74 protein-coding genes, 2 tRNA genes and 1 pseudogene are annotated in these 91,870 nt (G+C 56.3%); 33 read left to right on the top strand and 44 right to left on the bottom strand.

What is annotated here, in order from left to right:
• Positions 1–528: 528 nt before the first annotated feature.
• The 5 genes from eno to rlmD form a co-directional block, all read right to left on the bottom strand.
• A complete protein-coding gene (eno, locus tag JJB97_RS06330; protein WP_238713185.1) occupies positions 529–1,827 on the bottom strand; it encodes a phosphopyruvate hydratase in 1,299 nt (432 codons plus the stop codon).
• Positions 1,828–2,038: 211 nt separating this feature from the next.
• On the bottom strand, positions 2,039–3,676 hold the full coding sequence (gene pyrG, locus JJB97_RS06325; protein WP_238713184.1) for a glutamine hydrolyzing CTP synthase: 1,638 nt from the start codon (positions 3,674–3,676) through the stop codon (positions 2,039–2,041).
• Positions 3,677–4,091: 415 nt separating this feature from the next.
• Positions 4,092–4,886, bottom strand: coding sequence for a nucleoside triphosphate pyrophosphohydrolase (mazG, locus tag JJB97_RS06320; protein ID WP_238713183.1), 795 nt, complete (start codon positions 4,884–4,886; stop codon positions 4,092–4,094).
• A gap of 53 nt (positions 4,887–4,939) precedes the next feature.
• Positions 4,940–7,171: a GTP diphosphokinase gene (relA, locus tag JJB97_RS06315; RefSeq protein ID WP_238713182.1), complete on the bottom strand. Its 2,232-nt coding sequence runs from the start codon at positions 7,169–7,171 to the stop codon at positions 4,940–4,942.
• Positions 7,172–7,225: 54 nt separating this feature from the next.
• Positions 7,226–8,524 (bottom strand): 23S rRNA (uracil(1939)-C(5))-methyltransferase RlmD, encoded by a 1,299-nt coding sequence (gene rlmD, locus JJB97_RS06310; RefSeq protein WP_238713181.1) that lies wholly within the window; start codon positions 8,522–8,524, stop codon positions 7,226–7,228.
• Between the two features lie 57 nt (positions 8,525–8,581).
• On the opposite strand from rlmD, the gene barA reads away from it, so the two are divergent.
• Positions 8,582–11,338 (top strand): two-component sensor histidine kinase BarA, encoded by a 2,757-nt coding sequence (gene barA, locus JJB97_RS06305; RefSeq protein WP_238713180.1) that lies wholly within the window; start codon positions 8,582–8,584, stop codon positions 11,336–11,338.
• A 174-nt stretch (positions 11,339–11,512) separates the two neighbouring features.
• On the opposite strand, the gene JJB97_RS06300 is transcribed toward barA, so the two are convergent.
• The 8 genes from JJB97_RS06300 to syd all read right to left on the bottom strand — a co-directional run bounded on the left by JJB97_RS06300 (position 11,513) and on the right by syd (position 20,195).
• Positions 11,513–12,655: a glycerate kinase gene (locus JJB97_RS06300; protein ID WP_238713179.1), complete on the bottom strand. Its 1,143-nt coding sequence runs from the start codon at positions 12,653–12,655 to the stop codon at positions 11,513–11,515.
• Positions 12,656–12,743: 88 nt separating this feature from the next.
• Entirely contained in the window at positions 12,744–14,078 is a 1,335-nt protein-coding gene (gene gudD, locus JJB97_RS06295; RefSeq protein ID WP_238713178.1) for a glucarate dehydratase, read from the bottom strand.
• A gap of 22 nt (positions 14,079–14,100) precedes the next feature.
• On the bottom strand, positions 14,101–15,441 hold the full coding sequence (locus JJB97_RS06290) for a glucarate dehydratase family protein (RefSeq protein ID WP_238713177.1): 1,341 nt from the start codon (positions 15,439–15,441) through the stop codon (positions 14,101–14,103).
• Positions 15,410–16,798, bottom strand: coding sequence for an MFS transporter (locus tag JJB97_RS06285; protein ID WP_238713176.1), 1,389 nt, complete (start codon positions 16,796–16,798; stop codon positions 15,410–15,412). Before JJB97_RS06285 ends, JJB97_RS06290 begins: the two co-directional genes overlap by 32 nt.
• Positions 16,799–17,424: 626 nt before the next feature.
• Entirely contained in the window at positions 17,425–17,877 is a 453-nt protein-coding gene (locus JJB97_RS06280; RefSeq protein WP_238713175.1) for a flavodoxin, read from the bottom strand.
• Between the two features lie 6 nt (positions 17,878–17,883).
• Positions 17,884–18,675, bottom strand: a complete 792-nt coding sequence (truC, locus tag JJB97_RS06275; RefSeq protein WP_238713174.1) for a tRNA pseudouridine(65) synthase TruC — start codon at positions 18,673–18,675, stop codon at positions 17,884–17,886.
• Positions 18,675–18,998, bottom strand: a complete 324-nt coding sequence (locus JJB97_RS06270) for a YqcC family protein (protein WP_238713173.1) — start codon at positions 18,996–18,998, stop codon at positions 18,675–18,677. The genes truC and JJB97_RS06270 overlap by 1 nt, the downstream gene beginning before the upstream one ends.
• Before the next feature lie 651 nt (positions 18,999–19,649).
• Positions 19,650–20,195, bottom strand: a complete 546-nt coding sequence (syd, locus tag JJB97_RS06265) for a SecY-interacting protein (RefSeq protein ID WP_238713172.1) — start codon at positions 20,193–20,195, stop codon at positions 19,650–19,652.
• A gap of 66 nt (positions 20,196–20,261) precedes the next feature.
• Between syd and queF the strand changes: the two genes are divergently transcribed.
• From queF to JJB97_RS06245, 4 genes are all read left to right on the top strand, one after another.
• Positions 20,262–21,107 carry an NADPH-dependent 7-cyano-7-deazaguanine reductase QueF gene (gene queF / locus JJB97_RS06260; protein ID WP_238713171.1) on the top strand — a complete coding sequence of 282 codons (846 nt, stop codon included), beginning with the start codon at positions 20,262–20,264 and terminating at the stop codon, positions 21,105–21,107.
• A 95-nt stretch (positions 21,108–21,202) separates the two neighbouring features.
• Positions 21,203–22,567 carry a nucleotide 5'-monophosphate nucleosidase PpnN gene (gene ppnN, locus JJB97_RS06255; protein ID WP_238713170.1) on the top strand — a complete coding sequence of 455 codons (1,365 nt, stop codon included), beginning with the start codon at positions 21,203–21,205 and terminating at the stop codon, positions 22,565–22,567.
• Between the two features lie 540 nt (positions 22,568–23,107).
• The gene (locus JJB97_RS06250) at positions 23,108–24,397 is read left to right on the top strand and encodes an HAAAP family serine/threonine permease (RefSeq protein ID WP_238713169.1); all 1,290 of its coding nucleotides are present in this window, start codon (positions 23,108–23,110) and stop codon (positions 24,395–24,397) included.
• A 55-nt stretch (positions 24,398–24,452) separates the two neighbouring features.
• Positions 24,453–25,820, top strand: coding sequence for an L-serine ammonia-lyase (locus tag JJB97_RS06245; protein ID WP_238713168.1), 1,368 nt, complete (start codon positions 24,453–24,455; stop codon positions 25,818–25,820).
• Between the two features lie 556 nt (positions 25,821–26,376).
• Here the strand turns inward: JJB97_RS06245 and JJB97_RS06240 are convergent.
• Positions 26,377–27,153, bottom strand: a complete 777-nt coding sequence (locus tag JJB97_RS06240; protein WP_238713167.1) for a winged helix-turn-helix domain-containing protein — start codon at positions 27,151–27,153, stop codon at positions 26,377–26,379.
• 531 nt (positions 27,154–27,684) lie between these two features.
• Here JJB97_RS06240 and xni point away from each other — a divergent pair.
• A complete protein-coding gene (xni, locus tag JJB97_RS06235) occupies positions 27,685–28,440 on the top strand; it encodes a flap endonuclease Xni (RefSeq protein ID WP_238713166.1) in 756 nt (251 codons plus the stop codon).
• Here xni and rlmM read toward each other — a convergent pair.
• From rlmM to JJB97_RS06215, 4 genes are all read right to left on the bottom strand, one after another.
• Complete coding sequence (gene rlmM, locus JJB97_RS06230; RefSeq protein ID WP_238713165.1) at positions 28,437–29,540, bottom strand: 23S rRNA (cytidine(2498)-2'-O)-methyltransferase RlmM; 1,104 nt, start codon at positions 29,538–29,540, stop codon at positions 28,437–28,439. The two genes, xni and rlmM, sit on opposite strands and share 4 nt — an antisense overlap.
• Positions 29,533–29,928, bottom strand: a complete 396-nt coding sequence (locus JJB97_RS06225) for a DUF423 domain-containing protein (protein ID WP_238713164.1) — start codon at positions 29,926–29,928, stop codon at positions 29,533–29,535. The genes rlmM and JJB97_RS06225 overlap by 8 nt, the downstream gene beginning before the upstream one ends.
• A 45-nt stretch (positions 29,929–29,973) precedes the next feature.
• Entirely contained in the window at positions 29,974–30,891 is a 918-nt protein-coding gene (gene gcvA / locus JJB97_RS06220) for a glycine cleavage system transcriptional regulator GcvA (protein ID WP_238713163.1), read from the bottom strand.
• A 336-nt stretch (positions 30,892–31,227) separates the two neighbouring features.
• On the bottom strand, positions 31,228–31,452 hold the full coding sequence (locus JJB97_RS06215) for a YgdI/YgdR family lipoprotein (protein ID WP_238713162.1): 225 nt from the start codon (positions 31,450–31,452) through the stop codon (positions 31,228–31,230).
• 196 nt (positions 31,453–31,648) lie between these two features.
• Between JJB97_RS06215 and csdA the strand changes: the two genes are divergently transcribed.
• Both csdA and csdE read left to right on the top strand, forming a co-directional pair.
• Complete coding sequence (gene csdA / locus JJB97_RS06210; protein ID WP_238713161.1) at positions 31,649–32,854, top strand: cysteine desulfurase CsdA; 1,206 nt, start codon at positions 31,649–31,651, stop codon at positions 32,852–32,854.
• Positions 32,855–32,856: 2 nt separating this feature from the next.
• Positions 32,857–33,297: a cysteine desulfurase sulfur acceptor subunit CsdE gene (csdE, locus tag JJB97_RS06205; protein WP_238713160.1), complete on the top strand. Its 441-nt coding sequence runs from the start codon at positions 32,857–32,859 to the stop codon at positions 33,295–33,297.
• Between the two features lie 7 nt (positions 33,298–33,304).
• Here csdE and tcdA read toward each other — a convergent pair whose 3' ends face one another.
• Both tcdA and mltA read right to left on the bottom strand, forming a co-directional pair.
• Positions 33,305–34,114, bottom strand: a complete 810-nt coding sequence (gene tcdA, locus JJB97_RS06200) for a tRNA cyclic N6-threonylcarbamoyladenosine(37) synthase TcdA (RefSeq protein ID WP_238713159.1) — start codon at positions 34,112–34,114, stop codon at positions 33,305–33,307.
• Positions 34,115–34,180: 66 nt separating this feature from the next.
• On the bottom strand, positions 34,181–35,284 hold the full coding sequence (gene mltA, locus JJB97_RS06195; protein WP_238713158.1) for a murein transglycosylase A: 1,104 nt from the start codon (positions 35,282–35,284) through the stop codon (positions 34,181–34,183).
• A gap of 207 nt (positions 35,285–35,491) precedes the next feature.
• On the opposite strand from mltA, the gene JJB97_RS06190 reads away from it, so the two are divergent.
• Both JJB97_RS06190 and JJB97_RS06185 read left to right on the top strand, forming a co-directional pair.
• Positions 35,492–35,568: transfer RNA gene (locus JJB97_RS06190), tRNA-Met, on the top strand.
• A gap of 62 nt (positions 35,569–35,630) precedes the next feature.
• A tRNA-Met gene (locus tag JJB97_RS06185) sits at positions 35,631–35,707 on the top strand.
• Between the two features lie 203 nt (positions 35,708–35,910).
• Here JJB97_RS06185 and amiC read toward each other — a convergent pair.
• Positions 35,911–37,161 carry an N-acetylmuramoyl-L-alanine amidase AmiC gene (gene amiC / locus JJB97_RS06180; RefSeq protein ID WP_238713157.1) on the bottom strand — a complete coding sequence of 417 codons (1,251 nt, stop codon included), beginning with the start codon at positions 37,159–37,161 and terminating at the stop codon, positions 35,911–35,913.
• Positions 37,162–37,388: 227 nt separating this feature from the next.
• Between amiC and argA the strand changes: the two genes are divergently transcribed.
• Positions 37,389–38,720 (top strand): amino-acid N-acetyltransferase, encoded by a 1,332-nt coding sequence (gene argA, locus JJB97_RS06175; protein ID WP_238713156.1) that lies wholly within the window; start codon positions 37,389–37,391, stop codon positions 38,718–38,720.
• A 261-nt stretch (positions 38,721–38,981) separates the two neighbouring features.
• Here argA and recD read toward each other — a convergent pair whose 3' ends face one another.
• From recD to rppH, 12 genes are all read right to left on the bottom strand, one after another.
• Positions 38,982–40,829, bottom strand: a complete 1,848-nt coding sequence (recD, locus tag JJB97_RS06170; RefSeq protein ID WP_238713155.1) for an exodeoxyribonuclease V subunit alpha — start codon at positions 40,827–40,829, stop codon at positions 38,982–38,984.
• Positions 40,826–44,377 (bottom strand): exodeoxyribonuclease V subunit beta, encoded by a 3,552-nt coding sequence (recB, locus tag JJB97_RS06165; protein WP_238713154.1) that lies wholly within the window; start codon positions 44,375–44,377, stop codon positions 40,826–40,828. The genes recD and recB overlap by 4 nt, the downstream gene beginning before the upstream one ends.
• Complete coding sequence (ptrA, locus tag JJB97_RS06160; RefSeq protein WP_238713153.1) at positions 44,377–47,262, bottom strand: pitrilysin; 2,886 nt, start codon at positions 47,260–47,262, stop codon at positions 44,377–44,379. The genes recB and ptrA overlap by 1 nt, the downstream gene beginning before the upstream one ends.
• A gap of 265 nt (positions 47,263–47,527) precedes the next feature.
• A complete protein-coding gene (gene recC, locus JJB97_RS06155) occupies positions 47,528–50,908 on the bottom strand; it encodes an exodeoxyribonuclease V subunit gamma (RefSeq protein ID WP_238713152.1) in 3,381 nt (1,126 codons plus the stop codon).
• 143 nt (positions 50,909–51,051) lie between these two features.
• A complete protein-coding gene (locus JJB97_RS06150) occupies positions 51,052–51,396 on the bottom strand; it encodes a prepilin-type N-terminal cleavage/methylation domain-containing protein (protein WP_238713151.1) in 345 nt (114 codons plus the stop codon).
• Complete coding sequence (locus JJB97_RS06145; RefSeq protein ID WP_238713150.1) at positions 51,384–51,788, bottom strand: DUF2509 family protein; 405 nt, start codon at positions 51,786–51,788, stop codon at positions 51,384–51,386. The genes JJB97_RS06150 and JJB97_RS06145 overlap by 13 nt, the downstream gene beginning before the upstream one ends.
• Complete coding sequence (locus JJB97_RS06140) at positions 51,785–52,312, bottom strand: prepilin peptidase-dependent protein (RefSeq protein WP_238713149.1); 528 nt, start codon at positions 52,310–52,312, stop codon at positions 51,785–51,787. Before JJB97_RS06140 ends, JJB97_RS06145 begins: the two co-directional genes overlap by 4 nt.
• Complete coding sequence (locus JJB97_RS06135) at positions 52,312–52,782, bottom strand: prepilin peptidase-dependent protein (RefSeq protein ID WP_249938854.1); 471 nt, start codon at positions 52,780–52,782, stop codon at positions 52,312–52,314. The genes JJB97_RS06140 and JJB97_RS06135 overlap by 1 nt, the downstream gene beginning before the upstream one ends.
• Positions 52,783–53,261: 479 nt before the next feature.
• Positions 53,262–54,056, bottom strand: a complete 795-nt coding sequence (thyA, locus tag JJB97_RS06130; protein WP_238713147.1) for a thymidylate synthase — start codon at positions 54,054–54,056, stop codon at positions 53,262–53,264.
• 7 nt (positions 54,057–54,063) lie between these two features.
• Positions 54,064–54,939 carry a prolipoprotein diacylglyceryl transferase gene (lgt, locus tag JJB97_RS06125; protein ID WP_238713146.1) on the bottom strand — a complete coding sequence of 292 codons (876 nt, stop codon included), beginning with the start codon at positions 54,937–54,939 and terminating at the stop codon, positions 54,064–54,066.
• 163 nt (positions 54,940–55,102) lie between these two features.
• Positions 55,103–57,349, bottom strand: coding sequence for a phosphoenolpyruvate--protein phosphotransferase (gene ptsP, locus JJB97_RS06120; RefSeq protein WP_238713145.1), 2,247 nt, complete (start codon positions 57,347–57,349; stop codon positions 55,103–55,105).
• An 11-nt stretch (positions 57,350–57,360) separates the two neighbouring features.
• Entirely contained in the window at positions 57,361–57,891 is a 531-nt protein-coding gene (rppH, locus tag JJB97_RS06115) for an RNA pyrophosphohydrolase (RefSeq protein ID WP_238713144.1), read from the bottom strand.
• A gap of 441 nt (positions 57,892–58,332) precedes the next feature.
• Here rppH and JJB97_RS18540 point away from each other — a divergent pair, with 441 nt between their 5' ends.
• The 5 genes from JJB97_RS18540 to JJB97_RS06095 all read left to right on the top strand — a co-directional run bounded on the left by JJB97_RS18540 (position 58,333) and on the right by JJB97_RS06095 (position 61,613).
• Complete coding sequence (locus tag JJB97_RS18540; protein ID WP_263457882.1) at positions 58,333–58,455, top strand: hypothetical protein; 123 nt, start codon at positions 58,333–58,335, stop codon at positions 58,453–58,455.
• Between the two features lie 118 nt (positions 58,456–58,573).
• Positions 58,574–59,260 (top strand): DNA mismatch repair endonuclease MutH, encoded by a 687-nt coding sequence (mutH, locus tag JJB97_RS06110; protein WP_238713143.1) that lies wholly within the window; start codon positions 58,574–58,576, stop codon positions 59,258–59,260.
• A 92-nt stretch (positions 59,261–59,352) separates the two neighbouring features.
• The gene (locus tag JJB97_RS06105; RefSeq protein ID WP_238713142.1) at positions 59,353–60,066 is read left to right on the top strand and encodes a TerC family protein; all 714 of its coding nucleotides are present in this window, start codon (positions 59,353–59,355) and stop codon (positions 60,064–60,066) included.
• A 134-nt stretch (positions 60,067–60,200) separates the two neighbouring features.
• Positions 60,201–60,419: a YgdI/YgdR family lipoprotein gene (locus tag JJB97_RS06100; RefSeq protein ID WP_238713141.1), complete on the top strand. Its 219-nt coding sequence runs from the start codon at positions 60,201–60,203 to the stop codon at positions 60,417–60,419.
• A gap of 153 nt (positions 60,420–60,572) precedes the next feature.
• The gene (locus JJB97_RS06095) at positions 60,573–61,613 is read left to right on the top strand and encodes an NADP(H)-dependent aldo-keto reductase (protein WP_238713140.1); all 1,041 of its coding nucleotides are present in this window, start codon (positions 60,573–60,575) and stop codon (positions 61,611–61,613) included.
• Between the two features lie 38 nt (positions 61,614–61,651).
• Here JJB97_RS06095 and lplT read toward each other — a convergent pair whose 3' ends face one another.
• Together lplT and aas are read right to left on the bottom strand one after the other, a co-directional pair.
• Entirely contained in the window at positions 61,652–62,854 is a 1,203-nt protein-coding gene (gene lplT, locus JJB97_RS06090) for a lysophospholipid transporter LplT (RefSeq protein WP_238713139.1), read from the bottom strand.
• Entirely contained in the window at positions 62,847–65,006 is a 2,160-nt protein-coding gene (gene aas, locus JJB97_RS06085; RefSeq protein WP_238713138.1) for a bifunctional acyl-ACP--phospholipid O-acyltransferase/long-chain-fatty-acid--ACP ligase, read from the bottom strand. Before aas ends, lplT begins: the two co-directional genes overlap by 8 nt.
• A gap of 824 nt (positions 65,007–65,830) precedes the next feature.
• On the opposite strand from aas, the gene galR reads away from it, so the two are divergent.
• Complete coding sequence (gene galR, locus JJB97_RS06080) at positions 65,831–66,859, top strand: HTH-type transcriptional regulator GalR (protein WP_238713137.1); 1,029 nt, start codon at positions 65,831–65,833, stop codon at positions 66,857–66,859.
• A 1-nt stretch (position 66,860) separates the two neighbouring features.
• Here galR and lysA read toward each other — a convergent pair whose 3' ends face one another.
• Positions 66,861–68,108: a diaminopimelate decarboxylase gene (gene lysA / locus JJB97_RS06075; protein WP_238713136.1), complete on the bottom strand. Its 1,248-nt coding sequence runs from the start codon at positions 68,106–68,108 to the stop codon at positions 66,861–66,863.
• Positions 68,109–68,323: 215 nt separating this feature from the next.
• Between lysA and JJB97_RS06070 the strand changes: the two genes are divergently transcribed.
• On the top strand, positions 68,324–69,256 hold the full coding sequence (locus JJB97_RS06070) for a LysR family transcriptional regulator (protein ID WP_238713187.1): 933 nt from the start codon (positions 68,324–68,326) through the stop codon (positions 69,254–69,256).
• Positions 69,257–69,578: 322 nt separating this feature from the next.
• Here JJB97_RS06070 and JJB97_RS06065 read toward each other — a convergent pair whose 3' ends face one another.
• The 5 genes from JJB97_RS06065 to JJB97_RS06045 all read right to left on the bottom strand — a co-directional run bounded on the left by JJB97_RS06065 (position 69,579) and on the right by JJB97_RS06045 (position 75,789).
• Entirely contained in the window at positions 69,579–70,586 is a 1,008-nt protein-coding gene (locus tag JJB97_RS06065; protein ID WP_238713135.1) for an Ldh family oxidoreductase, read from the bottom strand.
• A gap of 12 nt (positions 70,587–70,598) precedes the next feature.
• A complete protein-coding gene (locus tag JJB97_RS06060) occupies positions 70,599–72,200 on the bottom strand; it encodes an APC family permease (protein WP_238713134.1) in 1,602 nt (533 codons plus the stop codon).
• Positions 72,201–72,218: 18 nt separating this feature from the next.
• Positions 72,219–73,805 carry an aldehyde dehydrogenase (NADP(+)) gene (locus tag JJB97_RS06055; RefSeq protein ID WP_238713133.1) on the bottom strand — a complete coding sequence of 529 codons (1,587 nt, stop codon included), beginning with the start codon at positions 73,803–73,805 and terminating at the stop codon, positions 72,219–72,221.
• Positions 73,806–73,817: 12 nt separating this feature from the next.
• A complete protein-coding gene (locus JJB97_RS06050) occupies positions 73,818–74,738 on the bottom strand; it encodes a dihydrodipicolinate synthase family protein (protein ID WP_238713132.1) in 921 nt (306 codons plus the stop codon).
• A gap of 220 nt (positions 74,739–74,958) precedes the next feature.
• Complete coding sequence (locus tag JJB97_RS06045; RefSeq protein ID WP_238713131.1) at positions 74,959–75,789, bottom strand: AraC family transcriptional regulator; 831 nt, start codon at positions 75,787–75,789, stop codon at positions 74,959–74,961.
• Positions 75,790–76,094: 305 nt separating this feature from the next.
• Between JJB97_RS06045 and JJB97_RS06040 the strand changes: the two genes are divergently transcribed.
• From JJB97_RS06040 to JJB97_RS06025, 4 genes are read left to right on the top strand one after another with little or no spacing between them, the layout of a single operon-like run.
• The gene (locus tag JJB97_RS06040; protein WP_238713130.1) at positions 76,095–77,036 is read left to right on the top strand and encodes a 4-hydroxyproline epimerase; all 942 of its coding nucleotides are present in this window, start codon (positions 76,095–76,097) and stop codon (positions 77,034–77,036) included.
• A complete protein-coding gene (locus JJB97_RS06035; RefSeq protein WP_238713129.1) occupies positions 77,033–78,145 on the top strand; it encodes an NAD(P)/FAD-dependent oxidoreductase in 1,113 nt (370 codons plus the stop codon). Before JJB97_RS06040 ends, JJB97_RS06035 begins: the two co-directional genes overlap by 4 nt.
• Positions 78,142–78,411, top strand: a complete 270-nt coding sequence (locus JJB97_RS06030; protein WP_238713128.1) for a (2Fe-2S)-binding protein — start codon at positions 78,142–78,144, stop codon at positions 78,409–78,411. Before JJB97_RS06035 ends, JJB97_RS06030 begins: the two co-directional genes overlap by 4 nt.
• The gene (locus tag JJB97_RS06025) at positions 78,404–79,666 is read left to right on the top strand and encodes an FAD-dependent oxidoreductase (RefSeq protein WP_238713127.1); all 1,263 of its coding nucleotides are present in this window, start codon (positions 78,404–78,406) and stop codon (positions 79,664–79,666) included. Before JJB97_RS06030 ends, JJB97_RS06025 begins: the two co-directional genes overlap by 8 nt.
• A gap of 137 nt (positions 79,667–79,803) precedes the next feature.
• Here JJB97_RS06025 and JJB97_RS06020 read toward each other — a convergent pair whose 3' ends face one another.
• Complete coding sequence (locus tag JJB97_RS06020; RefSeq protein ID WP_238713126.1) at positions 79,804–81,318, bottom strand: MDR family MFS transporter; 1,515 nt, start codon at positions 81,316–81,318, stop codon at positions 79,804–79,806.
• Between the two features lie 72 nt (positions 81,319–81,390).
• Between JJB97_RS06020 and JJB97_RS06015 the strand changes: the two genes are divergently transcribed.
• Positions 81,391–82,092, top strand: a complete 702-nt coding sequence (locus JJB97_RS06015; protein ID WP_238713125.1) for a TetR/AcrR family transcriptional regulator — start codon at positions 81,391–81,393, stop codon at positions 82,090–82,092.
• A gap of 446 nt (positions 82,093–82,538) precedes the next feature.
• Here the strand turns inward: JJB97_RS06015 and JJB97_RS06010 are convergent, their stop codons facing one another.
• Entirely contained in the window at positions 82,539–83,459 is a 921-nt protein-coding gene (locus JJB97_RS06010) for a LysR family transcriptional regulator (RefSeq protein WP_238713124.1), read from the bottom strand.
• A 1,086-nt stretch (positions 83,460–84,545) separates the two neighbouring features.
• Between JJB97_RS06010 and JJB97_RS18735 the strand changes: the two genes are divergently transcribed.
• The 9 genes from JJB97_RS18735 (at position 84,546) to JJB97_RS05970 (ending at position 90,958) form a co-directional block, all read left to right on the top strand.
• The gene (locus JJB97_RS18735; protein ID WP_399198187.1) at positions 84,546–84,674 is read left to right on the top strand and encodes a hypothetical protein; all 129 of its coding nucleotides are present in this window, start codon (positions 84,546–84,548) and stop codon (positions 84,672–84,674) included.
• A 1-nt stretch (position 84,675) separates the two neighbouring features.
• A complete protein-coding gene (locus JJB97_RS18535) occupies positions 84,676–84,798 on the top strand; it encodes an aldehyde dehydrogenase family protein (RefSeq protein WP_263457880.1) in 123 nt (40 codons plus the stop codon).
• A 34-nt stretch (positions 84,799–84,832) separates the two neighbouring features.
• Positions 84,833–85,000, top strand: coding sequence for a hypothetical protein (locus JJB97_RS06000; RefSeq protein ID WP_238713123.1), 168 nt, complete (start codon positions 84,833–84,835; stop codon positions 84,998–85,000).
• 348 nt (positions 85,001–85,348) lie between these two features.
• Positions 85,349–86,425: a porin gene (locus JJB97_RS05995; RefSeq protein WP_399198168.1), complete on the top strand. Its 1,077-nt coding sequence runs from the start codon at positions 85,349–85,351 to the stop codon at positions 86,423–86,425.
• 55 nt (positions 86,426–86,480) lie between these two features.
• Entirely contained in the window at positions 86,481–87,053 is a 573-nt protein-coding gene (locus JJB97_RS05990; protein ID WP_238713122.1) for a DUF2057 family protein, read from the top strand.
• Positions 87,054–87,094: 41 nt separating this feature from the next.
• A complete protein-coding gene (murQ, locus tag JJB97_RS05985) occupies positions 87,095–88,003 on the top strand; it encodes an N-acetylmuramic acid 6-phosphate etherase (protein ID WP_238713121.1) in 909 nt (302 codons plus the stop codon).
• A gap of 2 nt (positions 88,004–88,005) precedes the next feature.
• Positions 88,006–89,442, top strand: coding sequence for a PTS N-acetylmuramic acid transporter subunit IIBC (gene murP / locus JJB97_RS05980; RefSeq protein ID WP_238713120.1), 1,437 nt, complete (start codon positions 88,006–88,008; stop codon positions 89,440–89,442).
• Between the two features lie 383 nt (positions 89,443–89,825).
• The gene (locus JJB97_RS05975) at positions 89,826–90,494 is read left to right on the top strand and encodes an S-type pyocin domain-containing protein (protein ID WP_238713119.1); all 669 of its coding nucleotides are present in this window, start codon (positions 89,826–89,828) and stop codon (positions 90,492–90,494) included.
• Entirely contained in the window at positions 90,491–90,958 is a 468-nt protein-coding gene (locus tag JJB97_RS05970) for a DUF6392 family protein (RefSeq protein ID WP_238713118.1), read from the top strand. Before JJB97_RS05975 ends, JJB97_RS05970 begins: the two co-directional genes overlap by 4 nt.
• A 158-nt stretch (positions 90,959–91,116) precedes the next feature.
• On the opposite strand, the pseudogene JJB97_RS05965 reads toward JJB97_RS05970, so the two are convergent.
• A pseudogene (locus JJB97_RS05965) lies at positions 91,117–91,338 on the bottom strand (transposase domain-containing protein); the annotation flags it as partial.
• Between JJB97_RS05965 and JJB97_RS05960 the strand changes: the two are divergent.
• Positions 91,301–91,813 (top strand): S-type pyocin domain-containing protein, encoded by a 513-nt coding sequence (locus JJB97_RS05960; RefSeq protein WP_238713117.1) that lies wholly within the window; start codon positions 91,301–91,303, stop codon positions 91,811–91,813. The pseudogene JJB97_RS05965 and the gene JJB97_RS05960 overlap by 38 nt on opposite strands.
• Positions 91,814–91,870: the final 57 nt, after the last annotated feature.

Below are 91,870 nucleotides of genomic sequence, written 5' to 3'. Positions count from 1 at the left end.
AAAGCGCGCAAATGCTGAACGCGCGCCGCCGTTCCCTGTCCTTAAGCTGTCGACGATTATGCCGTGTCAGCATTAAAAATAAACCGGCAAGGTTTTTTTCAGAAAAAAATAAGGGTTATAGGTTGCAGGCGACGCCACAGAGACAGATGAAGATATAGAATAAAATTTCCTTTAAAATCTGATTATTGCTCTTATCCACTACTCTGAATAGCAATAAGGATTATATTTATACAGTAAATATATTTAGTAAATTTTATATATTACTGATTTTAAGTTGTGCCAGCATAGCAGGCGGTAACAAAAAACCCGTAGGCAGCGTTGTATCCATTCGACAAGTAAGTACTGAGCAAACAGATGTGTAGAAGGGGGTGGCATGAGCGGATTGTCGCTGAAATCGAGCCAGCCATTGAGAAGTGGCAAGAAAACGGCTCCCTGTTGTGGAAGCCGTTATAGTGCCGCAGATCAAGGAATGGTCAACCGATCCTTAACCGATCGGCATTGCGCCTGGCGTTTTTTTTAAGAGCGTGATTACGCCTGGCCTTTGATCTCTTTACGACCGTTATACGGCGCGCGAGAACCCAGCGCTTCTTCGATACGAATCAACTGGTTATACTTAGCAACGCGATCGGAACGGCTCATGGAGCCGGTTTTGATCTGGCCTGCCGCAGTGCCTACTGCCAGATCGGCAATGGTCGCGTCTTCGGTTTCGCCAGAGCGGTGAGAGATAACGGCAGTGTAGCCCGCATCTTTCGCCATTTTGATCGCAGCCAGGGTTTCGGTCAGCGAACCAATCTGGTTGAACTTAATCAGAATGGAGTTAGCAATGCCTTTCTCAATACCCTGCTTGAGGATTTTAGTGTTGGTAACAAACAGATCGTCGCCAACCAACTGGATTTTGTCGCCCAGCACTTTAGTCTGATAAGCGAAGCCATCCCAGTCGGATTCGTCCAGACCGTCTTCGATAGACACGATCGGGTACTGTTTGGTCAGCTCTTCCAGGAAATGGGTGAACTCTTCGGAGGTAAAGGCTTTATTGCCTTCGCCAGCCAGTACATATTTGCCGTCTTTGTAGAATTCAGACGCCGCGCAGTCCATCGCCAGGGTAATATCTTTGCCCAGCTCGTAGCCAGCCGCTTTCACCGCTTCAGCGATTACCGCCAGCGCTTCTGCGTTAGAACCCAGGTTCGGCGCGTAGCCGCCTTCGTCGCCAACAGCGGTATTCATGCCTTTCGCTTTCAGCACTTTCGCCAGATGATGGAATACTTCAGAACCCATGCGGATAGCTTCTTTCACGCTGGAAGCGCCAACCGGCTGGATCATGAACTCCTGGATATCAACGTTGTTGTCAGCGTGCTCGCCGCCGTTGATGATGTTCATCATCGGCACCGGCATTGAATATTTACCCGGGGTGCCGTTCAGCTCAGCGATATGCTCATACAGCGGCATGCCTTTGGAAGCAGCAGCGGCTTTCGCAGCGGCCAGAGATACCGCCAGAATAGCGTTCGCGCCGAAGTTAGATTTGTTCTCAGTACCATCGAGATCGATCATGATCTTATCGATGCCAGCCTGATCTTTAGCATCTTTGCCAACGATCGCCTGAGCAATCGGCCCGTTAACCGCGCCAACGGCCTTGGTTACGCCTTTGCCCAGAAAACGAGATTTGTCGCCATCGCGCAGTTCCAGCGCTTCGCGGGAACCGGTGGAAGCACCTGACGGCGCAGCAGCCATACCAACGAAGCCGCCTTCCAGGTGAACTTCAGCTTCAACAGTCGGGTTACCACGGGAATCGATGATTTCACGACCAATGACTTTTACGATTTTGGACATTAGGTTTTCCTCAAGTCTCTAGTTAAACTAAAACGCTGGACAGACAGTGCAGTCCTTTACATTCTTCCTTCGCCCTGCACCCTGCGCCGCATCAACCTTCATTAGCCGCTGAAAACCGGCTCATCCGGCCTGCTGCAATCTCGCTTAAGCCTCTGCGCCCTATGAGAAGCGCAGGGGCAAAACGGCGCCACACCGGCGTTGTTATGGGCTATTACTTCGCCTGGCGCTTCTGGTATTCGCTGGCGGCTTTTACAAAACCGGTAAACAGCGGGTGCCCGTCGCGCGGGGTGGAAGTAAATTCCGGGTGGAACTGGCAAGCCACGAACCACGGGTGATTCGGCACTTCAACAATTTCGACTAACTGGTCGTCCCCGGAGCGGCCTGCAACGCGCAGACCCGCAGCTTCAATCTGTTTTAACAGCAGGTTATTGACTTCATAACGATGGCGGTGACGCTCGGTAATTGTCGGCTCGCCGTATAGCTGGCGTACCAGGCTTTTATCAGTAAGCTGACACTGCTGCGCGCCAAGGCGCATGGTGCCGCCAAGATCGCTCTTTTCAGAACGCACTTCTACATTGCCGTTCTCGTCACGCCACTCGGTAATGAGCGCAACAACCGGATATTTACAGTCTGGCACAAATTCAGTTGAGTTGGCATCAGCCATGCCCGCCACGTTACGGGCAAAATCAATCAGCGCCACCTGCATACCCAGGCAAATGCCCAGGTAAGGAATATTGTTTTCACGGGCATAGCGCGCAGTGGCGATTTTGCCTTCTACGCCGCGATAGCCAAAACCGCCTGGAATCAGAATGGCGTCAAGCCCTTTGAGCACATCCGTGCCGCGGGTTTCAACATCCTGAGAATCTATCAGACGAATATTCACCGCCTGACGATTTTTTAGCCCGCCGTGCTTGAGCGCTTCAATCACGGATTTATACGCATCCGGCAGCTCAACGTACTTCCCGACCATACCAATGGTCACCTCGCCGGCAGGGTTAGCTTCTTCGTACAGCACCTGCTCCCATTCAGACAGATTGGCTTCGGGGCACGATAAGCTGAATCGTTTACAAATATAATCGTCAAGCCCCTGGGATTTCAACAGGCCCGGGATTTTATAAATAGAATCCACGTCTTTAAGGGAGATAACGGCCTTCTCCGGCACGTTGCAAAACAGCGCGATTTTCGCGCGTTCATTGGCCGGCACGGCGCGATCGGAGCGGCAAATCAGCATGTCCGGCTGAATACCAATAGAGAGAAGCTCTTTTACGGAATGCTGGGTCGGTTTGGTTTTCACTTCGCCAGACGCTGCCATATAGGGCACAAGCGTCAGGTGCATATACAGCGTGTGCTCACGGCCCACTTCCACCGCCATCTGGCGAATCGCTTCAAGGAACGGCAGGGATTCTATATCGCCAACCGTACCGCCGATTTCCACCAGCACGACGTCATAACCTTCACCGCCTTCAATGATGCGTTCTTTAATGGCATTGGTGATATGCGGGATAACCTGAACGGTTGCGCCGAGATAATCGCCGCGGCGCTCTTTGCGCAGGACGTCGGAATAGATACGGCCCGTTGTGAAATTGTTGCGCCGCGTCATACGGGTGCGAATAAAGCGCTCGTAGTGCCCCAGGTCCAGATCGGTTTCCGCGCCGTCTTCGGTCACGAACACTTCGCCATGCTGAATTGGGCTCATTGTGCCCGGATCGATATTGATATACGGATCCAGTTTCATCATGGAAACGTTGAGGCCACGGGCTTCGAGAATGGCTGCGAGAGAGGCTGCGGCAATGCCTTTACCCAGAGAGGATACGACCCCGCCGGTCACAAAAATATAATTCGTTGTCATGCTGAACCTGAGAAGTTAGGTTTAAAGACGATGGAATAACCAGGACGGGAAAGCAGTATACCCGAATAGATCGGGCCTAACAAATCCTTCCTGCTCCATGCGCCTGCGGCGTCTCGCATTACCACGGGCCGAAAAAAGTACCTTTTATGGTGAAAATGTTTTTGACGCAAATCAACTCCGCTGCGTTTGTTTTCAGGCATTCCCCTAAGACTTCCCCCGCGCGAGACCAATAAAGCGCAATAAACGAGCAAACCGGGTAAATATTCCCCACAAAAGCTTAATAACATCAATAAACTGAATTAACTTAAAATATATCAATAGATTAAAGTCACAATCCAGACAATTACCTTACATTTATTCGCCATTATTCGCCCACGGTTTGCCAGGCGCCATTTCCCACAGCTAAAACGCAGCCCTATTTCACGCGTTCCCGCTGTTTTACCTGTTGCCAGGCAGCGTTCATCTGCGCGAGCGTCGCCTGCTCCATTTTTAGCCCCTGTGCTGCAATCAGGCTTTCCACCTCGCGAAACCGGCGCTCAAATTTACGGTTAGCCTTTGCCAGCGCCATTTCCGCCTTTACGCTAAGGTGGCGCGATAAATTGACCGTCGCAAAAAGCAGATCGCCAATTTCCTCTTCAAGCTTTTCACCGTCGATCACCGCCTGACGCGCTTCATGCATCACCTCGTCAAGCTCTTCATGCACTTTCTCCACCACCGGCCCCAAACTATCCCAGTCAAACCCCACGGCCGCTACGCGCTTTTGTATTTTATGGGCGCGCATCAGCGCTGGCATATTTAGCGCAATATCGTCAAGCGCTGAAAACTGAGCTTTCTGCGCGCGTTCCTGGCTTTTGGTATGTTCCCAACGCGCCAGCGCTTCGCCGCTGTCAACCAGCGCCTGGGCATCGCCAAAGATATGCGGATGGCGTCGTTCCAGCTTATCGCTAATAGCCCGGCAAATATCGCTAAAGTCGAAACGCCCCTCCTCCTGCGCTATCTGCGCATAAAAAACGACCTGAAACAGCAGATCGCCCAGCTCACCGCGAAGGTCGTCAGTATCGCGACGGGCGATAGCATCCAGCACTTCATAGGTCTCTTCAAGGGTATAAGGGGCGATAGTGTCAAATGTCTGAACCTTATCCCAGGGGCAGCCCGTTTCCGGGTCGCGCAGACGTTGCATAATGCCAAGCAGACGTTCAATTTGTTTCATGGTTTTCCTGTTAATAATTTTCCCGCGCGATTCGCTTACAAAGCGCGCAGGCATCAGCCGTGCAGGCGACGCGCGTTAATGATATCCGGCACCTGATTTAATTTGCCCAATACGCGGCCAAGCACCTGGAGGTTATAGATTTCAATATTCATATCAATGGTCGCCAGTTGCTGGCGGGTATCGCTGCGGCTGGTTACGCCCAGAACATTGACCTTTTCATTGGCAAGGATAGTGGTGATATCGCGCAACAGCCCGCTGCGATCGTTGGCGGTTACGCGCACCACCAGCGAATACCCCGCCGAGTAGTTCTCCCCCCAGACCGCATCGACAACCCGCTCTGGCGCGTGCGAACGCAGTTCCGCCAGTTGATCGCAGTCGGCGCGATGAATGGAAATACCGCGCCCCTGGGTGATAAATCCAACAATTTCATCGCCAGGAATCGGCTGGCAACAGCGGGCGATATGATGCATCAGGTTACCCACGCCCTCGACCACCACGCGGCCGCCGTCTTTAGCCCTGGCGCCCTGCGGCGTATACGTTTTCTGCTTTAACTGACGTAGCGCCTGCGCATCCTGCTCTTCCGCGCTCGGCTTATTAAATTGCGATTGCAGGAAGTTAATCATCTGGTTTAGACGGATATCGCCGCCGCCGATGGCTGCCAGCAGTTCTTCGATTTCATTGAAGTTATAGCGCGGCAGCAGGCGCTTCTCCGCCTCCCTGAGGCTAATACCCAAACGCTCCAGTTCATCATCGAGTATCTGCCGCCCGGCAAGGATATTCTTGTCGCGATCCTGTTTGCGAAACCAGGCGTGGATTTTTGAGCGCCCGCGGCTGGTCGTAACATAGCCCAGGTTGGGGTTAAGCCAGTCACGGCTGGGATTGGGCTGCTTTTGCGTGATGATATCGACCTGATCGCCCATTTGCAGTTGGTAAGTAAACGGCACAATACGCCCACCGATTTTCGCGCCGATACAGCGGTGCCCCACGTCGCTATGAATATGGTAGGCAAAGTCCAGCGGCGTGGAGCCTGCCGGCAAATCCACCACATCGCCTTTCGGGGTAAATACATAAACCCGGTCGTCAAAAACCTGGCTGCGCACTTCATCGAGCATTTCGCCGGAGTCCGACATTTCTTCCTGCCAGGCAATCAGCTTGCGCAGCCAGGCAATACGATCTTCATAGCCGGAACGCCCGGGCGTGGCGGCGCCTTCTTTGTATTTCCAGTGCGCGGCCACGCCCAGTTCCGCCTCTTCGTGCATCTGCCTTGTGCGAATCTGGATTTCCACGGTTTTCCCGTTCGGCCCAAGCACTACCGTATGGATAGACTGATAGCCGTTAGGCTTAGGGTTGGCAACGTAGTCGTCAAACTCATCCGGTAAATGACGATAGAGCGTGTGTACGGTGCCCAGCGCCGCATAGCAGTCCTGAAGGCGCTCAGCGACAATACGCACAGCCCGCACGTCAAACAATTCATCAAAAGACAGATGCTTTTTCTGCATCTTGCGCCAGATACTGTAGATATGCTTCGGGCGGCCATAGACTTCGGCCTTCACGCCTTCGGTTTTCATGGCATCGCGTAGCCCGGATACAAACTCGTCAATGTAGCGTTCGCGGTCAATGCGTCGTTCATGCAGCAACTTCGCGATACGCTTATATTCGGCGGGATGGAGATAACGGAAACAGTAATCTTCCAGTTCCCATTTAAGCTGGCCAATGCCGAGGCGGTTAGCCAGCGGAGCATAAATATTCGTACACTCTTTCGCCACCAGCACGCGCTCATCCTCCGGCGCGTCTTTCACTTCACGCAGATGCGCAATGCGCTCGGCCAGCTTGATAACCACGCAGCGGAAGTCGTCAACAATGGCCAACAGCATACGGCGCACGTTATCAACCTGTTCAGAGGAAACGGCGTTATCGGTATGCGTCGCCTTAAGCTGGCGGATAGCATCCATATCGCGCACGCCGTGAATCAGCCTCACCACCGGCTTACCGACAGTATCGAGCAGCACTTCTTCCGTCACTACGCCGCCATCGGCCAGCGGGAAGAGCAGTGCGGCGCGCAGCGTATCGATATCCATACTCAGCGTGGAAAGGATCTCCACCATCTCCACGCCGCGCCACAGCAGCAGATCCGCCTGCGGATGGCCCTTCATTTGCTGCTCGCAATATTGCCAGGTTTCGGCCAGGCGCTCACAAGACTGCGGGTTAACCCCCAGGCTCGCCACCCATTTATCCGCAGCGAACTCGCCAGCTTTATTGAGATGTGCACTTCTTACCGCAACCATTATCCTCTCCTCTCGGCACAGCCTGGCCGCCGCACTGCGCAGCCATTCAACTCGTTAACGCCGTTCAAACAGCGCCATTGATTCCAGATGCCCGGTATGGGGAAACATATCCAACATCGCCAGCCGCGTAAGCGCATAGCCTGCCGCACACAGCGCCGCGCTATCACGCGCCAGCGTACTCGGATTGCAGGACACATAAACCACGCGCGAGGGCGCCAGTTCGCCGATGTGGCGCATCACGCCAGCGGCCCCGGCGCGCGCCGGATCGAGCAACGCCTTGTCCACGCCCTGCGCAGCCCAGGGCTGGCGGGAAACGTCCTGCTCCAGATCTTCATGCCAGAATGTTACGTTATTTAAACCATTATATTCAGCATTATATTTTGCTTTTTCTACCAGCGCAGCCACGCCTTCCACACCAATAGCGCTTGCGGCCTGCCTGGCCAACGGCAGCGTAAAATTCCCCATGCCGCAAAACAGATCGAGCACCCGTTCGCCGGGCGTAATCGCAAGCCACGTCAGCGCCTGCGCCACCATCTGCTGATTCACCTCGTCATTAACCTGGATGAAATCGCGGGGGCTGAACGCTAAGCGTAGCCCCCCCGACTGGTACCAGGGCGTTTCACCGTTGACCTGCTCAAGCTTATCGCTCCCGGCGGCGAGATACAGCGCCACGGCTTCAGAATGCGAAAAGCGTTCCAGCTTTTCTCTGTCTTTTGCACTGAGCGGAGCCGTGTGGCGCAATACCATTAGCGGGCCGTTATCCGCCAGTACCAGTTCCACATGTCCTAACCGGCGCGCGCCCTCAAGCGAAGACAGACAAAAATGCAGCGGCGCAAGCAGCGCTTCAAGGCGGGGCGCCATAACCGGGCACTGGCGAATATCCGCCAAATCCGCCGATCCGGCCTTGCGAAACCCCATTTGCAGCGTTTGCGTGCGTGACAAAAAGTTCAGACTCAACCGCGCCCGACGGCGGTAACCCCAGGGCGCGCCCGCGATTATCTCATCCACGTCATGCTTCATCATGCGTGCCAGCGCCTGCGCTTTACTGCGCTGCTGAAGCGCCACGCTGGCATGCTGCTGCTGGCAACCGCCGCAAACGCCAAAATAGGGGCAGCGCGGCGCGATACGCTCCGGGCTATCGCTAAGGCGGCGTTTCACAACTGCCGTAGCGTAGCTGCGTTTTTCACTCTCCATAACGGCCTCCACGCTTTCGCCTGGCAGCGCGCCGGGCACAAATACCGTTTTCCCTTCATGCCTGGCCACTCCCTGCCCAAAGGGATCAAGGTCGTTAATGTTAAGTGTTATGATCTTACGCGTCGTCACGCGTCGCTTTGCAGAGTAGAATTGCGCCATTGTCTGTTTCTGAATTGCCCTTTTACCGTTTGACTAATTGTCCCATATCGGAACCTCATGACCAACTACAGCCTGCGGGCACGCATGATGATACTGATTCTCGCGCCAACGGTGCTTATCGGCCTGTTGCTCAGTATCTTTTTCGTTGTACACCGTTATCACGATCTCCAACGCCAGCTTGAAGACGCCGGAACCAGTATTATTGAACCTCTGGCGGTCTCCAGTGAATATGGGATGAGTTTTCACAACCGCGAGTCTATTCGTCAACTGGTGAGCGTGCTGCATCGCCGCCACTCGGATATTGTGCGCGGTATTTCGGTTTATGATGAAAATAATCGTCTGTTCGTCACCTCCAATTATCAGCTCGACCATTCTCTGCTACGTCTGCCGGACGGTTCACCTTTGCCGCAGGGGCTGACTGTCACGCACAGCGGCGATTACCTGATATTGCGCACGCCAATCATTTCCGAACGCTACTCGCCGGATGAATCAGAGGTGACAGAGGCCAAACCTGCGGATAATACAATGGGGTATGTGGCGCTGGAGCTGGACTTGCATTCAGTGCGGCTACAGCAGTACAAAGAGATCTTTACCTCCACGCTCCTGGTACTGTTTTGCGTCACGATCGCATTGATTTTCGCCCGGCGCCTCATGCGCGATGTCACCGGGCCTATCCGCAACATGGTCAATACTGTCGATCGCATTCGCCGCGGCCAGCTCGATAGTCGCGTCGAGGGCTTTATGCTCGGCGAACTGGATATGTTGAAAAACGGCATCAACTCAATGGCAATGTCGCTCACCGCCTATCATGAAGAGATGCAGCACAACGTCGATCAGGCTACTTCCGACCTGCGCGAAACGCTGGAGCAGATGGAAATTCAGAACGTTGAACTGGATCTGGCGAAAAAGCGCGCGCAGGAAGCGGCGCGTATAAAATCTGAATTCCTGGCCAATATGTCCCACGAGCTGCGCACGCCGCTCAACGGCGTCATTGGCTTTACGCGCCTGACGCTAAAAACCGACCTGAGCGCCACCCAGCGCGACCACCTCAATACGATTGAACGTTCAGCGAACAACCTGCTGACCATCATCAATGACGTGCTGGATTTCTCCAAACTGGAGGCCGGTAAGCTGATACTGGAAAGCATTCCGTTCCTGTTGCGCACCACGCTTGATGAAACCGTCACGCTGCTCGCCCACTCCGCCCACGATAAGGGGCTTGAACTCACGCTAAATATTAAAAACGACGTGCCGGATAACGTGATTGGCGATCCGCTACGCCTGCAACAAATACTGACTAATCTGGCAGGCAACGCCATTAAATTTACCGAACACGGCAGTATCGACATTATTGTTAACCGGCGCGCCATCAGTAACAACAAGCTGCAAATCGAAGTACAAATCCGTGATACCGGCATCGGCATTCCTGAAAAAGATCAGTCGAGGCTGTTCCAGGCCTTCCGCCAGGCGGACGCCAGTATCTCACGCCGCCACGGCGGCACTGGCCTGGGGCTTGTTATTACCCAGAAACTGATTAATGAAATGGGCGGTGATATCGCCTTCCACAGCCAGCCGGGGAACGGTTCAACGTTCTGGTTCCACATCAACCTCGATTTGAACCCGAACGCCGCGCTGGATATCCACGCTCTCGACGCGCTGGCGGATAAACACATCGGTTACGTTGAGCCTAACGCCGCAGCGGCGCAGGGTACGCTGGATATGCTATCGGGTATGCCGATACGGGTAACCTATAGCGGTTCGCTTAACGCTCTGCCGGACGATCGCTACGACTATATTTTACTGGGCGTACCGGTGGCTTTTCAGGAAGCGTTCGCACTGCCGCAAGCCGTGCTCAAACAAGCCTCGGCTATGACCGACTGTCTGCTGCTGGCGGTGCCGTGCCATGCGCAGGTTAACGCCGAACTGTTCATTCGCAACGGCGCTGCGGCCTGCCTGATAAAACCCGTTACGCAAACCCGCCTGACGCCGCTGCTGCTGGAGCACTGCAGCGAGAGCCATGTCGCCACAAGCGCAGTGAAGCACAGCGATCGATTGCCGATGACGGTAATGGCGGTAGATGATAACCCGGCCAATCTTAAGCTTATCGGCGCGCTGCTTGACGACCAGGTGCAGCACGTCGTGCTATGCGAGAGCGGTACCCAGGCCATTGAGAACGCCCGCCAGATGGCGTTTGATTTGGTCTTAATGGATATCCAGATGCCCGATATGGACGGGATTCGCGCCTGTGAACTGATTCGTCAGTTGCCTCAACATCAGTACACGCCGGTGGTTGCCGTCACCGCGCACGCGATGGCCGGGCAAAAAGAGAAACTGCTCAGCGCCGGAATGAACGACTATCTCGCCAAGCCTATAGCTGAAGAGAAACTCCACGCGCTATTGTTACGCTACGGCCCGAATTCCGGCATGTTACTGCCCATGCCGCTGCCGGAGCCAGCCATACCGCGTACCCATCCTGACGCCACGTTCGACTGGCAGCTTGCGCTGCACCAGGCGGCCAACAAAAGCGATCTGGCGCGGGATATGCTGGCAATGTTGCTGGATTTTCTGCCGGAAGTACGCAATACCGTTGAAGAACAGCTCGCGGGCGAAGCGCCGGAAGGGTTGCTGGAGGTCATCCACAAATTGCATGGCAGTTGCGGGTACAGCGGCGTACCGCGGTTGAAAAAGCTGTGTTATCTGGTTGAGCAGCAAATGCGCAGCAATATTCCACCTGAACAACTGGAACCTGAACTGTTAGAACTGCTCGATGAAATGGACAACGTAACCCGCGAAGCGAGCCAGTTTTTGAAGTAGCGGCGCGCTGAACTGTATTCAGCGTGCGACGAAAGCGCTCTGAAAAGAGAAAACCGGCGTAACGACGCGGTTGTCGGTTATCGCCAGGCGGCATGCTTTAGAAAACGCTCGGGAAATGTAACCGGGGAGCGACACCATGCGCTCCCCCGGTTACAAAGCGAACGGCGCTTGCCGCTAACCCAGCATACGCCCCATTGCCAGCGCGGCTGCAATGTTTCGCGCCGTGCGGCGCACGTTGTCGGCCGCATTATCTAACGCCTGTTCCAGCGTACAAATACTGTCTATAACGCTAAATACGGCATCGATCCCCTGCTCATGCACCACGCCCACATCGGGCGTCAGGCTACCGGCAATAGCGATTGTCGGCTTTTGATAGCGTTTTGCGATGCGCGCCACGCCCACCGGCACCTTACCGTGAATCGACTGACTGTCCAGGCGGCCCTCGCCGGTAATAACCAGATCGGCATCCTCAATTTGCGCTTCGAGCTTCAGCGCCCCGGTAACAATCTCAATACCAGGACGCAGGCGCGCGCCGCAAAACGCATACAGCGCGGCCCCCATCCCCCCTGCCGCGCCGCCGCCGGGTAACGTCAGCACATCTTTACCTAAATCACGGGCGACGATCGCAGCAAAATGGCTCAGCGCATCATCCAGTATTTTCACCATCTCCGGCGTTGCGCCCTTTTGCGGGCCGAAAACCGCCGAAGCGCCCAGCTCGCCGGTTAACGGGCTGGTGACGTCGCAGGCAACGTCAATACGACAGCGCTCAATTCTCTTATCCAGCCCGGTAATGTCCACCTTCGCCAGCCGCGCCAGCGCCGCGCCGCCAGGCGGCAGGCAGGCGCCGTCCGCGTCAAGCAAACGTATGCCCAGCGCCTGTAGCATACCCGCCCCCGCGTCGTTGGTTGCGCTGCCGCCAATGCCGATAATAATATGTTCAACGCCGGCATCCAGCGCATGGCATATCAGTTCGCCAGTGCCCCATGAGGTGGTTATACGCGGATCGCGCTGCGCAGGCGCGAGCAGCTCAAGCCCGCTGGCCGCCGCCATTTCAATAAACGCGCTGCGCCCATCGCCGGACAGTCCATAAAACGCGGGCACCGGCAAACCCAGCGGCCCGGTAACCTCCAGTTCGAGGCGCCGCCCGCGGGTCGCCGTAATCATTGCCTCGACGGTGCCTTCGCCGCCGTCCGCCACGGGTAGTTTTATATATTCCGCCGTCGGAAATATTTCGTAAAACCCCTGCTCGATACAGCAGGCAACTTCAAGCGCGCTCAGGCTTTCTTTATATGAATCCGGCGCGATCACTATTTTCATCGGCGATCCTTATAGTCAACGGACTTCGCTCACCGGGAGCGGGGAAATCTATCTTTACTCCCGGCGCACAACCGGGCATTGTTGCGTATCAACGAACCATGCAGGGGCGTTTATTATCAAAACGCCAGCCCGGGATCAGAAACTGCATTCCCTGAGCATCATCACGCGCGCCAAGGCCGTGTTTACAATACAGCTCGTGCGCCTGCAGCACTCTGTCCATATCCAGTTCAACCCCCAGCCCCGGCGCATCCGGCACTTTTACCTTACCGCCGCGGATTTCAAACGGCTGGCGGGTGAGGCGCTGATTGCCCTCCTGCCAAATCCAGTGGGTATCAATTGCGGTAATATTACCCGGCGCCGCCGCGGCCACGTGTGTGAACATGGCCAGCGAGACGTCAAAGTGGTTGTTGGAGTGCGAGCCCCAGGTCAGACCGAATTCATGACACATCTGCGCGACCCGCACCGATCCCTGCATTGTCCAGAAATGCGGGTCCGCCAGCGGAATATCGACCGACTGTAGCGACAGCGTATGTCCCATCTGCCGCCAGTCGGTGGCTATCATATTCGTTGCCGTCGCAAGACCGGTTGCGCGGCGAAATTCCGCCATGACCTCGCGTCCGGAATAGCCCTGTTCCGCACCGCACGGATCTTCGGCGTAGGCCAGCACGCCGCGCAACTGTTTGCCAATACGGATAGCCTCTTCCAGCGACCAGGCGCCGTTAGGATCGAGCGTAACGCGCGCTTTTGGAAAACAGCCCGCCAGCGCGCTAATCGCTTCAGCTTCCTCCTCGCCCGCCAGCACGCCGCCCTTGAGTTTAAAATCGTTAAAGCCGTACTTCTCATAGGCGGCTTCCGCCAGCCGCACAATACGCTGCGGCGTCATTGCCTCTTCGTGGCGCAGACGATACCAGTCGCATGCCTCATCCGGCTGGCTCTGGTACGGCAGCGTCGTGCGCGTGCGATCGCCAATGTAGAACAGATAGCCCAGCATCTCCACTTCCGTTCGCTGCTGGCCGTCGCCAAGTAGCGAAGCGACATTCACCCCCAGATGCTGCCCAAGCAGATCAAGCATGGCGGCCTCAATGCCGGTTACCACATGGATAGTGGTGCGTAAATCGAAGGTTTGCAGGCCACGCCCTCCGGCATCGCGATCGGCAAAGCGACGACGCACCTCGTTAAGCACATTTTTATACTGGCCCAGCGACTTGCCGACCACCAGCGCAACGGCATCTTCCAGCGTCTGGCGGATTTTTTCTCCGCCGGGAATCTCGCCTACGCCAGTGTGCCCCGCATTGTCTTTAATAATGACAATATTTCGGGTAAAAAACGGCGCATGAGCGCCGCTGAGATTCATCAGCATACTGTCATACCCGGCTACGGGAATAACCTGCATAGCGCTAACAACGGGGGTGGATGTACTCATGGCAAAATCCTTTCTTAATAAATTAGCCGCGGCCAAAGGCCGGGCGCTTGCGATCAAATGTCCAGCCCGGCACCAGATAGCGCATGGCGCTGGCGTCGTTACGCGCGCCGCCGGGTAGTGTGTTATACAGCGCATGGGCCTGCTCTATGCGCGTCCAGTCAGGCTCAATACCAAGCCCTGGCGCATCCGGCACGGCGATTTTGCCGTGGCGAATAGTCAGCGGCGCGCGAGTCAGGCGGCATTCGCCCTCCTGCCAGATCCAGTGAGTGTCAATGGCCGTGGGCGTACCGGGCGCCGCTGCGCCTGCATGGGTAAACATAGCGAGCGAAATGTCAAAATGGTTATTGGAATGGCAGCCCCAGGTTAGCCCCCAGTCGTTGCAAAGCTGCGCCACGCGCACCGCGCCGCTCAGCGTCCAGAAATGCGGGTCCGCCAGCGGGATATCGACCGCGTTGAGCATGACGGCATGCCCCATCTCGCGCCAGTTGGTGGCTATCATATTCGTCGCGACCGGCAGGCCGGTCGCGCGGCGAAATTCCGCCATAACCTCGCGTGCGCTATATCCCTGCTCTGCGCCACACGGATCTTCGGCATAGGCCAGTACCTCTTTCATGCCCTTACACAGCGCAACGGCTTCATCAAGCAGCCAGGCGCCGTTGGGATCGACGGTAATACGCGCTTTCGGAAAATGTTTTTTTAGCGCGCAGGCGGCGCTCAACTCTTGCTCGCCGGCCAGCACGCCGCCCTTGAGTTTGAAATCTTTAAAGCCGTAGCGATCCTGCGCCGCCTGCGCCAGTTCAACGATCGCCTCTACGCTCAGCGCCTCCTGATGACGCAGGCGATACCAGGGATGGGCGCCGCGCACGCCCTCCAGATACGGCAAATCGGTTTTCCTGCGATCGCCTATGTAAAACAGATAACCCAGCACCGTGACCTCATCGCGTTGCTTACCTGGGCCGAGCAGTTCACATACCGGTACATTCAGCGCTTTGCCAAGCAGGTCAAGCAGCGCGGCCTCCAGCGCGGCAACCGCATTAACCCGTAGCTCAAACGTCCACGCGCCTTTGCCGAAGGTGTCAAAATCCGCCGACTGGTTGCCAAGGTGCACCCGCTGCACCAGCTTATTCATACGCGCCACTTCCTGGCCTACAACCTGTGGAACGGCATTCAACAAAGTTTGATAAATCACCTCTCCGCCGGGCGCTTCGCCAAGGCCGGTATTCCCGGCGCTGTCGGTCAGCACGACGATATTGCGGGTAAAGAACGGCGCATGCGCGCCGCCAATATTGAGCAACATGCTGTCGTGCCCCGCGACGGGGATAACGCGCATTTCAGTGATAACCGGGCTTGATTGCGTGCTCATGGGCGCGCTCCTTAGCAAAAGGTTTAAGTTCGATACGTTTGATATCCCCAACCAGCACCAGGTAGCTGAGGATCGCGACAAAGGCGTGGATACCAACGTAGATCAACGCGCCGCTAAAGGAACCGGAAACGCCCACAATATAGCCAATGGCGATTGGCGTAACGATGCCGGAAATATTGCCAAACATATTAAACAGGCCGCCGCTCAGGCCGCTTATCTCTTTCGGCGCTGTATCCGCCATCACCGCCCAGCCGAGCGCCCCAATCCCTTTGCCGAAGAAAGCAAGCGCCATAAAGCCCACCACCATCCATTCGGCCTGGACGTAGTTACAGAACACCATACTGATTGACAGCAGCATCCCGACCACAATAGGCGTTTTACGCGCCACATTGAGCGAGCCGCTGCGACGCATCAGCCAGTCGGAAATAACGCCGCCAAGCACGCCGCCAATAAAGCCGCATACGGCTGGCACCGAGGCAATAAACCCGGCCTTAAGTATCGACATACCGCGCGCCTGCACCAGATAAACCGGAAACCAGGTAATAAAGAAGTAGGTGAGCGCGTTAATGCAGTACTGACCTATATAAATGCCGATCATCATACGCGAGGACAAAAGCTGTTTAATCTGCCCCCATTTCTGTGAAAAGGGCACGCGGGCTTTATCGCTCTTCTGATCCATGTTGACCAGCGCGCCGCCCTGCTCGATATAGTCCAGCTCGGCCTTGTTCACGCCTGGATGGCTTATCGGATCGTGGATCATTTTCAGCCAAAGGAAGCTGATAATAATGCCAAGGCCGCCCATAAAGAAAAACACGTGCGACCAGCCTACCGCATGGGTAAGCCAACCCATAATCGGCGCGAAAATAACGGTTGCGAAATACTGGGCCGAATTAAAGATAGCGACCGCCGTGCCACGCTCCTGCGCCGGAAACCAGGCAGCGACGATTCGGCTGTTGCCGGGAAATGAGGGCGCTTCGGCAAGCCCGACCAGAAAGCGCAGCGTAAACAGCGCCACAATGATGCCAAACCCGTTAAAAATATCGACGAAACCCTGCAGCAGGGTGAACATCGACCAGACAAAGATCGACCAGAAATAGACGCGTTTTGAACCAAAGCGGTCAAGCAACCAGCCGCCGGGAATTTGCCCAATAACGTAAGCCCATGAAAAAGCTGAGAAGACATAACCCATACCGATAGGATCAAGGCCAATATCGCGCGCCATTTCCGATCCGGCAATGGACAGCGTGGCCCTGTCGCCATAATTGAACGAGGTGACGATAAACAGCATCACCACTATCCAGTAGCGGGCATTGGTGCGCTTTTCGACCACGCTCTGCGCCTGGCTAAATGTGTTCATGTTGTACTCCTGAATAATAGCCTGTGGCTACATCCATTCTGAACAGCGCAACTCCCTGGTTAATCAGAATGATATGCAGTGACAATCCGCAGCCGTTGGCTTCTGAATACACATGCTGCGGTGATGAACGGACAGGAGACAGTATAAAAATGGGGCTTCGGAGGCTCACCGTGCAGCGATACAATATTGACGGTCAATGAACACGGAATTTAAGGCATGCGCACAGCCGGATGCGCTATGCTTCACGAAATAGCGAATGTATCCCGCCGGATAGCCTCGCTGGCGGTAATGCCCGACGGCGGGCGTTAGCCCCGCGCCCCATAAAACCGCACACGTTAAAAGCGAGCAGGGATGCAGGCCGGATAAAAAGAAAAGAGGCCCGGTAATGGGCCTCAGATTGTTGACAAAGAAGGAAAAAACGGCGTTTTTCCTTCTTTGTAGTAAGCAGGCGAAAATCAATACATTGATTTTCCTTATTTTTTATTGTATTTCATCCATCCTGACTGCGACAGGATGGGGTTTGTCAGCAGTCTCAGGCCCGGTAATGGGCCTCAATATGGCATGGCTAATTTGCAGTACTATGAATAGTTATTCACAAACGGGCTTTACTGACGGGCATTATGGTTTCAAAGCGCGGGCAATTGCCTTCCCCACGCTTCCACCCACAGGTTCGATACACTTTCAGGTTCGGGCGCTTCACTGGCGTCAATTGTCAGCACTTCGCCAAGGCGGGTAGCCCCCTGCTCGCGCAGCAGCGCATCGAACCGTTTGCCGCCGCCACAGTAGTTTTCGTATGTGCTGTCGCCCAACGCAATCAGACCGTAGCGAAGTTCACAATGGCAGCCCAGCGTTTTTATCGCCTCAAACAGCGGTACAATGCTGTCGGGCAACGCCCCCTGCCCGGTCGTGGAGGTGACAATCAGCGCATAGCCGCTGCGATACAGCGCCCAGTCCTGCGCCCGGGGGTCTTCATACACTTTCGCCTTATGCCCCTGGCGGCTCAGGATAACCTGCGCCTCTTCTGCAACCAGCAGCGCGTTGCCATAAACAGTTCCGACAAAAATGCCCACATCGGCCATAGCCAGTCACCCCTTATACGTAGAAACTTCCTCATCCTGACGGCTGTCAGGCGTATTGGCAACCCTTTCTATATCGGGGAGGATCCCGCGCCAGCCAAACTGCGTGAGCGCCTGCATCCAGACGGCGTCAAGCCCTGCTTCAATACGCAACGGCTCGCCGGTCACCGGATGGGTTAGCTCAAGCTGGCTGGCATGGAGCATCAACCGGTTACAGCCGAAATGCTCCGCTGCCGCGCGATTGTGCCGCAGATCGCCATGTTTGCTGTCGCCAATAACAGGATGGCGTAAATGCGCCATATGGCGGCGTAGCTGATGTTTACGCCCGGTTCGCGGGGCCAGCGCCACCAGGCTGTAGCGCGCGCTGGCGTAGCGCCCTATGGCCACCGGCATTTCGCAGACGGCGACGCCGCGATAGCGCGTGAGCGCAGGCTGAGGCGCTTTATCCGCGCGGCTATATTTATCGCCAATTTTATCCAGTTCCTCACGTAGCGGATAATCAAGCGTCGCATCGCCTTCCAGCCAACCGCGCACAATCGCATGGTAATGCTTCTTGATTTGATGGGATTCAAACTGCTGGGCCAGCCGCCGCCCTACATCGCTTGACAGCCCCATGAGCAGCACCCCGGAGGTAGGGCGATCGAGGCGGTGAACGGTAAATACATGCTGGCCAATCTGATCGCGCACGGTCTGCATGACGACAACTTTTTCATCGCGATCGAGCCAACTGCGGTGCACCAGCCAACCGGAGGGCTTATTTACCGCCACCAGCCACTCATCCTGATAGAGGATCTCAAGCATTATTCATCCCCGAACAGGCTATCGAGCGCAACCAGCGCCGCCAGCAGCGCTTCGCGCTGCGGCCAGTCTGCCTCAAGCGCCATTTCATAATAAGGCGCAACGGCAAACGCATCGGGGAGAGGGTGCCCGCCATCCAGCAATGCATGCATACGCGGCAGCAATACCCATTGCAGCCACTCGTGCGGTTCAAGCGTATCCATGCAAAAGGGTTGGGTGCTGGAAAAAGCATCCTGCGCAGGTGGGGAGAGCTGCCAGCGCTGGCCGTCGCGCAGGATATATTCAATCTGCAAAAGCCGTTCGCGCACGGCGTTGCGGCGTTTCATGAAAACCTCGTCACAAAAATCGAAAGTGCGCCAGAATATCACGCTGGACGCCAGCGCTGAAAAGCTCCCATAAAAAAGTAGGGGCACTGCTTTCACAGTGCCCCTGGTTCGTTTTGCAGCAATCCAGCTACCTTCAGTGCTCCCTGCTCATCCTTGACAACTTTTCCCGCGGTCTTCCTGACCAACACTCCTTCGCTATTGCTTCCTGCCATCATCCTGATGAAAGCGACCGCCATCCTGACGTTCACTGTGGTCCTCATGACCCGCCTTCTGTCCCGTCCGGCTCCCATTCTCCGTCCTGGAGGTGTCCTTTAACGCATTCCTGCGTTATCCTTTCGCTTCGTTCCTGAAGCCTTCCCTGTAGCGCCAACCCCGGCGTGTTCCTGCTTTCTGAAGGGATATCATCCTGATACCGCCTTCTTAATTTCGACTCCCTGTCGATGGATATAGATTCGCCTAAACCGGTTCGGTTTACAACCCTCTTACATTTAGAAAAGCCGTGAGCTTTCGTTCATAAACCTTAAATGCCTTTATAATCCCCTGATAAACATAATATTATTGCAAATAGTGTGGGATTAACCCGACGAATCAAACAGCGATGTCCTACATCTGATGTAAGAGATCTCTCACAAAGTGCAACGCGAAAGACTGTCACGGGGTTTGTGGTTCAAGCTGTGATAAAAATACGCTCAGGGAAGGAGACAGTAAGGTCTGGCGAGAAGTTCCCAGCGTTTCAAGGATAACTTCGCCGGTAACATTCGATAAAGAGATAACCTCCAGTTCGCTGCGCAACGTGCCAATAAACAACGTAGGCGTTAATTTTAAACGGCGCTGAATCAGTAAATGGCCAATCTGGTTTTCCTGAACGCGACGAAAATCATCCGCGCTCCAGGCCTGAAGCAGCGTAAAAGCGTGTTCTCCCAACCGCGCCGTCATATCGCCGGCAAACTGTGTGGTGTAAAAAGCATGCGCCTCATCGCGCACCGCGATATCCAGCGCCTGTTCCACGCCTTTCAGCTTATCCTGCGGCGTAAACGGCTGAGGCTGCCAGAATACATGCCCCTCACCGGTAGCTGTGATGCAGGGGGACGGCACGCCATATAATTCTTCGCTGCACGGCCCCTGGCCATTCGCCTGCAGCCATGCTTTACAGTAGCGCCGGGTAAAATCGGTTAAAGCCTGCGATACGTCGTTCAATTTCTCTCTCCTTGCACGGTAAGCTACACTACGCGGCTGATTGTACCTGCTTTACAAAGGCAAAACATGACCGGATACGATAACCACCAGGCGCTCAGCGCCCTGACGCTCGGTAAAATAACCGAATACCGCGATACTTATGACGCAACCCTGCTTCAGGCTGTGCCGCGTAGCCTCAATCGCGACCCGCTGGGGCTAAAGGCCGACAGCCTGCCGTTTGACGGCAAAGACATCTGGACACTGTATGAACTTTCATGGCTGAACGCGCGCGGGCTGCCGCAGGTGGCCGTCGGACACGTCGAGCTGGACGCCCGCAGCGTAAATCTGATCGAATCCAAAAGCTTTAAGCTTTACCTGAACAGCTTTAACCAGACGCGTTTTGACAACTGGCAACAGGTGCGCAATACGCTTGAGCGCGACCTTAGCGCCTGCGCGCAGGGCGAGGCGCTCGTTACGCTGCGCGCTCTTAACGAGCTGGAAGGTTTGCCGGTAGCGGCATTCGCAGGCCACTGCATTGACGATCAGCCAATCGCTATCGATAGCTACGAATTCAGCGCCGATTATTTGATTGATGCGGCAGGCGGCGAGGTAGTGACAGAAACGCTGGTCAGCCACCTGTTGAAATCTAACTGCCTGATTACACATCAACCAGACTGGGGTTCAGTGCAGATCCGCTACTGCGGCCCGCGAATCGATCGTGAAAAACTGCTGCGCTATCTGGTCTCCTTTCGCCATCATAATGAATTTCACGAACAGTGCGTGGAGCGTATTTTTAACGACATCCAGCGTTTTTGCGCGCCGCAAAGCCTGAGCGTATACGCACGCTACACGCGCCGCGGCGGGCTGGATATTAACCCGTGGCGCAGCAATACCGCGTTCACGCCCGCCACGGGCCGCCTGGCGCGCCAGTAGCCTGCATAATTTATGCCGCCGGGGTGTTAAAGCGAGGCGGCCAGGTCTATTGTAATCACACAGGGCAACGCGCTTATCGCCCATAAGGAGCTTACTTGATTACACATATCAGCCCGCTTGGTTCTATGGATATGCTGTCGCAGTTGGAAGTCGATATGCTTAAACGCACCGCCAGTAGCGATCTTTATCAGCTATTTCGCAACTGTTCGCTGGCAGTGCTTAATTCCGGGAGCCAGACCGATAGCAGCAAGGAACTGCTGTCGCGCTTTGAACATTTCCACATCAACGTGCTGCGCCGCGAGCGCGGCGTTAAGCTTGAGCTTATTAACCCCCCGGAGCAGGCGTTTGTGGACGGTCAGATCATTCGCTCGCTCCAGGCCAATCTGTTCGCCGTGCTGCGCGACATCCTTTTCGTTAACGGGCAAATAGCCTGGGCCGGCCACTTCCAGAAACTGAATCTGGAAAACTCCAGCCATATTACTAACCTGGTGTTCTCAATTTTGCGTAACGCGCGTGCGTTGCACGTGGGTGAGGCCCCTAATATGGTTGTGTGCTGGGGCGGACACGCCATCAACGAAACTGAATATCTCTACGCGCGCCGCGTCGGCACCGAACTGGGGTTGCGTGAATTAAATATCTGCACCGGCTGCGGCCCCGGCGCAATGGAAGCGCCCATGAAAGGCGCTGCGGTAGGCCATGCCCAGCAGCGTTATAGAGAAGGCCGGTTTATCGGCATGACTGAACCTTCCATTATCGCCGCCGAACCCCCAAACCCGCTGGTTAACGAACTGATAATCATGCCGGATATTGAAAAACGCCTCGAAGCTTTCGTGCGCATCGCACACGGCATCATTATCTTCCCAGGCGGTGTGGGTACCGCTGAAGAGCTGCTCTACCTGCTGGGGATATTAATGAATCCGCATAATCACGATCAGGTGCTGCCGCTGATACTCACCGGCCCGCACGAAAGCGCCGATTATTTCCGCGTACTGGATGAGTTTATTGTTAACACGCTCGGCGAGCAGGCGCGCCGACATTACGAAATCATTATTGACGACCCGGCAAAAGTAGCGCAGCGCATGAAGCAGGCAATGCCGCGCGTCAAAGAGAACCGTCGGGAAACCGGAGATGCCTACAGTTTCAACTGGTCAATACGCATCGCCCCGGATTTACAAACGCCCTTCGCCCCAACGCATGAAAATATGGCAAACCTCAACCTCTATCCTGACTGCCCGGCTGAGCAACTGGCCGCCGATTTGCGGCGCGCGTTTTCAGGCATTGTGGCAGGAAATGTTAAAGAGATGGGGATTCAGGCTATTGAAAAACATGGCCCATACAAAATTCACGGCGATCCCAATCTCATGAAACGAATGGACCAACTGCTTCAGGGCTTTGTCGCTCAGCACAGGATGAAACTGCCGGGCAGCGCCTACATACCCTGTTATGAAATTTGCGCCTGATTATTAAGGGAGACTGAAAGCGAATGCCAGTCGGTGAAGCCAGCCGGCTGGCTAATATACCCGCAAAGCGTTAACGCACGCGCAGATTTTTCCTCAGGCTAACAGCCTTAGCCCACACTCTGTTTAACGCATTTACACCCGCGCCCTTACCGGCTGAAATGCCTCCCGCCGTGCCAATAAGTGATAGCGATCACGAATAAATGCTGTTTTTGCAATTTATTTAACAAAACACAAACATTGCCAGAGAAAACAGCTGGCAACAGCGATATTTACCCCCACACTATTGATCAAATCAACCACACAAATTAAAAATAACAGTACAAAACACCACCAATTTATTTACAAAAAGTGAATTAATGTAATTGAGATCGCGATCACTGATAGATTACGCTTGCCAATGTATCTTTGCGCCCCGAAGCCCGTTGCGGGCAAAAATCACAAAAATAACGCTCTGAACAGTATTTCCTTTCGCAGTCACGCAATTTGACATTGTGATTGACTAATTACATGACATATTTCGTTCCCCCAGGAGATCGATTAATGGATACCACCCAAACCGGCACAATTGCTTCTGTCGAGACACGCAGCGCCTGGCGCAGGTCAGATACTATCTGGATGCTCGGCCTTTACGGTACGGCAATTGGCGCAGGCGTGCTGTTCCTGCCAATTAACGCGGGCGTTGGCGGAATGATCCCGTTGTTTATCATGGCGGCGCTGGCCTTCCCGATGACCTTTTTCGCTCACCGTGGTCTGACCCGCTTTGTGCTGTCGGGTAAAAATCCGGGAGAAGATATTACTGAAGTGGTGGAAGAACATTTCGGCACTGGCGCAGGCAAGCTCATCACGCTGCTCTATTTTTTCGCCATCTACCCCATCCTGCTGGTCTACAGCGTGGCTATCACTAATACGGTTGAAAGCTTTCTGACCCATCAGCTTGGTATGCAGGCGCCGCCGCGCGCTATTCTGTCGCTGATTCTTATCGCGGGTATGATGACCATTGTACGCTTTGGCGAGCAAATGATAGTGAAGGCAATGAGCGTGCTGGTATTCCCGTTTGTGGCAGCGCTAATGCTGCTGGCGCTTTACCTGATTCCGCAGTGGAACGGCGCGGCGCTGGAAACGCTCTCATTAAACAGCGGCGCAAACGCGGGCAGCGGCCTGTGGATGACGCTATGGCTGGCGATTCCGGTAATGGTTTTCTCCTTTAACCACTCGCCGATTATCTCCTCTTTTGCCGTCGCCAAACGCGAAGAATACGGCGCAGGCGCCCAGAAGAAGTGTTCTAAAATACTTGCATACGCACACATTATGATGGTGCTGACGGTAATGTTCTTCGTCTTTAGCTGCGTACTGAGCCTGTCCCCGGCGGACCTCGCTGAGGCAAAAGCCCAGAACATTTCTATCCTCTCTTATCTGGCGAACCATTTTAACGCGCCGCTGATCGCCTGGATGGCGCCGATTATCGCTATCGTCGCTATCACAAAATCCTTCCTCGGCCATTATCTGGGCGCGCGCGAAGGCTTCAACGGCATCGTTATCAAGCAGCTTCGCAGCCGTGGTATGAATATCGAAATCAACCGCATGAACCGCATCACCGCCATTTTCATGCTGCTCACGACCTGGCTTGTGGCAACGCTCAACCCAAGCATACTCGGCATGATTGAGACGCTGGGCGGTCCGGTTATCGCAATGATTCTATTCCTGATGCCGATGTACGCCATTCAGAAAGTACCGGCTATGCGTCAATACAGCGGCCACATCAGCAACGCATTTGTTGTGATTATGGGCCTGATTGCCATCTCCGCAATTTTCTACTCTCTGTTGAGCTAACTTTTCAGCGCCGCGCTTCGCGGCGCTCTCCACTGTATTTTCGGGCAAAAGCATCATGATTAGCGTTTTCGATATATTCAAAATTGGTATCGGTCCGTCCAGTTCTCACACCGTCGGGCCAATGAAGGCGGGTAAGCAGTTTGTGGATGACCTTATCGCTAAGGGCCTGATTAATGACGTTACCTGCGTCGTTGTGGACGTGTACGGCTCACTGTCGCTGACCGGACGAGGGCACCATACCGACATCGCCATTATTATGGGCCTTGCCGGCAACCTGCCGGATACAGTAGATATCGACAACATTGCGCACTTTATCCAGGACGTGAATACGCACGGCCGCCTGATGCTGGCAAACGGCAGGCGTGAAGTGGCGTTCCCGATTGACCGGTGTATGAATTTTCATGCCGATAATCTGTCATTGCATGAAAACGGTATGCGCATTACCGCCCTGGCAGGCGATCGGGCCATTTATTCTCAAACCTATTACTCTATCGGCGGCGGTTTCATCGTTGATGAAGCACACTTTGGCGTAATGCAAACTTCGCCGGTTAAGGTTCCCTGGCCCTACACCAGCGCCGCTGATTTACAGCGCCACTGTCGCGAAACGGGCCTGTCCTTATCCGGGCTGATGCTGGAAAATGAGCTGGCGTTGCACACACACGAGGAGCTAAACGCGCATTTCGCCGCCGTATGGGACGTGATGCGCGGCGCAATCGCGCGCGGCACGACAACCGAAGGCGTATTACCCGGTAAACTTCGCGTTCCGCGTCGGGCTGCCGCGCTGCGCCGTATGTTGGTGAGCAGCGATAAAGTCAGCCATGACCCGATGAGCGTCGTGGACTGGATTAATATGTTCGCGCTGGCGGTAAATGAAGAAAACGCCGCCGGGGGACGCGTCGTTACCGCGCCAACCAACGGCGCCTGCGGCATTATTCCGGCGGTGTTGGCCTATTACGATAAATTTATTCGCGAAGTAAACGCCAACTCGCTGGCCCGCTTTTTGTTGGCCGCAGGGGCCATCGGTTCGCTGTATAAGATGAACGCTTCCATATCCGGCGCGGAGGTGGGGTGTCAGGGAGAAGTGGGCGTGGCATGTTCTATGGCCGCCGCAGGCCTGGCCGAACTGCTTGGCGCAAGCCCCGCGCAGGTTTGCATCGCTGCGGAAATCGGCATGGAGCATAACCTGGGGCTAACCTGCGATCCGGTCGCAGGCCAGGTGCAGGTGCCGTGCATTGAACGCAACGCCATCGCAGCGGTGAAAGCCGTTAACGCCGCACGCATGGCGCTGCGCCGTACCAGCGAACCGCGCGTGTGTCTGGATAAAGTTATCGAAACCATGTACGAAACTGGCAAAGATATGAATGCCAAGTACCGCGAGACTTCCCGCGGCGGCCTTGCAATGAAAATTATTGCCTGCGACTAAAATAAAAAGGAGACGTCTGACGGGCGTCTCTTCCGGTTGGCGACAAAGTAGGCAAAAGGATATTTTGATCGCTTTTCGCCCGGCGGACGGAAAACAATCATTTGATCTCTCAGTTTTATTTTCCTGGTTTTCATGCCGAAACTATTCGGCATGGCGTTTACCGACCACACGGGCGATGCCTGTCAGGCATTCTGTGCATAATGCGCATTTCATAAGTTAAAATTGCTTTAATGCTCCTCCTGCTTTCGACACAAAGCCCGCACTCAACGACGGCCTGTAAAATAAAACCCTGGCAGCGGTAAAGCCAAACATTACAGAAAATTCAATTTAACCAAAATTAAACACTCGCGCCACAATCACTCATTATAAACGTTGGTTTTCACTTCCCTTATTATGAACATGTTCGTAGCCGGGCTGTTTTCTGAATACCATACCACTTGCCTTATTAAGGCTGACAGCGCAAAGAAATCTAATTTCTTAAAAAATACAGAATATAATTTTTAATTTTATGCTTATTTATTTATTTTATATGAGCACAGGCAGAAAGCACGATAAATTAAATATCAGAACACACTTCTGTCTGACTGTTTTGTTGTAAAGCGCAGTGCGTAATATGCAGCCTTATAGCATTCTGAGGCAAATGGGGGCCTTTATCCTGCGGGTAGACCAACAGATATTCGCCATCGCGACAGGTGACAGCGCGCCTGTCGATATGATGTTGAACGCTCTGTTTAATTAAGCGCTGTTTATCAGCATCCATATTTTCACCATAAAACAGTACGTTACACCCTTCCACTCTCCCCAGCTCAATATCGTTCTCAGCGTGGGGATAGAACAGCATTCCAAAACACAACATACTTAATAAAATAACGACCCCGACACACAATGCGAAGCAAATACGCAAATAAGGGATCCTGTGCTTAACCTGCGGCGCCTCCGGGCCATCAATAGCGGAAGCAGGCAACCGGGCGAATACCGGCATTGCGCTGCCGTCATCGCTGACCGCGCACACGGAGATATCTTTATGTAGTAAAAAACCCAATTTTGGAATAGTAATAATAACATCATCTTCAATACCAAAATCGCGCAACATTCTTCTGAGTTTACTGACGCAGTGATTCAGATTATTGTTACTCGACACCATTCCGAATTCGTCCCAGACCTTATGAAAAATCTCTTCACGGCGTACGCTTTCTCCCTGATGCAATATCAACAATTCCAGCAGCCGCCGGGCAGGATTTGATATTGTCACCACCTCTTCACAATTATCTACGGTATAAAGCGCGTTCGATTCTGGTTCGAAAATAACCTGGTCGCAAAGAATATATCTCATCAACAATCCCCTGTTATTTCTTTCCAACAAAATGGAACGGCCATAATCATCTATTTGCCGTACCGTGCGCCAGATGTCAGGCTGAAAGATAACAAATAAAACCATGATGGCCCCTACCCACTGGCCGGGCGCACATCAGGTATTTTTCATTACTTACGGAAAGAATTTAAATTTTGCAAATATTACACCATCTACTATCTGTTTGAATATTTTAGTTAAAAATTAATAACAAATAACCTTAAACACTTCCTGTAAGCTAAATTAAAATGAAAATCACAAATCAATACTTATATTAATAAAAATTAAGAAACTAACATCTTAACTCTATCGGCAGGTAACCATATATTCTTCTGCGCAAAGCCTTAACAGGGTACATACAGCATGGACTGCAACATTTTTTTGGTTATTATTTAACCTCAATACCAGGCGCTGTGAAACCATAAATGCAGGAAATTAACCACATAAGTAGTATTTCTGTCCCTGAAGGTATAAAAATGACAAAATACCTTCAGCGTTTAAGGAGGGTAAGAGATGGCGGCACATCTATTAATTGTGGATGCTTTAAATCTGATTCGGCGTATTCACGCTGTGCAGGGTTCGCCATGCAGACAGGGCTGTCTGGGGGCGCTGGAACAATTAATTACGCACAGCCGGCCCACCCATGCGGTGGCCGTCTTCGACGATGCCGCCCGTCACCACGGCTGGCGGCATCAGCGGCTTCCCGACTATAAAGCAGGCCGGGCGCCTGCGCCGCAGACGTTAATACAGGAACTTCCCGCGCTGCGCGAGGCATTTATCAGGCGTGGAGTACAGTGCTGGTCAACGCCGGGAGAAGAAGCGGACGACCTGGCGGCCACGCTGGCGACGCGGGTTGCCGAAGCGGGCGTTGACGTCACGCTGGTTTCTACTGACAAAGGCTATTGCCAGCTCCTTTCTGCGCGCATTCGCCTGCGCGATTATTTTCAAAAACGCTGGCTGGACATGCCCTTTGTGGAAGCGGAATTCGGCGTACAGGCGCAACAGTTGCCCGACTACTGGGGGCTTGCAGGGATCAGCAGCAGCAAAATACCCGGGGTGCCGGGTATTGGCGGCAAAAGCGCCGCGCCGCTCATTCGTCAGTATCAGACGCTGGAAACGCTGTATGAAAACCTGAGCGATATCCCGGCAAAGTGGCGTACAAAACTGGCGCAACAGCGTGAACTGGCCTTTATCAGCCGCGATGTATCGCGGCTACAAACCACACTCAGGCTTAACGGCAATCTTCAGCAACTGCGCCTGGCCTGTTAACGTTCATCGCGCCGCCCGCCCAGCGCAGCCCAGATGCGCCGCACATGCACGGTAACCTCTTCACGATCGTGGTATAGCTGGCGCGCCTGTATCTGCGCGTTAACGCCGTTTGCATCCAGCTTTTCTCTGATCTGCGCCAGATTCTGCGATACCTCTTCGTAGCGCTTTTTCATCGGCAGCTTAAGGTTGAAAATTGTCTCGCGGCACCAGCCGTTAACCAGCCACTGAGCCATAAGCGCGGCCACTTTCGCCGGTTTTTCCACCATATCGCATACCATCCACGAAATATTGTTGCGATCCGGCCGATACCGGAACCCGTCTTCACGCAGCCAGGTGACCTGGCCGGTATCCATCAGGCTTTGCGCCATCGGGCCATTGTCAACGGAATATACCCACATGTTGCGTTTAACAAGCTGATAGGTCCAGCCTCCGGGACAGGCGCCGAGATCCACGGCATACATGCCGTTTGCCAGCCGCTCCTCCCATTCATCCGCCGGGATAAAAACGTGAAACGCCTCTTCCAGCTTAAGCGTAGAGCGGCTTGGCGCATCTGCCGGAAACTTCAGGCGCGCAATGCCCATATAATAAGGCGAGTTATTATTAGTGTACGAATAGCCGGTATAACAACACCCCGGCGCAACAAAGAAAACGTGAATCACCGGCCGCTTTGCCGTTTCATAACGCGTCAAAACGCCAGCCTCACGCAGCGCAGCGCGCAGCGGCACGGTAAATTTTCGGCAAAACTTCATTAACTCTTTGCTTTCGTTAGTGTCCGCGACTTCCACACGCAGCTCGCCGCCTTTTTCCACGACGCCCTGAAGCATCCCCACCACCGACGTAATGCGATCGTGCGCCGGCAAGTCCTTCAGTAATTCCCCGGCCACAAACATCTGACGGGCGAAAATCAGCGTACTAAACGGTAGCGCTCTGGCAAGCTTGTCCGCCTCTTCTGGCTGATAGCACTCAAAAATAACATATCCGCTGTTGTCCTTAACGCGGGCAAAACCAAAAACCCCCTGCTGTGCCGCCTTATCGGTGATTTCCGCCGCACACTCTTTTTCAAATCCCTGGCGGCAGTAAAGGATCACCTTATTATTCATGCACAACACCTTTTCGTTTCAGACGCAACGCGCCAATCAGCATTAAAACCCAGCCTGCGAGGAAACTTACGCCGCCTACCGGCGTAACGTAGGCCCACAGGCGCAAATGGGAAAGCGCCAGACAATACAGACTGCCGCTAAACAGTACCGTGCCCAATGCCAGCAACACGCTGCTCCAGTAAAACCAGATGCTGATACGGCGCTGCATCGCAACGGCCAGCCCAAAAATAGCAAGCGTATGGAAAGCCTGATATTCCAGGCCGGTCTGTATCCACCCCATCTCCATCACGCCCAGCGATTTACTCAGCACGTGCGCGCCAAACGCGCCTAACGCGACAAAAATAAAACCGCTGATAGCGGCAAAAATAAACATAAAACGGCTGGTCATTATGCAATCCTGATTATTGCGCACCTGTTGCGCGCATGGCGTGAATCATTGCTCATAGCGAAAGCGAAATTTTTCTTGTTCACTGGCCGCCTTCGCCAGAATCCATTGCCGGAAAGCAGCTATTTTACCCAGTTCTGCCTGGCTGTCATGACAAACCAGATAAAAAGCGTTTTTGCTTACCAGCACATCGTTAAACGGGCAGACCAGACGCCCGGCCTCAATTTCCGACTGCGCCATAACGTTATTCGCCAGCGCTACGCCCTGCCCGTGGATAGCCGCCTGAAGCACCATCGCGCTGTGGCTAAAGATAGGACCCTGCTGCACATTAATAGCATTAAGCCCCAACTGGCGCGTATAGGCCTGCCAGTCGCGACGCGAAGCATCATGCAACAACGTGTGGCGCGCCAGATCTTCCGGCAGCTTCAGCGCTTTTTCGCCCGTCAGCAGCACAGGCGAACAAACCGGCAGGAGATATTCCGCGTACAGCTTTTCTACCCGCAGCCCCGGCCAGTTGCCACGGCCATAAAAAATCGCCACGTCCACGTCGTCGGTCAATTTTTCTTCTTCACGATCGACAGCCTGAATACGTACGTCGATGCCTGGCCACTCGGCGTTAAAGCTCGACAGCCTCGGCACAAGCCACTGTATCGCAAAACTGGGTAACAGGCTCACGGTAAGCGCCCCTTTGGCGCTGCGCGCCTGGAGCTTACGCGTAGCTTCCGTTAATTGGGAAAAAATCTCTTTGATATCAAGGAAATAACTTTGCCCTTCTTCAGTCAACAGCAGCGAACGGTTGCGGCGGCGAAAAAGCTTAAGCCCCAGGAAATCTTCAAGCGACTTGATCTGGTGGCTGACCGCAGCCTGAGTAACAAAGAGTTCTTCAGCCGCACGGGTAAAACTCAGATGGCGGGCAGCGGCATCAAAAACACGTAACGCATTTAAAGGCGGCAATCGCTTGGACATGGATGTATAGGCTAAACGTTAAGGAAAACAACAAACAGGCAACAATTATCACCTATTAGTTTTTTTTATCCGAGACATTATAAATTGTCCGTTGAGCATACACCAGTAAATACCTATAGTGGCGCCACTTCCTGAGCCGGAACGAAAAGTTTTCTGACCTGTCGGAGCTTTTGGCTTACGGTTGTGATGTTGTGTTGTTGTGTTGTTGTGTTTGCATTGGGTCTGTCATTCAGGCCCGGGCAGTTAACTGCCGTTTTCACTTACTGTACATTTACCCTGTCTGTCCATAGTGATTAATGTAGCACCGCTAAAGCGGTGCTTTTTTTTGCCTGCCTGTCACTCTATTGCAACCATCTCTTTCACATCAGCGCGGTTAATTTGCTGTTTATTGCCGTTGGCATCTTTATACTTAATCATGCCGGTTTCGCTGTCGGTCTTTGGTTTTCCCGCAGAGACAATTGAACGGCCATCGTTAGTATGCATAACATAGTTAGGCCCGGAGCAGGCGGTAAGCGTAAAGGCCATAATACCGGCACCCATCAAAGCAACAATCTTCATCATTTGTCTCCTTGTAGCGTTTAATGTTGATAACATTAGACCTGCTAACAGGCTGAAATATGAACCCGTTGATATTTAGCATAATCCGCTTTTGCGCAATTTCCACTGCGCGGGCAGGGCCTCTGACGTTCTCTTCCCTGAAACGCTTGTACCACGTAAAGAAATGCGTCACGATCCCAATACTGACGCGAGGAAAAACATGACAGCTTTCAACCCCGCCCGCTTTCGCGAGCAGTTTCCGGCGCTGGCCGACGCTGGCGTCTACCTTGACAGCGCCGCCACGGCGCTTAAACCGCTGGCGGTTATCGAAGCCAGCAGGCAGTTTTACTCCCTGAACACAGGCAGCGTACACCGCAGCCAACACGGCGCGGCACAATGGCTGACGGCCCAATACGAAGCCGCCCGCGACGCAGCGGCGCAATGGCTTAACGCCGCAAGCGCGCAGGAAATTGTCTGGACAAAAGGCGCAACCGAGGCCCTTAATATCGTCGCCCAGTGCTGGGCGCGTCCGCGCTTAACCGCAGACGATGAAATTATCGTCAGCGAGGCCGAACACCATGCCAACCTGGTTCCCTGGCTCATGGTGGCGCAGCAAACCGGCGCCCGCGTGGTAAAACTGCCGCTGGGCGGCGACCGGCTGCCGGATATTTCACAGCTACCTGCGCTGCTCAACGCGCGCACGCGCCTGCTGGCGCTGGGGCAAATGTCGAACGTTACCGGCGGCTGCCCCGATATTGCTCGCGCGATACAACTTGCTCACGCAAACGGCACGCTTGTCGTTATCGACGGCGCACAGGGCGCGGTACACTGCGCGCCGGATGTACGCCTGCTTGACATTGATTTTTACGCATTTTCCGGACACAAACTGTATGGCCCTACCGGTATCGGCGCGCTGTACGGCAAGGCCGAACTGCTGGCGGATATGTCTGCCTGGCTTGGGGGCGGTAAAATGATCGAACAGGTTTCATTTGGCGGCTTTACCCTACAGCCGCCGCCGTATCGCTTTGAGGCTGGTACGCCTAACATTGCGGGCGTCATCGGCCTGAGCGCAGCGCTGGCGTGGCTGGCGGAGCAGGATATGACCCAGGCGGAGAATTACAGCCGTGGGCTTGCCACGCTGGCGCAAGACGCGCTGGCAAAACGGCCAGGGTTTCGCAGCTTTCGCTGCCAGAATGCAAGCCTGCTGGCTTTCGACTTTGCCGATATCCATCACGGCGATATGGCAACGCTGCTGGCAAAATCCGGCATCGCCCTGCGCGCAGGGCAGCACTGCGCCCAGCCGCTGCTGGCGGCGCTGGGCGTCAGCGGGACGCTGCGCGCCTCATTTGCCCCCTACAATACACGCGAAGACGTCGAGCGCCTGATTGAGGCCGTTGACCAGGCGCTGGAACTGCTGGGAGATTAAACATGACCAACGCTTTTGCCGCCGCGCACCCCTTTGGCGTGACGCTTACCGCCGACGATCTGCGTCGCGCCTTTGCGCCGCTACAGCAGTGGGAAGAAAAATATCGTCAGCTCATTCTACTTGGCAAACAGCTACCTGCGCTGCCTGATGAGTTCAAAACGCAGGCCAATGAAATTCGCGGCTGCGAGAACCGGGTCTGGCTCGGTCATACGCTTGAGCGCGACGGACGGCTACATTTTTATGGCGACAGCGAAGGCCGTATTGTGCGCGGTCTGCTGGCAGTGCTGTTGACCGCCATAGAGGGAAAAACGCCGCAAATGCTGCAACAAATCGATCCGCTGGCGTTATTTGACGAGCTTGGCCTGAGCGCGGAGCTTAGCGCCTCGCGAAGCCAGGGGCTGGCGGCGCTGGCGCAAAAAGTGCGCGACATCGCCGCAGGTTAACCCCACCTCAGGCGCGCTCACGCGCCGCTTTTGCCATCATTTTTTTCAGCGCATGCGAGACCGCCACAAAGCCGAACGTGGCGGTAACCATCGTCGCGGCCCCGAAGCCGGAAGCACAGTCCATCCTCTTTGGCCCTTCAGCGCTGCTTTTCGCCGCGCAAACGGAGCCATCCGCCTGCGGATAAACCAGCGCTTCGGTAGAAAACACGCAGTCCACGCCCAGCTTACCTTTGCTGTTCTTTACCACGCCAAAATCATTTTTCAGGCGCTCGCGCAGCTTCGCCGCCAGCGGATCCTGAATGGTTTTCGCTAAATCCGCCACCTGGATCTGCCCGGGATCGTTCTGCCCGCCTGCGCCGCCGGTGGTTACCAGCGGGATCTTATTGCGACGGCAAAAAGCGATCAGCGCCGCCTTAGGGCGTAGACTGTCGATTGCGTCAATCACATAGCTAAATCCCTGATTGAGCAGCGAAGCCACATTCTCGACGCTAACAAAATCATCCACAACGGTGACGCGACACTCGGGGTTAATCTCCCGGATACGCTGCGCCATCACCTCGCTTTTCGCCTGGCCCACCGTTTCCCGCAGCGCGTGAATCTGGCGATTCGTATTTGTTATGCAAACATCATCCATATCAATGAGCGTGATAGCGCCGATGCCGGTACGCGCCAGCGCCTCCGCCGCCCAGCTCCCCACGCCGCCAATGCCAATAACGCAGATATGCGCATCGGCAAACAGTTGCAACGCCTCACGACCATACAGGCGCGCCGTACCGCCAAAACGCTGCTGCCAGGCATCGCTCAGAACTACTGCCATAATTTAAAACCTCAAAAAACAGAGCGGGCCGACAGTTCGGCCCGCAGGATAAAACCTGAACGCGGCTTACAGGCGGGTCAAAAGCTGGTTGGCGGCCCCCGGCGCGGCCTTCAACACCCAAACGCGCCCATAGTGATTATACCAGCCAGCGCGGTGCCCGGCTTCAGGGCCGATACCCTGGTAGATATCAAAATGCTGCCCCTTAATCGCCCCACCCACGTCCAGCGCGACCATCACACGCAGCTCATATTCACCGCGAAACTTGCCGTTGCCGTCCAGCAATGGCACTTCCGCCAGCAGCGTCGTGCCCGCAGGCACAATACTGCGATCGGATGCGACCGACGCTCTGTCAATCAACGGCACCGCGCTGGCCCCCTTCACCGGCGAGAACGGTTTCGGCTGAAAGAAGACAAAGGATGGGTTTTGCTCCAGCAGCTCGCGCACTTCCGCCGGGCTGTGGGTTTGCGCCCAGTGGCGAATGGCCTGCAATGACATATCTTCGAGCTTCACTTCACCGCGTTCGACCAGCACCCTGCCAATACTGCGGTAGGCGCGACCATTTTTGCCCGCATAGCTAAAAAAGCTAAGCGGGCGGCCATCGCCAAAATCAATATAGCCGCTGCCCTGCACGTCCATAATAAAATTATCGATAAGCGAGTTGCTATAGGCCAACACATCACTGTCGCTCAGCGCGCCTGCGTATATCTCAGCGCGCGACGGCAGGCGGCCGCGCGTCCGCGGCATGCGATAAATAGGATACTGGAACGCCCCCTGGCGGGTATAACGCGCCTGAACGATCGGCGTATAGTAGCCGGTAAACTGCACGTTGCCGTAGTTATCCGTCCCCTCCATCTGCCAGGCATCCAGCCCAAACCGGCTCAGCATGCGGGTATCGCCGCCAGCGCGCAACCATTCCTGCACTGCGCTGTAGATATTGCTCTGACGGCGATACAACTGCGGTGAAGCATTGCGAATCTCCCTTATCTGGCGAGAATAGTCGCCGCCGTTAATGGGCGCGCCCATCGCGTGCGGCTGATTTACCAGAGAAAAGGGTTCGCTGAATTTTCCGTCGTTATACCGCTGTCCGCGATCGGTCGGTTTTGATGAGCAGGCGGCCAGCATAACCACCACGGCGCCTGCGAGAATGTTATTGCCCCAACGACCTTTCATAATGTTTTTCTGTCCGTATATGTGGCTCGCTCCGGCAAGATAGCAAACGCCAGGGCTGATTGAAACGTACAGAACGGCCGCGATTCTGATTCTGCGTAAAAATCATGCTAATGATGGATAATTCAGCGGTCATTTTCAAAAATACGGACTTATTGTAAAAAAGGGGTTGCATGAAATTTCGCGGAGAGTATAGTGCGCATCCACGGACGCGGGGTGGAGCAGCCTGGTAGCTCGTCGGGCTCATAACCCGAAGGTCGTCGGTTCAAATCCGGCCCCCGCAACCAGTCAGGACGCTGGAAACAGCGCAGATGTGTAAAAAGTTTCTATTATTATGTAGAAAGACGGACGCGGGGTGGAGCAGCCTGGTAGCTCGTCGGGCTCATAATCCGAAGGTCGTCGGTTCAAATCCGGCCCCCGCAACCACAACAAACTAAACGCCCGTTCGGGTGTTTTTTTGTTTCCGGCCCTTCATTAAGCCGCCGCTCAGAAAAAGCCAGGAAAGGGTGACTGAGCAAAAACCGCCCATGCTTTTCCGCCCGTCGCTATAGCCGCCGCCAATGCCGCAGGTTAAGTAAGCGCCCGGAAAATGAACGCAGCCGGGCGGCACGCAAGGCGCATCAACCCAACTACCCGCGCCGCGCCAGCATAGCCTCACTGGAAAAATAGGCCCGTATGCCCTTAAGAATTGATTGCGCCACTTTCTGCTGAAAAGCTGCCGTACGCAGCTTACGCTCCTCATTCACATTGCTGATAAACGCCGTCTCCACCAGGATTGACGGAATATCCGGCGCCTTGAGCACAGCAAACCCGGCCTGCTCGACGCGTGGCTTGTGCAGGCGGTTAATATTTCCCATATAGTTGAGCACCGCCTTGCCAAAAGCCAGGCTATCGTTAATGGTCAGCGATTGCACCATATCGAACATGGTATGATCCAGATAGCGATCGCCGCTTTTCCCCACGCCGCCGATTAAATCGGCGGCATTCTGCGTTTGCGCAAGGTATTTGGCTGCTGTGCTGGTGGCGCCTTTTGTTGAAAGCGCAAACACTGATGAACCGTGCGCAGAGCGGTCGGTAAAGGCGTCGGCATGGATGGAGACGAACAAATCCGCACGCTGTTTGCGCGCTTTCGCCACGCGCACGCTAAGCGGAATAAAAATATCTTCATTGCGCGTCATGTAAGCCTTCATATTCGGCTCCTTATCAATCAGCGCTTTCAGGCGGCGGGCGATTTGCAATACCACATCTTTTTCATGCGTTTTGTATTTACCGATAGCGCCTGGGTCTTCGCCGCCATGCCCGGGATCGAGCATGATAACGATCGGCCTGTCACGCCCGGCCTTCCCCGGCTGCGGCCCCTGGTTACGGGCGACGCTCTGCCTGTCAAGCCTGCCGCTGTTATACTCTTCCAGCAGCGCCATTAGCGGATCTTTTACCTCAGAGGCGTTGACCGGGTAAAGATCCATAACCAGGCGATCCCTAAAGCCCGCCACGGGCGCCAGCGCAAACAGATGCGGCGACACATTCTGGCGCAGCTCAAAGACCAGGCGTACCGTCTGCGGATCAAACTGACCTACGCGCGCTGATTTAATATAAGGGTCGTCCGTCCTTACCAGTTTATCCAGCCCTTTTAACACCGAATTAAGCTGTACGCCTTCGATATCCACCACTACGCGCTCCGGGTTGCTAAGCGCAAACTGCCGGTACTTCAGCTCACGGTTCGACTCCAGCGTCACACGGGTATAGGCCGATGCCGGCCACAGGCGAACGGCAATCACCTGGCCTGCAGCGGCAAATCCCAGCGGGCTAACGCTTAACAGCCATATGGCTCCTGCCCCCTGCAGCAAACGACGGCGGCTGAACAGACTGTCTCCCGACATGCTTCTCCCGAGCAAATAAACAACGAACGATGAAATTTAAAAAATTCTGAATGGAAAACTTTAACGAAACCGGCTGCAACTGTCATCTATAGAAGGGTAAACATTCGCTAACGGGTGAACGTAAATCCGCTTATCACATGAAAAGCCGCAAAAATGACGCTTGCGCTTGCTGCCGGAAAAGAATAAAAATACATAAATTACGAATAAACATGCAGAGAGGACGTGTCATGGTTAAGGAGCGAAAAACTGAACTGGTCGAAGGATTCCGCCATTCCGTGCCTTACATCAACGCTCACCGGGGTAAAACCTTTGTCATTATGTTAGGCGGCGAAGCAATAGAAGATGAAAACTTTGCCAGCATTATCAATGATATTGGCCTACTGCATAGTCTGGGTATACGTCTGGTCGTGGTATATGGCGCACGCCCGCAAATTGACGCCAACCTGGAAGAACACCGTTGCGAACCGGTTTATCATAAACATACCCGCGTTACCGATTCCCGGGCGCTTGAGCTGGTCAAACAGGCCGCCGGCATGCTGCAACTGGAAATTACCGCTCGCCTGTCGATGAGCCTGAGCAACACGCCGCTACAGGGCGCGCATATTAATGTCGTTAGCGGCAACTTTATCATCGCCCAGCCGCTGGGGGTGGACGACGGCGTGGATTACTGCCACAGCGGGCGCATTCGCCGCATTGACGAAGAGGCGATTCATCGCCAGCTCGACAGCGGCGCCATTGTCCTGCTGGGGCCGGTGGCCGTCTCCGTGACCGGAGAAAGCTTTAATCTCACCTCTGAGGAGATAGCCACTCAGTTGGCCGCTAAGCTACGGGCTGAGAAAATGATAGGCTTTTGCTCTTCTCAGGGCGTCACCGACGCCAGCGGCGCTATTATTTCTGAACTGTTCCCTAACGACGCGCAACAGCGGGTCGAAGAGCTGGAAGCCGCTGGCGATTACCACTCCGGCACGGTACGTTTTCTGCGCGGCGCGATCAAGGCCTGCCGCAGCGGCGTACGCCGCTGTCACTTAATTAGCTATCGCGAAGATGGCGCGCTACTGCAGGAACTCTTCTCCCGTGACGGCATTGGAACACAAATCGTCATGGAAAGCGCCGAGCAGATCCGCCGCGCTACGATTAACGACATCGGCGGTATACTTGAATTAATTCGCCCGCTGGAGCAGCAGGGGATCCTGGTACGCCGCTCGCGCGAGCAGTTGGAAATGGAGATCGACAAATTTACGATTATCGAACGCGATAATCTGACTATCGCCTGTGCGGCGCTCTATCCCTTCCCCGAAGAAAAAATCGGCGAAATGGCCTGCGTGGCAGTACACCCCGATTACCGCAGCTCGTCACGCGGCGAAGCGCTGCTTAATCGCATTGCCGCGCATGCAAAGCAACTGGGGCTCACGCGTCTGTTTGTGCTCACCACGCGTAGTATTCACTGGTTCCAGGAGCGCGGCTTTACGCCGGTTGATATTGAACTGCTGCCGGAAAGCAAAAAGCTGATGTACAACTATCAGCGTCGCTCGAAAGTACTGATGGCGGATCTAAGCTGATGTCTGATGCGATAACCCGCGCAGGTTGCCGGTATGCCGCCCCCGGCAAAGAAAAACAACCTAAATCAGACCGCGCCTCCCCTGCGGGAAAGCGCGCTTCGTCTTTTAACATTACGCCCCTGCCCTGCGGTGTGGGCTTATCAGCGTCCTGCAAATTAAAGCATAACAGGATACTGACGAAGGCGGCCTCCCCGTCCCCATGCGCAAATACGCTGTGGGATGAAAAGGAAAAGCCGGGTGAGGCTTATCCCGGCCAAAACGTTACGCCACGCTTTCTCTAAACAGTTCAGGCAACCCGCTGCGCCGCTCGGTCGCACAGACAATCGCCCGCTCCAGCACGCCGGGCTGCGCATACAGCGTCAGCTGCCGCCGCGCGCGCGTAATAGCGGTATACACCAGCTCCCGGGTTAACAGCGGTACAAATTCACGCGGCAACACCAGTGCGGCATGGTCAAATTCAGACCCCTGGGACTTATGCACCGTCATCGCCCATGCCGTCTCATGCGCCGGCATTCTGCTCGGCTGTACGGACTTCAGCGTCCCGTCCGGCAACGCAAACCATACTCTCAGCGCGCTGCCCTGACCGAGCGCAATGCCAATATCGCCGTTAAATAACCCCAGCGCGCTGTCGTTGCGGGCAATCATCACTGGCCGCCCGTGATACCAGCGCGAAACGTTATCAGGCCGTGATATCAGCCGCCGGCGCGCCAGCGCCTGTTCCAGCCGCGCATTCAGGCCGCTCACGCCAAACGCGCCCGCGCGCAGCGCGCAAAGCAGTTGATAATCACCGAAGGCGTCAAGCGCCTGTGCAGGATCGACATCCGTTTTATGCACATACTGTAAATAGTGCTCATAGCCCGCCATCGCGCCCTCGATCATTGCCTCATAATCGGCCGTGCTGGAGAGCAGATGGCTGGCCACGTCGGAAAATTGCCCTGCGCACACGGCCTGCGCCTGGCGTACGTCGCTACGGTTGACCGCCGCCGCCAGTTGGCCGATACCGGAATGACTGCCGAAACGGTAGCTTTTACGCAGCAGACACAGCCCGTCGCGCAGCGCATCCGCGCCGCCCGTATCGCCAGCGGGTACCGTACAGCCTGTCAGACGCGACAACTGCGCCGCACGCGTCACACTGTAGCCGGAACCGATAAACTGACAGATATCGCCCAGCACCGCGCCCGCTTCTACCGAAGCCAACTGATCGCGATCGCCCAGAAAGATAACCCGCGCGCGTTGCGGCAACGCCGCTACCAGACGCGCCATCATCGGTAAATCGACCATTGACGCCTCATCCACAACAAGCACGTCAAGATGCAGCGGATTATCGGCATGATAGCGCAAACGCTGACTACCGGGTTGTACGCCCAGCAAGCGGTGAAGCGTACAGGCCTCTTCCGGCAACAGCGCTTTTTGCTGCGGCGTAAGCGCCAGGCGTTGCAGCGCAGCGCTCAGTGATTCGGTCAGCCGCGCGGCCGCCTTGCCGGTAGGCGCCGCCAACCGGATACGAGGCTGCCGCGCTTCTTCTAACTGCACCAGCGCGGCTAACAGCTTCGCCACTGTGGTCGTTTTACCTGTGCCTGGGCCGCCGGAAATAACCGCAATTCGACGCGTCAGCGCCACGGCAGCCGCCACTTTTTGCCAGTCGGTTTCATCAAGCGGGGCAAATAGCCCGTCAAGCACACAACGAAGTTTCGCTTCATCCTGCATAATGGCGTGGTTGCCATCGCGGAAAAACGCAGCCACCGCCAGCTCATTGCGCCACATACGGTTAAGGTAAAGCCGCTGGCCGACAAGCTTTATCGGCGTGGGCGCTTCGCCTTCGCTGATAGCCGCAGAGGCCAGCAGCGCATCACGCCAGTCCGGCTGAAGACCGGCTTTAGCAAACAGCGCCTGCGCCAGCGCCTTATGGCGATGCGCAAAGCTGTGCTCCGGCTGCAGACGCGACACAGGCAGGCAAACGTGCCCTTCGCCCGCATCACGGCTCAACAGCGCGGCCGCCAACAGCGCGCCGGGCGCATGTTCGCCAACCAGCGTCAGAGCAAAACGCGCATCCAGCGGACGTACCAGTTTTTGTTCCACTGCCTGTTCCAGCAGTTCCGTTATGGTCACGTAATGTCCTCCGTCACGCCAGCAAACAGCGCATCAAACCCAGCCACCAGCTCTGGCGCGGGCCGGGTCGTAAAGATACCCTGCGCTGGCGCCGCCTCGTCTATACCGCGTAAGAAAAGATAAATGACGCCGCCAAAATGGCGCTCATAGTCATAATCAGGGATGCGGTGACGCAGGTAGCGATGCAGCGCCAGGGTATAAAGTTGATACTGCAAATCATAACGATGTTCACACATTGCCTTTGCCATCGCCTGCGGTGTATACGCCTCGCCGTTTTCGCCCAGCCAGTTCGATTTATAATCCAACAGGTAATAGCGCCCTTGCCAGCAAAACACCAGATCAATAAATCCCTTAAGCATGCCGCGCAGGCGCTGAAAATCCAGCGGCGGGCACTGTGCCGAGAGCGGATCGTAGAGATGGGTTAGAGCATCTATCGCCTGAGGTGAAAGCGCGGCGTCAATCGGCAAATAAAATGCCAGCTCCACGAGACGCTCTTTCACCGATAACTGATTAAGCGAAACGCCGTGGGCATTTAGCGGCGCCGCCAGTACCTGGCTTAACCAGGCGCAAAGTACGGGCTGCCAGGCCTCGTCAAAGCCGCCCAGGCGCAATTGTTCGCCCAGCCAGCCGGCATCAATCGGGCGCGTAAAGTCAAGCTGCTCAAACAAGCCGTGAAGAAATGTTCCCGGCGAAGCGCCGCGTGGAAAGGTATGAGGCGTCAGTAAGGGCGTGCAGCTCGTTTGCGCCGCGCCTGCGGCATCTATGTCCAGGCGGGGCAGCAGCGCCTGCGCAACGCTTCCGCTTGCGTAGCGCTGAAGTCCGGTATAGCTTGTCACTCGCCAGTCGTTCTGAAGCGGGCGACGCAGCTTACGCGCGACCGGCGATGGGCTATCGCTGCGTGACGGCTGCCACATTCGGCAATCTGTAGCACCAGGTTCAACAACCTCCAGCGAGATATCGTCGCGACAAAACTGCGCCAGCGCGTCATACAACTGCGCGGCATTCATAGCTTCGCCGCGCTGAAGCAGCCAGCCAATGGCGCTATGGTGCAAATCAGAGGCTCCTTTTTTCGTCCGGCTGCCGCGAAACAGCGGCGCTACGCCAACGCTCACGTGCCAGACCGCGCGGGTTAACGCCACGTAGAGCAAACGTAAATCCTCCGCCAGCCGCTCCTCTTCCGCCAGCGCCAGGCTTTCGGCATCGTTACTGAGATCAAGCAGCGCGTCAAAGGTACGTCTGTCGTGATACAACGCCTGCTTCTGCGGGCGGAAGCTGGCAATAAACGGCAGGCAAACCAGGGAATATTCAAGGCCTTTTGATTTATGGATAGTGACTACCTGTACCAGATGGCGATCGCTCTCAAGCCGCAACTGTTGAACCGCAGCGTTGCTGTCCGGCTCAGCAATATTCTGCGCCAGCCAACGCACCAGCGCATGCTCGCTATCCAGGCCTGCCGCAGCCGCCTGGAGCAGTTCGCTGATATGCAACACATCCGTCAGACGCCGCTCGCCTCCGGGCGACGCCAGCAGGTTTTCCGCAACGCCGCGCCGCGCCATCAGCTCACGAATCATCGGCATGACCCCGCGCTGTCGCCAGCGCTGGCGATAGCCGTCAAACTCCTCCACCAGCGCATCCCAGGCGTCTTCATTCTGGCTGAGCGTATCCAGCGTCCGGGCATCCAGCCCCAGTATACTGGTCGCCATTGCGCAGCGCAGCGCGCTCTCCTGCCCTGGCGCCAGCACCGCCTGAAGCAGCCACAATATTTCACGCGCTTCCTGAGTGGCGAATACGCTGTCGCGATTGGATAAATAAACGGAAGGGATATTAAGCGCAGCCAGCGCTTCACGCACAACGGCGGCCTCGCTGCGGCTGCGCACCAGAACAGTGATATCGCTGGCGCGTACCGGCCGCGCCGTCTCGCCGCGCCAGAGCAACGCCGTTTCGCCCTGGCCGCCCTCCAGCCAGTCTCTTATTTGCGCCGCGCAGCGCTGCGCCATCGCCTGTTGGTAATCGCTTACGCTCACTCCTTCTCCCGCCAGCAGCCAGAACCGCATAGCATGCTGCGCCACCCCATTCACGGTAAAACGCATCTGCGCATTATGCGCGGCTGGGTTAACCGGCAGGAAAGGAATCTGGCGAAACAGAAAAGGGTTTTGCTGATGGGAAAACAGCGCATTAACGCCTGCCACCACGCCCGGCGACGAGCGCCAGTTGGTATCAAGCGTGTAGTGGGCGCTTACCTCAGAGCGCGCCCGCATATAGGTAAATATATCTGCGCCGCGAAACGCATAGATTGCCTGCTTGGGATCGCCAATCAGCAACAGCGCCGAATCCGGCTGCCTTATCCATATTCGGTGGAAAATACGGTACTGCTGCGGATCGGTGTCCTGAAATTCATCGATCATCGCCACCGGAAATCGGCGGCGAATAGCGGCTGCAAGCTGTTCACCGCCCGGCTGGCGCAGCGCCGCATCCAGTCGGCTTAGCATATCGTCAAAACCCAGCTCGCCGCGACGCTGTTTCTCCTTTGCCACGCTCTCGCGTATTTCAACCATCGCACGGGCAATCACCCAATCCCGCAGCGTCAGCGGCCCGGCAAGCAGCGCGTCAATAGCTTCAAATAAGGGGTGGCGCGGCGCTTCGCCTTTTTTGGTTTTTTCAATAAGAAATGACTGACTAAATTTCGCCAGCGCCTCCGGCAACTGGTAGCTTACGGTTTCCTGCTGCGCCCAAACCCCAACTTTCTCCAGCCAAGCGGGCAAATACTTACTGCTAAAGCTGCGCTTATCCACACCGGAGGCGGCAATCAGCGCTTCAAGCTCGCACGCCGCAGCACGCCACTGCGCCTTAAGGCTATCAATGCGCGCCACAATCGCAGCATGACGCTGCTCAAGGGTTTCATCCTGGGCGGGCGGCTGGCGCAGCAGCGGCGCTTCGCCCTGTAGCCAGGCGTTGACATCCTGCAATAGCGCATCAGGCCCTGACCATAATTCACTTACCGCCTGCGCCACGGGGCGCGCCAGCGGATAACAGTGGCGACGCCAGAAATCCGCACAGGCCTGCTGGCGCAGCAGGCTTTCATCTTCCAGTAACCGCTGTTCAAACAACATGCCGGATTCAAACGCATTGAGGCTGAGCATGCGCTGACAGAAGCCGTGAATGGTAAAAATAGCCGCTTCATCCATTTGCCGCTCCGCTAACAGCAGCGCTCGCGCCGCCTGGCGCCGATCGGGAATATCGTCAAGCAGGCGGCTTAACAACGCATCGCTGCTGCGCCCCCGAATACAGGCCACGCGCAGCTCATGAATTCTGGCGCGAATTCGGCCGCGTAGCTCTTCAGTAGCCGCCTCGGTGAAAGTCACCACCAGCAGTTCCTTTACGTCAGGCTGGCGCGGACAGGCCGAATCGCCCCCTAACCCCAACAGCAGGCGCAGGTAAAGCGCGGCAATGGTAAAGGTTTTTCCCGTACCGGCAGATGCTTCTATCAGCCGCTCGCCCGAAAGCGGCAGGCATAGCGGATCGAGAGGCTGGGCGCTGAAATCGACCATTACTTTTCACTTACCAGCGGCAATGTGCGTTGCAGCGCGCTGATATCATTTTCACGCTGCCAGCCCGCCGGGTTGGCGTACAGGGCCTTTCCCCCCTGGCTGCCCGCAATCTGCGACAGTATCGCCATGCCGCTTCGCGTTAATACCGCCTTATGGAAATAGTCCACCAGTTGCGACTGTTTTAACGCCTGGATAGCGGCAATCACCTTTTCCCGGGAGTCAAACGCCAGATTCGCACGGTCGAAATCCTTGCTAAACCGCGCAGCTTCTTCGCCAGACGTCTGCGGCGCCTGCAACATTTCCCCTATAACGCCCTGCTTGATTTGCTCAAATTCCTGCAACGGCATATCACGCAGCCGCTTTTCCGCTGTCGGGAAAAAGGCCTGATAACGCGCCCACAGCGCCGCCGGTTGTTTATCGCTGCTTTGCAACAGGAAAGCGACTCCCCACTGGCGGCCCACGGCCACCGGGAACGTAAACACCGCATACCCCAACTGCTCGCGGGTGCGCAATTGCGTATAAAACCAGGGCTGGATGGTTTGCGCCAGCACCGCGCTCAGCGCCGCGCTGTGAATTTCATCATAGCCGGTCGGCACAAACGCCGCCGCCAGTGCGGAGTCGGTGCTGCTGCCCGCTTTTTCAACCAGGATTCGCCGCGGTTTATTAACCAGGACATCTTTAGCGCGCCACCACGCATCGCCGCGGGTATCAAGCCGCTCGCGGGTTTGCGCCGCCAGTTTACGTACCTGTTGCGCCGTCATATTGCCTACAACCAGGAACTCCGGCTTCGCGCCGCGCCTGAGCATTTCCCGATAGCGCAGCACCTCCTCAAGCGTAATGGAAGCCAACTGCGCGCGGCGATCGGCGCGCTGGAAATAGGGCACCTGCGATAGCATCTGCACGGGCATAATCGCCTGCTCGTAGGCCTTGCCCTTTTCGGCGGCATCAAGCATACGCGTATACCAGGATTTCGCCTGCGCCAGCCACGTCTGCGCCGGGATATAGCTAAAGTAACCGTCAAGCAACTCGCTGAAAAGCTGCGCCAGACGCTGCGTGTAGCCGTTAGCATTCACCATCAGCCCACTACTGGCGCGCGTGGAAAACGCGATGCCGCCCACGGATGCCTGGTAGCTCAGTTCATCCAGCGCGATATCCGCCATGTAATCATTAAGCGCAAACAGAACCTGGTTTCGCGCGCTGTCCATCGCTTTCGGGTTACGCAGCACAACGGTGATATCGGCGCGCGGCTCATCGGCAAAGTGGGCGCTCGGCATGTACAACACGCGCAGTTGCGGCTCATCCACCAGCAGTTGCGGATGCTTAGCGGCTTTCGCGGTTTTAATCAGCGAGAAATCATCCGGAATGTAGGGGTTAAGGGCCGGCAGTTTCAAACGGATGGCGTCGGCCTCGCGACGCCATTTTTCCCGCATTGCGGCAGTGAGCGCCTCTACCTTGTAAGGCGCATCCACAAAATAGGCCGTTTTATTATGCGGCTCGTCCGGACTGATATACCAGATGCGGGCGTTTTGCGGCGTCATCATCGCCAGGCGCGCGTGAATTTCCCGGGGGTTAAAGCGATCGGCTATGTTGACGGAATCCAGCGTATGCGCTATCGGTACGCGCAGCATGTTATCCGCCAGCCATTCAATATAATCCATATTTCGGGTAATAACCGGGTAGCGAAAATCCAGATCCAGCACATTCGCCAGTTCATCAAAGTAGCGTTTATCAATACCTTTTTCGCGCAGCAGGCTGAGATAACTAAAAATGGCGGCAACCACGCGATCGCGCTGCGCCTGGCCTTTGTCTGTCAGCGATACGGAAATAACGAATACGCCGCCGTTACCGGCTACGGCGGGATCTGCGCTGGCGTTGATACTCTCAGCCAGCCCCTGCTTTTGCAGCCAGTCGGAAAGCGTATCAGCGCTGCGGTTGCCAATCAGGTAGCCAATCAGTTCATCGCTTTTGCTGCGAAACTTATCGCTGTTGTTATCAATGCGAAACTCAACGCGCACCATTTTACGTGGAAGCGCCGGCACATAGTGGATAATTTGCCCTTTTTGCGCATCGGTGACGACCGGTACGTTAATTTCCGGCTTCTCAATGTTGAGATTCGGCACCCGCCCCCAGGTTTTCGCAGCAATGCGCGCAAGTTCAGGCAGCGTGCCGTTGCTATAAATAACCGCTTTCATCACATTGGCGGAGTACCACCGGCGGCGAAAATCCAGTAGCGCATCCTGTAGTTTGCTGCCGGGCTTGTCGCTGAGGGTTTCAAGGTTGCCGCCGGCAAAACGCGCTCCCGGGTGCGCCGGGTTGATCGTCTCAGCGCTGACCTGCCCCATGCGCATGCCGTCACGCGCGCGCGCCAGCGTTAATTCCGCATTAATCGCATTGCGCTCGCGCCCGGCATACTCCGCAGCCAGGTTAGGTTCGGCAATGGCATCCGCCAGCCGGTCAACGGCAGGCTCCAGCGCATCGTTTTCCACTTCCAGATAATAGGCAGTACGATAGGGCGCCGTGCTGGCGTTATGGCTACCGCCGTGCTTTTTCAAAAACTCGGCTAACTCATCAGGAGCGGGGTATTTTTTCGACCCCATCAGGGTCATGTGTTCAAGATAATGAGCAAGGCCCGGATGCGCGTCAGGATCCTGTAACGATCCTGCCGGCACGACCAGCGCAGCCAGCGATTTTACCGCCAGCGGATCGGAAACCAGCAACACTTCCATACCGTTATCCAGGCGTATGGCCTGATAGTCACGGGGATCCTGCCGGCTTTTACGAATGGTTTGTTCTACAGGCCGCCAGCCCGTCTCTGCCTGGCTTAACGGCGCCCAGAAAGCAGAAACGACAAAAAGCATTCTCAACCAGGTGCTGCAATTAGGCATTCATAACCCTCACAATGGAACGGCCTTTCATCATTATTTTCGTCTTTTCCCGGCCCGACGCGCACCGTCGGCGCGCCGTGGTCCGGATGCCGCTGAATACGGCGTGCGCATCATAAATTAGCGCGCTAAGGCGCGCGAGGCCGCTGACAACCCTCATCCTGTGCAGACAGGATGGATGAAATACAATAAAAAATCAGGAAAATCAACGCATTGATTTTCATCTGCTTACCATAAAGAAGGAAAAAACCCGTTTTTTCCTTCTTTGTCAACAATCTGACGCGCGATGGTGCCTGAGCATGGGCAGCAGCCAGCGCTGCGCTTCGCGCACAATAGCCTGGTAATAGTCATCATCCAGCGTGCGCCACAGCCTTTGCAGCCAGATATCATTCCCTTCGCCTGCTATGGTCTGGTTGCCTTCCCAGGCCTGCGCCAGCTTCGCACGCGCTTTGCGCTGGGTTTCTTCATCCCAACTGATACTGTCGTTTTGCGCGTCATAGCAGGTTTTCAACCAGGCGCCGCCGCTGTCAGGCAACAGGATAAGCGGTTCGCGCATTCCTTCACGATATCCTTCCACCAGCGCGGTAAGCAGCGCCAGCGCTTCTTCGTGCGCCAGCACCGGGAAGGACCACATGCCTTCCCGTCGCCCCAGCAAGCGGCTGCTCCCCTCCCCGCCGCTCACGCAATAAACCAGATGTTCAAGCCAAAGCTGCAAGCCGTGCGGCATACGTAGCAAAGATGGGCGCCAGCGCAGCAGGCCGTCCGGCTGTACGTCGTGAAGCCAGCCGGTAAGCCGAACATCGCCCACTTGCAGGTTGATTTCCCGGTTTTCTCCCGGCTGGCGCGCTTGCAGCACTTTTCGGGCCAACGCCTGCATTTCATCATGCTGGGCTTCCCACAGGATATCGCCAAAAGCGCCATAGGGCAGCTCACCTGCCGCGCGATAACGCCGGTACAAGGCTTGCGGATCCTGCTGGCGAACCAGCGCGTTCAACAACTGCTGATTCATACGAAAACGCTTGAGCGCATCAAGGCTAAAAGGTTCGGTATCCGCCAGCCCGCTCTCCTGGCGGGCAAAGTTTACCCGCAGCCGCATCTGGAAAAACGCTCTGACGGGGTGACCCCAGAATCGCTGTAACTGCTCAAGTGAAATTTCTTCAAGCGGCTGCGCAACCAGCGGCTGAATAAACGCAGGCGGCGCGGCGCCCTGCTCGCTGGCGGCCGCAAGCCACTCGCGCGCATAGCTCTGGAATTCGCCATCGCGTATAAAGCAGGCGGCGTCAAAGGGCGTGCGCGGGTGCTCGCAGGTAATATGGCGCGCCACGCATTGCGCGCTTTCATCGCTGTCGCAGGCCTCATCGCCGGGCAGGTAGTGGCTATGGGCGATATAGTTCACTAACTCTTCAACCAGCACTGATGGGAACCGTTCACTGTTATCCTGCACTGACCGGCCAATATAGCTAATCCACAGACGCTGCTGCGCGGAAACGAGCGCTTCAAGAAACAGATAACGATCGTCGTCGCGGCGGCTGCGATCCCCGCGTTCCGGTTTTTCGCTCATCAAATCAAAGCCAGGCGGCGGCAATACGCGCGGATAAACACCGTCGTTCATTCCCAGCAGGCACACAACGCGAAAGGGAATGGATCGCATCGGCATCAGTGTACAAAAGTTTACCGGCCCGGCGAGGAAACGCTGGCTGATACGCTCCTGGTCCAGACGAAAAGCCAGCTCATCGCGCAGCAGCGTAAGGGGAACCTCTTTTTGATAGCAGGCCTCTGTTCCCTGCTTTATCAGCGTCTGCCAGTGCTGTTCGATTAGCGCCAGCGCCGCTTCAGCATCGGGGTCTGGTAAAAAGAACGCGTTTAGCATATCGCGGCACAGCGCCAGCCACTGCGCCAGCGTACGCGGCTGCGCCAGCGCGATACGCCAGCGGTTCAACTGCGCCAGTAAATCCGCCAGATGCCCAACCAGCCCCGCAATCAGCCCGCTGGATTCATCATACGGCAACACCGACTGCCATTCGCCCGCTTCGCTGTCCATCGCATAACCAAGCAGCATGCGCGTCAAACCAAATTGCCAGGTATGCTGGCCGGTGACCGGCAGCCCTATTTCCCGAACATTGTTGTCATCCAGCCCCCAGCGCACGCCGGATTCCTCTACCCACTGGCGTAGAAATTGCAGCCCTTCTTCATCAATATTGAAGCGCGCGGCAAGCGAGGGAACTTCAAGCAGCGCCAGCACATCCTCTGATACAAAACGACTGTCCGGCAGCGAGAGCAGCGTAAGAAAAGCCTGAACAGCCGGGTGCGCCTGACGCGCCCGGCGATCGGAAATAGCAAAAGGCAGCCGCCTGTCACCGTCTGCGCTGCCAAAAACGGCCTGAATAAACGGGCTATAGCTGTCAATATCCGCCACCATGACGATAATATCGCGCGGCGTCAGCGTCGGATCATTTTCCAGCATCGCCAGAAGCTGATCGTGCAGCACTTCCACTTCGCGCTGCGGGCTGTGGCATATGTGAATTGAAATACTGCGATCGCCTGGGTCGAGACGTCGTTTATTGTCGCTGCGTTCGAATGCGTCTTCCGTTAGCCCTGCCACTTCGCTGTCCTGCAACTCCAGCAAATCGCCCTGTAAGCGGTGCAGCATGTTATCGTCAGGCATATCCACAAAGGCATCCACCTCTTGCGCCTGCTCCAGCCCGGATAATAAAAAGCTGTAGTCGCGCCCGAGCTTGCCCCATGAGGCCAGCAACGGGTTGCTCACCTCCTGTACGCCGTCATCGTTAAATAACCCAGCCGCGCCAGCGCTATCTTTGAACAGCGGCTGCGCGCAATCGCTATTATGCTTACGCCGCTGTTTACCTACCAGGCGCGCCAGAAACGCCGGGTCTTTAATATCGCCCCAGTAATAGCGGCAGGGATTGGTGAACAACAGGTGGATCTCAATATGGCGGCCCAGCGCCTGTAACGCATTCAGATAAACCGGCGGCAGCGCCGGGATACCGCAAATGAATATCCGCGACGGCAGGCCCGGCGGGCAGGTTTTGGCCTGCTCAAGAGCATGGATAAACCGGCTGTAGAGATTGGCGCGGTGCCAGCGCGGCTGACCGAGGTTGTCGGTAAGCTCGCTAAGTTTCCGCCATAGCGTAGCCTGCCAGCGCTGAACCTCGCTAAGCCCTTCCACCTCGCCGCCCGCTTCCCAGCGCAGCAGCCACTGCGGGCGATAAATCAGATAATGGTCAAACAAATCTGCAACGCGGCTTGCCAGTTGATATTGCTTACGGCAGTCGCTATCTTCAGCCAGATACAGGCGCAGCGTTTCAAATTCAGGTAGTTCAAGGCAGCCTGGTAGTAAGCTCATTAACTTCCAGGTCATACTGCTTTTGCTAAAGGCGCTCTCTTGCGGAATATCTGGCAATACGCGCACAAACATCTCCCAGATAAAGCGGGAAGGCAGCGGAAAGTGGATATTAGCAGCAATGCCGAAGCGGCGCGCCAGCATCATTTGCAGCCACTGCGACATACCGACGCTCTGTACCAGCACCGTTTCAGGCTCAAAGGGATCGCCCAGCGGCTGGCGTTCCATAATAAACGCCATAATTTCTTCCAGCACATCCAGCCGGTTGGAGTGATACACCCGCAACATAAACTCGCCCTCTTAAACCCTGCAATGTCTGGCGACGTTGAATCATTATTTAACCAGCGCACCCACAGGGATGCGCGGCGTTTTACGTTATATTTGTTTGCCTGATGCGTAAACAGGCATTTTTTGCGCCGCGTTATAACGGGCTAATCCGCAGGCGGATCGCTTAAGTAAGCGTTTAACGGGCAATGCAGACGGTAGAGCTTACCGCTATAGCCCGCCTGCCCGACCAGCGAAACCGTGATGCTGACACATCCCAGGCGCGGTGTCTCGCTTCGCGTAATCTGTTTGTTATCCGACCCTGGCGCCATAACATCGGTTTGCTGTTCAAGCTCCCGCCATAGCCGCAGCGCCTGGCTTTGCGCGCGCAGCCCCAGAGCCAGCGCGCGTTGCCAGTTTGCCAGTCCTGCGCAAACAGTAGCCAGCATCAGCAGCGCCAGCAGCGTTTCCGGGAAGCTGAACCCACGGGCGCCGCCGCTCATGGCGCACATTGCGCAGTATCCGCCAGCGGGCAAAAGTCACTCCACCCGCGCGGGTTAAACATAATCCTCCCGGCCGACAGCGAAGCCCGCCGCCAGAAACGCAGCAGGCCTTCATCGTCCTGCCCTAAAAGCAACAGGCCGCTGTCCAGCGCTCGCACACAGGCCACGCCTCCTCCCTGCGCCGCCAGACACTGCCACGCGGGCTGCGCCTGCCAGCGCTGCGTCAATGCCCACGACAGCGCGCTGTGCGCCTGCGTCGCTGCGCGAATACGCCGTATTTCAATACCGACGCCCTGCATTCTTAATTCATACACCTGTTCCAGCCCGCGCAGCAGCAGAACGCCAAACAGCATCAGCAGCAGCACAGCCGCCATCATAGCGCTACCGTTCTGGCCTCTCACAGGTTAAACCCGCTAACGCTATACGCCTTTTCCACCGGCGCGCTTCCTGGCTGAGGCGCTCTTGCCCGCAGCATCACGGTAATGCGCGGTGCAAAAGGAGGCCGTTCAACGCGCCGCACCTGGAATGTATCAATCCACAGACGCTCAGCGTCACTCATTTTTTCCCAACCGACGCCGGCGCAGTTCACTTTGCCGCTGAAGGTTTCCAGCGCGCCGCCTTTCAGGCGGTACCCCACTTGTTCACTGCCTGCTCCAAAAGCCTTTTCGCGCCACGCAATGACGCAGCGCCCGCCGTCTACCAGCCGCAGTCCTTCAGCACGACACTCGCTGTGACAGTAGCCCGCGCGCTGTAGCGTTTTGCCTATAGTCGCGGCCAGACGCCACAGCGTATCTTCCAGATACTGCTGCTGCGCTTCCTGCAGGGTTATCAGTTGCAGCATCGGCAACAGGCGGCTACCTGCCAGCAGCAGCAAGCTTCCTGTTGCCGTAGCCAGCAGCGCCTCCGGCAGGGTAAAACCTCGCATTACCGGCATCCCGCCTCCCCCGCCCGACACAGGCGAATGCGCCCCCAGGTTGAAATCACCGCCCGCCTACGCCCCGCCTCATTTTCCAGCGTAATATGCCCGTTCCATGCGGTGTTGCGCAGGCCGAAAAATGTCAACCCTGGGGTAAATTCCGCCAGCGTCACGCCCGGCCACGGCGGCATCCAGATACGGCGGCTGGGCGCATGGCATACAGAAGCGGCGGCTGCTTCTGCGCTCAAACACCAGAGTTCGCCGTTACGTATAACGACCAGTACGCGCTCACGGTTGAAGGCGTTAGCCTCGTCACGCTGCTGCTGTAGCCATACCAGCAATGACCGCGCGCTCTGTTCAAGCCGCTGGCGTTGCTGCCACTTTTGCCAGCCGCGCATGCCGCCCATGCTCAGCATTGCCGTCGCCGCCAACACAATCATCAATTCCATGAGGCTATAGCCCCGCTGTTTTCTGCCCATAGCGGCAGTCTGGAGATATTCCCCGCATAATCCAGTCGCAAAAACGGCGTCTACGAGGCAGCGCGCAATAAATCAGCACGCTGTGCAGCAGGTTGCAGTCATTCAGGAAGCCGCAATGAAAAACGGCGCGCTAAGCGCGCCGCGAGACGGCTGACACACCCCAACCTGTCGCAGACAGGATGGATGAAACTCATTAAAAAATAGGGAAAATCAATGCATTGATTTTCGCCTGCTTGCCAAAAAGAAGGAAAAACCCCGTTTTTTCCTTCTTTATCAACAATCTGACGGCGCGCTAAGCGCGCCGCGAGACGGCTGACACACCCCATTCTGTCGCAGACAGGATGGATGAAACTCAATAAAAAATAGGGAAAATCAATGCATTGATTTTCGCCTGATTACCACAAAGAAGGAAAAACCCCGTTTTTTCCTTCTTTATCAACAATCTGACGGCGCGCTAAGCGCACCGCTTGTGAGAAGTGTCAAACCGCCACCGGCGCTTTGATTGCCGGATACGGATCGTAGCCCTCAATATCAAAATCTTCAAAGCGGTAGTCAAACAGCGAAGCCGGCTTGCGTTTAATCACCAATTTCGGCAGCGGGCGCGGCTCGCGCGTAAGCTGCAGGTTCGCTTGCTCAAGGTGATTGCTGTAAAGATGCGTATCGCCGCCAGTCCAGACAAAATCGCCCACCTCAAGCCCGCACTGCTGCGCCAGCATATGCACCAACAACGCATAGCTGGCAATGTTAAACGGCAGGCCCAGGAAGACATCGCAGGAGCGCTGGTAAAGCTGGCAGGAGAGGCGGCCGTCCGCTACGTAAAACTGGAAAAACGCATGGCACGGCGCCAGCGCCATCTGTTCCAGCTCGCCCACATTCCATGCAGAAACAATAATGCGGCGCGAATCCGGATCGGTTTTAAGCTGCTCGACCACTTTTGCAATCTGATCGATGCTTCGTCCGTCAGGCGCCCCCCAGGCGCGCCACTGCTTACCGTAAACCGGGCCAAGGCTGCCGTTCTCATCGGCCCATTCATCCCAGATGGTGACATTGTTTTCACGCAGCCAGGCAATATTGGTGTCGCCCTTAAGAAACCAGAGCAGTTCATAAATAATCGAGCGTAAATGGCAGCGTTTGGTGGTCACCAGCGGGAAGCCTTCACGTAAATCAAAGCGCATCTGATGGCCGAAGAGCGACAGCGTGCCGGTACCGGTACGATCGTTCTTCGGCGTGCCTTCAGCCAATACTTTTGCCATTAAATCCAGGTACTGTTTCATTGCTTCCTCACGAAATCTGCTGCTGCGGGCGGCGGCGATAGGCCCAAATCATCATCGCAATACCGGCCACAATCATCGGCAGGGAGAGGATTTGTCCCATGCTGATGTACTGTACCCAGGCGCCAGTAAACTGCGCGTCCGGCTGGCGGAAAAATTCCACAATAATGCGAAACGCCCCGTAGCCTATCAGGAACAGACCGGATACCGCGCCGGTGGGGCGCGGCTTGCGAATAAACAGGTTCAGGATGATAAACAGCACAATCCCCTCAAGCGCCATTTCATAAAGCTGCGACATATGGCGCGGCAGCGAACCATAGGTATTAAACAGCGCCTGCCATTGCGGATGAGTCTGCAGCAGGCCAAGATCCTCGCTGCGCGAGCCAGGGAAGAGCATCGTAAAGCGAAAGTCCGGATCCACGCGGCCCCACAGTTCTCCGTTAATAAAGTTGCCAAGCCGCCCGGCGCCGAGGCCAAAGGGGATGAGCGGCGCGATAAAGTCCGATACCTGAAAAAAGGTGCGTTTGGTACGGTATGCGAAGATGAACATTACGCAGATAACGCCGATCAGGCCGCCGTGGAACGACATGCCGCCATCCCAGACGCGGAACAGGTAAAGTGGATCGTCCAGAAACAGCGGCAGGTTGTAAAACAGCACATAGCCGATGCGCCCTCCCAGGAAAACGCCGAGAAAACCGGCATAAAGCAGATTTTCAACTTCCGTTTTACTCCAGCCGCTGCCTGGGCGGTTCGCCCGGCGCACGGCCAGCCACATCGCGAAAACAAACCCCACCAGATACATCAATCCGTACCAGTGGAGCGACACCGGGCCTATAGAAAAAATCACCGGATCGAAGTTAGGAAAACGCAGATAGCCACTATTCATCTGTCACCATAATGCTTTGTTATATAACCAGAAAAATTGGCAGGCGTTACGCTGCGCGCCACAAAGACGCGCGCCTGAAGCAGCGGATAATAGCATAAAGCGCTGCAGTAATGCCGATGCGCTGATGTAAAAGAAAGGTAACGAAATTTGCCCAATACGCGGCTTACAGGCCGCCGCGAATAAGCCCGCCCATGCCGCGCCGCTCCATAAACGCCGCGACCTGGTGGCGCACTTCCACGGCCATCTGCATCTCCAGGCTGCGCTGCGCCAGATCCCGGGCTTCAGCGGCGTCGATATGGCGCAGCAGGTATTTCACGCGCGCCACCGAACGGCCATTCATAGAAAGTTGGTGATAGCCCATACCTATCAAAAGCGCAACGCACATAGGATCGCCCGCCATTTCACCACACAGACTAAGCGTAATTCCAAGCGCCTTCGCCGTCGTGGAGATTGTGCTCAGCGCCCGTAAAACGGCGGGATGCAAGCTGTCATACAGCCCTGCCACATGGGTATTGTTACGATCAACCGCCAACAGATACTGCGTCAGGTCATTAGAACCTACCGAGATAAAATCCACCCGTCCCCTGAGCTGGGGAAGCATAAAGATCATGGAAGGCACTTCAATCATTACGCCAATACGCGGCATGGGGATGGCGTATCCCAACCCATCTTCCACTTCCTGTCGCGCCCGATCAATCAGGCGACGCGCCTCATCCACTTCCTCAATGCTGGTTATCATTGGCAGCAAAACGCCAAGGTTATCGGTTGCCACATTAGCGCGCAGCATCGCGCGCACCTGAATCAGGAAGATCTCCGGCTGATCGAGCGTAATGCGGATACCGCGCCAGCCCAGGCAGGGGTTCTCTTCACTGATAGGCATATAGGGAAGCTGTTTATCCGCCCCGACATCCAGCGTACGTAGCGTTACCGGCTTGTCATGGAATATTTGCAGCATCCCCTGATACTGAGCAACCTGCTCTTCTTCCGATGGAAAACCGCTTTGCAGCATAAACGGTATTTCGGTGCGATACAGACCAATGCCGTCGATATAAACGCCCAGCTTTTGTTCATGCTCGGGGCTGAGGCCTGCGTTAAGCATCACCTGTATCCGCTCGCCGCTTTTAAGCCGCGCAGGTTGAGCGGCTTCGCCTTCGGCAAGCTTACTCAGCGCGTCTTCTTCGTTAATCAGCCGGCGATATTCCGCCAGCAGCACCGGTTCAGGATCGATAAGCACTTCGCCGCGGTAACCATCCACGACCAGCATTCTGCCCTGCAATAGCGCAGGCTGAATATCGGCGCCCATTACCGTAGGCACGCCCATCGCACGCACCATAATGGCCGCGTGTGAGTTAGCGGCCCCGTCGCGCACGACCACGCCCGCCAGCCTGTCGGCAGGCAGCTCCGCAAGCGTCGCTGCGGAGAGTTCGTCAGCCACCAGCACAAAACGCGAAGGCCAGACGCTGGGGCCTGGAAGCGTTATATCAAGATGGAACAACAGGCGCTGGCCCAGCATGCGCAAGTCCCCCGCGCGCTCTTTCATATATCCGTCGCTAAGCGCGGCAAACTGGGCTGCAAATTTCTCGATAACCTGTTTTACCGCCCACTCAGCGACGTAGCCTTTATCCACCTCCATATACAGCTCGCGACGCAGGCGGGCATCGGCCAGCAGGTGGGAGTAAAGGTCAAAAATAGCGGCCGTTTCTTTTTGCGCGCCGGCGGCAAAGCGATTGCTAAAGCGCCGAAACTCCGCCGACGCCTCTTCAAGCGCCGTCGTCAGGCGCTCGCGTTCCTGCGCCGGATTAAGCGCCGATGCCTCGGTAACCTGCTCCAGTAGCGGCAATGTGGCGTCCACCCAGCCTTCGGCCACCGCCACGCCAGGCGAGGCCGCCAGCGCGCGAATACGCGACTGGCGATATTGACCAAACAGCGCCGTCAGGCGGGACTGGGAGAGAATGGCCGCCATTTGCGTCGCCAGCGTGACGAGAAACGATTCTTCGCCTTCGTCGAACTGGCGCAGCTCGCGCTGCTGTACGACCAGCACGCCAAGCAACTGGCGGCGCTGAATAATCGGCACCCCAAGGAAGGAGCGAAATTTATCTTCTTTAACGACGGGGATGTACTTGAAACTGGGATGCTTATGCGCATCGGCAAGGTTAATCGGCTCGGCCAGGCGGCCGACCAGGCCGACCAGACCTTCGTCAAAGGCCAGCGCTACCGTGCGATTACGCGGTTTTTTCAAACCGCGGGTCGCCATCAGGTAGTAGCAGCGGCGCTCATGGTCTGCGAGGTATACCGAACAGACTTCGGTGTCCATCGCCTGGCAGATATCATCGACAAGAATACGCAGCGCCTCGTTCAGACGCGGCGCGCTGGCGACTTTTTCGACAATTTCACGCAGCACAGTGAGCATAGACGTGTGGCTTAACCTCGTTTTCTCCGCCAGCCGGAGGACGTATTGCGCACCGGGGTATTCTCCTGGAGCGGCATAACGGTGCCGACAAACTCTTTCATCACCCGGCGATAAACGTCGCGTTTAAACGAAACAACCTGGCGTACCGGATACCAGAAGCTGACCCAGCGCCAGCCGTCGAATTCCGGCGTACCGCTGGTGTGCAGATTAATATCGCTGTCGCTGCCGGTCAGTTGTAAAAGAAACCATTTCTGTTTTTGGCCAATACAAACCGGCTTTGTGTCCCAACGCACCAAACGTTTCGGTAATTTGTAGCGCAGCCAGTTTCGGGTCGAAGCCAGCAGGCGGACATCCTTACGATGCAGCCCTACCTCTTCAAACAATTCCCGATACATCGCCTGTTCCGCAGATTCGCCCGGATTGATGCCTCCCTGGGGAAACTGCCAGGAGTGTTGACCAAAACGCCTGGCCCACATGACCTGGCCCTGCCGGTTACAAATAACGATACCAACGTTTGGGCGGTAGCCATCATCGTCGATCACGGGACTACCTCAAAAAAAACTGAATAAGCACGATTGTTTCACACTCGCGTAAGCCGGTAAACCACTCTCTTGACGGGACGCGACCGGTATAACGTTTGAATAATTCACAAATCTGAAGGTAGTTATAAACAATCAACACCCTTTCAGCGCGCTTTTATTCACTTTTTCTGTGGATATCACTGTGAAGAACCAACGGATGAGCGCGGGAAAACTTTATATTTACGCCTTCAGGCAAAATAACAAAGAGAGAATAATGTATTTATATTTAACAGGATAGTGTAATTTTGCCCCGCTCTTATCCCGAGTTTGTGACGCTGTTCACGTTCCTCTCCCGACCACTGATGAAATATCGAACAGCGCCGTTTTTATCCACAAATTATGCCAATAAGTTAGACGCAAATTGCCGTAAAACGGCAAAATACCCCTGCGTCAAGGCTGTAAATGGAAACAGTGGTAAGGATTTTTCCCGGTTATCCCATTTTTCTGTGGATAACCTGGTGTAAGATCCTGTTCATTGTCGGTGACAAGAAATGGAAAACCGGCTTTACCGTAGCGCCGTGCTGACAGCAGGCTGACAAAAATCCATATAAATCATGTTATTGTAAATATCGCCTTTACCGGAGTACACTTCACCTCCGTGCGGTAATATTTTCGCTCAATTTTTAACCACTCCGTCGACCTCATGGAAACTCTACAACCCTTGCGTCACCCGCCTCGCAGCGAAGAAGAACTAATGCGCCAGGCCAGCCGACTGGCGGGCTACAGCCTTAGCGAACTGGCTACGCTGGCGGGTTTGCCCATTCCGGGCGATTTAAAGCGTGATAAAGGCTGGATTGGCGTGCTGCTTGAACTGTGGCTGGGCGCCAGCGCCGGCAGCAAACCAGAGCAGGATTTCGCCGCTATCGGCGTTGAACTGAAAACCATTCCTGTCGACAAGCTTGGCCGCCCGCTGGAAACCACGTTTGTGTGCGTCGCGCCGCTTACGGGCAATACGGGGGTAGTCTGGGAGACCAGCCATGTGCGCCATAAGCTGCATCGGGTGCTGTGGGTGCCGGTTGAGGGCGAACGCCGTATCCCCCTGGGCGAGCGCCGTGTCGGAACGCCGCTGCTGTGGAGCCCGTCGGCGCAGGAAGAAGAACAACTGCGTCGCGACTGGGAAGAATTGATGGATCTCATCGTGCTGGGCCGGGTTGAAAAAATTACCGCCCGTCACGGAGAAGTGCTCCAGCTACGCCCCAAAGCCGCCAACAGCCGCGCATTAACGGAAGCCGTAGGCGCGCACGGCGAGGCAATCCTGACGCTGCCGCGAGGTTTTTATCTGAAAAAACCGTTCACTGCGGCCCTTCTTGCGCGGCACTTTCTGCTATAGCCGCCGTTTATGCTCCGCAACGCGTGGCGTATACTGTAGTTGACCGTCCTCTGCCGGGCGGATTTTTATTTTCTTATTTCACAGGATGACAAATGTTGCTCGCATGGATAACAGACCCCAACGCCTGGCTGGCGCTCGGCACGCTGACGCTGCTCGAAATCGTGCTTGGGATCGATAATATTATTTTTCTCTCCCTGGTCGTCGCCAAACTGCCAAAGCATCAGCAGAATAAAGCGCGCCGCCTGGGTCTTACAGCGGCCATGATGATGCGTCTGGCGCTGCTGGCATCCATTGCCTGGATAAGTCACCTGACTGCGCCATTATTCCAGTTATTTGGCCACACCGTCTCAGCACGCGGCCTGATACTGCTGTGCGGCGGCCTGTTTCTTATCTGGAAATCCAGTAAAGAAATTCACGAAACGATTGAAGGCGGCGGCGAAGAAACCAAAACCAGTGTCCACTCCTTTTGGGGCGCGATTGTGCAAATCATGGTGCTGGATATCATCTTTAGCCTGGATTCCGTCATTACCGCCGTCGGCCTCTCCGATCATCTTATTATTATGATGGCCGCCGTAGTCATTGCGGTTGGCGTAATGATGTTTGCCGCGCGCCCTATCGGCGAATTTGTGGACAGACATCCGTCTGTGAAAATGCTGGCGCTCGCTTTTCTTATTCTGGTGGGCTTCACGCTAATGCTGGAAAGCTTCGATATCGACGTGCCAAAAGGCTATATTTACTTCGCAATGTTCTTTTCCATGCTGGTTGAAGTGCTTAATCTCGTGCGTAATAAAAAGAACCCGCTTTGAACTACAGCCCCCTGCCGCAGGGGGTCATTTATGACAAAAATCAGGCCATTTTAAGATTTTCATACTTTTTTTCTCCATAAAGCCAGGCTATTACTAGACTTATCGAAAGGATAAACCGGGCGAGGATCAAAATAATGAAAAAATGGGCTGTTGCCATTTCTGCCGTAGGCATTGTATTCGCAGTCTCCGGCTGTACCAGCGATTACGTTATGGCGACCAAAGACGGCAGAATGATTCTGACAGAAGGCAAACCTGAAATAGACGATGATACCGGGTTGGTTAAATATCGGGACATTCAGGGCAACGAGATGCAAATCAACCGCAATGACGTATCACAAATCATTGAGCGCTAAAGAATAAGCAAGGTCAGTTTACTGCTGACCTTTTTTATAAGTTGCTACGCTTCCCCCTTTCCCTTTTCTGCGCCCTCTGCCATTGTTAAGGCTCTTTGCGTCGGGGCTCCTGCTCCGCCGCCGTTGCACAAGAATGAGAAAAGGAAACCGGCAATGCATTATCACCGCATCCCTCACAGCTCGCTGGAAATCAGCGCACTCGGTCTTGGCACAATGACCTTTGGTGAGCAAAACAGTGAAGCCGATGCTCATACACAGCTCGATTATGCCGTAAGCCAGGGTATCAATTTAATAGACGTCGCGGAAATGTATCCTGTCCCGCCGCGTCCGCAAACGCAGGGCCTGACGGAAACTTATGTCGGCAACTGGCTTAACAAACGCGGCAGCCGTGAAAAACTTATCATCGCCTCCAAAGTGAGCGGCCCCACGCGCAACGGCGATAGCGGCATTCGCCCAAACCAGATACTGGATCGCAAAAATATCCGCGAAGCGCTTGATGCCAGTCTGAAACGTCTGCAAACCGATTATCTCGATCTTTATCAGGTACACTGGCCGCAGCGCACGACCAACTGCTTTGGCAAACTCGGTTATAGCTGGAACGACGATCCGCTGCCGGTCACGCTGCTGGAAACCCTTGAGGCGCTCACCGAATGCCAGCGAGCGGGTAAAATTCGCTATATCGGCGTTTCGAATGAAACCGCCTGGGGCGTCATGCGCTATCTGGCGCTGGCTGAAAAACACAATCTTCCGCGCATCGTCACTATCCAGAACCCCTACAGTCTGCTTAACCGCAGCTTTGAAGTGGGCCTTTCGGAAATCAGCCAGCGCGAAGGCGTTGAGCTGCTGGCCTATTCCTGCCTGGCTTTTGGCGTGCTAACTGGAAAATACCTTAACGGCGAAAAGCCCGCCGGCGCGCGCAACACGTTATTTAGCCGCTTTACGCGCTACAGCGGCGAGCAGTCGGAGAAAGCCGTAGCCGCTTATGTGGATGTGGCAAAACGCCACGGGCTTGACCCGGCGCAGATGGCGCTGGCCTTCGTGCGCCAGCAAAAATTCGTTGCCAGCACGCTGCTTGGCGCCACCACGCTTGCGCAGTTGAAAACGAATGTGGAAAGCCTGCGCCTGACGCTTAGCGAAGCAGCGCTGGCCGAACTGGAAGCCGTTCACCGAACGTATACCTATCCGGCGCCGTAAACTGTTTTGTCGGCCACATTTGCGGCCGACGCTACAACTTACCGGCAACGACGCTTCCAGTACCACAGCGCGGCAATCGCCAGCGCGAATAATGCGCCAAACCCTACGCCGATACCCACCGCCGGAGCGCCGGCTTTCACCGCCAGCGAATAAAGCCCGAGCATCAGCAGCATGGCCGCATTCTCGCCCAGATTCTGCACCGCAATAGCATTACCCGCCCCGACCGTTTTTTTACCGCGATCCTGCAGCAGCGCATTGAGCGGCACCACAAAAAAGCCGCCGAGCATACCCGTTAGCGCCAGCAGCAGGTAAGAGGGAAGCTGCGCATTTTGCACGGCCAAAAACCCTACCGCCACGCCAATCAACACGCCAGCGGGCATACAGCGCGCGACGGTTTTCAGCGTAACCAGCTTCGCCGCCGCGCCGGCGCCGACTACGATACCAACCGCCACCGAGGCGTTAAGATAGGTCGGGGTGGCGTTGTCGGTAATGCCCAGCGCCGCCGGCACCCACAAAACCAGCAGGAAGCGCAGCGTCACGCCCGCGCCCCAGAACAGGCTGGTGCCAAGCAGCGAAAAGCGCGTTTCGCCATCGCGCCACAGCGTAGCGCAGGCAGCGAAAAAACCGCGCGCCATCGCAGCCGGATGCCAGGTATGGCCCGGGCGCGCCGCCGCAAGCCGCGGGATGAGCAAATTCGCGGCAACGGCAATGGCATAGGCCAGCACGCATACGCCCAGCGCCGCCGTCAGGCTCCAGTCAGCCAGCACGCCTCCCGCCATTGACCCCAGCAGGATAGCGGCGATAGTCGACGATTCCATCAGGCCATTGGCTTTCACCAGCCTGTCGCCGGTGGTCAGTTCGCCGAGAATACCGTACTTGGCGGGCGAATAAGCCGCCGCGCCAATCCCGACCAGCATATAGCCAATAAAGGGGTTGAAGCCAAAACAAATCGCGCCGGCGCCAAACAGTTTCAGGGCATTGGCGCCCATCATGACCCGCCCCTTGGCAAAACTGTCGGCCACCTGGCCGACAAAAGGCGCAAACAGGATGTACGCCGCTACAAACGCCATTTGCAGCACAGGCTGGCTCCAGTCCGGGTAGAAACGCGCCTTGAGCACTGCCAGCGTGACAAACAGTAGCGCGTTATCGCCAAAGGCTGAGAAAAACTGCGCGGCGATAACCGCCATCATTCCCCGGGAATAGAGCGTCTGGCCGCTGGCCGATGCGGAAGTGTCAGCCATGAATATTCTCCGCATCGTCCAGCATAGTTTTCAGGGCAACAAAATCCGGCTTGCCGCTGCCAAGCAGCGGCAGTTGCTTAAGCACGCGGATATCACGCGGCACCGCCAGCTCCGGTACGCCGGCGCTGCGCGCCTGTTGCAGCAGGCGTTCACGCGTCAGTTGCGCATCCGTGGTGAACAGCACCAGCGCCTCACCCTTGCTGGCGTCGGTTTTAATCACGGTAGCGTGAAGTTTTTCAGGCGAAACCGCCAGCGCCACCTGCTCAACCGTTTCCAGCGACACCATCTCTCCGGCAATTTTCGCAAACCGTTTAGCGCGCCCCTGGATAACGCAGTAGCCCTGTTCGTCAAAGGTCACGATATCGCCGGTATCGTACCAGCCCTTTTCCTTCTCGCCGCGCGCATTTTCAGCCTCTGGCGCTTCCAGCACGCCGGGGTTTTCCACGCGCAGATAACCTTTCATGATGTTTGGCCCGCGCAACTGCAGGCGCCCGCCGTCTTCAATGCCGGGCACGGCCATCAGGCGCGCGTCCATCGCGGGTAAAATACGTCCCACAGTGCCCGACTTTGCCGCCATTGGCACATTGATGGAGACTACCGGCGCGCACTCGGTGACGCCATAGCCTTCCAGAACACGCAGACCAAATTTTTCCTGCCAGAGACGGCGCGTGTTTTCCTGTAATTTTTCGGCCCCGGCCACCACATAACGCACGCGGTAGAAGTCGTAAGGATGGGCGAAACGCGCATAGTGGCCCAGGAAGGTTGAGGTGGCGAAAATGACGGTACAGTTACGATCGTAAGTCAGCTCCGGCACTACGCGATAGTGCAGCGGGCTTGGGTAGAGAAAGACCTGCGCGCCTGTCAGCAGCGGCGTAAACAGCCCCACCGTCAAGCCAAAAGAGTGAAATAGCGGCAGCGCCGACATAAACTTGTCATCAGCCGTAAAATCGGCCACGGCGCGTATCTGCTCAACGTTCGCCAGCAGGCTCTTATGGCTGTGCACCACGCCCTTTGGACTGCCCTCCGAGCCTGATGTAAACAGCACCATCGCCGCATCCTCAGGCGCCTGCTTAACCTGCGCCAGCTTAGGCGCAAACGCGTGCGAAAAAATCCACAGTTTATCGGCAAGCGTCGCCTCGCCTTTAAGATCTTCAAGAAACACCCAGCGCACGCCGGTAAGCTGTTCCGGCAGATGCCACAGTTTGCCCTTGTCCATAAACTGACGCGAGGTAAACACAGTCTGGATTTGCGCTGCGGTAATCGCCGCGTTCAGCCCCTTAACGCCAGCGGTATAGTTCATCATAGCCGGAATACGCCCGCGACAGACGGCGCCAAAAATAACCGCAGCGCTGATGGCGGCATTGGGCAGCATCAGGCCTATCGTTTCCCGCCGTTTGCTGTATTTTTCCAGAATGCGGGCAACAAACAGGGTTTTCATCAGCAGCTTGCGGTAGCTGTCCGGCGTGAAATTAATATCCTCAATACAGCGTTTACTTTCGCCGTAACGATATTGCGCGGCAAGCAGCGCATCAAACAGCGTATGACGTGGGCGCACCGCCATTTGCGCTTCCATCATAATCTGATGCAGCGTTTCACCGGCCAGACGGCGGCGCGCTCTGGCGCTCGGCGCGACCGGCATGGGTATACTGGTCGGCGGCAGAATATGCAGGGTAATGCGCGGAAATAACCGCTGGCGCACACGCCCTTTCAGGCGGCTGAAGTAAGTCAGCTCCGCGCCGTCAATACGCACCGGCACGACGGTTGCCTGTGATTTCGCCGCCACAAAGCCTGCTCCGTCATAAATTTTCATCAGCGAGCCGCTTACTGAGATGCGCCCTTCCGGGAAGATAACTACCGGCCTGCCCTGTTCCAACAGCCGAACCAGGTGCTTAACCGACATCGGTTTGCTCGGATCAAGCGGCACAAAATCAATCAGCGGCTTTAGCCAGCGCATAAACCAGCGATTGCTGATAGAGCTGTAAACGGCAAACACCGGGCGTACCGGTAAAAACAGCGCCAGCAGCACGCCGTCAATAAACGAAACGTGGTTGGGCGTAATAAGCACGCGCTGCTGCCTGAGCGCTGCAATATCGCCGGTTAACCGAACCCGAAACAGTACCTGACAGAGGTAACGAAAAAAGCGTAATAACATCTCAACTCCCTTTGTGGAAAAGGCAAAACCCAGGATTGCGGCCACTGCTGTGTGCCGTGCGCATCGCTACGCAGTAGCGGCGCGGCCTGCCGGTCAAGGGCGAACGGCAAAAGCCTGGTTGATATCAGACAGGCCAGCTTACATGAGTTAAGGGAGGAGCGGAAACAGGCGGCCGGAAGAAGCGCAAAAAAAACCTGCGCATCCGCGCAGGCTGGTGAAATCGCTGCGTTCGGCATAACGCCAACGCCACCTATCAATACCTCTGGGAGAGCAAATGTAGCGTGTGGCCTTATCGTTCGCCATCCCTGAATCGCAACAGCCCTTCGCAAAATGTAAGCAAAAATTTGCGCTGAAGCCTTTGAAAGTTAGCCAGTTATTAACTTAGCGCGCCGTGCGGCATTAAAGGCCCGGCAACCCGGCCCAACAGCGCACCAACCGGCCCTTTTAAAAATAGTTACACGTTAAGACAGGCATGGAGTGACGCCAGCATAGCGGGAAAGCCATAGCCGACAGCTTACAAAGAGAGTCATTTCCCGTTTTCGCCTTCGTTGTGAACAAGCTCAATAGGTGTAACACAGTTATTTACAGCCTCGCCCTGTTAAGGCGGTTAAAGATGAGGCTGGCGCGCAATGGCCGGGAGCCTGCATGATATCGGCCAAACTTCCGCCGGCTGCGCCCGAAGGTTAAGGCAGGAGGGTAACGTTTTCACTCACTGCGCTCCTTTCTGCGGCATCTCCTGAAACATAGCGGTTCTCTTCTTGAACCAGCGGCAGTTTTTCGTAAAACTGACGCAATGTAAACGCTTACCCTACCCGAGGTAATAAATGGCGACGATTAAAGATGTTGCACAGCTCGCTGGCGTATCTGTCGCCACCGTGTCCCGCGTTATCAACCACTCTCCCAAGGCCAGCGAAGCTTCGCGCCTGGCCGTCAGCCAGGCGATGGAGCAACTTAACTATCATCCCAACGCCAACGCCCGCGCGCTGGCGCAGCAAAATACGCAAACCATCGGTCTGGTGGTGGGCGATGTATCCGATCCCTTTTTCGGCGCAATGGCAAAAGCGCTGGATCAGGTCGCCTGGCGCACCGGCAATTTTCTGCTTATCGGCAACGGCTATCACAATGAAGAAAAAGAGCGCCAGGCCATTGAGCAGATGATCCGCCACCGCTGCGCGGCTCTGGTGGTCCATGCCAAAATGATCCCCGACGACATGCTGGCCAGGCTGATGGAGCAAATCCCCGGCATGGTGCTGATCAACCGCTGCCTGCCCGGTTTCGAACACCGCTGCGTGGCGCTGGATGACCGCCTCGGCGGTTGGCTCGCTACCCGGCATTTGATTCAAATGGGCCATACGCGTATTGGTTTTCTCTGCTCGAACCACCCGATTTCGGATGCAGAAGATCGCCTGCGCGGCTACTACGATGCGCTACAGGAGCATAAGCTGCCGCGCGACGAACGGCTGGTCGCCTTTGGCGAACCGGATGAAAGCGGCGGCGAACAGGCCATGACTGAGCTGATAGGACGCGGCAATGCGTTCACCGCCGTGGCATGCTACAACGATTCGATGGCGGCAGGCGCAATGGGCGTACTCAACGATAACGGCATCGAGGTGCCGAAAAAACTCTCCCTGATTGGCTTTGACGACGTTCTGGTATCGCGCTACGTGCGCCCACGCCTGACAACAGTGCGCTATCCAGTGATGACAATGGCCACGCAGGCCGCCGAACTGGCGCTGGCATTAGCGCAAAACAGAGCGCCGCCGACGGCGACGCATCTTTTTACGCCAACGCTTGTGCGTCGCCAGTCCGTTGCCGCGCCGGCGCAGGAAAATAACGCCGCGTCAGGCAGCTAGCCTACAGGCTTTCCAGCGCCAGAAGCTCTTCAATGGTCTGGCGGCGGCGAATAAGGCGCGTTTCGTCACCGTCAAGCAGCACTTCCGCAAGCAGCGGTCGGCTGTTGTAATTAGATGACATTGACGCGCCGTAAGCGCCGGTATCATGAATTATCAGATAATCGCCAACGCGCACCTCAGGCAGCATGCGCGTTTCTACCGTACCGCCCTCAAGCTGCGTAAATACATCGCCCGATTCGCAAAGCGGCCCGGCAACCACACACTCTCGCTGTGCCGTATCCAGCTTTCGCCCGTCTGCCGCCAGCGCTGAGATATGATGGTAGCTTCCGTACATCGCCGGGCGCATCAGATCATTAAACCCGGCGTCAACCAGCACAAAATGGCGCGCGCCCATATCTTTCACGCTGCGCACCTGCGCTATCAGCACTCCTGCCTGGGCCGTCAGAAAGCGCCCCGGCTCAATTTCCAGCGTCACAGGGTGGCCCAGGTGGCGAGCAATTTTCTCGCGCGCTGCGTTCCATAAGCCGTAATAGTGTTCGGTATTGACCGACTCATCGCCGGCGCGATAAGGGACAGACAGACCGCCCCCGGCTGAAATCGCCTGCAAATCCTGACCAAACTGCATAATCAGATTCACCATTGCGCCGCATACCTGTTCAAGGTGCCCGTAATCCACGCCGGAACCGATATGCATATGGATGCCGGTAAGCTTCAGGCCGTATCGCTGGATAGCCGCAAGCGCCAGCGGCATATCGCCATGCCAGATACCGTGCTTGCTGTTCTCTCCCCCGGTATTCGTCTTCTGGCTATGACCGTGCCCAAAGCCTGGGTTCACGCGCAACCATACGGCGTGTCCGGGCGATGCCGCCCCCAGTTGCTCCAGCATATCCACCGATCCGGCGTTAACCGCAATGCCCAGTTCGCTAACGCGGGCAAGCGTTGGCGCATCAATCAAATCAGCGGTAAAAACGATATCCTGCGCCCGATAGCCTGCCGCCAGGGCACGCTCAATTTCCCCCAGCGATACCGAGTCCACCTTTACGCCTTCCTCACGCATCAGGCGCAGAATATGGGTATTGGAGCAGGCTTTCTGCGCAAAGCGAATAACATCAAACTGGCGCAGGCGCGCAATCTGGCGGCGTATAATTTGCGCATCGTACACCCACAGCGGGCAGCCAAAGCGGGCCGGCAGCGCCATTAACCTGGCCGCGTTTAGCGCGGTATCAGCAGCGTTAAGCGAATGTGGCATAGCAATCTCCCTGTATATGATAACGCTATTTAGCCACAGCAAAGGGGGCGATAAAAAATATCGTTTTCTCGGAAGGCTATGCAAAAATGATATAGCTTAAGGCGTAAACGGCCCTTTTATATAAATCCGCAGCCCGCTGACGCAAATGGCCTGCTCATCAGCCTGCCGTAGCGGCGCGTTGTCAAACCAGGTATGCCCCTTCAATGGAGAAAACCGTGCCCGCGATTCATCTGCGCCATATTGAGATTTTTCATGCGGTAATGACCGCCGGCAGCCTTACGCAAGCCGCCGCCCTGCTGCGCACATCGCAGCCAACGGTCAGCCGCGAGCTGGCGCGCTTTGAAAAAATTATCGGACTCAGGTTGTTTGAGCGCGCGCGCGGGCGCCTTCATCCCACCGTACAGGGGCTGCGCCTGTTTGAGGAGGTGCAGCGCTCATGGTACGGACTGGATCGCATCCTTGATGCTGCGCAAAACCTGCGCGAATTTCGCCAGGGCGAACTGTCTGTCGCCTGTCTGCCGGTATTTTCCCAGTCTTTTCTACCGCGCCTGACGCAACCTTTTCTGGCACGCTACCCGGAAGTCAGCCTGAATATCGTGCCGCAGGAGTCCCCCCTGCTGGAAGAGTGGCTCTGCGCCCAGCGCCACGACCTGGGGCTGACAGAAACGCCTTCCACCCCCGCAGGCACCGAGCGCATCGCACTGCTGGCGCTCAACGAAGTCTGCGTGCTGCCCGCCGATCACCGCCTGGCGGCACGGGCAGAGCTGACGCCGCAGGATTTTTGCGGTGAAAATTATATCAGCCTGTCCCGCACTGACAGCTACCGCCAGTTGCTGGACTCACTGTTTCAGGAGCACGGGGTACGTCGCCGTATGGCGGTTGAAACCCACAGCGCCGCCTCAGTGTGCGCTATGGTGCGCGCAGGCGTCGGGATTTCAGTGGTCAATCCGCTCACCGCGCTGGACTACGCGGCAAGCGGCATAGTGGTGCGGCGCTTTAGCGTTTCAGTGCCGTTCACCATTAGCCTTATTCGCCCGCTGCATCGCCCGGCATCGGCGCTGACTGACGCTTTTTGCGCTCATTTGAGCGCAGGCGCTGCGTATTACAGCAATGCGCTGGCGTCGCTGACGGCAAGCCGCCCAGGCTAACCCCATATAATACGCACAGCGCAGCGGTATCCGGCATGCCGTGCGGGAACGCCGCTCGCCATACAGCCGCAGCCTGCGTTCCACAAACGCGCGCCTTTTCCCGTCCGCCGTTCCCCGTCAGGGTTTATACGTACGCCTCCAGCACATCGTAACGGTAGCGCGCTTTCCGTTTTTGCGAGGCCGCTGCATTCCACCGCCGTTACCGGCGCTGCGCGGCATCGCTTTTTATATTCGTAATGCAGTTGCGCAGGGAATGCTTAAGCCCGGCTTCACGCCTGGCGCTTTACAGGCGCCCGGCAACAGTCAGGCGCTGTTTTTTGCATCACCCCAGCGCCGTCATCTCCTGATAAAGCGCGGACGGTATCGTCACCCCTTCAGCTTCGCTGCGCGCTCGCGCGCGGTGGCGGCGTTCGCCGGGAATGCGCGCGCCCTGAGCTGCCATAGCGCTAAACATCGCCTCGCCTCTGGCCAGATGAACATCTGCGTCATCGCCCAAAAAGCGCCGGGGGTCCATAGCGATAATCAGTTCGCCGCCGTAAGGCAGCCCGCCGGCGCCGGCGTCAAAATCCAGCGACTCCTGGCTTGTCATATCACCAATCAGCGGGCCGGCAATCAGTTCCACCATCGCCGCCAGCGCCGATCCCTTATGGCCGCCGAACGGCAGCATGGCCCCTGCCAGAATCTGCGCCGGATCGGTCGTTTCCCGCCCTTCGCTGTCCAGCCCCCAGCCAGGCGGCGCCGGTTTCCCGGCGCGTCGGCGCAACTCTATTTCGCCACGCGCCGCCGCGCTTGTCGCCATATCGAAAATAAACGGCGCTTTGCCCGCTCTCGGCCAGCCGAAGGCCAGCGGATTGGTGCCAAACAGCGGCGTGGCGCCGCCAGCCGGCGCCACCCAGGCATGGCTTGGGGTACAGGCCAACGCCACCAGCCCCTGCTCCGTCAGCGGTTCGATATCGGCCCACAATGCGGAAAAGTGCACGCAGCGATTAATCGCCAGCGCGGCGATACCGCACTGGCGCGTCTTCGCCGCCAGCAAGGGCAGCGCTTTTTCCCACGCCAGCAGCGAGAAAGCCCCGGCGGCATCCGCTTTAACCAACGCTGGCGCCGTGTCCTGCACGGTTGGCAGCGCATCGGGCGAAACCTTGCCCGCACGCAGCGTCCGTACGCAGCCCGGGATACGGTACAGGCCGTGGGAAGCGCAGCCGTCGCGCTCGCCGTTTACGGTATTACGGGCCACCGCCGCGGCGTGCGCTTCGCTAAAACCATTGCGACGCAGCACCCCAAACGCCAGATCGTAGGCGGCATCAAGGGTCAGGGTTATCTGTTCCATCTTGCTCCTTTATTACTCTTCTTCGTCCTCGCCAAAGCTGGCGCAGGGCAGGCAGGAATGTACGCCCCAATAGTAAATAGCCAGCGACATCGCTGCCACGACAATCGTATCCCAGGGGTGTCCCAGCACGCCGATGCCGCCAAAGCTGCCCAGCCAGGAGGCCAGCATAATCAGCGCGTAAAAAGCGATAAGCCACAGCGACGACCTCACTTGCTGGCGCAGGCTGACGGCCTCAGTCGGCACCCGCTTACGGCACAGCACATAGATAACGAACATCAGGATCTGCAATCCCAGCAGCCAACAGAGCGTGGCCCACCCCGACCAGTAAACAATCAGCGCCGAAATCATAAACGACAGCGGCCCGATAATCGCAAAACCGCGCACCCGAAACGGCCGCGCCAGCGCCGGCGCGTTACGACGCAGCCCGCCGGCCGTCACCGGCGCTATCGCATAGCTCAGCACCAGCGCCGCCGACACCACGCTGATAAGCCGCTCCCAGGAGGGAAACGGCAACGTCCAGAATACCGACAGCCCAAAAGTCAACCACAGCGCCGGGCGGGGAATGCCGGACTGGCCGTCGATACGGGTAAAAATTTTATAAAAGGTCCCCGTCTTCGCCCAGCCGTAAACGACCCGCGGCGTGGCGTTCATATAAATATTGCCGGTACCTCCCGGAGACACCACGGCGTCGCACACCACCATAAAGGCCAGCCAGCCCAGCCCCAGCGTCATGGCGATATCACGATACGGCAGCGAAAACTGGCGGCTGATATCCCCCCAGCCGCCGTTTAACAGCTCGCCGGGTATGCTGCCAATAAAGGCCAGTTGCAGCAGCACATAGATGATAGTGGAGAGCACGACCGAGAGGATCAGCGCTACCGGAATGGTGCGCTGGGGCCGCTGCGCCTCGCTTGCCACTGAGATAATCGGCGTCAGCCCCAGGTAGGCGAAAATAATGCCGCCAGCGCTAATCGCCGCCTCCACCCCCGCCGCCCCGAACGGCGCAACGCCTTGCGCCGTGAGGTTTTCCGGCCGGAAAAAGGCAAACAGCGTCACCACCACCGCCAGCGGCACCAGAAACTTCAGCACGCTAATGATATTGTTAGAACGGGCGAAGGTTTTCACGCTGTAGTAGTTCAGGGCAAAGAACACGCACAGCAAAATAAACTGCACGCTCCACCCCAGCAGCGTGGGGTCGCCAGAGCCTGGCTTGCTTAGCGAAGGAAACCAGGCCGCGGCATACTGCCGCGCGGCCACAATTTCTATGGATATCAGGCTGGAGAAGGCGATAAGCGTAATAAAACCCAGCAAATAGCCCATCAGCGCGCCATGCGAAAAAACCGGATAGCGGATAATGCCGCCCGCTCGCGGCAGCGCCGCCCCCAGTTCGCAATAAACAATTCCCAACAGCAGCACGGCGAAACCGCCAATCAGCCAGGAGGCGATGCCGGCCGGGCCGGCAATGCTCGCTACGTGGCTGGCGGCAAACAGCCAGCCGGATCCGAAGATAGCTCCGAGGCCGATAAAGGTCAGATCGGTAAGCGTTAGCTGTTTTTTAAATTTCCCGGGCGATGCGGCAGGCGCAACGCGGGTATCGGTTGTGTGAAGGGTCATAAGGGTTCCGCCTTTTGGTTAAGGCTGCACAGGACTGCGCGTCAGCGTGCCGTTAACCCGCCGCAGCAGATTGAGGGGATTACTGTCCTGCAACGCAGGCGGCAGCAGCGCCGCCGGCGCGTTTTGCAAACAAACCGGGCGCAGGAAGCGATCGATAGCCAGCGTGCCCACCGATGAGGTACGCACATCGGAGGTTGCAGGCCAGGGGCCGCCGTGTACGATGGCGTCGCAAACTTCCACCCCGGTGGGATAACCGTTAAACAACAGCCGACCGGCCCTGTCGCCGAGCAGCGGCAACAGCCGACGCGCCAGCGGCGTATCAGCCTCGTCAGCATGCAGCGTAGCCGTAAGCTGCCCCTGTAGCGCGGCAAGCAGGGCGAGCAGATGTTGTTCATCATCGGCTTCCAGCACCAGCGCCGACGGACCGAACAGTTCTTCATGCAGCAGTTCATCCTTTGCCAGCCAGGCCTCGGGCGCGGCCCGCCATAGCCGGGCGCTGGCCTGCTCTGGCGCGCAGCGCCCCTGCGCCAGCGGCGTCAGGCCGGTATGCGCCTCGCGCCGGGCCACGCCCTGTTGATAGCCCGCAAGCGCCGCCGGGTTCAGCATGGTCTGAGGCGCGCTCTGGCTAACCGCCTCGCACAGTCGGCTCAGAAAATCCGACGTTGTAGGGCTGCGTATCGCCACAATCAGCCCCGGTTTTGTACAAAACTGCCCGCAACCCAGCGTAAAGGAGGCCACCAGATCCTGAACTATCTGCGCGCCGCGCGCGGCCAGCGCGTGCGGCAGTATCACCAGCGGGTTCACCGCAGACATTTCAGCAAAGACAGGAATGGGCTGCGTCCGCTGTTGCGCAAGCTTAATCAGCGCGCTGCCGCCGCGCAGCGAGCCGGTAAACCCCACAGCCTGAATGGCGGGATGCTGCACCAGGCGCGCGCCGATATGCCCACCAAAAATCAGATTAAAGACGCCCGGCGGCATACCGGTACGCGCCGCCGCCTGCACGATTGCGCCTGCGGTTAGCTCTGCGGTCGCCATATGCCCTTCATGAGCTTTAAACACGACCGGGCAACCAGCCGCCAGCGCTGCGGCGGTATCGCCGCCGGCGGTAGAAAACGCCAGCGGAAAATTGCTGGCGCCAAAGACCGCGACAGGCCCCAGCGCAACCCGATACTGACGCAAATCCGGGCGCGGCAGCGGCGTTCTGTCGGCAAGCGCCGTATCGATACGCGGTATGAAGGCGTCACCGCGTTGCAACATGTCGGCAAAAAGGCGCATCTGCCCGCTGGTGCGCGCCCGCTCCCCTTTTAGCCGCGCCAGCGGCAGGGCCGTCTCCTGGTGCGCAATATCAAAAAAATCGTCCCCCAGGGCGTCCAGCTCATCGGCTATCGCCGCCAGAAACAGGGCGCGTGCCTGCGGCGAGGTTTGCCCGTAGTCAGCGAAGGCCGCCTGCGCGGCGCAGGCGGCGGCATCCGCCTCGCTCGGGGTTGCGGCATAAAAGCGCCAGCCTGTGGGCTTGCCGTCCACTGCCCGCAGGCTAAGTAGCGACGCTTCGCCGCTGCCGGTACGCTCCGCGCCGATAAACTGCTGTCCGGTCAGGTTAAGCATGGTCACCTCCTCTTACAGACCGACATCCGGCAACGCCGGGCGGCTGTCCAGCGCCTGGCGAACGATTTGCTCCACGTGACGACGATCGTCGCCCTCCAGCGCCAGGCGCGGCGGACGGGTAATTTCACTGCCGCGCCCCAGCAGCGCCTCGCACAGTTTGATGCACTGCACCAGATCCGGACGCGCGTCGAGGTGTAGCAGCGGCATAAACCAGCGATACAACGCCATCGCTTCCTCAAAGCGTTGCTGCTTCGCCAGCCGGAATAGCGTTTCGCCTTCACGCGGAAAGGCGTTGGACATCCCGGATATCCAGCCCTGGGCCCCCATCGCGACGCTCTCAACCACAACGTCATCCAGCCCGGCAAACAGCACGAAGCGATCGCCTACCGCATTGCGTAAGTCGGTAAAGCGGCGGGTATCGCCGGAGGAGTCTTTAAAACAGACAATGTTGTCGCAGTCGGCCAGGGTCGCCAGGATAGCAGGCGTAACGTCGTTTTTATAAATTGGCGGGTTGTTGTAAACCATAATGGGCAGATCGACGGACTGCGCCACGCGGCGAAAGTGGGCCGCCGTCTCGTGCGGTTTTGACGAATAGACCAGCGCCGGCATCACCATCACGCCATCGACGCCTACCCGCTGCGCCTCACGCGCCATTCGCTGGGCAAAAGCAGTGGTGAATTCCGCCACGCCAGCAATAACCGGTATCTTTCCCCCGGCGGCGTCTTTCGCCGCTTCAATAATTTGTATTTTTTCTTCGGTGCTCAGGGAGGTGTTTTCTCCTACGCTGCCGCACACCACCAGGCCGGAAACGCCATCCTGCGCCAGGTTCTTCATCACCGCGTGAGTGGCATCCAAATCCAGGCTGTAATCGCTGCGAAACTGGGTCGTAACCGCCGGAAAGACTCCGCTCCAGCTAATCGCGTAGTGGCTCATGGTCCGTCTCCTTGTCATCATTTTGTTAATAATTGGTGAATATTTATTTAATTCACGTAACAGATTGACGACTCCGGACCTGAACCGCTTGACAGTTTTCCTTCTGTAGCGCGTCGAAATTGGCACAGCGCATTAGGTTGAACAGAGGGCCACACGGCCCTGCGCCTTGCCAGCGGAGTTTTCGCTCAGCGCCAGCATCATGAGGATTAAGGGACACAGCCTAACATTGCACGCTCATTTCGCCTCCCAGCGTCAGCCGGAAATCACGGGGGGTAGAGCCTGTCATGGCCTTAAACTGGCGGCTAAAAGCGCTGTGGTCGGTATAGCCGCACTGCAGGGCGATATCGGTAATCGGCATATCGCCGGCCAGCAATTCGGTGGCTTTTTCCAGGCGTACTTTGTGAATCATCTGGCGCGGCGTCAGGTGGAAGATGCGTTTGCAGTAACGCTCGATTTGCGCCACCGACAGACCGCTTAGCGCGGTGAGTTCTTCCATAGCGATGGGTCGTTCGTAGTGAGTGCGGATGTACTCATCAATGGCCGCTAACTGCTGCCAGGCCGGGTGGCAGGCGCTGGCCTCCTGCAAATCATGCGAGATCCCCGCCATACCAATGACCTGTCCGCTGGCGTTGCACAGGGCCAGTTTCTGGGTCAGACACCAGCCGGTACGACGCCCGCTGTAGAAATGCAGTTCCAGCCGATCGCGCAGCGTAGCCCCCTCGTTCAGCACCCTTAAATCCTGTTCGGTATAGCCCTGCCCCAGGCGGCGCGGAAAAACATCCGCCGAGGTCTTGCCCAGCAGCGGCGCCATGCTGCTCAATCCGCAGCGCCGGGCCAGAGTCAGATTCGCCAGCAGATAACGCGCGTGACGATCCTTAACAAAAAACACCACGCCGGGTATGGCGTTAAGCAGGGGAGCAATCAGCGCCAGCGCATTGAGCAGCACATAAATATTCTCAGGGCGCTGGCGCGCAAGCCCTTCACAAAACCGGCTCAGCTCTGCCGGGGAAATCTCATCACTTACTGCCGGGGACGACATCACGCAATTCATAGCGGCTCCTTCTGATCGGTTTCGCATAATTATTAACCTAAAATTAACAAATCAAGCGACAGAAGAGAGAAATGCGATCGCGGCGAAAATTTAGCGCGCCGCCGCTCGTTTTCGCCCTACAAGGATGATGGGGTAAAAAAAAGACATAATTTATTAATAAATAAAAAATTAATTAACTACGCACAGAAAATACAACGCTCACTGTGCCAGTTTCACTACTGTGCGCTATGAAAACCCTCAAGCGCAGGCGTCGTTTTCTCGCCCAGCATAAAGAAACATATTTATAACAATTGAGGCATTAACTGATGAATCGCCCTCCTGCCTTTTTGCGTATTATCGATTCACATACCGGCGGCGAACCCACCCGGTTGATTGTGGAAGGTTTTCCCGATCTGGGGCCGGGAACGATGGCTCAATTGCGCGAGCGCTTCGCCGAACGCTTCGATCACCTGCGCCAGGCCGCTGTCCTGGAACCACGCGGCAGCGATGTACTGGTCGGCGCGCTGCTCTGTCGCCCGGCAAACCCAGCCGCCACGGCAGGCGTCATTTTTTTTAATAACAGCGGCTTTCTGGGAATGTGCGGACACGGCACCATCGGCCTTATCGCCTCGCTGGCCTGGCTTGGACGAATTGAAGCCGGGCAGCACCTCATTGAAACCCCTGTTGGCGACGTTCGCGCCACGCTCAACGAAGATGGCAGCGTTTCAGTAGAAAATGTCCCTGCCTGGCGCTGGCGCCGGGGAGTGCGGGTCGCGACCCGCTACGGCGACATCAGCGGCGATATTGCATGGGGCGGTAACTGGTTTTTCCTGGTCAACGATCATCCGTTACGTATTGATACCGCCAGCCTGACGGCGTTGACCGATTTCGCCATCGCCATACGCCAGGGCCTGGAACAGGCCCGGATCCGCGGCGCGGATGGCGGCATTATCGACCATATCGAACTGTTCGGCCCCGATGCCCGCGCCGACAGCCGAAGCTTTGTACTTTGCCCGGGACTTGCCTGGGATCGCTCCCCCTGCGGTACCGGCACCAGCGCCAAACTGGCCTGTCTGGCAGAGGACGGCCTGCTCGCGCCAGGCCAGGTCTGGCGCCAGACCAGCGTGATCGGCAGCGAATTTAGCGCAAGCTACCGCCGCCATGACAGGCAGATTATCCCCACCATCCACGGTTCGGCCTGGGTCTGCGCCGATACGCGGCTGCTGTTTGACGAGCGCGATCCCTTCCGCTGGGGCATCGCGCTATGAGCGCCACGGACGTTATCGTCGTCGGCGCGGGTATTGTGGGCGCCGCCTGCGCATGGCGTCTGACCCAGCGCGGGCTACGCGTGACGCTGGTGGATGACGGACGCGCCGGTGCCACTGCCGCAGGCATGGGCCATCTGGTGTGCATGGATGACAATCCCGCCGAACTGGCGTTAACGGCCTGGTCGCTGGCGCTGTGGCGCGATATCGTTCCCCGGCTTTCACGGCGCTGCGCCTGGCGCGGCTGCGGCACCCTGTGGCTGGCGCAAACGCCCGACGAAATGGAAGAAGCGCAGCGCAAACGACAGCGGCTGGCGCAATATCAGGTGCAGAGCGAACTGCTTTGCGCCACGGCTCTCGCCGCGCAGGAACCTGCGCTGCGCGACGGGCTGGCAGGCGGGCTGCGGGTGCAGGGAGACGGTATCATCTATGCGCCAAACGCGGCGCGCTGGTTTATCGAGCAGGCAGGCTCGCGTCTGACGCACATCACCGGCAAAGCCGTTGCGCTGGAAGAGCCCTGGCTTCAGTTGCAGGACGGCCGGCGGCTGCGAGCGAGCGCCATTGTGCTCGCCTGCGCCAGCGGGGCCAACGCGCTGCTGGAAGAACAGTGGTTGCGCGTCAAGAAGGGCCAGCTTGCCATCACCGACCGCTATGCGCCGCGCCTTACCCACCAGTTGGTGGAGCTAAGCTACGGCGCCAGCGCCCATGCAACGCAGGGTAAATCCGTGGCTTTTAATCTTCAGCCGCGCCCAACCGGGCAGTTGTTAATCGGCTCCTCCCGGGAATATGACAATCACGATCCGCAGATCGATCTCGCTTTGCTGGCCGCCATGCTGCGCCGCGCCTGCGCGTTCCTGCCTGAACTTGGGGAGCTTAATCTAATCCGCTGCTGGAGCGGCTTTCGTAGCGCATCGCCGGACGGCCAGCCGCTGCTGGGGCCGCACCCGCGGCGCCCCGGCGTCTGGCTGGCGCTGGGCCATGAAGGGCTGGGGGTCACCACGGCAACGGGCACGGCCTGGCTGCTGACCGACCAGATAACGGGAACGGCAAGCGATATTGACGCCGCGCCCTGGCTGGCCTCGCGGCTAAACAAAGAGGAGTTAAACGCATGACGCAGACCATTAGTCTAACCATTGACGGCGTTGCCGTTATGGTCGCCAGCGGCACCAGCGTTGCTGCGGCGCTGGCTCGCTGCTCGCTTCCAGCGGCCCGGCTTTCCGTTAGCGGCAAACCGCGCCTGCCGTTCTGCGGCATGGGCATCTGCCAGGAGTGCCGCATTCTCATTGATGGAAAACGGCGGCTGGCCTGCCAAACACTGTGCCGCGCCGGTATGCAGGTAGAGCATGACGCGCAACTAAGGAGCGGCAAACATGGCTGAATTACACTGCGATATTGCTATCCTTGGCGCAGGCCCGGCGGGACTGGCAGCGGCGCTAAGCGCCGCCGCCTGCGGCAAACGGGTGATAATTCTTGACGACAACCCTGTTCCCGGCGGGCAAATCTGGCGCGACGGGCCGGGTGCCGGGCTGGCGCAGGCGGCCCGTAAACTGCGTGCTGATGTCGCCAATAACCCGAATATCAGCATCCTGAGCGGCGCCCGGCTTATCGCGCGCGCGCAGCCTCGCGCCCTGCTGTACGAGCGTGAACATGACTGCGGCCTCCTCTACTGGCGGCGGCTCATTCTGTGCTGCGGCGCCCGGGAGCTTCAGCTCCCCTTCCCGGGCTGGACGCTGCCTGGCGTCACCGGCGCAGGCGGGCTTCAGGCGTTGCTTAAGCAGAGGCTGTGCCTGGCCAAAGAGCGGGTAGTGATTGCCGGCAGCGGCCCACTGTTGCTGGCGGTAGCCGCCAGCGTGCGACAGGCCGGCGGCCAGGTTGCCGCTATCGTCGAGCAGGCGCCGCTGCACGCAATGCTGCGCTTTAGCGCCGGACTGTGGCGCTGGCCGGAAAAAGTCAGGCAACTGGCGGGGCTTGTAGACCGCCGCTGGCGCCCCGCAAGCCAGGTCAGCGCAGCGCTGGGCGACAGCCGACTGACGGCGGTACGCATTCGTCATGCAGGGCGTGAGCGGGAACTGGCCTGCGACCGGCTGGCAACGGGCTACGGCCTGATTCCTAATATCGAACCGGCCCTGCTCTTCGGCTGCCCGCTGGCAGGCGTCGCTATCGCCGTGGATAGCTATCAGCAAACCGGCGTTGCGGATATCTTCGCCGCAGGCGAGTGTACCGGCGTGGGCGGCAGCGAGTTAGCGCTGGCGGAAGGCGCCATCGCCGGTTACGCCGCCGCCAATGACGGCGCCCGGGCGCGAAATCTTTTTCCCCGGCGCGAGCGCTGGCGCCGCTTCGCAAAGGCGCTGGAAAACGCCTTTGCTCTTTCGCCGCAGCTTGGCGATATCTGTACGCCGGAGAGTTTACTGTGCCGCTGCGAAGACGTGGCGACAGAGGACGTCGCCGGCGCCGCAAACTGGCGTTGCGCTAAAACAACGCATCGCTGCGGTATGGGCGCCTGCCAGGGGCGTATCTGCGGCGCGGCGGCGCGCTGGCTTTGGGGCTGGCCGCTGCCCGCGCCCCGCGAACCGCTATCGCCTGCGCGCATCGAAACGCTGGCGCATATGTCGCCATCGGGCAGCCCGGAATAAGGCGTTACGGAACGACGGCCCCTGCGTCCCGGCCAGAAAAGCGCCCTGCCAGCGTTGGCCGGGCGCGCCGGAAGTAGCCGCGTTGCGCTTAACACGACCGCCCCTGGCGCGCCACGTCGGCGGTAGCGCTTTAAACCTTACGCCGCCCCGCCGCGCAGCGGCGCCTCGCGCAGCAGCCATGAGAGAACAAAAGCCAGTACAATAACCCCCGCCGCCATTGTGAACGCCGCATGTATCGCCGCGCCAAAAGCCTGGAGATAATCATTGCGAATAGCCTGCGGCAGGTGGTGTACCGCTACCGGGTTCAACTCTCGCGGCAACGGCGTGCCTTCGGGCAGCAGCCGCAACAGATTTGATTGCAGGATATGGGTAAACACCGCGCCGAACAGCGCCACGCCAATAGAACCGCCCACCGAGCGAAACAGCGTAACGCCCGACGTCGCCACGCCAATAAGCCCCGGCGACACGCTGTTTTGTACCGCCAACACCAGCACCTGCATTACCATTCCAAGGCCCATCCCCAGCAGGCAGGTAAAAAGATAGAGATGCCAGGTCGGAGAATGGGTCGTAATGGTAGTCAACAACGTCATTCCTGCAAAGGCCAGCAGCGTTCCGGCAATCGGGAAAAAACGATAGCGCCCGGTACGGCTAATCATGCGCCCGCTCGCAGCCGAGGTCGCCAGCAGCCCGCCCATGAGCGGCAGTAGCTGTAACCCGGCCTCGGTAGGCGTGGCGTTTTTAACGACCTGCAAATAAAGCGGCAGAAAAGTGACGGAGCCAAACAGCGACATACCGATGATAAAACCGATCAAACTACACAGCAGAAAACTGCGGTCGCGAAAGAGCGAGAGCGGGATAATCGGTTCGCTGGCGATACGCTCTTCATAAATAAATCCGCCCACGCCCACGAGCGCGAACGCCAGAATGCACCACAACTGCGGGTTTGACCATGCCAGCACCGTGCCGCCCTGGCTGGTAAATAAAATAATGCACAAAAGCGTCAGGCTGAGATAAAACGCGCCGAGATAGTCAATTTGGTGGCGTTTGCGCCTGTTGCTGGCGCTAAATACCATGCCGATAACCAGTAACGCCAGTATCCCCAAAGGCAGGTTAATATAAAAAATCCAGCGCCAGGAGGCGTGCTGAACAATAAAACCGCCAATAAGCGGCCCAAGTACCGTCGCCAGCCCAAATACCCCGCCAAACAGCCCCTGATAGCGACCGCGGCTGGCAGGAGGCACCACGTCGGCTATCGCCGCCATACTGACGACCAGCAGCCCGCCGCCGCCTAATCCCTGAAGGGCGCGCATCAGCACCAGTTGCGTCATATTCTGCGCCAGCCCGCACAGCGCTGAACCTGCCAGAAATAGCCCAATAGCGGTTTGCAGCACTATCTTGCGGCCAAACAAATCGCCAAATTTGCCATACAGCGGCACCACAATGGTTGACGCAAGGATATAGGCCGTAACCACCCAGGAGAGTTTATCCAGCCCGCCAAGTTCCCCCACGATGGTAGGCAGCGCCGTTGACACAATAGTCTGATCAAGCGCAGACAGTAGCATGACCAGCATCAGCGCGCTAAAAAGCAGGCGAACAGACGGTTGCCCGGCCTGCGTTTCCCCCCCGGCAGGCGCCGTAAATTTTGCACCCATAAATCGCTCGTAATTAATTAACTGGTTAATTAATATTGATAAGGTCACTGAAAAGCGTCAACGGAGCTGCGAATGAAAACGGCACAGAAAGCTAAACCGGCCAAAATTGCGGACAAATCTCAGGGCCGCAGGCCGGGCCGTCCGCGCAACGCCCCGGGGGCTGATAGCCGCGAACGTCTGCTTGATGCCGCCCTTACTCTGTTTGCCCGACACGGGGTTGCGCAAACATCGCTGAACGCCATCGCCCGTGAAGCTGGCCTCACGCCGGCCATGCTGCACTATTACTTCAATTCGCGCGAACAACTGCTGGACGTTATCGCCGCGCAACGTTTTCTACCGCTGCGCGCAGCCATCAGCGATATCTTTGCCACGCATGCCGACGCGCCGGAAACCGCCATTACGCTCATGACCCGCCAGCTCGCCCAGGCCGCAACGCAGCATCCGTGGTTCGCGCCGCTGTGGCTGCAGGAGTTAACCGGCGAAAGCGCCATTTTGCGCCAACATTTGCATCACCGCTTTGGTAACCGGGAAAGCAGCCTGGCGCTCGCTACGCTCAAAAGCTGGCAACAGCGCGGGCTTATCCATGCAGCGCTCTCCCCTGCGCTGTTATTAACCTCGTTAATGAGCCTGATTCTGGTGCCCTTTGCAGTGCTTAAGCAGCGCCAGTTTGAAGGCAACGGCATAAACGTGGATGCCGATACCATCGTACAACATGCGCTAACGCTGCTGCGCCGGGGCGTTCTCACGCCGCCTGCGCGCGTGCGCGAGACGTAGACGGCTGCGGTTTGCGCTCTTTTTTTAAAGACGATGAACGATATTGAAAGTTTTATCCAGGCCGTACCGGTGTAAAAGAAAGCGGCATATCGGGCGCCGGGGCACCGCCTTTACGCAATGAGCGCGCGGTGAAAACGCGCCTCAGATTGATGACAAAGAAAACAAAAGCGTGGTTTTATCCTTTTTGCGACGATCGAACAAAAAGTAATCAGTTAATTTTCTGACTTTTCGCACCGTTATCGTATGGAGCGGCGCTTATCAATAACCTCAGGCGCGTTAAACGCGCCTCAGTTTGTTGACAAAGAAGAGAAAACGGGGTTTTTCCTTCTTTGTGGTAAGCAGGCGAAAATCAATGCATTGATTTCCCCTATTTTTTATTGTGTTTCATCCATCCTGTCTGCGACAGGATGGGGTTTGTCAGCGGTCTCGCCTCTTTTTTGCAAACGCTACGCCTGCGCGGGCTCGTCTTTCGCCTGGCAAATCTCCAGCAAAAGCGAGCGAATCCACCGCCGCGCGGCATCGCGGTGAGTGCGCTCATGCCAGGCGATGCTTTTCATAAATCCCGGTATCGGCACCGGCGTCTCCATTACGGCAAGCTGCGCGCACCCCGTAACCAGCCGACGCGGCGCCACGGCTAACATATCCGATGCCAGCAGCACCTCCGTTAAAGCCAGCGGGCTGTTTACCGTCATGCCGACCCGTCGTCTGCCCCCTACCGTCGCCAGCGCCTGCGCCATTAAGCCTGTAAAACTGACGCAGTCAGAAACCAGCACATGATCCAGCGAGCAAAACTGTTCCAGTGAAATACTCCCCATTCTCGCCGCAGGGTGGTTTGCGCGCATAACGCACACATATTGTTCCACGAACAGTACACGGCCGTGCAACTCTTCGGGGATGTTCTGGGGCATTGCCACCACAAGGTCAATATCGCCATGCTCCAGTTGACGCAACAGCCGGTGAGATTCCACCGGCACGACGGTTACACTGATACCCGGCGCGTGCGACCTGAGCGCCGCCATCAGCGGCACAATGACCGCCTTTAACGCGTAATCCGATGCCGCTACGGTAAAATTCAGCCGCGCCAGGCTCGGATCGAAACTTGCCGGATGCAACAGTAACTTTACTTCTGAAAGGATCTGTTTCACCGGCGCGGCCAACTGCTGCGCGCGCAGCGTAGGCACTATGCCGCGCTGCGCGCGTACAAACAGCGGATCGTTAAAATATTCACGCAGCCTGGCCAGCATGCCGCTTACCGCAGGTTGCGTCAGCGACAGCCGCTGCGCTGCGCGCGTGACGCTGCCTTCATCAATAAGAGCATCCAGCGCCTTCAGGAGGTTGAGGTCAAGCTTTCTGAAATCATTGCTCATTGTGGCTCCGCCAGAAGGTATAAACAACGTTAATAAATACCCGTCCCTGCTTCGGCGGCTGCCTGTAGCGCAACAGCCGCGCCCCACGCCTCCTGCGCCGGGATTAAAACGCGACATTCACCACCTGAGTAGGCCGCAGGCCTGCCCTGCCCGGCCAGCGCTCTGGCGGTATAGTGATATGCACGCAGCCGTCCGTCGGCCTGGAGAAAGATAAAGCAGCGCCTGGCCCACTCGCGCTGCCGCTTACGCCCCAGCGGCCATTGTTCGTACTCTTGTAACGTGCATGACTCATTCGCTCAGCGCCGCTTGCCATGTCGCGCGCCGGGCGCTGAGGCAGGTTAACGCCCCGTAAACAGGGCTCGGCAGGTTAAGCGCCATCGCAGCAATAAAACGGTGTCCTGCACCGTACCGCTCACGGCAAATGACGCGACGTTGCCAGGCGCCATTAACGTATGACACTGGTCAGCTAAACGCTGAACGTCATTACAGGCAGCTACGCCTGCAACGATGAAGCGAAAAACACGAATGCGCGCGCATAAACGTCAGGCCATAAACGTTTATCCATAAAACGGCCTTAACCGGAGCGCGTCGCAGGCAAGCAAAGAACCGCCAAAGCGGCAACCACGCGCATTTTTCATAAATTTAGCTTAAGTATTAAAAATTACAACAAACGCCGGAAAAACGCCCTCCGACGGTTATTTATTTTTATTCTGTTTTTATCACGCTAAATTCCGCCAACGACACGTTGTGTGATTTTCATAAAAACCGCCATAATTTGGTGTAAAAAATTACATAAACAATGAAAAACAACAGAAAAAACCACATTACGGTATTTATTTAAAACCTGACCCCACTACGCTTCCGCCTGTTTTGGGCGCATCATATAGTTGCAGCCCATACGTATGCTTGTTTTATTACCCCCGACCAATTCAAACAGGTGCTTGCCTTGTCGCAAATATGCGCCCAAAAACAGTAACATTACTAATGAAAAAATAAATTTATAATACATGAAACGGCGCAGGCGGCGAGCCTTCGTTGCGAACACCCGGCAGGCGCGCGGCAGGGCCACTTATTAACCCAAAAGCGGTGGATAAAGTAGAAGCGCACGTTAAGGACGCGCTGCAACGCGGCCGCCGCCTGGTGTGCGGCGGCGAACGCCCACGCGCCCGGCGCCTCGTTTTACCCGCCCACGGTTATCGCCGACGCGACGCATAAAATGCGGCTTGCCAGTGAAGAAACCTTCGGCCCGCTGGCTGCCTGTTTCCGTTGCAGCCAGGAGCAGGAGGCCATTGAACACGCTAACGCCACGTCGTTCTGGATCTCTACACCTGCGATTTAACGCGCCGCGTCACGCAGCGGCACGGTGGGCGTGAATGCGGGGGATTATCTCCATCGAGGCGACGTCTTTCGGCGGCGTGAAAGAGCCCGGCCCCGGGCGAGAAAGCGCCGCAAGCGTCCCCCAAAACGAAGTACGTCAACCCGGGCGGCCTGCGCTAAGCATCGTGGTGCTACAGGATCCGTTGTCTGGCGGCCCCTGTTAGTCCTGGCGCCGCTTTTGGCGGCTGCGCGCCCGTATACACTCAACCGCCTGTCGCTGAATGTTCTTTCCTCTCCAGCCCGCTATCTGTTCACGCGCATACAGGATACGGGCGGAACAAAACGCCTCGCCGCTTCTGTTACCACTTTGTCATGCCCCTACGCCTTGTCTTTTTATGTTTGCAGGCCCCCGGTACGCCAGCGCCTGGCGAATACGTAGACAGCGTTTTATTTGAAGGCAGTCACATTTATTTAAGATTGAATAAAATATTCCTTCATATTTTTATTTTAATAATAGATTATTCCATCGCGAATTACACTAATAGCTCGTCCCCAAAAAGAGAATGATGATAGTGAAAACAAAAACTTACCTTATCTCTGCGCTGGCTATTCTGGCCTGTGGCGCAACGCAAGCCGCTGAAATCTATCGTGGAAAAGACGGTTCTACCGTCGATCTGTACGGCCGCCTGGGTTTCAACGTTTCAGATAAAAAAACCGGCGATACCCAGGGCGATTTTGACGGCCGCCTCGGCTTTAGCAGCCGCCAGGTGGTTAACGACACAGTATCCGTGATTGGCCTTGCGCAGTATCAGGTCAACTCCGCTGAATACGCCAATAACGTTGAAGGGGATAACGACAGCCTGACCGCACGCTATGTCTGGGCAGGTCTGGATATGTCCCAGTACGGGAAACTGACCGGCGGGCGCGTCTCTTCCGGCCTGATTATGTTTACGGATATTGGCGACGTATTCGCAAGCTCCGATGTTTCAACCGGCCGCCAGGCGCGCTACATCGACCCGACCGCCGTGCAGGTTTTCCGTCAGGACGGCACCGTGCAGTACCAGAACAGCTTCGGCAATCTGGATTTTTCTACCGCTTATATCATCGGCAATAATACTTCCGACCTGGATTATGGCTACAATGCAGCGCTGCGCTATACGCTGGATATGGGGGATGCGGGCAGGCTGGCGCCGGTTGTGGCGTTCCAGAAAACCCGCGCCGACCAGGGTGAAAAGAGCCGCGCTAACGGCGCAGATACCTTTACCTATGGCGGTGTGGGTACGCGCTACTACCTTGGCCCGCTGATGCTTGGCTACCTCTATTCGCAGGATACCGTAACCTATGTTAACGGCCGGGCGGACAGCAAAGACAAAAACCACGAGTTCACCGCTGTCTATGACATCAACAGCGACTGGACGGTGCGTGCAGGCTACCGCTACCTCAGCAATAAGGGCGGCGATAAGCTTATGCTGCGTGACACCACATTTGAAGTGCAGTACAAGCTCACCCCGCGCAGCTCAATTTACACTGCGTATATTCTGCGTAACGGCCACGACGGTTATAACGCCGTTACCGGCAGTAATGTCTCGTTTGGCGGTAGTTCAGCCTCGCAAAGCTTCTACCACGCAGGGCTGCGTTACGAATTTTAAACTTGCCGTGAAGCCGGAACGGGCGCGCCGTTCCGGTTCATAAAAGGAGAATCCGATGATAAGAACGATGCTTATGCTGGCGCTGTTGACCTTAACCGGCGTCGCGCAGGCCGCAACAATCAAAACCAGCGAGAACGTTAACGTTTTAGCCGCCCGCGATGCGAAGATGAACGCCCTGGCCAAATCGATAACGGTTAACGCAGGCGAACAGGCGCTGATTGTGCGTTTTGAAGCGTCCGCCAATCCGGGTTCTTCTAACGAAAGCCTGGGGCGCGTGACCTCTGAGGCCTGGCTTTTAACATTTAGCACGCCCCAAAACGGCGCATTTACATTATCCACTGATACGCCCCGAACCGCGCAGGAAGCGCGCAGGGCCGCTGAGCAACCTCGCTTTACGCTTAAAGACGCCCAGGGAGATAGCGTTGCTCTGAACGCGAAGAAAGTGAACATTGCCCAAAGCTCATTAATGACAGACTACAGCCAGTATCTGCCAGGAGGCGCTGTAGCACGCCCGTCGACCGCGTCAACACAGGAAGGCAAGGCCACATTAAGCCAGGCACAGCGTGAATTTTTAAAACTTAACGCCGCCGATCGCAAAGCCTTTTTGCGCTGGGCGCTGGAACTTTAACTTTTGCCTTTTATAGCAACAAACAGCGAGACAGTACCGTAATGAAAATCGATTTATCTTCCCTGACCACCGAAGGGCGCAATATTCAGAGCGAAAACATCGACATGCTTTCTACCGAAGAAATGTTGCGCGTGATTAATAGTGAAGACCAAAAAGTCGCGCTGGCGGTTGAAAAAGTGATTCCGGCCATCACGCGCGCCGTTGACGCCATCGTGGCGGCCTTTGGGAAAGGCGGGCGTCTTATCTATTGCGGCGCGGGCACCTCCGGACGTCTGGGGATTCTGGACGCCAGCGAATGCCCGCCGACCTACGGCACGCCGCATGAGCAGGTGGTAGGGTTAATCGCAGGCGGACATAAGGCCATCCTCCAGGCGGTAGAAAACGCCGAAGATAGCGTGGCGTTTGGCGTTGACGATCTGAAAAATATCCAGTTCAACGCCCGTGATGTGCTGGTAGGCATTGCCGCCAGCGGGCGCACGCCTTATGTGACCGGCGCGCTCAATTATGCCAAAAGCCTGGGGGCAACCACGGTGGCGCTGACCTGCAACGAAGGCAGCGAAATGACGCAAATTGCCGATATTTCGATTGTTCCGGTAGTAGGCGCGGAAGTGGTGACCGGTTCTTCGCGCATGAAAGCCGGTACGGCGCAAAAGCTGGTGCTGAATATGCTCACGACCGGCGCGATGATCCGCACCGGCAAAGTTTACGGCAACCTGATGGTGGACGTGGAAGCGACCAACATGAAGCTGGTTCAACGTCAAATCAACATAGTTATGCAGGCAACGGACTGCGATCAACAGATGGCCAAACAGGCGCTGGACGCATGCGGCGGCCACTGTAAAACCGCAATCGTTATGGTGCTGGCAAATCTCAATGCAGAACAGGCAAAACAGCTTTTAAACGATAACGGCGGATTCATTCGCCAGGCACTGGCAAATGCGAGGAGCTAGCAATGGCCAAAATTACCGAACAACTTATTACTGCTATCCTGGAACGGGTAGGTAATAAATCGAATATACAGGTGTGCGGCCACTGTATGACCCGCCTGCGCCTGACGCTTAGAGACGATGGGCTTATCCAGCAGGATGCATTAAAGGCGCTGCCGGGCGTGCTGGGCGTTATCAACAGCGACGATCAGCTTCAGATAATCCTCGGCCCGGGCAAGGCCCAGACGGCTGCCGAGATGATGAACCACAGGCTGGCAAACGGCGCGAATGCCGAACCGCAGGCCGTCGCATCCATCGCCAGCGACACAAAACAGAAAATGAAGGCGAAGCAAACCAGCGCGGTTCATCAGTTCCTCGCAAAGTTCGCCACCATCTTCACGCCGCTGATTCCAGGCTTTATCGCCGCCGGGATGCTGCTGGGCTTCGCTACGTTAATCGAGCAAAGCCTGCTGGCGAACGCCGCTGAGAAAAATGCCACGATTGTGCATATCGTGGGTTATATGAAAATTTTTGGCAAAGGCCTGTTCACGTTCCTGCCCATATTGATTGGCTATAACGCCCAAAAAGCGTTTGGCGGTTCGGGAGTAAACGGCGCAATTATCGCCGCCCTGTTTCTGCTGGGCTACAACCCGCAAGCGACAACCGGCTACTTCTCCGGTATTGATAACTTCTTCGGGATGGATATCGATCCGCGCGGTAACATTATCGGCGTGCTGATCGCCTCAATGCTGGGCGCCTGGATCGAGCGCCAGTTGCGTAAGATTATCCCCGATAACCTGGACATGATTCTGACGTCTATGCTGGCGTTGCTTATCACCGGCGCGCTGACGTTTACGCTTATCATGCCTTTTGGCGGCGAGCTGTTTAAGGGGATGTCCTGGCTGTTTTTACACCTCAACGGCAACCCGTTTGGCTGCGCCGTTCTCGCCGGCCTGTTCCTGATAGCGGTTGTGTTTGGCGTCCACCAGGGGTTTATCCCGGTCTATTTTGCGCTGATGGATGTGCAGGGCTTCAACTCCCTGTTCCCGATTCTGGCGATGGCGGGCGGCGGTCAGGTGGGCGCGGCGCTGGCGCTTTACTTGCGCTCGGCGCGCGGTTCCATCACCCGTAATCAGGTGAAAGGGGCTATTATTCCGGGGCTGTTGGGCGTGGGCGAGCCGCTGATTTACGCCGTTACGCTGCCGCGCGTTAAGCCATTCGTTACCGCCTGCATCGGCGGCGCATGCGGCGGTTTCTTCATTGGGCTGGTGGCGTGGTTCGGGCTGCCGGTCGGCCTGAACACCGTCTTTGGTCCCTCAGGCCTGGTTTCGCTGCCGCTGATGACTTCAGGCGAAGGGATTTACGCCGGCATGGCCGTTTATGCAGCGGGCGTGCTGATCTCTTACCTCTCCGGCTTTATTGTGACCTGGTTTTTCGGCCATAAAAACGTTGATTTAAGCTAAAATAAGGGCAGGCGGTAGCGCATTATTCCCCCGCCGCCTGCCCGCCTTTTACCGGTTTACCGGTTCCGACGACGCTTTCCTTGCCCCCTTCCACTCCCTTGCGTTAATCACTTCGTTTGATGGTGAACGGCACTTCCTGCGTGGTGAACGTATGCGCCTTCCGGCTGCTGACCCGCGCCATTTTACGCCCCCGACAGCGTATGCCCGCCATGCGAAACCAGGTTACCCTGCGCTTTAAGGCCCTCCAGAAAACGGAATCGCCAGCGCACTTCCGAAGCAGGAAAAAATGAGTCCGGGCCTGGCCATTTCGTCCGCGTCATACCTGATTTGCATACTAAGGCGTACCCCCGTAACCGATTGGCAAACATCGCGTTTAAGTCAAATTGCAATTCGGTTATACGTTCACCACGGAGGAAGATCCCTATATAACGATCGTCTGGACGCCGGATAACACAGGTGAGAATAATTCGTGGAATACCGGCAACCAAAACCCGGTAAGGATACCGAACCCGGTAGTTGTTGATCCGCTGGCGGAAGATACCAGTATTGAAGCAACAACCACTCCGGCGCCGGCAGAGAAGAAATTTGCGGATTATATTCTTATTCTGCCGTTGCCGAATATTCCTCCGATATATATATACCTGAGCAAGCCACCTGTTAAGTTTTTGGAAGTTGATTTATATAGTAATCTCGAAGGGCGCTCACGGGAAGGTAAATATCATGCCGATCATATACCGTCAAAGGCAGCAGTAAAAGAATATTACCGAAACTTAGATCCATTATTAGACAAAGATGATATTAATGATTTGGCAAATGAGGTCGCAGCAATTACTGTTCCAATAGATGTTCATCGAAAAATCAGCGAAACTTATGGGCGTAGGAATAGTGAGGCTCAGATTAAATTAGATGCATCTAATTTGCGGGCAGCAGTAGATAGAAACCTTGATGCAATAAAATCAGCATTGAAAGAGCATGGCGCTACAGAAGCACAAATAGAAGCTGCAAGAGTTAAAATGCATAAAATTAATTCATCAATGGGATTGTATAAATGACAATAAATATTGAGGCATTAATCCGTTGCTTAGGTCAGACGTATCACGAAATGCTTGAGCAGAACATTATATCGTATAAAACGAAACCTTCTGGCGAATATGGAGATCCTGATCTCAACCTTGATATGGTCAAAGAGGGAGTATTTCTTTCTTTCAAAAGAGACGGAATGATACTTCAGGAAATAACGTTACGAATTCAGCGGGATGGCATAAAAGGGTGGATTTTCCCTAATGATTTACCTACGCCACTCAAGACAGAAATGCCACGACAATGGGTGCATGATACCTTCGGGAAACCAGATAAAGCAGCTCCTCCACGCAAGGTAGCAAACAAAACCTTTGGATGGACTGAACGTTATGCCATAGAGGATTTTCATATGCCTATAGCAATGCAAGTCAGTTACGATCTGGAAGAAATGGTAAAAAAAATAACTTTCCTCCCAACTTCAGCCCTTCGTTGGTAGATTTCCCCATTCTTCCCAAAGCAGCACTACATATCGGTAGTGCTGCTTCATTCCTTATCCTTTCGAACATTCAGCCAAAGCACACCGACTGTGGAGAACCGACTCTTAGCATTGCAATTTATTGATATGTAAGCGTAAAGTGATTGCCGTATTAACGGCTATTTAGTGGTGTGATCTACGTTCCATAGCAGAAGTTCTGCCACTTTGTTCAATGTCCATTCCAGCAGCACGCTCAGGATATATCAGAGGTAGGCTTTCGGATCGAGGCCATTGAGCCTGCACGTTCCAATTAGGCCATACAGCATGGTTCCACGCTCGCCACCATGATCGCTGCCGAAGAAGATGTCATTTTCCTTGCCAGGGCAGACCGCTCGTCGCACGCACTCAGAGGAAGAAGCGCGTATCACCATCATTTGGACGTCTGACAGTGCCGGTATAACTGTTTCGTCAAATACAGGTAACCAAAACCCGGTAAGGATACCGAACCCGGTTGTTATTGATCCACTGGCGGAAGATACCAGTATTGAAGCAACAACCACCCCGGCGCCGGAAGTGAAGAATCTTGATGGATGGCTGGCTCACTATAATAATGAGCGAACCTNTAATACAGCTAATACAGCTAATACAGCTAATACAGCTAATACAGCTAATACAGCTAATACAGCTAATACAGCTAATACAGCTAATACAGCTAATACAGCTAATACAGCTAATACAGCTAATACAGCTAATACAGCTAATACAGCTAATACAGCTAATACAGCTAATACAGCTAATACAGCTAATACAGCTAATACAGCTAATACAGCTAATACAGCTAATACACAATACGGGACGCAGACCGCTGAGCAATAAACGCCAACAGTTTTTCACGAGACTGTAATTAAAATTGTGTAATTGCCTGTTTTTGAT

This window comes from Tenebrionibacter intestinalis (genome assembly GCF_016632365.1).
GTDB classification, from domain to species: Bacteria; Pseudomonadota; Gammaproteobacteria; order Enterobacterales; family Enterobacteriaceae; genus Tenebrionibacter; species Tenebrionibacter intestinalis.
Note: the sequence above shows the minus strand (reverse complement) of the source record. Positions and strands in the feature narration are given on the sequence as shown.

Coding starts and splice junctions, on each gene's coding strand:
- JJB97_RS06285 (WP_238713176.1), bottom strand. CDS start 16,798: ATGAACACATTTAGCCAGGCGCAGAGCGTGGTCGAAAAGCGCACCAAT.
- JJB97_RS05970 (WP_238713118.1), top strand. CDS start 90,491: ATGACAATAAATATTGAGGCATTAATCCGTTGCTTAGGTCAGACGTAT.
- murP (WP_238713120.1), top strand. CDS start 88,006: ATGGCCAAAATTACCGAACAACTTATTACTGCTATCCTGGAACGGGTA.
- gcvA (WP_238713163.1), bottom strand. CDS start 30,891: ATGTCCAAGCGATTGCCGCCTTTAAATGCGTTACGTGTTTTTGATGCC.
- queF (WP_238713171.1), top strand. CDS start 20,262: ATGACCGGATACGATAACCACCAGGCGCTCAGCGCCCTGACGCTCGGT.
- JJB97_RS06025 (WP_238713127.1), top strand. CDS start 78,404: ATGGCTGAATTACACTGCGATATTGCTATCCTTGGCGCAGGCCCGGCG.
- eno (WP_238713185.1), bottom strand. CDS start 1,827: ATGTCCAAAATCGTAAAAGTCATTGGTCGTGAAATCATCGATTCCCGT.
- JJB97_RS06280 (WP_238713175.1), bottom strand. CDS start 17,877: ATGGCCGATGTGGGCATTTTTGTCGGAACTGTTTATGGCAACGCGCTG.
- argA (WP_238713156.1), top strand. CDS start 37,389: ATGGTTAAGGAGCGAAAAACTGAACTGGTCGAAGGATTCCGCCATTCC.
- lysA (WP_238713136.1), bottom strand. CDS start 68,108: ATGCCACATTCGCTTAACGCTGCTGATACCGCGCTAAACGCGGCCAGG.
- JJB97_RS18540 (WP_263457882.1), top strand. CDS start 58,333: ATGGAAACAGTGGTAAGGATTTTTCCCGGTTATCCCATTTTTCTGTGG.
- JJB97_RS06100 (WP_238713141.1), top strand. CDS start 60,201: ATGAAAAAATGGGCTGTTGCCATTTCTGCCGTAGGCATTGTATTCGCA.
- murQ (WP_238713121.1), top strand. CDS start 87,095: ATGAAAATCGATTTATCTTCCCTGACCACCGAAGGGCGCAATATTCAG.
- JJB97_RS06000 (WP_238713123.1), top strand. CDS start 84,833: ATGCGGGGGATTATCTCCATCGAGGCGACGTCTTTCGGCGGCGTGAAA.
- JJB97_RS06015 (WP_238713125.1), top strand. CDS start 81,391: ATGAAAACGGCACAGAAAGCTAAACCGGCCAAAATTGCGGACAAATCT.
- galR (WP_238713137.1), top strand. CDS start 65,831: ATGGCGACGATTAAAGATGTTGCACAGCTCGCTGGCGTATCTGTCGCC.
- JJB97_RS06270 (WP_238713173.1), bottom strand. CDS start 18,998: ATGAAACGCCGCAACGCCGTGCGCGAACGGCTTTTGCAGATTGAATAT.
- JJB97_RS06010 (WP_238713124.1), bottom strand. CDS start 83,459: ATGAGCAATGATTTCAGAAAGCTTGACCTCAACCTCCTGAAGGCGCTG.
- JJB97_RS06290 (WP_238713177.1), bottom strand. CDS start 15,441: ATGAGCACGCAATCAAGCCCGGTTATCACTGAAATGCGCGTTATCCCC.
- JJB97_RS06065 (WP_238713135.1), bottom strand. CDS start 70,586: ATGGAACAGATAACCCTGACCCTTGATGCCGCCTACGATCTGGCGTTT.
- aas (WP_238713138.1), bottom strand. CDS start 65,006: ATGTTATTACGCTTTTTTCGTTACCTCTGTCAGGTACTGTTTCGGGTT.
- csdA (WP_238713161.1), top strand. CDS start 31,649: ATGACAGCTTTCAACCCCGCCCGCTTTCGCGAGCAGTTTCCGGCGCTG.
- JJB97_RS06060 (WP_238713134.1), bottom strand. CDS start 72,200: ATGACCCTTCACACAACCGATACCCGCGTTGCGCCTGCCGCATCGCCC.
- mltA (WP_238713158.1), bottom strand. CDS start 35,284: ATGAAAGGTCGTTGGGGCAATAACATTCTCGCAGGCGCCGTGGTGGTT.
- recB (WP_238713154.1), bottom strand. CDS start 44,377: ATGGTCGATTTCAGCGCCCAGCCTCTCGATCCGCTATGCCTGCCGCTT.
- thyA (WP_238713147.1), bottom strand. CDS start 54,056: ATGAAACAGTACCTGGATTTAATGGCAAAAGTATTGGCTGAAGGCACG.
- mazG (WP_238713183.1), bottom strand. CDS start 4,886: ATGAAACAAATTGAACGTCTGCTTGGCATTATGCAACGTCTGCGCGAC.
- xni (WP_238713166.1), top strand. CDS start 27,685: ATGGCGGCACATCTATTAATTGTGGATGCTTTAAATCTGATTCGGCGT.
- JJB97_RS06035 (WP_238713129.1), top strand. CDS start 77,033: ATGAGCGCCACGGACGTTATCGTCGTCGGCGCGGGTATTGTGGGCGCC.
- JJB97_RS06105 (WP_238713142.1), top strand. CDS start 59,353: ATGTTGCTCGCATGGATAACAGACCCCAACGCCTGGCTGGCGCTCGGC.
- csdE (WP_238713160.1), top strand. CDS start 32,857: ATGACCAACGCTTTTGCCGCCGCGCACCCCTTTGGCGTGACGCTTACC.
- JJB97_RS06240 (WP_238713167.1), bottom strand. CDS start 27,153: ATGAGATATATTCTTTGCGACCAGGTTATTTTCGAACCAGAATCGAAC.
- lgt (WP_238713146.1), bottom strand. CDS start 54,939: ATGAATAGTGGCTATCTGCGTTTTCCTAACTTCGATCCGGTGATTTTT.
- ptrA (WP_238713153.1), bottom strand. CDS start 47,262: ATGCCTAATTGCAGCACCTGGTTGAGAATGCTTTTTGTCGTTTCTGCT.
- amiC (WP_238713157.1), bottom strand. CDS start 37,161: ATGTCGGGAGACAGTCTGTTCAGCCGCCGTCGTTTGCTGCAGGGGGCA.
- JJB97_RS18535 (WP_263457880.1), top strand. CDS start 84,676: ATGCGGCTTGCCAGTGAAGAAACCTTCGGCCCGCTGGCTGCCTGTTTC.
- JJB97_RS06050 (WP_238713132.1), bottom strand. CDS start 74,738: ATGAGCCACTACGCGATTAGCTGGAGCGGAGTCTTTCCGGCGGTTACG.
- JJB97_RS06150 (WP_238713151.1), bottom strand. CDS start 51,396: ATGTGCGCCATGAGCGGCGGCGCCCGTGGGTTCAGCTTCCCGGAAACG.
- JJB97_RS06020 (WP_238713126.1), bottom strand. CDS start 81,318: ATGGGTGCAAAATTTACGGCGCCTGCCGGGGGGGAAACGCAGGCCGGG.
- lplT (WP_238713139.1), bottom strand. CDS start 62,854: ATGGCTGACACTTCCGCATCGGCCAGCGGCCAGACGCTCTATTCCCGG.
- JJB97_RS06055 (WP_238713133.1), bottom strand. CDS start 73,805: ATGCTTAACCTGACCGGACAGCAGTTTATCGGCGCGGAGCGTACCGGC.
- JJB97_RS06250 (WP_238713169.1), top strand. CDS start 23,108: ATGGATACCACCCAAACCGGCACAATTGCTTCTGTCGAGACACGCAGC.
- JJB97_RS06030 (WP_238713128.1), top strand. CDS start 78,142: ATGACGCAGACCATTAGTCTAACCATTGACGGCGTTGCCGTTATGGTC.
- barA (WP_238713180.1), top strand. CDS start 8,582: ATGACCAACTACAGCCTGCGGGCACGCATGATGATACTGATTCTCGCG.
- JJB97_RS06045 (WP_238713131.1), bottom strand. CDS start 75,789: ATGAATTGCGTGATGTCGTCCCCGGCAGTAAGTGATGAGATTTCCCCG.
- rlmD (WP_238713181.1), bottom strand. CDS start 8,524: ATGGCGCAATTCTACTCTGCAAAGCGACGCGTGACGACGCGTAAGATC.
- pyrG (WP_238713184.1), bottom strand. CDS start 3,676: ATGACAACGAATTATATTTTTGTGACCGGCGGGGTCGTATCCTCTCTG.
- tcdA (WP_238713159.1), bottom strand. CDS start 34,114: ATGGCAGTAGTTCTGAGCGATGCCTGGCAGCAGCGTTTTGGCGGTACG.
- JJB97_RS06140 (WP_238713149.1), bottom strand. CDS start 52,312: ATGCGAGGTTTTACCCTGCCGGAGGCGCTGCTGGCTACGGCAACAGGA.
- rlmM (WP_238713165.1), bottom strand. CDS start 29,540: ATGAATAATAAGGTGATCCTTTACTGCCGCCAGGGATTTGAAAAAGAG.
- recC (WP_238713152.1), bottom strand. CDS start 50,908: ATGTTGCGGGTGTATCACTCCAACCGGCTGGATGTGCTGGAAGAAATT.
- JJB97_RS06300 (WP_238713179.1), bottom strand. CDS start 12,655: ATGAAAATAGTGATCGCGCCGGATTCATATAAAGAAAGCCTGAGCGCG.
- ptsP (WP_238713145.1), bottom strand. CDS start 57,349: ATGCTCACTGTGCTGCGTGAAATTGTCGAAAAAGTCGCCAGCGCGCCG.
- JJB97_RS05990 (WP_238713122.1), top strand. CDS start 86,481: ATGATAAGAACGATGCTTATGCTGGCGCTGTTGACCTTAACCGGCGTC.
- JJB97_RS06095 (WP_238713140.1), top strand. CDS start 60,573: ATGCATTATCACCGCATCCCTCACAGCTCGCTGGAAATCAGCGCACTC.
- JJB97_RS06215 (WP_238713162.1), bottom strand. CDS start 31,452: ATGATGAAGATTGTTGCTTTGATGGGTGCCGGTATTATGGCCTTTACG.
- gudD (WP_238713178.1), bottom strand. CDS start 14,078: ATGAGTACATCCACCCCCGTTGTTAGCGCTATGCAGGTTATTCCCGTA.
- JJB97_RS06225 (WP_238713164.1), bottom strand. CDS start 29,928: ATGACCAGCCGTTTTATGTTTATTTTTGCCGCTATCAGCGGTTTTATT.
- truC (WP_238713174.1), bottom strand. CDS start 18,675: ATGCTTGAGATCCTCTATCAGGATGAGTGGCTGGTGGCGGTAAATAAG.
- JJB97_RS06135 (WP_249938854.1), bottom strand. CDS start 52,782: ATGGGCAGAAAACAGCGGGGCTATAGCCTCATGGAATTGATGATTGTG.
- mutH (WP_238713143.1), top strand. CDS start 58,574: ATGGAAACTCTACAACCCTTGCGTCACCCGCCTCGCAGCGAAGAAGAA.
- JJB97_RS06040 (WP_238713130.1), top strand. CDS start 76,095: ATGAATCGCCCTCCTGCCTTTTTGCGTATTATCGATTCACATACCGGC.
- relA (WP_238713182.1), bottom strand. CDS start 7,171: ATGGTTGCGGTAAGAAGTGCACATCTCAATAAAGCTGGCGAGTTCGCT.
- JJB97_RS06245 (WP_238713168.1), top strand. CDS start 24,453: ATGATTAGCGTTTTCGATATATTCAAAATTGGTATCGGTCCGTCCAGT.